The following is an 83,763-nucleotide window of genomic DNA, read 5'->3' on the forward strand; positions in this document are numbered from 1 at the left end:
ATGCAATATCGAAATCAGACCCTTGAAGCCCTAACCGCCTAGAATTAAACCAGTCCAACTTTCGGGGGCCAGTTCACGTCAGCGTTGTTGGGGGCTACATTTGTAACACCAACGTCAGGTTAGACACCGCAAACTCCCGCACCCCTGGTACACGGGTGAGCCACCAAGCCCAGCTGGGATGGTAGCGGGGGAAGGCGAGTTTGAGCGCGCCGGTGCGCTGGGCCCAGGCAAGGCCGGCGGAGCAGGGGACGTCGAAAAGCGAGGTGCCAAAGACATTCTTGGGCGGATGGCCGTGGCGGCGGGTATAGCGGTCGCGGGCAAACTCGCCGCTAATGTAGTGCTCCCACAGGCCGGTCTCGTGGCCGCCAAAGGGGCCAAGCCACACCGTGTAGCTCAGGATGGTGAGGCCACCGGGGCGGGTTACGCGCAGCATCTCCTCGCCCATATCCCAGGGATTGGGGATGTGCTCAGCCACGTTAGAGGAATAGACCACGTCAAAGGAATTATCGGCAAAGGGCAGGTTGGTGCCATCGCCGCGCACGGAATTGCTCAAGTGGATACCGGCCGCCGACATTTCGCCCGCATCCGGCTCCAATCCCACGTAGCGGGCGCCGCGCCGGGCAAAGGCGTCCGCAAAATAGCCTGGGCCGCCGCCGACATCGAGCACCCGTGCCCCAGAAAGCTGCACGCCCAGGTCGCGGCCGAGGTTCTCCACCAGCGCGGCCGTATCCTCCGCGAGCCCGCCGTAAAAAATCTCCGGGTGCGTCTGCTCAAAGCGGAAGGAACGCAGCAGCTGAATGGAGCGGCGGAGCGTGGCCATCTCACGGGTATGTCTCATAACCCACTAGGCTAATACCTCACGATGAAGATTCTTTTACTATGCTGGCGCGATTCCACCCACCCGCAAGGCGGTGGCTCGGAGCGCTATTTGGAGCGCGTGGGCGAGTACCTGGCAGCCCAGGGCCACGAGGTGGTCTTTCGCACCTCCAAGCACATGAATGCCGCGCGCCGGGAGGTGCGCGACGGCGTGCGCTATAGTCGCGGCGGCGCCAAATTTGGCGTGTATCCGCGTGGTTGGGCGGCGATGCTGGCCGGCCGCCTGGGGCTGGGGGACCTGCGCGGAGTGGATGCGGTGATTGATACACAAAATGGCATCCCCTTCTTCGCTCGCCTGGTGTCTGGAGCACCGACGGTGCTGCTTACTCACCATTGCCACCGCGAACAGTGGCCGGTGGCAGGTCCACTCCTCGGCCGGCTCGGTTGGTTCCTCGAGTCCCGGGTGGCCCCGCGCGTGTATCGCGGCGCTCCCTATGTCACCGTGTCTGAGGCCTCCCGTGAGGATTTAGAGGCGCTGGGCATTAAGGGCGCGCACATCATCGCCAATGGCCTGGACCCGGTTCCGGATCACGTTCCTTCCCTGGAACGAGAGGCCGAGGTGCACCTGGTCACGCTCTCGCGCCTAGTGCCGCATAAGCAGATCGAGCATGCCATGGATACGGTGGCACAGACCCCGGGCGCGGTCCTGGACGTCATCGGCTCCGGCTGGTGGGAGGCTAACCTGCGCGCCTATGCCGAGGAGCATGGGGTAAGCGATCGCGTGCGCTTCCGCGGCCAGGTGACCGAGGACTATAAGCATGCCCTGCTCGCCCGCGCCGATGCCTTGCTTATGCCCTCGCGCAAAGAGGGATGGGGACTGGCAGTAATGGAGGCGGCCCAACATGGAGTCCCCGCCGTTGGGTATACGTTCGGCCTGCGTGACAGCGTTATTAACGGCAAGACCGGCATCCTGGTAGAGCGCGAAGAGGACTTCGTGGCGGCCACCAAGCAGCTGCTTGCCGACGCCCCACTTCGCCGCACCCTCGGCTCCAACGCGCGGGATTTTGCCGCTAGCTTCTCGTGGGAGAAGACCGGCGAGCAGTTCGCGGAATTGCTGCAAGGGCTAGTAGCGGACACGCCATCCACAAAGCGGTAAGCGCCCACGGAACCTGCGGCCGCGGCGCGTTCGTTTCCGCGGCTATGGCACCGTCCATCACGACTACGCCAACGCCGATCTCGGCCAACCGGTCCATATCGTGCTCTTCCCACGCGCGCAGTGCCGCCCGGTACGGCGGGGAGGCTTGGTCCACCACGGTCCCGTCTACGCTTAATTCCCCCGATTCCACCATGGCCACCGCCTTGGAGTAGGGGTCGACGGCCACGCCGCCGGGAACCTCCACGAGGTTGGCGCGTTCTGGGAAGAAGGCCACGCGGCCGTCAATCGCGCGCACCAACTGCTCATCTATCCCCGTATCCCGCGGTGCGAGCACTGCGAGGCGTCCCGGAACGGGCAGCAGCTGCACGGTCGCAGCCACGGTGGCCAGTGCCGCTGGCAGATTCGGCAGCGCCCCCAGCGAGGCCACATAGAGCGGCAACGCCAACATGGTCAGTTTCCCGCTATCGCGCAGCAGCGCCGCCCCCGGTACGTGATCGATGGACCACACCAGAGCGCCGGGAACCAGCCAGAAGAACATCGTCCCGCCGAGCCCTATCGCCGCGAGGACGCTTAACCGCGCGGGAACCCGCCACGCCCCGAGCAAGGCGATGACTGCCACGATGACACCGCACACAGCGAACCCGATGGCCGCTTCCGCATTCCATATGCCGCCGAGTCGCAGCAGCGCGCCCGCGGTGCCGACGTAGTCTTCTGCCCGCGGGCCAAACGCGGCCACCGCCGCTGCGGTATCGCCGGGTGCGGCGGGATTGAACATGCCCGGAATGGCCCACGGCAAACACAAGACCACGCCGCCGAGGGCTACCCGCTTGCGGCAGGTCACCGCCGCGGTCACCACGGCAAAGAGACCACCCGTAGGGGTAAGCGATGCTCCCCACATGGCCAGCCACGCCACCCAGCTGCGTTGCTTTCCGGCCCACGCGATGACCGGCAGCAGCCACGCAGCGACCGCAAGCGACCACTGGCCCTGCAGGAGACGCTCGATGACGAAGGGATTGGCCACCGCCACTGCCATCGCGCTCACCGCGGCGACCGTAGAGCGCGCCCAGCGCGCCGCGGTGAGCGCGGAGGACGCGGCGGCGGCAAAAATGAGCACCCGTGCCGCCCACGCGCCGCCCACGAGAGCGAGGAAACCGTCTTGCGGTGCGTTGCGGGCGGGCAGACTGCCGCCACCAAAGGCAGAAGGGGAAAGGGCCGGATGGTCAAGCAACGCCATATCGCGCCACAAGAACTCGCCGGGCAAGGCAAAGGGCCAGCACACCGCGGCCACGAGGAGGGTGCCCCAGATAAGGAGTAAAAGACGCCTAGCCTTCACGGTGGCGGCGCATGTACATATAGGCGGCACAGAGCAATAGACCAACGCCGATGGCCTTGCCGGCCCATCCGACCACCATCAAGGCGCGAATGGTGCGAATGACCGGGCGCACCTCATTAAGGCGCTCCGCGCGGGTCTCATCGGACCAGCGCAGATCAGCGGCAAGGATGGAGCGGTCTTCTGTATCGTCATTCGCCACCATGGTGCCGGCCTGCTTTTCGTCCGCGGCGAAGAAGATTTTGATGTTCTCGCGCAGGTCCACCATGGTGCCGGTGGTCGGCTCGACGGAGATATCGCGGCCGATGGTGTAGAAGGGCTCGACCGTGACTCGGTCAGTGGCATCCAAGCCGAGGAGCTCGCGTGACTCGGCGTCGTAGAACCGCTTCGCTGGCCCGGAGATGCGGAAATCCTCGGCCGCTAGCTGCTTATCGCCGGTGCCGGTATCGACCTCGGCGGTAATGCTTTTGCGCATATCAGCCAAGGAAATGGGCTGGATATCGTGGTGGAAAGAATAGGTAGGGATACCGTCGAGCTTTTCCGTCGTGGTGAAGTCCACCGCCGTGGAGGATTGCGTCGCTAGATCGAAAAACGGATAGGAGCGCTGCTCGGTACCGGAGGGAAAGAAGTAGTTGATTCCATCGCGCTCGAAGTCGGTGCGGGCCATGCCGGTATCCAGCGCCGGTAGCACAAACTTCCATTTATCCTTTGGCGCAGCAACTGGGTAGGTGGACTCGCGGTTCAACACGGAATGCTCCGTGATTCGGGCAAGGGGAGTATTGCCGGCGAGCAGGCGAGAGAGCGAATCGGAGTTAGCGAGCGCATCATCTTCTGCCACCTCAGAGGTGGTGGTATTGCGCTCGATAGTAAGCAGGTCGTGGTGCAGGTAGCACCACATGGGTGCCTGTTTTTCCTGGCACTGCGGGTCTTTGCTATCGCCGGTGGCTTTGGCCCCGGCGATAAACTCGGGCGCATCCATCCACACGCCAGCCGACGGCGCGGTGACGGTGTTGATGTTTTGGTCGAAGGCCAGCGGCCGGGTTTGGTTGTTATACAGAGGCGGCACCACGGTACCCAGCACCAAGAAAATGACGGCGGCAATGACAACCCACGCCAGTGGCGAGCGTGGCCAAAGGTAGCGTTTCATTGCAGTAGTATGTCCAATCAGTTTCAGGTCGATCCGGGGTTAGGAGCAAGCGTGCAGCCGCAGGCATCTGTGAAAAGCGTACCCCAGCATCTGCCGGAGCTGGACGGTCTACGCGCGGTCGCCTCCCTTGGAATCATTGTCACCCACGTGTCTTTTCAGACCGGAACCGGGTGGGGCTTTGCGGGGCGCTTCGACTTTTTTGTCGCCGTTTTCTTTGCGCTTAGTGCCTTCCTGCTGTGGCGCCGCCGCGGCTTGCACACCTTATCCGGCTACGGGCGCTCGCGCGTGGCGCGCCTGTTACCGGCTTATTATGCCTGCGTGGTGGCGGTGATGCTTCTGCTTCCCGACGCCCACTCGCTCACCCTCACTCAACTGCTGAGTAACCTCACGTCCACCCAGATTTATGTGGTGGACGGGTTAGCGCCGGGGCTTACCCACCTGTGGTCGCTATGCGTGGAGTTCTTCTTCTACCTTGCCCTGCCTGTGTTGGTGTGGCTTCTTGGAACGCTGCCGCGGCGCTGGCGGGTAGCAGCCATCGCGCTGGGCGCCGTTGTTAGCTGGTCCTGGGGTTTTGTTCCCTTTGTGGCCGATTACGCCAAGGATCAGGTCAATTCGCAGATTTGGCCGCCGGCATATGCTTCGTGGTTTGCCGTGGGAATGTTGGCCGCGGAGTGCGAAGAAGCTGGTGTTAGCCGGCGCGTGCAGCGCGTGTTGCGGCCGCGCTGGGCATGGTGGCTCGTGGCAGCGGTGGTGCTGTGGCTTGCCAGCCGTGAGTGGTTCGGGCCGCAGGGGCTGGTGCATCCAGAGCCAGGTGAATTTTCCCGCCGGATCATTGCGGGAGCGGCCTTTGCCGCCGTCGTAGTGATCCCGGTAGCGCTCGCCCCACGGGATAAGTCCTGGCTGACCAGCCCGCTCATGCAGGCACTGGGCGCGTGGTCCTATTCCATCTTCTTGTGGCATGTGGCCATTCTGGGACTGGCGTTTCCGCTTACCGGGGTGCCGCTGTTTAGCGGGAAGCCCCTGGACTTTTGGGTGATGCTGGCCGTAACGGTGGTGGCCACCGTGGTGGTCTCGGCCGCGAGCTATACGCTCATCGAGCGTCCCGGCCGGGATCTTCTCCTCGGTCGGAGGCGAAAAGACAGGCCACGCCCGCGGCACACAAGCAGCTAAGCAGGAGCGAATCGCCCGCATAGGATCCTGATGTCCACGGCGCGCGGGCGAGGATCGCCCCGGCCGCCGCCACGACACCGGGCGCGAGGTAGGCGCGTGGGATGGTGGTCCAGCGCAGCACTAACCAAGCGGCAATGGCCGCGACCGCGGCCGGCCAGCCGGTGAGGGCCAGCGCGCCGAGCGCGACCACGGCCGAGACAGCGCCGCCGCGCGGCGCGCGCCAAGTGGGCTGGGACGGGCGCCGCGCGGCCGCCAGGATGCACAGGCCGAGGGCAAGTAACCCCAGCGCACCGCCGAAGAGGAGGGTGGCGCGGTAAACCGGTTGGGCGCTAAAGGTCATGCGGAAGTCACCGGAGCGGCCGGCCGGAATGACAAAAGCTTGGGTGGCCGCATCGATCTCGCGCGGGGTGAGCTCTTCCTCGCCTAGGTAGCCGCGCAAGCCCTTATTGAAGGCGCGACCGGTGACCAAGAGACGATCCTCATCAGTGGCTGCAATCGAGTACCCGGTGGGCTCGGAAGAGCCTGCTGGTTGCCAGCCCTCCTCGCGCAGGCTTACCCACGGCCCCGTGGTGCGCACGCGGTGCGTGCCAGGAGTAAGGGTGAGGGAATCGCCGGGGGAGTAGCGGTGGGCGTCGATAAGCACGGGCTTGGTGGAATCCACCGTCACGCGCATGGGGCGCGGCGCTGTGAAATCGCGGATGAGCACGCCGGTATCCTGCAGCATGCGCTGGAAAAAGAATTGGTGCACGTCAGGGGAGGTATCCGGGACGGTCACCACGCGCTCGACCGGCTGGCCTTCCACCCCTAACTCCGCGATGCCGGTGCGGTGGGATAGCTCCACGCGGATGGACTCGGTATCGCCGCCGGGAACGCGGACTTCCTGCGAGCGGAAGGGCTGCAAGTCCACGTCTACGGCCGCGCTGCCAGAGCGCACGGTCACCGTGGTGGCGCTGGTGGCCATGAGCTTGAGGCGCGGCTGGGTGAATTCGCCGCGCAGTTCAATCCACCCGGCATCATCGCCCGGCGCGGGCCACCAAGCGGTGGAGTTTTCCCCATCCACCGCGGCCGTGGCGGACTTTTCCGGCTGTGCCCCGCCGAATGCCGTGGCATCGGCGGCCGAGGAGGAGACCGCCACCGAACCACCGTGGGTTTCCACCTGGGTAAGCGGCCCAGCGGAGGGATAGTCGCGCAGGCGGTTATTCACGTGGCTGGGATCGTCTGCCGCCAGGGGTGCGGAGATGGGGCCATCGAGGGTGCCGTAGTTGCGGTCTGTGAGCGTCGGGGTATCGGTGACGATATCGGCGTCGCGATCGACGAGCTGTCGGGTGGTGGGGGTGGAGTGGGCGTCGAGAAGCGCCAGGGCTTCCCCACCGCCGGCCACGCGCACTGGATCTGTAGGTCCTAAGGACATGCCGGCGTGGTTGAGCAGGATGACATCGACTTCGCCGAAGCGATGGACTTCGCCGCCAAACTTGCTGGCCAGCGCCTCGTCCTCGCCGGTGAAGAGATCGTGGCGCACCATGACCGCGCCGAGGCCCAGGCGCTGAAGGGAGCGCACGCCGGTAGCCGGATCTTCCTTGAGTGCGGCCATGACGCCGTCGAGCCCGCGGATGGCCTCTGGGGGCACGAGCGGAATGGCATCGCGCACGGCCCAAGGGACATCGAGCAGCGGCTGGGCCGGCTCGTCGCGCGTCCACCCCCAGGTCTGCCGGGCAAAGGACGCCTCTGGGTAGATAAGGGTGCGGGTATCGGCGGCATGGGTATTGATAAAGTCCGTGGCCTCGTGCCAGTAGGAGGGCACCTCTTTATAGGCACCCAGCGGCAGCAAGCGCTGTGACCATGCCGGGGAGACCACCGCGATGCACAACAGCAGCGTCAGTGCACCCACCGTCTGCCTCTTGGTGGGGCGCAAACTCCTCGGTAGTGGAAGATGGGCGCAGGCGCGAGCCACGCCTAACAGCAGCGGGATGCGCACCAGCGGATCGAATTTATGCAGGTTGCGCAGCGCGGCCAGCGGTCCATCGAGCGCATCGAGGTACCACGCCACCTGGCAGCCCAGCACAGCGATGCCCACCACCAGCATGACGGACCACACGCGCGGCAGCTTGGTGAGCCCGTACATGCCCACGGCTGCGATTCCCATGGTGACCAGCACAAAGAAGGACTCGGTGGCTAGCTCATAGCCGGCAACGCGCTCGGTATCGACAAACGGCGTCCAGCTCGTGGTGCCGCGCAGAATCTCGGGCAAGTTAAGCCAGCGCGTGGTCACGCGGGCGGACTCGATGAATTCCGTAAACGGCGGGGCATAGCGGCCAAGCACGACGAGCGGGCCGATCCACCAAGCCGATACCGCGAGGCATCCTAAGAGCCAGGCCGCGCCGGGCGTGAAGGCGCGGCGGTAGAGCAGGACTACAGCGGCCGGGATACACGCCGCGATGGTCGCGGTGGCATTGACCGCGCCCATCAGCGCTACGGGGATGGTGGCCGCGGCGGCATCGCGCCAGGTGAGCTTGGCATTAAGGAAGGACAGGATAACCCAGGGGGCCAGCATGACCGGCCAGGTCTCAGAAGAAATGGCGGTCAGGGTAGAAAGCGCGCGAGGCGAGAGCGCGTAGAGCATCGCTGCCACCCAGACCCACCAGCCACGCAGGCCCACCTTGCAGGCGAGCTTATGGAAGCCGATGAAGCCGACGCTTAAGACCAGCAGCCACCAGAGGCGCTGGGCCACCCAATCGGGCAGGGGCTGGGTTAAAACGAAGAAAGGTCCCTGGGGAAAGAGATAGCCATAGGCCTGATTCTGTAGCTGCCCCAGGGTAAAGGTATCCGTATAAGCACTGAGCGCCCCGCGGAGAAAGTGCAGCGGATTGGCCGCCAGATCATGCTTGGTATCGGCCGCCGTCAACCCCCACGGCTGCACGAGAAGGATGAGCGCTAGGGCAAAAATCCCCAGCGGGTAGGGGCGGGCAAGCCGCCCGCGGTGGGTACGCACACCTAGTTGCGGGATCCGTACTCAGGGCCGCCCAAAACCGCATCGGAAGCAGAAACCGCATTGCCTTCCGGCACGGTATCGGTGCCGGAGAATTGTGCTATGCCGATGATGGTGATGACGCCGAGCGCGATGCCCACAACAGCGCTACCGATGGCAGGGCCAAGGGTGCGCTTGTTCAAAGAATCGGTTTCCAGAGCCATGGCTAAAGATATTAGCAGCTATTTAGAAGTATTCTGCCTCATCATCGTCCGCGTCATCCTCGTTTTCCTGCGGCACGATGAAGACGGGAAGGCCGGCATTGCGCACAATCTGGTCGGCGGTGGAGTTGGTCCACCACGCGCGGAAGCCGGTCAGGGCGCGGGTACCGGTCACGATGACGTCCACGTCCAGCTCATGCGCGGCATCAATGATGGCGGAGGAGATGGTGGTGGCGGATTCCACCAGGTGGGCGCGGCCGGCTAGGCCCAGGCTTTCGGCCAGCTCGATGCCTTGGCGACAAATCTTCAGTGCCTCCTCATAGGCCGGATCCTCTTCGACGCGGTCCGGGGAAACGGTGGACTGGTGCATTCCGGTGCGGCTGACGGCGCGTGCGGTCTGCCGGGCTACCGGCTCCCAGGCGGTGAGGATTTCTACCGTGGTGGGCCGCAGCAGCTGGGCCGCGTACTCGAGGGCGCGGCCGGCTCGTTCGGTGCCATCGTAGGCAATTAGCATTGTCTCGCCGTTACTCATGTCACTAGTCTACCCACCGCTTGCGACAGAACGCGAGGAATATTGCACACTAGAAGGCATGAAAACTCCGCGCATCCTTGCCAGCCTCGCCCTCGTGACGGCCTTGGGAGCCTGCTCTACCTCCACCCAGGAGGACAACGAGAGCCAGGACTCCACCACTCCGGCTGCGTCGAGCTCACCTGCCGCAACGCATGAAACGCACGAAGAGACCTCGCAGGAGGCCGCCCCGCAGCAGGACATCCGCGCCATGGCTGCCTCTGTGCTGATGCCGCCGGTCACCAACTACGACGACGCTAAGGCCAAGCTGGAGGCAGGTGTGGGCGGAATCTTTATTCCCAGCTGGGCGGATCCAAACCTGCTGCAGGAAGAGGGTCGCGACATTAATGCCCTGCGCCAAGAGGTGGGCCGCGACTTTGAGGTCTCTATCGATTTTGAGGGCGGGCGCGTGCAGCGGTTTTCCGACGTCCTCGGGGAGTACCCTTCCCCGCAACAGATGGCGGCCGAGCGTTCCCCACAAGAGGTGGAGCAGCTTGCGCACGAGATGGGCACGAGCCTGAAGGCGCATGGCATCAACGTGGACTTTGCACCGGTGCTCGACGTCGATGGCAATGGCCTAGAGGTGGTGGGAGATCGATCCTTTTCCACCGATCCGGTCCAAGCAAGCGAGTATGGCGCGGCCTTTGCCCGCGGGCTGGATTCCGCCGGGGTCAAGGCCGTGTTCAAGCATTTCCCGGGCCACGGCCGCGCCTCTGGCGATACCCACCTGGCTGAGGCCGTTACCCCGCCGCTAGAAGAACTAGAAGGCCACGAGTTCATTCCTTTTAAAACCGCTCTCCCTCAAGCGCCCAATGCCGCGCTCATGATGGGCCACCTCGCAGTGCCCGGCTTGGGCGATGGTCAGACTCCCGCTTCTATCCTGCCGGAGGCCTATGGCCTAGCCCGCGAGACCCTGCAGTACGACGGGCCCATCTATACCGATGACATCGGCGGCATGAAGGCGATTGCAGATTCGCTCCCGCTTGCCGACGCCGTCGTGACCTCCCTCAATGCCGGAGCCGACATGCCCTTGTGGTCCACCGAAGGCGATATTAATGCGGTGATTGACGCCGTCGTCGGCGCCGTCAACGGCGGCCGCCTGCCACTCGAACGCCTTGCGGACGCGGCTCGCCATGTCAGCGCTCCCCCGGCCGGAACTGCACCCGAGCCAGCACAAGACTAGGAAAAACGCCACTAAAACCGTTAACCTTTAAGGCGTGAAAAAGGCAGAAGGAAAAAACGGTGCTAAAGGCTGGCTCATCGCGCTCGGCGCATTGGTCGGCCTTGTCCTGATCGCGGGCATTGCTTATGCCTGGGATGTCGCGGCCAACCAGGACAAGATTCCGCGCGCCGTTTCCGTCAACGGCGTGGATATCTCCGCCATGGATCGCACCGCCGCCGTGGAGAAGCTCGAAGACGAGCTTGCGGGCGTAGAAACCGAGCCCGTGAGCGTCACCTCCGGCGATCTGCACACCGATCTGGTCCCTTCCGAGTCGGGCCTCGCCCTGGACAACCAGCGCGCCGTGGACAATATTGAGGAGCCTTCCCTCAATCCTTTTACCCGCCTGTATAGCTTCTTCCGCTCCACCCGGGATATTCCGGTAGAAACCAACGTGGACGAGGCCCAACTTCAGCCGGCCTTGGACCGCGTGAAGAAGGATCTCTCCACCGATCCAGTCGATGGCATGTTGGAGCTCAACAATGGTGAGCTCAAGGTCACCGACCCCAAGCTCGGCCAAACCGTGGATGCCGGCTCCCTGCACAATGCGGTTACGGATAATTGGCTCGATTCCGAGGGAGTAAACGTGGACCCAGAAGAAGTAGAGCCGGCCATCAATGATGAAGCTATCGAGGCCATGCGCACCGGCGATGCCGCCAAGGCGCTGGATAATCCCATTACATTGAAGGCCAAGAATAATGTCACCGCTACCCTGAATAAGCCGGAAATCTCCCAGTTCACCAGCATTGAAAAGAAAGACGGCAAGCTCAAGCTCGCCGTGGATACCAACCGCGCGCAGGAGCTGCTGGCCGAGCGCTCCGAGGGCGCCGATGTCCCCGGCGTAAATGCCAAGATTTCCTTCAACGGCAACGACAAGCAGATCACCCCGTCCGAAGACGGCGAGATCATCGACTGGGAGCCGACCATGAAAGACTTTGACAAGCGCGTGACCGGCGATGACCGCGAGTGGGATGCTACCTACAAGCCGGACCCAGCTGAGTTCACCACCGACGATGCCAAGAAGGCGACCTTCAACGACACCGTGGGCGAGTTCACCACCGAGGGCTACTCCGCTGCCTCCGGCAAGAATATCGAGCTGGTGGCCCAACAGGTCAACGGCGCCGTGGTCAACCCGGGTGAGACCTTCTCCCTCAACGGCCACACGGGCCCTCGCGGCACGGCACAGGGCTACGTTGAGTCCGGCATCATTATCGATGGCCACTCGGGCTCCGCCGTGGGCGGCGGCATCTCCCAGTTCGCCACCACCTTGTACAACGCTGCCTACTTTGCGGGCATGGAAGACACCGCCCACACCCCGCACTCGTACTACATTTCCCGCTACCCAGCCGGCCGCGAGGCCACCGTGTACGAGGGCGCCATCGACCTGCAGTTCACTAATACCTTCAATACCCCGGTCCGCATCGAGACCGACTTTGGTGGCGGCAAGATCACCGTGCGCCTGAAGGGCACTAAGACCGTCGACGTTGAGTCTGTGAACAACGGCCGCTGGGCCAAGACGGAGCCGCAGCGCAAGTCGGTGAGCGAGGATTGCTCGCCGTCGTCTGGCGCGCCGGGCTTCACCACCTCGGATACCCGCGTGATCAAGGACCTCTCCGGCAAGGAGATCTCCCGGGAGACCACCACCACGGTCTACGACCCGCAGCCCATCGTTACCTGCGGTTAAGCCATGACCCGGCCGATGCACACCGCGGTGAAGGACCCGGCGGACATCGATCAGCTGGCCCAGCACCCGGTTGCCTTCCGCCGCGTCGCCGGCCTGTTTCGCCCGCACCGCGGCACGCTGTTGCTGGTGGTGGCACTCATCATCGCCACCTCCGGGCTGACGGTGGTGCAGCCTTTCCTGGTGCGCCGCACCGTGGATGAGGCCATTCCTGAACACGACACCGCGCTGCTGCTGTGGCTCGTCGGCGGCATGCTGGCCATCACCGTGGTCTCCCAGGCCATCGGCGTTATCCAGTCCTTTCTGTCGGCGCGGGTGGGGCACACCATCATGCACGAGCTGCGCACGCAGGTCTTTGCCAACCTGCAGCGCCAGTCGCTGCAGTTCTTTACCAATAACCGCGGCGGTGAGATTCAGTCGCGCCTGACCAATGACATCGCGGCGATGCGCGGCATGGTGACCACAACCGCGACATCCGTGGCCAGCAACCTCACCATGACTGTGGCTACGTTGGTGGCGATGGTGGCGCTTTCGCCTACCCTCTCGCTTTTGTCCCTGGTGGTACTGCCGCCTGCAGTGTGGCTGACCCGCCGCGCCGCCGTTCTGCGCCGCAGCCTCATGGAGAAAAACAGCCGCGCGCAGGCGACGCTGCAGCAGACCATTTCGGAGAACCTGTCCGTGTCCGGCATGCGCCTGGCGGCCACGCTGGGTGCGCAGGAGCGCGTCTATGACGGCTTTGAGAAAACCTCCCGCTCCCTCATCCGTTTGGAGCTGGAATCGCAGTTGGCCGGGCGCTGGCGCATGGCGCTGACGCAAATCATCTTCGGCTTGATGCCGGCCCTGATTTACCTGGCGGCCGGCTTGCGCCCGGGCATTACGATTGGCACGCTCATCGCCTTTTCCACCCTGCAGACCCAGATCTTCCGTCCCATTACCGGCCTGCTCAACGTGGGCGCGCAGTGGGTGGCGTCGATGGCGCTGTTTAGCCGCATCTTCGAGTACCTGGACCTGGAGCCCGAACTCACCGAGGCCACCCAGCCCGCCCAGCTTGCCGACGCCTCCCTCACCCTCCAGCACGTCTCCTACCGCTACCCCGGCACCGACACCGACGCGCTTTCCGACGTCTCCCTTTCCATCCCCGCCCACACCACCACCGCGCTAGTGGGGCATACCGGGTCCGGCAAGTCCACGGTGGCCGCACTTTTTGCGCGCCTTGCCGATCCGACCGAAGGCACCGTGCACCTGGGCGGGGTCGACCTGCGCGATATTCCACCTGAGCAGCGCGCGGAGGTCATTGGCGTGGTCTCCCAGGAGACCTACCTGATTCACGGCACGGTGCGGGAGAACCTCCTCTTCGCGCAGCCGAATGCGAGTGAGGAACAGATGTGGGCGGCGCTTAACGCCGCGCGCGTGGACGAGGTCATCGCCGCGCTGCTGGAAGGTCTGGACACAGTGGTGGGCTCGCGCGGCTACCGCTTCTCCGGCGGTGAGCAGCAGCGCCTTTCGCTTGCCCGCACGTTGCTGCGCCAACCACGGGTGCTCATCTTGGATGAGGCCACCTCCGCCCTCGACAACGAGACGGAGCGCGCCATCCAGGAGGCAGTGCTTGGCGCGGATGCTACCCGCTTGGTCATCGCCCACCGCCTGTCCACTATCCGCGATGCCGACCAGATCATCGTCCCCGACGCTGGCCGCGTGGTCGAGCGCGGCACCCACGCCGAGCTGCTTGCGTGCGGCGGTGCCTATGCGGCGCTTCTTCGTGCTGTCGACGAGGCTCAGAGTACGTAGAGAGCTCTTGTCAGGAATCTTAACGCTATTAACTCTTTGGTACGTGGGCTGTTGAAGGCTGAGAATCTAAATGAGTTCAGGGTACCTTGAGCGCTCTTGGTGACGCTTCCTTTTATGGGTCATCAAAGGGGATGTTCTACCTGGTGGTATTGGCAGCATATATGGTTCGTTTCGTCGTCGTTGGAAGGTGCTCTCTGGGAAGCCACTCTCCTGCGTGAAGCTTGCATTCTATGTAACGGGTGTAAAATCGAGCAGGCTTACCCCCTTAAAGGGGCAATGTGTTCAGTTTCACACAAAACTAGATGACGTCTCGAAAGCATTAGTTGAACTGCAGAAGGAGTCTTCACGTTTGGGTGGACCGTGCGGATTCTTGAGAAGTTTAGCCGGTTTTGCGGGGGAGGAGCTTTAGTCGGGGACTTTGCCCAACACGCTGGGGTAGAATCTAGTTATGTAATCCACAGGCTATCGTTAGTTAAGGTTGGGGCCTGCGTAGACGTTTCCACCTGAAAACTACTCTCGGCAGGCGAAAGATTCTTAGCAACGAGTCAGGTCATGGTGCGTGAACCGTGGGGAATGGATTGCACACAGCCAATGAGGCGCGGTGCCTCATTTCAGAACTCGTGTAAAGGACCAGTTTCCGTGAACAAGATCTCTCGTACCGCTCGTTCAGTTGCCTTCGCTGCTATCGCCGGACTCGCTTTGGGCGTTTCCGCTCCGGGTGCACTGGCCCAGGAGAACCCTGGCGCTGAGCAGGGGGCCGTGAACAAAGCAAACATCGATTTCACTAAGAAGGGTTCGATCACCCTCTTCAAGAAGAAGGGTGCCGAGACCAATAGTCGGGCCACTGGTAAGGAAATGGCGGGCGTCCCGGGTGAGGCTCTGCCTGGTGTGACCTACAAGATCACCAAGCTCGATTACGATCTGCAGAACGGTGATTGGGCGACGTTCCCGAAGACCGCTGCTGAAGTCAAGGACGACAAGAAGACTGCGGAAACCAAGGAAGCAACCACCGACACTGATGGCAAGGCAGCTTTCACTGATCTGCCATTGGGTATCTACTTGGTAGAGGAAACTAACGCTCCGGCCGGCATCGTTGCTGGTGCTCCGTTCATCGTGTCGGTCCCGATGGTCAACGAGGCTTCCGATGCCTGGAACTACGACGTCATCGCATACCCAAAGAACACGGAGACCAAGACCGAGAAGACTGTCAAGGATGCAGATAAGAACATCCAGGACGCGTACTCCTACACCATCAATGCGGATGCTCCGACTTGGGGCGAGGGCAAGAGCCTGACTGCCTTCCGCTTCGAGGATCAGCTGGACCAGCGTTTGGACTTCCAGAAGGTCACCGAGGTCAAGGCTGGAGAGACCGCTCTGGGTGCCGGTGACTACGAGGTCAACAATCCGGCTGAGAACGGAAACAAGCTCGTCGTTAAGCTGACCGACCAGGGCCTTGCCAAGGTTAAGTCCGGTGACAAGATGTCTCTGACCTTCGAGGTCAAGCGCAAGGAAGTGGGCGACACCACTGAGCTGAAGAACCAGGCTGACGTCATCTTCAACAACCCCAACACTGGCAAAGAGGTCAGGAACAAGACCGACGAGGTCGTGACCTATCACGGCAAGCTGAAGGTTGTGAAGAAGGACGGCAAGGAGGCCGGCAAGGTCCTGGAAGGCGCTGAGTTCGAGCTCTACCAGTGCACCTCGGCCACCGACCTCGGCGAGAAACCACTGACCGTTAACGGTGCCGACAAGTGGACCACCGGCGCTGACGGCACCTTCACAATCGACGGCCTGCACGTCACCGACTTCGAGGACAGCAAGGAGGTCTCCCCGGCAACCAAGAAGTTCTGCCTGAAGGAGACCAAGGCACCGGCTGGTTACGCCGAGCTGGACAAGCCGGTGGAGATTGACTTTACCCGCGAGAACATCGCGAAGACCGGTGAGCTCGAGGGTGACGACGCCGTCACCCTTGTTTCTGAAATTGAAAACATCAAGCGCGACACCCCGAACCTGCCGATGACCGGTGGTGCCGGTGTGGGCATCCTGGCTGCTATTGGCGCAGCAATTGTTGCTGCTGGTGCTTGGTTCGCTCGTCGTACCGCGCGCAACTAATAGCCGGGCGTAGTTCCGGTGGCGCAGACTGTCCATGATGGTCTGCGCTGCGGGTCGGGTAATCAAAATATGGTGCTCGACCCAGTGAGGGGACTGGGCTAGGTATAGACTTCAGTCCCCTTCATTCTCTTTCGTTGTAATCCCGGTCGCGCTGCGCTAGCGCGTGGGGCATTGTTTTGGGTGGTGCGGGTCGTTGACTACGGTGGTAGGCCAAAATGCAGGCCGACGGCACAGGCTCCGTGGAGGCCTAGTCCTTCCGGCGGTAATCGTTGTCGTTGGGTTGTTGGTGATGCTGTACCCAGTGGTCTCGACCGCATGGAACAATTGGAACGCCTCAAGAGTGGCGCAGGAATATGCGCGACTGGATAAAGAGACACCGGCGCAGGTGCAGGATTCGGTGTGGGATGCTGCACATGCATACAACGAAGAACATACGTCGGGTCCGATCTTGGATCCGTGGCTGAACCGTATCGGGGTAGACAATCCCGACTATGAGGCTTATTTGAAGCAGTTGGGTGAGACCGAAGCGATGGCCCGCCTCGTGTTCCCAGCAGTAGACGTTGATCTTCCGGTGTTTCATGGCACCGCAGATAAGACACTGCAGCGTGGTTTGGGGCATTTGTATGGTTCTGACCTGCCGGTCGGTGGATCAGGAACCCATTCCGTCATTACGGGGCATACGGGTCTGGCAAATTCGACGATGTTTGATCACCTCGACTCTGCCACCGAGGGAGATGTGTTCTATATCCAGGTTGCTGGCCACAAATTGAAGTACGTCGTAGACGACATTCAAGTTGTGCTGCCGAGCGAGGTAGATGGCCTACGGCCAGTCGCTGATCAGGATTACGTCACACTGATTACGTGCACCCCGTACGGGATCAACACGCATCGCTTGCTGGTGCGTGGCCATCAGGTTCCTATGGAGCCTGGGGAGGAGTCGGTGTTTGAAAACTCCCATGGTCCGGGCTGGCAATGGTGGATGTACGCGCTGTTGGCTGCGGTGATTGTCATTGGGTGTTGGCTGGTGTGGTGGCTGCGTCGCCAGAAGGCGGCTACCGGGGTGCAAGAAGTTATTAATAAGGAAAGTAGCGTGCGGGAGTAAGGCGATGAAGAGGTTGACAAATGCATGGTCGGCCCGAGTGGTTGCCGTCGGAGTAGCGTGTGCGGTTGCGTTCGCAGGGCCGGGCGTCGTTGCTGCGGGTGCGGTACAGGTTGTCGGGCAACAGACTACTGGTGCGGAACGCACCGTAGATACGGATACGGTGACTGTTCGGCTTACGCAGGGCAATCCCGACGACGATGGGCAGGCACCTTCGGGAAAGATTCAGGGAGTCACGATACATCTGGCCCGGCTCGCCGGCCTAGATCCAAACAACGCTGACGATGTAGCACGCGTGCAAGACGCGGGTCTGGCCGAGGTTCGTGAATGGCGTACCGACGTGCACGTGGACCAGGTCACCGATGCCAATGGAGAAGTGACCTTTGACGGTCTAGCGGATGGCTTCTACGTAGTGACGTCGTCGGCGCCAGATAACTCCTACCGGGAGATCAACCCATTTGTGGTAGCGGTTCCATTCCACACTGTGGCGGACAATCCGAAACCAGTGCCAGGAGTAATTGTGGCCAAGACTCACAAACCGGATGAAACACCAACGCCGCCCACGACGCCGACTACTCCGCCGTCGCATCCGAACACGCCGCAAACAACTCCAAACTATCCACCGACTAAGCCTGGGAATCCGCCACACCAACCCGAGACAACACCGTCGAGTACTCCAGGTGCAGGTAAGACCTCCACTCCGGCAGCTCCGTCGGGGAACAGTGGCTCATTGGCGATGACCGGTGCGCAGGTACTCGGTGTGGTTGCCGCAGCGATGGTGTTGATCGCCACTGGTTTCGTGATGATTGCCTTTAGCCGTAGGAAGAATTCAGAAAGCGAGGGACGCTAATGTCCTGGACAGATTCTCATCCGGTCGAGCCGGTTGTGTACCGCTGGCGTGCTCTTGCGGCGTTCATTGCTGCACTGGCTCTCGTTGTTGGTGTTGCTGCACCGGCTGCTCTGCCCGGAATCGTTGGTGCCGTAGCCGAAGCACAAACCACAACCCTGCGCACCAAGCTCGATTCCGCAGACCAACTGAGCCTGACTGTTGGCGACTCCGCAACATTTGAAGGCCACTTTGTTGACGCCGGAACCGTGGAGGAGTTGGAATTCACTGTTGAGACTGCAGGACTGGAGTTCGACGGCTCGGCCTACACACTGACTATCGACGGCGAAGTGATCCCCGTCCGCGAAGGAGACAACCTCGTTGTAAAATCAACCAGCTCTTCAGTGACTTTCCGAATCACTGGCCTTTCTACTGACGTGCCAGCAGGAGCAGCTTTCTCATTGAAGACCCCAGCGGTCGTAGAGGATTCCGAACTTAGTGGGATGTCCGTCGATGTGCGGGGAGTAGCCGAGGAGACGCCCAGCACGTCTTCAACGGAATCCAGCGAAACCCCAGAAGCTCCTTCGGAAGTGACTGAGCCGCTGGAAATTGCTGACGTTGACGAGGCTCCAGCTCGCCTGATGGCAGCACCGAACATTACCCCGTACGCTGCAGGCGACCGAACCATCACGATGAAAAACGATGGTTACGTGCTTAAGGGAAGCCGCTATATCCCGAACTTTAAGATTCCGTCCGGTGAGCTTTTTGGCGGCCAGCTGTCCATTCCGCAAGGCACGGTGGTTACCCTCAAATCCAGCGTTAACAGTTATTTATCGACTAACCCTGATGACCTGACGATCTATTACACCGGTGCCAACGGAGGTTGGTATGAGACGAGGGTGACCTACAAAAGGATTAGCGCCAAGGAATACCAAGTCATCCTGCCGCAGATTACTATTGGTGGCACCGCACAGATTCAGTTTAAGGGTGTTCACCGCGGGCCAGCCGATACAGTGTTTACAGCTTCCTTCACCGTTCCTGCGAAAGAGGAGTGCCAAGATCCGGTTACAAGCAGACAGCCAAAGCGCGATCTCACCCCAGCTGAATTTGCCGACGGTAGCCCTGTCTACGTTGTAACCAGTGAACCTAAGGATCTTCGCCGAGACACTTCCATTCTGAGCCGTCAAGTCAACCAAGGCCGAGACTTTCGCCAGGTGGGAGAGTCCACTCCCTGGGTATACAATGCTCTAGCCTTTGATTCGAGTGATAACTGGCTTTATGCGGTAAGCCAGATTCGCGGTCAAAATGGTGATCCCTGCTACCCTGCAGGAAATCTCCTGCAGATCAATCCGGCAACCGGTGAAGTATATAATCTTGGGCCTATTTTAAAGGCCGGAAGTACCGGTACCCCGTTTGAAACGAGCGGCGACCGGGATCTCCTCAACGCTGGCGTGTACACCAGCGAGGGATTCTTTGTGGGCAACACGTCCACTTCTGGTAGCCGTCACCTTTATAAGGTCGACGTCGACAAAGTCACGGCTCAACGCGTGCTAGGAAGCCAGAAGTCCTACTCGGAGGACTGGGCGGTGCTCCCGCAAGCCCAGAAGTATATGTGGGGTTTCCAGAGTAAGGCTCAGGCAGGCGACAAGCTTATCCTTGAACGCATTGACACACAGACCGGCGACATCAGGACCTGGGATCTCACCGGCATCAAGACCTTGGATGGGCGCACGATCTCGAACCCCTCTGCTTCTTGGGGCAAGGCGTGGACCTACTCCAATGGAAACCTGGGTTTTGGCTCGGGTAGTGCGAATGCGAATCAGCTGGGCTTTGAGCTAAAGATCACCAACCCAGATGATGATAGCCCGAAGTTCGAGCTGGTCAACATAATGAACAACCTGCCTGCTTCATTTAACACGGACGCGGCCTCCGACCTAGTTCCGCCGCCGCCAGCGCTGCAATCAAACATTGCGGTGAAGAAGCAACGCTCCGAGACCAAGGTGGTGGACGGTGAGGTGCGGACTTTTTGGACTATCTCCGTGGAAAACACCACGGATAACACCAGTTCGGGCGGCACATTCTGGGAATACCTACCAACGGATACTCACTATGGAGTGAACGCTTCCGGTCCCACTGCGAAATTCGAGGGCTTTGGTCCGGGATCTACCGTGGTCAACGGCCGTGGTCCGGGGCCCAATGAGATCAAACCTGAGAGCGGCATTTACGCCGGGATGGACGTGCCGTCAGCCACAAGTGGTGAGGTGGGGTACATGAAGGGTTACGTGGGTACCCTTCCCGGACACGCGAAGGTAGAGTATGTCGTCTCTGCGCCGGTGCGAAAAGATGAGAACGGCAACCTCAAGACGGTGTGTAGTCCCAACAAGGTGGCCTTCCAGGCCACGGACGGGGAGTCTAGCCCGGCTGAAGATGACAACGTCGCTACTGAAGCCTGTTTCAATAAGGTTGCCGTCGACAGCACACCGCAACCTGTTCCTGGTGCAGCGAATGAATATACCGCGAAGTACAACGTCGTAGTTGAGGCACCGGACGCACCTGGCTTCGACACCAACGACGTGATCTACGGCAAGCTCACGGACACCCCGAAGTTCGTTGGTGCTGCCACGGTGACTGGAGCCACTGTGGTCTTCAAGGATGAGTTCAACAGGACCAGTCAGCCGCAGTCGTACCTGGGCGCCGGTCCGTACGAACTCAACAAGAATGACACTCCGAAGATCATTAAACCTAAATCCAAGGGTGTTGGCGGAAGTACAGGGCAGCATGTCTACGAGGTGACGGTGCGTTTCAAGCTGGATCGTTCAAAGCTGGACAGCACCTCTGTACCCGCCGGGTACCCGAGCCAACCTGCAGGAAACACCCGCTGCTACACCAAGGATGGCCTGCACGAGCCCAACTTTGGACTCATGAACGAGGCAGAAATAGGCGGCTGGAAGGATACTGACTGTATCCCGCTGGAGACCAAGGAAACTATGGACGTCCTGCTCGAAAAGGCGAGCTATAATCCGGACAACCCGGACGAGATCCAAACCGACGGGTTGCTTGGCGGCGCGCAGTTCACCGTCCACCGCGGTGATGCTAACGGCAACCTGAAGCTAAACGCGGATGGCAGCGTCAACGCTGATGCTAACCCCGTGGTGAAGCAGTCCACGACCACCACCACAGGCCGCGTCAAGCTCGAAGGCTTGGACGCCCCTGGCGTTTATTACCTCATCGAGACCAAGGCACCGAACGGCTATAATCTGCTGCCCGCGCCGATCAAGTTCTCGACGGAGTGGGATCAGAATGGCAATGCAGTCATCAAGGTGCTCTCCGGGGGGACCGCGATCACCAGTAATAGGTGCGCTGAATCTGACACCTCTGCCAACTGTGTGAAGAAAATCGGCGTCCTTCAGGTCGCTGACATCACCAAGGGTGCACTGCCCAAGACCGGTGGTGAGGGCGTAGGCCTGTGGGCGCTCGCTGGTGGCGCGATTGTCGCGGCAGGGTGCCTCGCTTTGCGACGCCGCTGGGCATAGAACCACCGCTTGCGGCAACTTTAGAAAAGGCCCGCTTTTCCAATAACCAGGGAAGGGCGGGCCTTATTGCATGCTCATTGTCGGTTAGGAGTCCTGCGGGTCGTCGTCAAGCGCGGCGCCCTTGCCGTTGCCCACATATTTGCGCCACCAGTAGATGAGAAGAAGCACGATGATGGCAGCGGCAGCCAGAATGGCCCACATCCACCACTGCCAGTGAATACCAGAGCTGTTGAATGCGGCCTCGTCTTCCGGATCCATTGGCACTCGGTGGCCGGTGACGAGCAAGCGGTGGGTATTTACACCGTAGGGGGTGCAGGTAATGAGCGTAACGAGGTCCTGGCCTGGCTCACGGTGGAGCGAGCTGGTGTCCGCAGGCTCGACGACCCGAATATCGTGCACCTCGTACTTGAGCTTCTCGCCGCCGGCGGCGATGTAGAAAGCATCGCCCTTCTTGACCTTGGTGAGGTTGTCCCACAGCGTGGCATTTTGTAGGCCAGTGTGAGCGGAAAGTGCTGCGTGCCGGCCCTCTCCACCACCGACGCCGCCGACAGGTAGGTCCGTGCCATAGAGGTGGCCAGCGCCGCGGGAGAGTGCTTTTTCTGAGGTGCCATGATAAATGGGCAGATCGGAATCGATGGAGGGGATAACAATGCGGCCCATGGCATCGGTCTCAGACAATACCGACAGGTACTGGCGGTAGCGCTGGTACTTGGGGGAGTCTTCGTCATCGGTGGTGGTCCAAGCGTCTTCCACACTGATTTGGCCCAGCTGCGCGTTGTAAGACTGCGCCTCGTCCCACGCGGTGTGCAGTACCTCAGGCGGGGCTTGCTTTTCCAGCTTGGCGTATTCCTCCGCGGCGCGGGATTGGGTGTGGTTGTTCCACTGCGTGGCCACGACGGGGTAGAGCAAGACACCGAGGCCGACGAGAATCAGGATCAACGCGATGATGGCGTTGTGGTTGGTGCCTTTTTTCTTGGCTGCGTCGGTGTTTTCCGCTGGTTCCTGCTTGCCCATTGTGTCCTTCCTGTGTGGGGTCTGTTGCGGTGCGTCCTGGTATTGGCGTGGGGGTAGTTTTTGAATCTCAGGCTAGGGAAGATGTAGCTCTGAGAGAAAACGTGTCTGTCTAGTCGCCGATAACAAAGCACAGGGCTTCATACCGATTCAGAGTTGCCTCGTCGATGACCAAGATTTGATCAACCGCGCGCTGTTCGTGGAGCTCATCGATTGTGCGGGGCGCAAGATCTTGAAGTACATGCTCACGCTCAGCGCGAAGATCCGCTGTGGTTTTAGGCGTGAAGATAGGGGCTGTCATGGTCCATCCTGTAGGTATGAAATTAGTCCATGAAATGGGAAAACAAGTGGAGCCGACGACGGGAATCGAACCCGCGCTAGCAGCTTGGGAAGCTGCAGTTCTACCATTAAACTACGTCGGCACTGCGCGTTTGTACGCTCCGGCCTACTATACACCGCGGCCTTTAGCATGAGTAGAATTGGGGCCGTGCTTCTTTCAGATCGTGATATCCGTGCCGCCATTGACACCGAAGAATTGGGCATCGAGCCCTTCGACAGTGAACTTATCCAGCCCTCGTCCGTGGACGTGCGCCTAGATAAGTATTTCCGAGTCTTCAATAACTCGCGGTACACGCATATTGACCCCAAAGAGGAAATGCCGGATCTCACCACCTTGGTGGAGGTAGAAGAAGATCAGTCCTTCATCCTGCACCCAGGCGAGTTCGTGCTCGGCGCCACGCTGGAAAAATTCACACTGCCGGCAGACTTGGCCGGTCGATTGGAGGGCAAGTCTTCCCTTGGCCGCCTGGGATTGTTGACCCACTCCACCGCGGGCTTTATTGACCCAGGTTTTTCCGGCCACATCACGCTCGAGCTTTCTAATACCGCCAACCTGCCTATCGCCCTGTGGCCGGGCATGAAGGTGGGTCAGCTGGCAATCTTCAAGATGACTTCACCAGCGGAAAGCCCATATGGCACCGGCTCGCTGGGCTCGAAGTACCAGGGGCAGCGCGGCCCGACGCCATCGAAGTCTTACCTGAATTTTCGATAGGCTTAAACCGGCATTCACATAGAGCCTCTAATATGGGGCTTTATGCGTATGACTGTAATCGGCACCGGATACTTGGGTGCAACCCATGCTGCCTGCATGGCCGAGCTCGGCCATGAAGTACTAGGCGTGGACGTAGATGACAATAAAATTTCCGCTCTTAGATCGGGCAAGGTTCCGTTCTATGAACCGGGCCTACCGGAGGTTCTCGAGCGCAATATCGAGGCCGGCCGCCTCGACTTCAGCACGGACTATGAAGAAGCAGCCGCGTTCGGCAACCTGCACTTTTTGGGCGTAGGCACCCCGCAACGCCGCGGTTCCTATGCGGCCGATATGACCTACGTGAAGGCCGTCATCACGGATCTGGTGCCCAAGCTCAAGGGCGATCACATCATCTTTGGTAAGTCCACCGTTCCGGTGGGAACGGCTGCAGAGCTCCAAGAGCTGGCCAATGAGCTTGCCCCAGAAGGCACCACCGTGGAAATCGCGTGGAACCCGGAGTTCCTGCGCGAGGGCTATGCCGTCAAGGACACCATCACCCCAGACCGCATCGTGCTCGGCGTTGGTGAAACCAACAATGAAAGTCGAGCTGAAGAGGTAGCGCGCGAGGTTTATGCTCAGCCGCTCTCGCAGGACACCCCATTCATCGTGACGGATTGGCAGACTGCAGAGCTGGTCAAGGTCTCCGCTAACGCGTTCCTTGCCACCAAGATTTCCTTTATCAACGCCGTTTCTGAGATCTGCGAGATTGCAGGCGCGGATGTTACCGCTCTTGCCGACGCCATTGGGCTCGACGAGCGCATCGGCCGCAAGTTCCTTGGCGCCGGCCTTGGCTTTGGTGGCGGTTGCTTACCTAAGGACATTCGCGCTTTTATGGCCCGCGCCGGCGAGCTTGGCGCCGACCAGGCGCTGACCTTCCTGCGTGAGGTGGACGCCATTAATATGCGCCGTCGTGACCGTGTGGTGGACCTAGCCAAGGAAGCCTTCAATGGGTCCCTGCTTGGCCACCGCGTGACCGTGCTGGGGTGCGCGTTCAAGCCGAATTCCGATGACGTGCGCGATTCGCCCGCCCTTGCCGTGGCCGGTTCTTTGTCTTTGGCTGGTGCGGCAGTAACCGTCTATGACCCAGAAGGCATGGACAATGCCAAGAAGGTATTCCCCACCTTGGATTACGCCGCGGACACTGACGATGCCCTGCGCGAGGCAGAGTTGGTGATTCTGGCAACCGAGTGGAAGCAGTTCAAGGAATTGAATCCGCAACAAGCGGGCCAGCTTGTGGATAATAAGCACATTATCGACGGCCGCAATGTGCTGCCTGTCGCAGACTGGCAGCAGGCCGGCTGGAAGGTCGAGGCTTTGGGCCGCACCCTTTAACTAGGGTTATGCCAAAAGGCGATACGGAGGGCTGAGCAGTGAGGAACATTGCTCGGCCCTCTCGCTTGTGCCTAAGCCAGTTCATGTTTAGGCGGCTACACGGCTATGCGGAATCGTAAACGCTGCGATAAGTGTGGTTATCGGCACTGCGAGGATTAGAGCCATCGCACCCACACCGGAGCGAAGCAACTCGGTGGCGACGAGATCGCTGGTGAGCATCTGGCTGGCGGGGCGCTGCGCTGCGGTAATGAGTAAAAGGAGCGGAAGCGTGGCGCCGGTATAGGTGAGGATGAGTGTGTAGATCATCGAGGCAATGTGATCCCGGCCTACCTTCATTGCAGAAAGAAAGAGTTCTCTTGGGCGCGCGTCTGGGTCGGCTTCGTGGAGCTCGGTGACTGTGGAGGCTTGGCCCACGGCGACATCGGCAAGGCTGCCAAGGGAGCCGACAACGAAACCGCACAGTAGCACTCCAAGGATGGAAATGCCCGGCATATAGAGCAAGAGCTTTAGGTTGTCTTCGGAGCTGTAGCCCTGCAACTGCGAGGTATCGATCGTGGCCCAGGCGAGGAATGCCGCGATAATGAGAGCTAGCAGCGACCCACCTACCGCTGAAGCTGCTTTCCAATTTGCCCCGTGCACGAGTGGTACGGCGACCAAGATGATTGCGGCGCAGGAAACGAGGGCGGTCCAGAGGGGACTATGGGCCTCGATAAGCGCAGGCAAAAGGAACGCAAAGACTACGCCAAGGCTAATCGCCAAGCCGATGATGGCGCGTACCCCCTGCCATGCGCCGAAAACAATTACGATGATGGCAACGATTACCGCCCACAAGATTAGGCTGCCGGTGCGCTGATAATCCGCAAAAGCATAGGTAACCGCCCCAGACGGGTCAGTAGCCTTGGATAAGACTATCTTGTCGCCGGTTTCCAACTGCGGATCGCCAGCTTTGCCATAGGTGACCAGCTGGGTCATGTGCCCTGCGTCTTCGCCAGAGGTGATTTTAACTAGTGCGCGATCGCAATATATCTCTTCCGTGCCGGGGATAAGGGGAGGAGTGTCAAAGACCTGTCCCGTTTGTTCTGATTGACAAGCCGAATGGTCAGCCGTATCTACCGTGCCCTCTACCTGTGGGTGATTGAGCGTATAGGTTTGCTGAAATTCCGCGGACGTGTGCTCATTGGCAGGGCTGTTGGGCCAAAGTATTACCAAGCCAGCAACGGTAGCTATGAGCGCTGCGGCGAGCGCGCCAAGAAGGCCTATCCGCCAATGATTTTGAGCTATCGAAGTAAAAAGCCGGCTCCACAGGGCGGAAGCCGGCTGGGACTTGATTGCCGCAGAATGTCTTCCCATGCACCTTATTGTGACGGATTATCACTATCATTAGCAACTGGCGGGAAGAAAATTACTGTTTGTAGCTCACAAGGAAGTTACCTAGGCGCTCAATGGCGTTTTCAATCTGGGATGCCCACGGCAGCGTGACCACGCGGAAGTGATCTGGGTTCGGCCAGTTGAAGCCGGTTCCCTGCACCATGAGGATCTTTTCCGCCTTCAAAATATCCAGCATGAGTTTGGCATCATCATGGATTTCATACACATTCGGATCCAGGCGCGGGAAGAGGTAGAGCGAGCCCATAGGCTTTACCGCGGAAACGCCGGGAATCTCATTGAGCTTCTCGTAGGCGATATTGCGCTGGCGCAAAAGACGCCCGCCGGTACCAGTGAGCTCAAAGATAGACTGCCGCCCACCCAACGCCACCTGGATAGCGTGCTGCGCCGGTACGTTCGGGCACAGGCGTGTTCCGGCCAGAAGCTCAAGGCCTTCGATGAAGCCACGGGCGTGGTGCTTAGGGCCGGTAAGTACCATCCAGCCGGCACGGTAGCCACACACGCGATAGGCCTTGGATAAGCCATTGAACGTGATAGTGAGAAGGTCAGGGGCTAGCGAAGCGATGGAGATGTGCTGCGCGCCGTCATAAAGAATGCGGTCATAGATCTCATCGGCCAAAATGAGCAGGTTATGCTCGCGGGCGATATTGACGATCTTCTGCAGCACTTCGCGCGAGTAGACCGCACCCGTTGGGTTATTCGGGTTAATGACCACGATGGCCTTGGTTTTATCCGTAATCTTGGACTCGATGTCCTCGATGGATGGATTCCAATCATCGTCCTCATCACACAGGTAGTGCACTGGGGTGCCACCTGCCAGGGACGTAGCTGCGGTCCACAATGGATAATCCGGTGCCGGGATGAGAACCTCATCGCCGTTATTGAGCAGCGCTTGGGTGGTCATGCTGATGAGCTCGGAGACGCCATTGCCCAAGAAGACATCGTTGATATCGAAGGGCGGGAAGTCCTCCAGCTCGTAGCGGGTAACGATGGATCGGCGGGCAGGAATGATTCCCTTGGAGGTGGAATAACCCTGGGAAGTAGGCAGGGCAGCGATCATATCGCGCATGATGACATCGGGTGCTTCGAAGCCAAAGACGGCCGGGTTACCGGTGTTGAGTTTCAAGATGGTGTGGCCATCGAGCTCCATGCGTTCCGCTTCCGCAGAGACCTCGCCGCGGATGTCATACGCGACGCCCTTGAGTTTGTCGGACTGGTCAAAGATGCGGTGTTTGGGAGAAGTCATGGAAATATTGTGCCACGATTCACAGCTACACAAAATGCTTCAACACCGGCGATGACTATTTTTTATTCCACTCGCTGAACTTCCGCTTGGCCAGATCCATGGCTTGGCCGGTAATTTCACCAGCTTGCATACGGCGATCGGCCCACATTTTCTCCTCGATCATTTTTTGCTGCGCGCGCTCATGCGCCGTGAGAGCGCGAATCTCGCGCAACTGCTGCCGCTCAATCTGACGCACGGATGGGGCGTGCCAGGAAGACGGACCCACCTTGGCCACGTAGAGCATGATCCACAAAATTGGAATGAGGGCGGCTGTTACCGCGCCTCCGAGCAGAAGCCATGGGTTGCTCATGGTAGCGCTCATTAAGATAAGCGTAGGGCTTGCTACCGCAAGCACCACAGAGCCGGAAAGGGCAGTCGCAAACTTTGGCTTCTTGCCCGCATTATGGGCGCGCGTGACCTCACCGCGGGAATAGACCTTGACCTCGTGGGAACCACGCGCCGGAATGTCTTGAAAGACGGGTACGAGGTCTTGGTGGGTGCTGGCGCGCATGACATCGTCCGAGCGGTCCTCGAACTCCTCCATGGTTAACCGGCCTTCACCCACGGCGCGGGCGAGGTCATTGATGGCATCGTTGCGCTCGGAATCGGACAGACGCAGCGTCCGATTGACAGGGGAAGAACCAAAGTTATTACTCACATCTTCCAGTCTAGGAAAATTCTGCCCTTGTAGGGACGTGCTCTCAGCGAACGCGGCCTATAGGTCCTTGGTTTCAGCGTTAGGGGTCTTCTCGTCCTTCTTTTCTTGTTCGTTTCCGCCCACCAGGCTGGCCAGGAATGGGAAGAGGGCGACAGTAAGTGCGCCGCCGGAGACGAAGATCGAGGCATTTTCCGCTTCCATGATTCCGGAATTGACCGCCAGGGACGTTACCGCCACGATGATTGGCAGACCGGTGGCGGAATACAAACCTACCTGGAGGCGCTGGCGGAAGGTTTCAATATCAGATCCGGTATGCCCAACATTTTCGCGCAAGAAGACGGGCAGGCCACGGGTCACCAAAATGAGAGCTGGAATGCCCAGTACCTTCCACGGATTATGAGCGATGGTATCCCAGCTAATGCTCATGCCAGAGACCACAAAGAAGACTGGGATAAGCATCGAATAAAACACCACATCGAGGCGGTGCTCAAGGCGGCGGTGGAATTCATCCGGGATGATGCGGTTCAAAATAATGCCAGCGGCAAAGGCACCGAGCACAATATCGAGTTCAAAGACTGCGGTAACGGCCATGAGGATGGCCAGAATCAGGATGATAAGACGCAAGATCGTCTGATTGGTGGAGCCCGCACCGGAGATAAAGGCGGTCTTGACCCAAGGGATGGTCGAGGCGATGGCCGCCGGCATGATGGCAACGGCAACGGCGATGATGATGAAGAACAACAAAATGATCATCGTCGTCAGCGTGGAACGAGTACCCAGCAAGAGTGCCATTGCGGTAATGGGGGCGACCTCACCAATGGCACCATGAATCATCACCGAATTGCCCACCTTGGTGCCTAGAATGCGGTCCTGTTTTAGCATCGGTGTGAGCGTGCCCAGCGCCGTTGATGTAAGCGCCAAGGCGACGACGATGGCACCTGGCACGTTATCTACCAGGAAGTAGGCGCCTACCCCACAGGCGAGGGCACAGATTGCCCAGGTGGATAGCGCCGTTCCGGCTTCTTTGGTTTTGAGGGTGGAGATTTGAATTTCAAAGCCCGCGAGGAGAAATAACGCTCCCACGCCGAGTTCCTTGAGCATTTCGATTCCTTCGTCCTCGGCCGCGAGGTCGAGTACGGAAGGGCCAATAATCATGCCGAAAATCAGCAAGAGGGCCACCGATGGCAGGCGGTAGCCCAACATATAGGAGACCAGCGGCGCGAGTAGAGCCGCGGCCATAATCCAGGCGAAAGAGACGAGGGAATTTGTATTTTCGGTTGCGCCTGCCGCCAGCAGCAGAGCATCGGTGGGGAGTCCCGCATTAAAATGCATGGACTACAGCGTACGCACCAATGCCCCTGCGCGCCTACTCAGATTCAGGTGGCTTGGGCACGCTTTCCGACGCCGGTGGTGCCGGAGCCGCCGGCGGTGCTGGCGGGGTCGGTGCGGCTGGCGGCTCAGCCTTTGGCAGCGTGGGCGCAGCAGGGGCCTCTGGCGGTTTCGGTGCTGCCGGCGGCGTTGGCGCTGCCGGAGCTGCTGGCGCTGCAGGCGGCGTCGGCGCGTCTGGTGCCTGCGGTGCAGGTGCTGCTGGAGCACTTGGAGGGGTAGGAGCACTCGGTGCAGCGGGAGCTGCTGGTGCTGCTGGAGGCTGGGGAGCTTGCGGTGCAGCTGGTGCAGCTGGTGCCGCCGGGGCCGCGGGCGTTGCAAGCGCGCTAGGCGGTGTTGGAGCTGCGGGTGCCTTTGGTGCAGGTGCTGCTGGAGCACTTGGCGGCGTGGGTGCGCTCGGCGCAGCAGGAGCTGCTGGTGCCGCAGGCGTTGCAGGCGCGCTAGGCGGTGTTGGAGCCGCGGGCGCCTGTGGTGCAGGTGCTGCCGGAGCACTTGGAGGGGTGGGTGCACTTGGTGCCGCGGGAGCCTTCGGCGCTTGAGGAGCCTGCGATGCAGACGGCGCTGCGGGTGCGGCCGGTGCTGCAGGAGCGGCGGGGGCTGGTGCTGGTGCCGATGCGGCCGGGGTGTGGGTGGCGGAAGTGGGGGCGTCGGCAAGCGGGGCGTCAGTGGTGCCCTCGGACTTTTGGTGGCGCACCGGGGTAGCCAGGAACGCCTTGGGGTGGGGCTCCGGCAGGGTGCCGGACTCGTCGAGGGAGATAGAATTGCGCAGCATAACCGCCACGTCATTGACCTTGGTGGTGGACGTGGAATCCTGCGACAAGGACTTCACGCCGCCGGTCATCATGACATTGCAGAAGGGGCAGCCGGTGGCGATTTCTTCCGCGCCGGTCTCTAGGGCCTGCTCGGTGCGGAAGTCATTGATGCGGGTGCCGAGCTTTTCCTCCATGAACATGCGGGCGCCGCCGGCGCCACAGCAGAAGGCCTCGTCGCGGTTCTTGTCCATCTCGCGCAGCTCCACGCCGGTGGCCTCGAGCAGCTCGCGCGGAGGATCGAAGACCTTATTGTGGCGGCCGAGGAAGCAAGGATCGTGGTAGGTAATGGGCTTGCGGTTCTCCGGTGTGCGTGGCACCGGCTTGAGCAAGCCCTCGCGCACCAGACGATTGAGCAGCTGGGTGTGGTGGAAGACGTCGAAGTGCCCGTCAAAGTCCGGGTACTCATTGCGGATGGTGTTAAAGCAGTGCGGGCAGGTGGCGATGATCTTGCGCTGGCCCTCCGGGACGCCGTCGAAGGCGTTGTTGAGAGTTTCCACATTTTGCTGCGCCATCATCTGGAAAAGGAACTCGTTGCCGGCGCGGCGGGCAGGATCACCCGTACAGGTCTCACCCGTGGAGAGCACGCCAAACTTCACGCCTGCGGTATGCAGGAGGTCTACTACGGCACGGGTGGTGCGGCGGCCATCGTCATCATAAGCACCAGCGCAGCCCACCCAGAGCAGGTATTCCATATCGGTGAAATCGGCCTCGTCTTCACCAATGATGGGAACGTCGATGCCATCGGCGCGGGCCTCATCGATCCAGGCGCGGCGCTCAGAGTTATTCCGGCCCCACGGATTGCCCTTGTTTTCCATATTTTTAAACAGGCCGGTGAGCTCGGAAGGGAAGTCCGATTCCGCAAGCACCTTGAAGCGGCGCAGGTCCGCAATGTGGTCGATGTGCTCAATATCGGTTGGGCACTGATCCACGCACGCACCGCAATTAGTACAAGACCACAGCACGTCATCATCGATGACGCCGGCCATGGACAGCACATCCAGGCCTTCGTGCGGGTTGTAGTTATCCAGTGCGCCCTGACGCAGATCCATCATGACCTTTTTGGGGCTCAGCGGCTTTTCGGTATTCCAGGCAGGGCATAGTTCTTGGCAGCGGCCGCATTCGGTACACGAGGTGGAATCCAGCAGCATCTTCCAGCTACCCGGGGTGATGTCTTCTTCCAAGTCCGGGGTGGGCAGGGATTGTAGGGCCTTTTCCCCGGTAGCGTTGCGCTGGAAGAAGATATTGAAAAAGCTGGTGAAGCGGTGCCACATGACGCCCCACTGGAATTTGCGGGAGATAAAGACGATAAATAGCAGACCGGAAAGCAGCTTGAAGAGGGCGAAGAAGCTCACCAGGGCCGGTGACTCGGGGAAGAGCTTGGCTAGGTGGACGCTCAAGAAATCCGCCCAGGCGGAACCGCCGCCGTAGGTGGCGATCTTGGTGGACTTCACCAGGATCATGCCGAGTCCTTCAGAAAAGACAATGAACTCTACCCAGCGCGCTGAGGCGGTCTGGGAATTGAAGAAGCGGCTGCCGCGCTCGGTATCGCCGAGTTTGAGGCGCACGCCGATGAGAAATCCAATACCGAGGACCGTCGCGATGCCCAAGACTTCCTCGACGAAGTGGTAAACCGGCCAGTGGCTGAGCCACGGCCAGCCCTTATCCGGCGCAAAGGTTTGGATATAGGCCTCAAACCACACCAAAATGCCAAAGAGGAAGCCCACCATCACCAGCCAGTGGGCGGCATTGACCAGCGGTTTACCCTTGAAGTGGGAATGGCCAAAGACCTCCGCAATAACACGCCATAAACGCTTGCCTAGGCTATCGGTGCGCTTGAGCTGGGTGGGTCCGCCCGAGCGGATGAACTTAATCAGGGTCCATACGCGGGTGAAAAAGTACAGCCACACCGGAATCGATGCGGCTATAGCTATCCAACCGAACACGGTGGTCATGCGTGCTCCTTTATTACTGATGCTCCACGTTGTTCTCTACCTTAAAGCCTAGGGGTGGAAATCCCAGAGTCTGTATTCAGTGCGGTATCGCGGTGGGGTGGGCTGTACACTGTCAAGATGAGAAACTCGGTCGCCATATTCTGCTAAACGTGCTGTACACGGCGGCGGAGTACCACCAGAGGCGGAAGCCGCAGCGCGGCCGAACCCGCCAAGAAGAGGACCTAGACCGCCGCAGAAAGGGCAAACCGCCATGGGCAAAACCAATATCACCAAGGCCGCGGTGGCCTTGACCGCAGGCCTCGCCGCCTTTGGCGTTACTGGATTCGCCGTGGCGCAGGGTGGCTTGACCGCAAACCTGGCCCTTTCCGGCAGCTTCTTTAAAATCACCATGGGGCACTTGGACGGAGAGGGCTTTTCGCTTTTTGTTGATGATGATCAAAAGGCCGAAGAGCGCCTTCCTGTCGCGCGCATCAAGCTGGACCATGCCAAGGTCTCTGATCTCTGCCTTTCCGTGACGGTTCCCAAGGTGCCCGGCGTTGGTGGGGAGGCCACCCTAGCACTGAAGGCTGAGGGTGAGGGCAGCGTGGAATCCGATAGCCTGCTGGTCGGCGCGACCGACGTGGATGGCTCCTTGGTCATGCAGGATGTCAACGTGGGCATCGATGCGAATCAGCTCAGCGATACCGCGGATCCTGGTGCGTGGGGCCTGTACTCCAAGCAGGTCTCTCTCAAGGCGGACGATGTGAAGGCCACCTCCGTGGGTGCACAGCGCCTTTCTGCCAAGAACGTTGGAGTAACTGTGCGGAGGGGGTCCGATAATGGCTGCTGAGTCGACCGCGGAGGACACGCAGACCCTCCCGGTGGCGGAGGCAGCAGGCGCGGAAGAATCTAAGCCCAGCGCCTGGCAGCGCTTTCGCCGCTGGCGCAGTGGTCGGCCCTTCTTTCCTGGCTTGTTGCTCATTTTGTCCGGCATCATCATTGCCGCACCGGCCTATATCACCATCCGCATTTCTGACCTTTTGGTGATGATTTCCACCATCTCTGGCGTATCTACGCTGCTTATCGGCGTCTTGCTAGCCATGTTCGGCCTCGGCGCGTGGTTCCAGCCGGCAACCTCGAATTATGTCGGTGTGCTGGGCATCATCGTGGCCATTATCGCCTTGCCGACGTCCAATTTGGGCGGCTTCATCATCGGCTCCTTGCTCGGCATCATTGGCGGCGCCTTTACCTTTGCGTGGCAGCCAGGGGAGAAAAAGCGTCGCACCAAGGAAGCAGTAGAGCAATGACGAGGGCGATGCCGCGAGCGGCGCGTAGCTGCTTGGCCGTACTCACCTGTGCCCTAGTGGTGGGCGGTGTGAGCGGTTCCGGACGGGTTAATGCGCAAGATGCCCCGGCGGTTCCGTATTTCAGTACCGTCTTTGCGGATAAGGTGACGCTGACGAAGAATGTCACCGTATCCTTGGGTACTTTCCCCACCGCCAGCGGTGATGTGCGGGTTCTGGAGCTGAAGGGCGACAACCTTGACATCGACAACCTCGCCATTACGCTGCCTGGCCGCTACGGCGATGGCATGTTGACCACGGGCGGGGATACCACCGAGGTACGCGGCGGACCGGTGACCATTATGGCTACCGAGCTCACAGCCACCCCGGCGGTGGGTAAGGTTTCTACATCGCGGGCGGAAATCGATTTAAGCCGCGACGATATCAATGCCGTGTTGGACAAGCTCGGTGTTCCAGAGCCGCACCCCGTCCCCGATGCGGAGGTGCCCGATGTAGTCATGGACCATCTCGAGCTGCGCGACGTCACCCTTGAGCTGGTGAACCTCAAGGGTGCTCACTTCAACGCGCCGACCGTGACGGTAGGGCTGGAGTAGCTCACCGCCGGGGAAGACCTACCCTTGAGCGAACTGGGATTGATGCAGGCGCCAGTATGCGCCTTGGGCCGCAAGGAGATCGTCGTGCGAGCCTTGTTCCACGATGGTGCCGTTCTCCATGACGAGGATGAGGTCGGCATCGCGAATGGTGGACAAGCGGTGGGCAATGACGAAGGAGGTGCGGTCCGCGCGCAATGCGTTCATCGCCTCTTGGACGAGGACCTCGGTACGGGTATCGACCGAAGAGGTGGCCTCATCGAGGATGAGCAGCGCGGGCTGGGCCAAGAACGCGCGGGCGATGGTGATGAGCTGGCGCTCGCCGGCGGAGATTGCGCCGCCGTCTTGGTCGATGATGGTGTCGTAGCCATCGGGCAGCGCGTGAACGAAGCGGTCCACATAGGTTGCCTTTGCCGCCGCAATGACTTCTTCGTCCGTCGCATCCAAGCGGCCGTAGCGGATATTTTCCATGATCGAGCCCTTAAAGAGCACGGCGTCCTGGAGCACCATGCCCACCTGGGAACGCAGGGTATGGCGAGGCATGCGGGCGATGTCGTGCCCATCAATGAGAATCTGACCACCATCTAGCTCATAGAAGCGCATGAGCAGGTTGACCAGGGTGGTTTTGCCGGCACCGGTGGGGCCGACAATGGCCGCGGTCTGGCCGGGCTCCACGCGCAGGTTGAGGCCGGTGATGAGCTCCTTCTCCTCTGCGTAGGAGAAGTCAACGTCCTGGAACTCCACGAGCCCCTGGGCACGGCCGGGAAGGTCCTCGTCGGTGGTGTCGGGGGCTTGCTCTTCGGCGTCGAGAAGCTCAAAGACGCGCTCGGCCGAGGCCACACCGGACTGCACCTGCTGCATCATGCCGCCGAGCTGGCCGAGCGGCTGGTTGAACTCGCGGGAGTACTGGATAAATGCGGTGGCAGCGCCCAAAGTCATGTGTCCATTGGCCACGCGCAGACCGCCCAGGACCGCAATGGCCACATAGGACAGGTAGGACAGGAACTGCATGATGGGCATCATGATGCCGGACAGGAACTGAGCCTTAGCTGCGGAGTGGTAGAGCTCTTCGTTGCGCTTGTCGAATTCCTCTGTCATGGCCTCGGTACGGCCGAAGACGATGGCTAGGTCGTGGCCGGAGAAGGATTCTTCTACCTGGCCGTTGAGCTGACCGGTGGAGCGCCATTGCGTTTTGAACTGGCGCTGCGAGCGGCTGCCGATGACACCAATGACCAGGCCAGTAAGCGGCAGGGACAGTAAAGCCACCAGAGCGAGCTGCCAGGAGACGCTGAACATCATGATGGTGATGCCAATGACCAGCAGCGCGTCATAAAACAGCTGCGATAGCGCCTCCTGCAGGGCCTGCTGCATGTTGTCGATGTCATTGGTGGTACGTGAGAGGATATCGCCGCGCTGCTGGGAATCAAAGTAGTTGAGAGGCAGCGCATTAATCTTCGCCTCCACGCGCTCGCGCAGGTCAAACACGATATCCATGCTTACCTTGTTGAGGATGGCTCCCTGCCACCACTGGAAGCCAGAGGAGACGATGTACATCGCGATCACGGTGATGATGAGCGTGCCCAGTCGGTTAAAATCGATGCCTTCACCGGGGACGAAGTCCATCGCGGAAGCCATATCCGCAAAGCGGTCCTGGCCCTCAGCGCGCATGCCCGCAATGGCTTGCTCGGCGGAGATATTAGAGGGCAGGTTGCGCGAAATGACGCCGGCAAAGATGACGTCCATGGCCTTGCCCATGATATTCGGGGCTACCACGGCCAAGAAGATACAGACTATGTTCATTGCCGCGACGGCCCACAGGCGGCGCTTGAAGGGGGCAAGCAGGGAGAAAAGGCGTTTGGTGGAGGGCCAGAAATTCTTGGCCTGACGGGGTGCGGAGCCGCCCACTGGATCAAAACCGGCATCCGTGGACTCGGCGGTAGAGGTGGTGTTTTCAGCCATTAGTTTTCGCCCCCTGCCACACCGGCGGTTTCTTGGGAATCAACGATTTCTTGGTAGACCGCGCAGCGGCCCAGGAGTTCCTCGTGGGTGCCGCGGTCAACGATGCGGCCGGCGTCCAGCATCAGGATTTGGTCGGCATCCCGAATGGATGCCACGCGCTGGGCGACGATAATGCTGGTCACCGGCTTTTCGCGCTCGGCAAAGGAGGCACGCATTGCCGCCCGCACCTTGGCATCGGTGGCCACGTCCAGCGCGGAGAAGGAATCATCGAAGAGGTAGACCAGCGGGCGGGCAACAAGCATGCGCGCGATGGACAGGCGCTGGCGCTGGCCACCGGAGACGTTGGTGCCGCCCTGTGCGATGGGCATGTCCAGGTCTTCTACGAAGTCCGCCTGAGCCACGTGCAGCGCCTCCCAGAGCTCTTCATCGGTGGCTTCGGGGCGGCCCAAGCGCAGGTTAGAGGCCACCGTGCCGCTAAATAGGTAGGCCTTTTGTGGAACCAGAGATACGCGCTGGACGATGTCCTGGCGGGCCAGGGAAGTGGTAGGGGTGGCGTCGATAAGCACCTGGCCCTCCGTCGGCACGTACAGGCGTGGGATGAGGGAAACCAGGGTGGTCTTGCCCGAGCCCGTCGAACCAATGATGGCGGTAGTGGTGCCGGGCTGAGCGGTAAAGGAAATGTCTTCTAGCACCGGCGCATCCGCACCGGCATAAGAAAAGCCCACGTTGCGAAACTCCACCGTGCCCGCGCAGGCCTCCGGAGAGGTGGTGGAGCTGGGTGGGGTAATGGAGGGCTCGTGCTGGAGCACCTCGGTGATGCGGCGGGCACAGATAATGGCGCGCGGCAGCATCATCGCCATGAAGGTACCCATCATCACCGCCGCCAGAATCTGCAGCAGGTACTGCAGGAATGCGGTCAGCGAGCCGACGTTGACCAAGCCCTCATCCACGCGGTGGCCGCCGAACCACAGGACCGCGCCCGTGGCCACGTTGAGGATCACCGTAATGAGCGGGAACATCACCACGAAAAGCCGGCCGATGTTCAAGGACAGGCGGGTGATGTTCTTATTTTCCTCGGTAAAGCGCTCGGACTCATAGGCCTCGCGCACGAAGGCACGCACCACGCGGATGCCGGTGATCTGCTCGCGCAAGGTGCCATTGATGGAATCCAGCTTGTCCTGCATGGAACGGAAGAGCGGCATGAGGCGGGAAATGATAACGGAGATGGTGCCGAGCAGTACCGCCACGGACACCCACACCAGCCAGGACATTCCGGCGTCTTCGCGCACGGCCATGATGATGCCGCCGATGGACATGATGGGTGCGGTCACCATGAAGTTCAGCATCATCATGTAGACCATTTGCACCTGCTGGACGTCATTGGTGCCGCGGGTAATAAGCGTAGGTGTGCCAAAACGGCTCATGTCCTCAGTGGACAGGGAATTAACGTGGCGGAAGACCTCGCCGCGTAGATCTCGGCCGACGCCCATGGCGGTGCGGCTGCCGCACCATACCGCGCCGATGGCGGTGATGACTTGGGCAAAGGCTACGGCCAGCATGATGCCGCCGGTGCGCCAGATGAAGTCCACATCGCCCTGAGATACACCTTCATCGATGATCTTGGCATTAAGCGATGGAAGGTACAGCGTGGCAGCTGTTGACAAGGACTGCAGGACAAGTACCGCGATGAAATACGGCGTATACGGCGCCGACCGTGTAACGAGAATGCGAACCAGATCCATGGACTCGCGCCCCTTTCCTTGCCGTGGCTGGGTAGCCGTGCAAGTTTATATCGGTGGTGGGTGGGGTGCTAGTTGGTTACTGCTGCTAAATCCCCACGTGAGCCAGCTGTGCGCGGGTGATGACGCTGCGCCAGTCTTCAAAATCCTGCAGTGGGGCGCATAGGCCTTCCCACGTGGTGACGGCCACGCCGCGGGCCTTGAGTTCCAAAACGAGGAGCTCGCGGTCGCCAGAGGCGGCCAGGCGGTGGATTTCATTATGCGTGATATCGCCGTCTGGTCCTACCCGCACGTTGCCGATAAGGCGCAAGCGGGGAGTGGTGCCGGGGCCGCAATGGGAGCTCGTGACGGCGTCGCCCAGCACGCCTGCCAAGCCCGCAAAGCGGCGGAGTAGACCGAATGGTGCGGTGCACTGGGTAATGAGGTCCACACACATGCCAGCGCTGATAAGCTTCTCGGTGGTGGATAGGGCTGCCGGGCCCTCCCCGATGATGGCTATACGCTGCATGAAAGTGCCTCCTTGTGCTGGGCGCGGACGCCCGCAATAGACTGTCTTGTCTGTAAATCTAGTCCGCTTGGTACGGATTGGAAACTTTTTATTCGCGCCTCCCGCCAAGCTCAGCGGCTTTTCGCCCAGAATCCGCTGCGCCGCCTCGGGGTTTTGCCTAATGTGTGACGGCATGAACCCAACGACGAACCTGCTGGACGGTGGCAAGAACTACCGCGACCCCAGCATCTCCCCGGAAGGCACGCGCGATACCGCGCCGCTGGACGCCGAGGTAGCCGCGCGCAACCAGCAATTGGTGGACCAGTGGGCGGATAAGCTTTATGACGCTTCAGCGGAAACCATTACCGAATGGGCCGCCGAACACGCACCCGGCCGCCTGGCCGTGACCATGTCCATGGAGAACACGGTCTTGGCCGAGCTCGCTCACCGCGCCGGGCTCGATGCGGACCTGCTTTTTATCGATACTGGCTGGCACTTCCCGGAAACCCTGCAGGTAGCTGACGAGGTGGAAAAGCGCTACCCGGACCTGCCACTTGTTCGCGTGCTGCCTTTGCTCAGCCCAGAAGAACAAGACGAGGTCTACGGCCCGCGCCTTTACGCCCGCGATACCGCGGCCTATAACCGCATGCGCAAGGTCGAGCCGCTGAACATGGCCATGGATCCTTATCCCGGCTGGGTTACCGGCTTGCGCCGCGCCGATTCCGAGCACCGCGCCACCGCCCCAGCGCTGAGCCTCGACCGCACCGGCCGGTTGAAGATCTCGCCCATCATTACCTGGGATCTCGACGATACGGACCGCTATATCGAGGACAATAACCTCATCATCCACCCACTCACCCTGCAGGGATACCGCTCCATCGGCTGCGCCCCGCTGACCTTCCCGGTCGGTGAAGGCGACGATGCCCGGTCCGGGCGCGTATTTGCAGACGGCAAGACAGAATGCGGGTTACACGAATAATGAGCACACTTTCTCCACACTTAAAAGACCTAGAAAACGAGTCCATCCACATCCTGCGCGAAGTGGCCGGGCAGTTCGACAAGGTAGGCATCCTCTTTTCCGGCGGCAAAGACTCCGTCGTAGTCTTCGAGCTAGCCCGCCGCGCCTTCGCCCCGGCCACGGTGCCGTTTGAGCTGCTCCACGTCGATACCGGCCACAACTTCCCCGAGGTTATCGATTTCCGCGACCGCCTCGTGGAAGAATCCGGCGCTCGCCTCCACGTCGCCCGCGTCCAGGACTGGATCGACCGCGGCGACCTGCAAGAACGCCCCGATGGCACCCGCAACCCGCTGCAGTCCGTGCCGTTGGTAGAGACTATCGCCGAGCGCGAGTACGACGCCGTATGCGGTGGCGCCCGCCGCGATGAGGAGCGCGCCCGCGCCAAGGAACGCATCTTCTCCATCCGCGATTCCTTCGGCGGGTGGGATCCCCGCCGCCAGCGCCCCGAGCTGTGGGACCTCTACAACGGCGGCAAAATGGCCGGCGAAAACGTCCGCGTCTTCCCCATCTCCAACTGGACCGAATCCGATATTTGGGAATATATCGGCGCCCGTGAGCTGGAGCTGCCCTCCATCTACTACTCCCACGAGCGCGAGGTATTCAAGCGCAATGGCATGTGGCTAGCGCCTGGTGAATGGGGCGGACCGGCCGAAGGCGAAGAGTTGGAAACCCGCACCGTGCGCTACCGCACCGTGGGCGATATGTCCTGCACTGGCGCCGTGGAATCTACCGCGTCGACCCCGGATGAGGTGCTCGCGGAGATCTCCATTTCCACCCTTTCCGAGCGCGGCGCCACCCGCGCCGATGACAAACTTTCCGAGTCCGCCATGGAGGACCGCAAGAAGGAAGGCTACTTCTGATGACTACGACCCTCACGCCGAATGTCGGCGCCCTCAAGCAGCGCGATACCCTGCGCCTGTGCACCGCCGGCTCCGTTGATGACGGCAAGTCCACCTTCGTCGGCCGCCTGCTCTATGACACCAAGTCCGTGCTTGCAGACCAGGTGGAGTCCATGGAGCGCACCTCCACCGACCGCGGCTTTGACGGCATGGACCTTTCCTTGCTTGTTGACGGCCTGCGTGCCGAGCGCGAGCAGGGCATTACCATCGACGTGGCCTACCGCTACTTCGCCACGGATAAGCGCACCTTCATCCTCGCCGATACCCCTGGCCACGTGCAGTACACCCGCAATACGGTCACTGGCATGTCCACCTCCCAGGTAGTGGTGCTTCTTATCGACGCCCGCCATGGCGTTGTCGAACAAACCCGCCGCCACCTCAACGTGGCCGCCCTCCTCGGCGTGCGCCACGTGGTCCTCGCGGTGAACAAGATCGACCTGGTGGACTACGACGAGCAGGTCTTCCGCGATATCGAGTCCGAGTTCAACCAGATCGCCACCCGCCTGGGTATTACCGATACCACCGTGGTGCCGATTTCCGCCCTCAAGGGCGATAACGTGGTCGAGCGCTCCACCACTATGCCGTGGTACACCGGCCCGACCGTCCTCGAGGTTCTCGAGACCGTCCCCGTGGCCACCGGCCGCGCCGATGAGCTGGACTTCCGTTTCCCCATCCAGTACGTCATCCGCGAGCACGCCTCCGATTACCGCGGCTACGCCGGCCGCGTGAAGGCGGGTTCCATCTCCGTGGGCGACGAGGTCCGCCTCCCTGAAGGCCGCACCAGCACCATTACCCAGATTGACACTGCTGATGGTCCGGCCGACTCCGCTGCTACCGGCGACTCCGTGACGCTCCTGCTTGCCGACGACGTCGATCTCGCCCGCGGCGATCTCCTCGCCGGCCCCCAGCGCCCCGCGGCCACCCGCGAATTCGATGCCACCGTTGTGGGCCTGACCGAAAAGGACATTAAGCCCGGCCAGATGCTCAAGCTGCGCTACGGCTCTTCCCTGGTTAAGGCCCGCGTCGCCGCCGTCACCCGCACCCTGGATCTTGATGGCGTTTCCGACGTGGAAGATCCCGAGTCCGTCGCCATGAACGACATCGCCCACATCACTATCCAGACCCAGGCCGAGCTCCCCGTCGAGGACTATGCCGCCCGCGGTGCGGTAGGCAACTTCCTGCTCATCGATCAATCCTCCGGCAACACCCTCGCCGCCGGCTTCGTAGGCCACCGCCTGCGCTAGTCATCCTTTGCGCCGCTGCTGCTTCTCTCACCGCGCATCATTATGATGCCCGTGACGCCGAGTAGCAGCGGCGTGGAGATACCGAACACCGTAGGCCCTACTACGGTTAAGTTCACGATCAGCAGGGCAACCGCCGCGACCAGTGCGAAAGCCCCGAACTTCTGCTGAAACGTCTTCTCGCTCATTCCTATCTCTCCTCCGGCTACGTTACGGCCACGATAACCGCCCCTGGCTCCCCGCGAAAGCCTAGAACGCGGCCATTTCTTGGCTTCTGCGCTCCCCTCTAGGCCCGCACTGCTTCACCGCGGTCACACCTGCAAACAAAACAAGCACGTTTCGCCGCCTAACTGGTGAAATTTTAGCGAAACGTGCTTGTTTTACATCGAACTATTGCAAAGGCGGTACGTCGCCGGACATGACTACCTTTTGCTGTCCTTCATCCCACCGGAAGCCTGCGTTGGTTGTGCCTGAGCGGTTGGCATTGCCTTCACCTTCGCGCGGCCAGTGGTAGGTTACCGCGATCTCGGAATCACTCACGCGCTCAATAGTGGGGGCGAATCCATAGGGCTTTGCCGTTGCGGTGCCCAAGTATTCGCCGTGGTTAAACAACATGATGTGGAAGGGTGAAGAACTGGTTCCTCCCTCAATCATCAGGGTTTCCCACGATAGGGATGCGCAGGGGTCATAACCGGAGGAGTCAAAGAGTTCCCATCCGATGGTGCCCCACGGAGCGACTTGGGATACGCCTTCGGAGAATGCTGTTTGGGCATCAGCTGCGCCACACGACGAAGTGGTGTCGGCTTCCGGGCTCGGCTGCTCGTCATCCATCACGACGTTCGGGGGCACTGGCCGAGTAGGTTCTTCTTCTGTCGCAGCTGAGTCAGTGGGCGATTCTTCCGGCTTGGCATCGCTGCTTTCTTCTGTAGCGGACGTCGTCGCCGGCTCCACTGAAAACTCCTGTGCGGTTGTATCCGACGTTTCGTCATCGCAGGAAGCCAAGGAGAAACTAATGAGGGCGGCGCTCGCTGCAATGCTTATTCGGCCTAGGTGGGCAGATGATTTAGGCATAAGATATTGCTTTCACATTGAGGCGGTAGATGAAAGGTCAAAGGGGTGCACGCTGCGTTGTAGCGGGTGTAGGGAGTCAACGCAGCAGAAGGGGAGTGACAGGGAATTGAGCGCGGAATCTGGATTAGCAGGGGTCAGAGAAATCCGCGTCGTTATTGAGGGAACGGGCATTGCCGCCGTACTTGGCCTTGAGCTCGCAGACCTTGTCCACGCTGTGACCGGCTTCGTAGATGATGGCATAGATAGAGCCGCCTTCAGTGCGGCTGCGCAGGGAACTACATGTGCCGCCCTTGATGATCTTGGAGCCTGGGTACTTCTTGTGTACTCGGTAGGGCTCAGAAATCGGATCAGTTGTCGGCGGGATGATGACCGATTCCGCGATGAGCACATAGCTGCCGTCGCATTCGCCGTACCAATAATCTTCGGGCGGAAATTCCTCCTCGGCGGTAATGGGCCTGTCGCGAACCTTTGGAGTTTGCGTTTGCTGTGCATCGCAGAGTTGGAGCTGGTTGGTCAGCTCCTTCGGGGCGCCAGCCGTGTCCAACTTGCCCTTGTCGTAGCACTGATTGACGGAGTCTCCAGTCGTATTGTCAGACCGGTACAACTTCCACTCATTATCGGTCCAGTAGAACAGTCCATAATTTGAGGATTGCTTTTGGGCCATGTAAAGCCAGGTGCCATCGCAAAACAGCTGAAGCGTGCCAATTGGAACGTCCATTAGGTTATTGGCTAGCGTTCCACACTTCTCCTCTGTGGAAGGTCGAGTGCTAGCGCCCTTAGCTTGTATAGTCTCAGCTTTCTTCTCAGGCGTGGATTCTTTCTCAGAAGTCGTCTCTTCGGTGGTTTCCTCGCTGTTGTTTTCTTGAGAATGAAAATTCGGTTCAGCGCTGCTCGATTCATCAGAATCTTTGTTTTCCGTTAGTGCCCAGGCACCACCGCCAATAAGCGCAATGATGGCGAGGGCGGCAACGACAATAATGGCGGTGCGCGTGCCTTTGCCCGAAGATTCTGCGTTGGTTCCAGTACCGGAGTCCCGCATAGGGGATGCAGGTCCGTTCGAATCTGAATATGGGGTTGAGTCAGATGAACCCCAAGAATTCTTGTCATTCAAAGGGGAGGCTCCTTTGTGCGCTGGCCAGAAAGAGAAATGCGAAAGAAAGGGAATGATTAAGAATCATTCCGCGTCATACTATAGGCATAAGAGTTGCAAGAATTCTCTCGAATGGGACTATGAAAGGGGTAATTGCAACGCGCCACTTTCCTGCGATGTAACTCGTAGGGATTAAGTACGTCATAAGCTGCGTGACCGAGAACCAACAGCGACGAAGCTGGGGAGTCCCACAATCTCCTAGAAGGGCTTCTATCTGACGCCTTTTCCCAAGACGAGACCCCAATGAAGGGCACCGCGCAAAGGCCAATGTCCGGCTTAATCCCAAGCATGACCAAGAATTAAATCCCCGATGAGGGGGAGGAAGGAGCCCTCGTGGGCCTGGACCGTAATCTCAACGCCGCGGAATTGCACGCGACCCGCAACCGGGTGAGCGTGTCCCCGGATCTCATCCGCCGGTTGGGCGGTGCACTGGGATATCACGCAATCGAGGCTTTTGGCCCAGAGGCGCAGACGGAATTGAGCAAGGTCTTTGATTTGGGAGACATCATCGATCTGATGCTGTTGAGCCAGCTGCCGGAGATGGAAGTCGCGCCGGGTGTGGAGCAGCAGGTAGAGGGGGACGTCGCTAAGCAGCTGCTGCGGCGCATCAGCGCGGGTGATTATCTGACGCGCCAGCAGGTGCACGAACGCCTGCCGCGGGCGACGGTGATGCTGTACCGCATGGGGCATCCGCGCCTGTGGGCTTTTGCCGCCCGCCAGCGCCTGCCCCAGGACGCGGAAAGAGCCGTGCCGGATTCCTTCCACCGTGATATCACCGGCCCGTACACCACTCCGGAGGAAGCGTGGCTGGGCATGTATGTGGCCGATGCCACGCGGCTTGGTGAGCTAAACACCCAGGTAGAAGATGCTGGCCTAGAGGAGGACAGGCAGCAGCGCCTGCGGTTGGGCATGAGTCTGGCCGATACCTACCGCCAAGTCTGGAGTTCCGCGCGCGGCCATTGGCGCGTTAGCCCCCAAACGCGCTATATCGTGCCTTCGCGTTTTGGCTATTGCCCCTTTGTCTTCCGCGTGGCCGAGGGCGGGTGGCGCCGCGATTCCTTCGAAGGGAGCCACGACCGCTTCATGGCCACGGAGGGCTATTGGATCGACGTGGAGCGCGAACGGCTCATTCACCTCGGCGCGCCAGACCCGCACGATGCTTGGCTGCCTACGGCGCGGGTGGCGGCCGAAGCACCGACGGAAGAGGACCTGGCCGTCGCCCGGGTGCTCAGCGGGAAAATCATTGCCCTCGGCGCTGGACAGAAAAACATTACGATTCGCCTGCGCCAGAAGAACCGCACATTGAACTTTGACTAGGGCGGGCAGGTATTCTCGCAGGCATGGAGAATCTCAACGGACGCACCCTTTTCGTCGCCGCCGTAGATGCGGAAGCCGCCCACATTCCGGAAGGCGAACCCCTGCTCATCACCGGAATCGGTACGGTTCCGGCGGCCATTGCGCTGACGGAAGCTCTTGCCGACGCCCGCGCTAACGGCGCCCTTCCCGATCGCGTGGTCAACATCGGCACGGCCGGCGCGCTTGTCGACGGCATGGCTGGCGTCTTCGAAGTCAATAAGGTCACCAAGCATGACTTCAAGCTAGAAGTGCTTACCGATATCAACCGCTACCTGCTGCCAGAGACCATCGAGCTCGAGACCTCCGGCCGCCTGCCGGTGCGCGGACTGGCCACGGGGGACATGTTTGTCTCCGATACCGCCCTGCGCACTGAGCTGGCCAAGAAGTCGCAGTTGTGCGACATGGAAGGCTATTCCATCGCCGCAGTATGCCAGCGCTTCGATGTGCCCTGCACCCTGCTCAAGCAGGTGTCCGATTCCGCCAATGAGGAATCCAAGGGCACCTGGGCCAACGTCCTCGACCGCGGTGCGCGCCAGCTCGCCTCGGCCGCTACGGACCTAGGCTTTCTGCGCTAAAAACTAAAAGCGCGCCGGGGGAGGGCCGGCGCGCTGCTAGTGGTGGCTGAGTCTTAGCTCAGCGGACTCATGGACTGGTAGAGCTGCTCTACCTTGTCGCGTGGAGTCTCGGCGTGTTCGTAGGTGACGTCGCTGAAATCTTCAGGATCATCCTTGGAGCCGGTGATGATGTCTATATCTGAAGGGGCGACTTCCCCGGAGCGCAGTGCAGCCATCTCGGCGTGGTAGCGCACGACAACAGCGATGGTTGCGGCCACGGGGACGGCGAGGAAGGCGCCGACGATGCCGGCCAGGGTAGAGCCGACGGTGACGGAGAGTAGGACAACGGCCGCGTGCAGTCCCATGGCCTTGGATTGCAGCATCGGTTGTAGGAGATTTCCCTCAACCTGCTGGACGATGATGATGAGGGCCAAGGCCAATAGTGCATTGGTCAGACCATTGGATACCAAGGCGATAATAACCGCCAAAGCACCGGCGGTCACGGCACCGATGATCGGGATGAAGCTGGCGAAGAACGTCACCACGGCGATGACGAGCGCGAGCGGAACTTGCAGCGCCCACAGGCCAAGGCCGATGAGGATTGCGTCCACCATGGCTACGGCGGCCTGGGCTTGGATGAAGCCGGACAAGGTCTTCCAGATGCGTGAACCCAGCTCAGTGACGTGCCAGCCGGTGGAATTGCCGGTGTACTTGCGCAGCCAAGGCAAGAATTTGTCGCCGTCTTTAATGATGAAGAAGGTGACAAAGAGCATGATCAGCGCGGCCACGACGATGGAGCTGGCCATCGAGAAGCCAGAGATAACGCCGGTGGCGATGGTGGAGGCTTGGCCCTTGGCAAACTTGACCACGTCCTGGAGCACGGACTGTAGCTGGTCACTTTGGATATCGATGGGGGACTTTTCCACCATCTCCGTGAGCTGGTTGATTCCCTCTTCGGCTTGGTTAATGAGCGTTTGGCTCTGGCTAGTGACTACGGGGGCCATGGCGGCAAAAACGCCGCAGAAGATGATGATGAGGCCGAGCAAGGTGCTCACCGCCGCGAGCGAGCGCGGGAATCCCTTGCTGCGCAGCCACGCGCTGATGGGGTAGAGCACCGTGGAGACGAGGATGGCGAGCAAGACCGGCAGCAGGCCTACCCAAATGAACTTGAGCAGGTAGCCGGCCAGCGCTAGGCCGGCGACGATAAGGATAAAGATTACCGAGACCTTGGCCATGGTGCGGAAGTCCTTGGCCAGAACAGCGGATTTATCGTCGCGCTCGGCAGGGTGTTCGCTGGCAGCCTCTGCACCAAGGTGCGCGTCGTCATAAGCGACGAGGGTATGCGAATCTTCCTCGCCCGGCTTTTGGATCTGTGTTGCGTTGCCTTTTTCCTGCGCAGACGGGCGCTTGACCTCGTCGCGGGAAGATGAATTATGTGACGTAGACATTGCCTACCACTATGCCACATTAAACTCGCAGCGCATATACGAAAAAGGAGGTAGCGGCCCACGGGCGGGGCGCTACCTCCCTTCAATACCTTTAACACGTCCGCTGACGCGGCCGGGAATTACTCGTCGCGCAGGTTACCTACGTTGCGGATAATGCCGAAGCGGTGCATGGTAACCGAAACTGCCTGCTCAAGGAGGTAAGGCATGAGCTCACGGCGGCCGTCGGCAAGCACGGGCTGGTCCAGCACCACGGAGTTGGAGCGCACCGCGGCCTCGTAGATGGAATCCGGCACGGTGCCCAGGGCGCGCACGCGGGAGGAGGCGTCATTGGCCACGTCGGTAGCAAAAGCCTCGTCGGTGATGGCCTTGACGTCGAAGCCGAGGTCTTGCAGCTGGGTGGCAACCTCCGGGGTGGCGGAGATTTCCGTGGCGGTACCGGTAATCGCAGCGGCTAGCACCTGGCGAGCGACCTCGCGCAGCTCGTAGCCTTCGCCCACGCGCACACGCAGCTTGGTCAGAAGCGGGCGGTAGCGGAAGATATTGGCCTCAGAAACCAAACCGGTGCGGTCGTGGTCGCGGCCAAACTCTTCCTGCCACGCCACCTGGTCCAGTTCAGCGGCGCGCCACAGCCAGGTGATGTCCTCCTCGGTGAGCTTGCCAGAGAGGTTATCGCGCAGGCGGTGCAGCGCGGCGAGGCTAGCTGGGGCAATGTCCACGTTGCGCGGCTTGAGCTCGCCATCGGCCCACTCGCCCATCTGCGCCACGTAGTTCGGGCCACCAGCCTTGGCGCCCGGTCCCATGACGGACTTCTTCCAACCGCCGAAGGACTGGCGCTGGACAATCGCACCGGTGATGCCGCGGTTGACGTAGGCATTGCCCACCTCAACATTGTCGATCCAGTACTCAATTTCGGCGTCGTCAAGCGAGTGAATTCCGCCGGTCAGGCCATAGCCGGTGTCGTTCTGCCAGGCAATGGCCTCTTCCAAAGTATCGGCGTACATGATGCCCAGGATGGGGCCGAAGCACTCGTTCTTGTGGTACCAAGAGCCCGGCTGCACATTATCGCGGATGCCCGGGGACCACAGGGTGCCCTCTTGGTTGAGCTTTTCCGGCTTGAGCAGCCACTTCTCGCCCGGTTCGAGCTTGGTCAAACCGCGCAGGAGCTTCTCGCTCGGCTCTTCCGCCAGGCCGTTCATAGTGGTGGTGATATCGAAGCCCGGGCCCGGCTTAAGGGTCTTGACGGCATCCAGCAGCTGGGTGCGCAGGCGCTCGGACTTGCCGGCCGCGCCGACGAAAATAACCAGGGAGGCCGCCGAGCACTTCTGGCCGGAGTGGCCAAAGGCGGAGTTGTAGAGATCATCGATGGCCAGATCCGGGTCCGCGGCTGGGGTGATGATGAGCGCGTTCTTGCCGGAAGTCTCCGCCATAATGTTCATCTTCGGCTTCCAAGAACGGAAGAGCGCGCCGGTATCGGAGGCGCCGGTGAGGATGACATTGTCCACGTCATCGTGGGAGAGCAGAGCCTTGCCGGCTTCGCCTTCATCAGTAAGCACGAGCTGGACCAGGTCCGGGTCCAGTCCCTGCGCCTCGAGGGCGGTGCGGAAGGCCTCCACCACGAGCTTGCCGCAGTGAACCACCTGCGGCGCTGGCTTGACGATGACCGCCGAGCCCGCCGCCAAGGACGCCGCAATGCCGCCGGTAGGGATGGCAATGGGGAAGTTCCAGGGCGGGGTCACCACGGTGACGGTGTGCGGGGTGAACTCGGAATAAGACTCTTCCAGCAGGCGCGCGGACTGGCCGTAGTAGGTGCAGAAGTCAATCGCCTCAGAGACCTCAGGGTCGGTCTGGGTAACAGTCTTATTGGCCTCATACGCAGCCACGGAGATGAACTTGCCGCGCTGGGACGCAATCTGATCTGCCACGGCCTCCAGTGCGGCGGCGCGCTCGGCGGCAGGGCGCTTGCCCCACTCGGTGCCCAGTTCCTTGGCACGAGCGATGTGACCTTCGACCGCGGCAGGGTCGGTAACCTCCGCGATGCCGTGCTCGCCCGGATTGCGCTTGAGCGCTTCCAGCGCCCACTGGCGGTTCGGCGCGAGCGCCGGGTCAGTATCTGCCTCGTTGGTAAAGCGGCCGGTGCGCGGTGCCTGGCGGCCGTCCTCCTCAAGGCGATTCTGGGTGCGACGGGCACCAGCGAAGGTGTCCCAGCGCTTGGCGACGGCCCGACGGAACGTCTCTTCCTGGTCCGCCAATGGCTCCTCGCCTGGGGCAAAGAGCGCGTAGAGGAAGTTCTGCGGCGCGGAGTTTTCCTCCAAGCGGCGCACCAGGTAGGACACGGCGACGTCGAAGTCTTCTGCGTGGACAACCGGGGTATAGAGGATCTGGCGGCCGTCAAAGACCTTGCGCACCGCTGCCTGCTGTGCTGGGGACATGCCCTGCAGCATCTCCGAATCCATCATGTGCAGCACGCCGCGCTTCTTGCCCAGCTCGTAGGCCATGGCGGCGGTGTAGAGGTTGTGGGTTGCTACACCGATGCGGACGCTATCGGCGTATTCCTCGCGCAGGATGAAATCCAGCAGGCGGTAGTAGTTAGCGTCCACGTCGAGCTTGTTGGTGTAGGTAGCCAACGGCCAATCGTGGACCTCGCCCTGCACGCTTTCCATGGACAGGTTCGCGCCCTTCACGATGCGCACCTTGACCTTGCCGCCGCCCTTAGCCACGCGCTCCTTAGCAAAGTCAGCGACATCCTTGAGCGCATCGAAGGTATCCGGCAGGTAAGCCTGCAGCACGATGCCGGCGTCCAGGGTGAGGAATTCCGGCTCGCTGAGCAGCTCCTTGAACAGGCGGATGGTCAGGTGGAGATCGTGGTACTCCTCCATGTCCATGTTGATAAAGACCTTGTCGGTGCGGTCTGCTGCAGCCTGATACAGCGGGCGCAGGCGCTCCTTGAGGCGCTCTACCGAGCCGTCGATATCCCAGTGGTTGAGCTGGGCCACCATGGAGGAAGCCTTGACCGAAACGTAGGTCACGCGGGGGTTTTGGATGAGCTTGAGGGTGCGCTCCGCGCGGGACTTCGCCTCTTCCTCACCGAGTACGGCCTCACCCAGCAGGTTGAGGTTAAGCTGCTCACCGGATTCGGCGGCCTTGTCCAGGATCTTGTTGAGGGCATCAGACTCGGCGTCTAGAACCAGGTGGCCAACCATCTTGCGCATGTACAGGCGGGCTATCGGCATGACCAGGTTCGGCAGGATGGGGCCGAAGAAACCACCGGCGCCAACGAGTGCACCATTGATGCTGCCCAAGAACGATGGGTCATAGTGGGAAGAAATATCCTTCAGCGCGTGCGCGGCAACCTTGTCATCTTCTGGGCGCATGACGCGGTCGACGAAGTCCATGGTGAACTTCACGCCGTCCTCATCGCGCAGCAGGTCCGCGAGCTGTTCGGTGGCCTTATCTTCTTCGTCCGCAGTGGACTTCAACCAGTCGTGGGCGCGGCTAATAGCTGCAGGCAGGACTGCTTCCACATCATCAGAGATGGGCAAGCGGGTATTAGCAGGAGAAGTCATATTGGTTCTACCTCTTTTTCAAACGGGTCACATCCCCGTAGCCGCTAGCAGTATTCGTGCTGGACAGTGGGCTGCCAGGCGATACGGCGGCTGGGACGTAAGCGGTGAGCTATGTGGTGCTGCAGGGGTTGCAGTCGGGTGAGGAGCGAACACGCGGGTGCGCGCGACGCAAAGTGAGGGTCGCAGGGATTCGGTGTGAAGTGCGATGTTCAGCGGGCCATCATGCGGGCCGAGTGCGGACGGGAGGCCTATCGCTGCTGCGACGAACGCGCGCCAGGTTGGTGTTCAACACTCACCTGCTTTCTATGACGTGACTATGTAAGGCTAAAGGAAAACGCGAGCGCTATAACGCTCTGACGTGCGGCAACCCTGCAGGTTCAGGTTCCAATTGTTGCCTGGGAAATACTATGAACTTTTGTGTTGCCGTAATTATAGGAAAGCGGTAAACGTGATGCTAGTCTCCTTTAAAAAACGGTAAGCGGGGGTAGAAAAACAAAAAATAAACCCCAGCATGTGGGGTTTAGAGGGGGTATTGACTCATCCGGGGGTAATCTACCCCCGGATTGTCCAACAATTGGGTTTTAAGAACCGTAGCCGGCCTTAAGCGCCTTCACTGCCAGCTCGAGACGCGACTTGGCGTGGAATTCACTGAGTAGGGTGGACACATACTTCTTTACCGTGCCCGGTGCATAGTGTGTGCTCTTGGCAATCTCTTCGTTGGACTTTCCTTGGCAGACCAAGTCCAGGACCTGCTCTAGCGCAGGGGAGATGTGGTGATTGTCCTTGATTTTTGCGTTTGCGGCTGCGGTATCGGCGCTGGTTCGCTCAGCATTCCAATCAGGTAGCTGCTCAAACAAGCGGGTAAGCGATTGTGGGGTGACTACCGTGCCGCCGCGCACGGCCTCGCGCACGGTATCCAAAATGTAGACCGGCTTGGAGCTTTTCAGAATATAGGCCGCAGCCTTATTGGACATGACCTCTTTGAGGGTCTCGTCATTGTCCATCGCGGTCATCGCAACGAAAACCGGCGGTTCTTCCAGCTTGTTGACCTCGCGCAAGAGGGTCGTGCCATCCATCTCGGGCATATGGATGTCCGCGACAATGACGTCAAAGTCCTGCTCTTGCAAAAGCTCGAGGGCGACCTTGCCATTTTCTGCGGTGGCGCGCACCTCCATGTCCTCAGCCGAGGCGAAGTAGCGCCCTAGGGCCTCAAGGACAAGTGGGTCGTCATCGACGACCAAGAGGGAAGTTTTTACTTCACGCACCATGGTGCCGGGCAACCAAATGCAATATCGACGGGAGATGCGTATTCCGTAGTTCTTGGCAGCTCACCAGGGGTAAGGCCGGCACCGAAGATGGAAGAAGACAACATGAGTGGGGCGAGAAGACTTGCGAGTGCGGCCTGCATTAAGGCGCTCCTTTTTGTTTGTGAAAGATTGAATAGGCAGAAACAAGCGAAAGCTTAGTGTATGGATTAAGCCTTTGCTATACATCGTGGTGGAACTAACGCCGCTTATGGGCACTGGGCGGCAGAAATAAGTTCAATTCCCATTTCCCCGATTCCAACTCTGTGTCCAATCGTGCGTCAATCGTGGCTGCAATCCGGTTCATGGAGGACATGCCAATACCCGAGGACATTTCAATGTTCTTGCTTGTCGGTTTAGCTACGGGATTAGTGATGGTGATGACTGTCCAACCCATATGGGGTCGAACGGAAATTAGAATCTCCGCACCTGGTGGAGAATACTTCACTGCATTGAGGCACGCTTCTGTGGTGATGGCTGCGATGGGTTCCAGAATTTCTTGGGGAAATTCCGGTGCAAACTCCTCGCCCTTGACCTCAACAATCGGTGCTCGATTGAGGCGGGAAAGACGTTCTTCTTCTTCCGAAATGAGCTGGGCAAAGCTTGTTGGCTTTGTGGTTGAGCCAAAACTCATGCCGTCGTTAATCCCATCGATATTATTTCGCAGGACCTTGGTCAGTGCCCGTACTTCCGACATGGAAGAGCGCATGGAATCGCTGAGCTCATCGAGTTTCTGCGCTAGCTCTGGATGTTTGGAATATTCGAGGCTCAGGGCCTCTAGCTGCATGGTGTTTACCGTTAGGTTAGAAACAACTGAATTGTGCAAGGTTTCTGCGAGGTCAGATTGGCGGCGCTTCACGTCATCATTCCACTCCACCATGGCAGATCTATATCTGCTTGCAGAGTGGGCGAGGGTTGCTCCAATTACACCACCGACGCCAATTAGCATTCCCCAAGTGAAAGCTGGGGCAGGGTGGATACTTAGTTCAAGCGTTTCGGGATCAATGAGTCCGCAAATCCAAAGGAGCAGACCGACCACAATGGTGTGGCTATGTTTGCCGTGGTAAGCAACTACGGCTAGGAAAATCGGAGCTAGGAACACCGAACAGATAAAAGGGGTCCTAGTAAGAAATGTAGCGATTAGCCAGGCGGCGACAAAGGTGCCTGCCATTCCCCAAGGCCAGCGATAGCCCGAAGTGGTAATCACTGTAAGAACTAATCCAAGAATGGCTGCCGATAACTGATGTTCTGTGGGGGTAAAGAATGCGCCTAACAGAGTAAGAGCAACGCAGAAGAATGCAGTGATGGCTGCTGTTCGCTGCAGGGTCATGGCCGCGCGGATGCGTTGGTGAATGGGCGGCTGTGAAGGTTTCGACACGGTGCGGTCCACGCTTCCTGGATGCTAAGGCTCAATGGGTTTTATCTCCCTAGTGTAAGTACGGCGAACGTGAAACAGCGATTGAAAACAGCGAAACCCCCGCACCTTCGTGCGCGGTTCCTTGTGGTGGGTTCCGAGCGGAGGAAGAAGGTGAGGGGTTTAGCTGGTCTTCATGAAGGAGTACAGAAGGCTAATTACTTAGCTTCTGCAGCAGCCTCTGCGTCATCCTTGGAGGACAGGCCCTCGAATACGGAGGACAGGCCCTCGGAGTCGGTGTTGGACTCGGAGGAAGCGTCGATGAGGCCCTTGATGCCCTTAACGAGTGCTTCCCAGTCGATGGCGGAGCTGAGGTCTGCGAGGGAATCGAACATATACATTCCTTTCGGATCGGCGGAGTAAAACTACAATCTCTCTCTGGGGTAGCAGCTCTTAACTGCTGTAGTTCCTAGTGTGCGGTAGCGGGGGCGAGCTGCCAATCCTCTTTTGGATCCTTTCTGAGGTGACTTTTGGATCCTCTTAGGGCTATTTAAGGAGTTCCGTATGGGTATGGGGCGGTGTTGGGTGAAGGGAGGGTGATTGTGCGGAGGGTAGGGGTGTGGGCGTCGGCAAGGGCGGGGCTGAGCTGCATAAAGGCAAGGTTTACAAGAAAAGTTGAGTCGCGGGGAATAACTTTTGTAGGCTACCCGTTGTAAGGATTGAGTGGCACGGGCTCAAGGTTGTGTGACCGGACGTAGAAGTTCTGTTACAGTAGCGCTCGGACGCAACGAGAAGTTGAGTCACTGACAGTCAACTTTATTAATTACCCCAAGATAAAAGGAGAAGAAATCATGGGACGCGCAGTAGGTATTGACCTTGGTACGACGAACTCCGTCGTTTCCGTACTGGAGGGTGGCGAGTCCACCGTTATCGCTAACTCTGAAGGCTCCCGCACCACGCCTTCCGTCGTTGCTTTTGCAAAGAATGGCGAAATCCTGGTCGGCCAGTCCGCTAAGAACCAGGCGGTAACCAATGTTGACCGCACCATTCGCTCCGTCAAGCGCCACATCGGCACCGACTGGAAGATCAACATTGATGATAAGGATTACACCTCCCAGGAAATCTCCGCTCGCACGCTGATGAAGCTGAAGCGCGACGCAGAGGCTTACCTCGGTGAGGATGTTACTGACGCCGTTATTACCGTTCCTGCATACTTCGAGGACGCACAGCGCCAGGCCACCAAGGAAGCTGGCCAGATTGCAGGCCTGAACGTGCTCCGTATCGTTAACGAGCCAACCGCAGCTGCTTTGGCTTACGGCCTAGAAAAGGGCGAGCAGGAGCAGACCATCCTGGTATTCGACCTGGGTGGCGGCACCTTTGACGTCTCCTTGCTGGAAATCGGCGATGGCGTCGTTGAGGTTATGGCCACCGCCGGCGATAACGAGCTGGGTGGCGATGACTGGGATCAGCGCATCGTCGACTGGCTGGTAGACCGCTTCAAGACCTCCCAGGGCGTTGACCTGACCAAGGATAAGCGCGCCGTACAGCGTCTGCGCGAGGCTGCAGAGAAGGCCAAGATTGAGCTGTCCTCCTCCCAGCAGGCCAACATCAACCTGCCGTACATCACCGTTGACTCCGACAAGAACCCGCTGTTCTTGGATGAGACCCTGACCCGCACCGAGTTCCAGAAGATCACCCAGGATCTGCTGGACCGCACCAAGGCTCCGTTCAACCAGGTCATCAAGGACGCTGACCTTTCCGTCGGCGATATCGACCACGTTGTTCTCGTTGGTGGCTCCACCCGTATGCCAGCCGTATCTGACTTGGTTAAGGAACTGACCGGCAAGGATGCCAACAAGGGCGTTAACCCGGACGAGGTTGTTGCAGTCGGCGCTGCCCTGCAGGCAGGCGTGCTGCGCGGCGAGGTTAAGGACGTGCTGCTTCTCGACGTCACCCCGCTGTCCCTCGGCATTGAGACCAAGGGTGGCGTGATGACCAAGCTCATCGAGCGCAATACCACTATCCCGACCAAGAAGTCCGAGACCTTCACTACCGCAGAGGACAACCAGCCTTCCGTACAGATTCAGGTCTTCCAGGGCGAGCGCGAGATGGCTACCGCTAATAAGCTGCTCGGCTCCTTCGAGCTCGGCGGTATTGCTCCGGCACCGCGCGGTGTTCCCCAGATTGAGGTCACCTTCGATATCGATGCCAACGGCATCGTCCACGTGACCGCAAAGGACAAGGGCACCGGCAAGGAAAACACCATCAAGATTCAGGATGGTTCCGGCCTGTCCCAGGAAGAAATCGACCGCATGGTCAAGGATGCTGAGCAGCACGCTGAAGAGGACAAGAAGCGCCGCGAGGAGCAGGAGCTGCGCAATAACGCAGAGTCCACCTCCTACCAGACCCGCAAGTTCTTGGATGACAATGCCGACAAGGTATCCGAGGATGTTAAGACCAAGGTCACCGAGGCTGCTGACGCCGTTGATGAGGCTCTGAAGGGCGATGACCTCGAGGCCATCAAGTCTGCAGTGGAGAAGCTGTCCACCGAATCCCAGGAGATGGGCAAGCAGATCTACGAGGCACAGGCTGCTGAGGCAGGCGCCGAGGGTGCTGCCGATGCTGGTGCTGCGCAGGGTGACCCGAACGTTGTCGACGCTGAGGTCGTTGACGAGGACGAGAACAAGGATGGCAACAAGTAATGACTCAGGACAGCGGAATGCCGCACAACCCAGGCGACCCGGAAAACACGGATCCGGAGGCTACCTCGGCTGACCGCGCTGAGGCTGCTGCCGAGCAAGCCGAGGAGGCCCAGGCTGCGCAGGAAGCACAGGCTGACGCCACCGAAGAAGCCGAGCTGGATCCCACCCTCGATGCTGACCTCGAAGAAGCGCTGGCAGATGTCAACGCTGATGAGGTAGAAGCCGAAGCAGCGGGCGAAGAGCCCGCAGGCACCGGCGCTAGCGATGTGGAAGCACAGTTGGCAGAACGCACAGAAGACCTGCAGCGTCTCAATGCGGAATACACCAACTACCGCCGCCGCACCGAGCGCGACCGCCAGGCCGTAATCGAGACCGCCAAGGCCAAGGTCATCGCAGATTTGCTGCCTGTCCTTGATGACCTGGAACTGGCTCGTGAACACGGCGACTTGGAAGGCCCGCTCAAGGCGTTTGCGGATAAGCTCCACAGCACGCTGGAAAAGCACGACCTCGCTGCCTTTGGTGAGGAAGGCGATGCTTTCGACCCTGAGGTCCACGAAGCCGTGCAGGACTTGTCCTCCGGCGATGAGCAGGTGCTTGGCACCGTGCTGCGCAAGGGCTACCGCGTGGGCGACAGGCTCGTACGCAATGCCATGGTCATCATCGCGGACCCCAGCGATGAGTCCGGCAGCTCGGAAGAATCTGAGTAAATAACATAAAGGGCGCCCTGGGAATTGACTAGTGACCTTCCCGCGGCGCCCTTTTACTTAACTTGTATCGATTCTCTTTGAAAGGAGGAGATGCCCAGTGAGCGCTAAACCCGAATGGGCAGACAAAGATTACTATGCGGATCTGGGGGTCTCCTCGTCCGCAGACCAGAACGAGATTAAGCGTGCTTACCGCAAGCTAGCGCGCGAGAATCATCCCGATACCCACCCGGACGACCCCGCGGCAGCGGAAAGGTTCAAAAAGGTTGCGGAAGCCTACGACGTGCTTTCCGACGCCACCGAGCGCAAGGAATACGACCAGTTCAAGGCCATGCTCCGCAATGGAGGCGGCTTTGGACGGATGGGAGGCGCCGGATTTCCCGGCGGGTTTCGATCCACGCGCATGGGTGGACAAGGTGCGCAAGAATTCGACCTCTCGGACCTCTTCGGAGGATCCGCTGGAGGAGCGTCTCAAGGCGGCGGTGTTGGGGATATCTTCGGTAGCGTTTTCAACCGCGGCGGTAGTGCTGGCCACTCAGCTAAACCGTCGCGGGGGGCCGACGTCGAAACGGAAATAACCCTCGACTTCCGCGAGGCCGCTAAGGGAACCACCATTCCCCTAGCGCTCAGCGGCAATGCGCCGTGCACCACGTGCCACGGCTCGGGCTCCGCTTCCGGCAAGACCTCTACCTGTGGCACCTGCAGCGGTACCGGTTTTACCTCGGAGAACCGCGGCGCTTTCGGTTTCTCTGCCCCGTGTAAGGACTGCGATGGCACCGGCCGCCGCATCACGGATCCGTGCAAGGATTGCCACGGCACTGGCACGGTTCACCGCACCCGCAATATCACCGTGCGCATCCCTGCCGGCGTCATCGATGGACAAAAAGTCCGCCTCGCCGGCCAGGGCGAAGCAGGTCCCAACGGCACACCGGCCGGTGACCTGTTCGTAGCGGTCACTGTAAAGCCGGATAAGGTCTTTACCCGCGAGGGCGATGACCTCCATGTCACCGTTCCGGTTTCCTTCACGGAGCTGGCCTTGGGCGATACCATCGCGGTTCCTACTTTGGATAACCCGGTGCGCGTGAAGATCCCCGCTGGTACGCCGGATGGACGCACGCTGCGGGTGCGCGGAAGGGGCATCGCCAAGCGCGGTGGCAACTCCGGCGATCTGCTGGTTACCGTGCAGGTTACCGTGCCCACCAAGCTCGATGCCGCCGCCTCCAGCGCACTGCGCACCTATGCTCAAGCGGAAAAGGACTCCGGTTTCAACCCGCGTGCGGGTTGGGCCGGCGCCGAGAATGCTTAAGGCAGGAGGTGTGTTAAGAAATGAGCACTGGAAAGGCAGAAGATTCCGGCACCGCGGTCTACGTCATCTCCGTAGCTGCGGAACTATCCGGAATGCACGCCCAGACCCTGCGCACCTATGACCGTATGGGCTTAGTCTCCCCGGCTCGTACCCGTGGCGGCGGCCGCCGCTACTCTGACCGGGATATTGAGCTGTTGCGCAAGATTCAGGCGCTGTCCCAGGACGATGGCGTCAACCTTGCCGGCATCAAGTCCATCATCGAGTTGACCGAAGAACGCGATCGACTCGAGGCTGAGCGCGACGCTTTAGCTGAAGAGGTCCGAGCCCTGCGCGAGCAGGCCGCTGGACGTCGCCCGCAGCGCAGTGGCGAGCTTGTCCATGTACCACGGTCCACTTCCGTGGTGATGTGGAGCCCGCGTACCGCGCGTGAGCGCAAGCGCTCCCGCGGCCGTGGATACGGCCAAGACTAACTCTCGCTCTGCAGACGAGTACACCCAACCCCGCAGCCAGCTTCCCCGCTGGATGCGGGGTTTTCTTCTGCCTGCGTACTCGCGGTGGCATGTGAATATTTGCAAAGGGGGTAACTGTAATCAGTGCGCATTGCAAAGTTTAGGGTTAGGATGACTAGCAGGTTGGTGATGTAAGACACAGGCAGGAATATTAGTGTCGCACAACACCTTTACCCGTAATTTTCTCCAGGAAAGGACACACAGCATGACCCTGTATGCAGCCCCGGGAACCGAAGGCTCCATCGTTGACTACCGCGAAAGCTATGACAACTACATCGGCGGCCAGTGGGTGGCGCCCGTCGATGGTGAATACATGGACAACATCAGTCCAGTAAACGGCGAGGTATTTTGCCGGGTAGCTCGCGGCAAAGAAGCCGATATCAACTTGGCTATCGATGCCGCGGAAAAGGCCTTCGAAACCTTCGGTAAAACCACCCCGGCCGAGCGTGCATTGCTTCTGCATCGCATTGCGGACCGCATCGAGGAAAACCTGGAAAAGATTGCGGTCGCGGAAACTTGGGAGAACGGCAAGGCCGTACGCGAAACTCTGGCCGCTGATATTCCGCTGGCCGTGGATCACTTCCGCTACTTCGCTGGCGCCATCCGCGCCCAGGAGGGCCGCCTGTCCCAGCTCAACCAGGACACCGTGGCCTATCACTACCATGAGCCGCTCGGCGTCGTAGGCCAGATTATCCCGTGGAATTTCCCGTTGCTCATGGCCGCCTGGAAGATTGCGCCAGCGCTGGCTGCTGGAAACTGCATTGTCATGAAGCCGGCTGAGCAGACACCAGCATCCATCCTGTTGCTCATCGATATCATCGGTGATCTTCTTCCTGACGGCGTGCTCAATATCGTCAATGGCCTAGGTGATGAAGCCGGTGCGGCACTATCCGGTTCGGACCGCATTGCCAAAATCGCCTTCACCGGCTCTACCCCGGTAGGAAAGATCATCAACAAGGCTGCCGCTGACAAGGTCATCCCCGTTACCTTGGAACTGGGTGGTAAATCCCCGTCCATCTTCTTCAAAGACATCATGGATGAAGACGATTCCTACTTGGAAAAGTGCGTGGAGGGCTTTGTCATGTTCGCCCTTAACCAAGGCGAGGTCTGCACGTGCCCATCGCGCGCGCTGGTGCACGAAGACATTGCGGATAAGTTCTTGGAACTGGCCGTTGAGCGCGTCAAGAAGATTAAGATTGGTCACCCACTCGATACGGAAACCATGATGGGTGCGCAGGCCTCCCAGGAGCAGATGGACAAGATCAAGCAGTACCTGGAGATCGGTCCGCAAGAAGGCGCGGAGACTCTTGTGGGCGGCCACGTGAACAAGGTGGAAGGCCTGGAAAAGGGCTACTACATCGAGCCCACCGTGTTTAAGGGAAATAACGACATGCGCATCTTCCAGGAGGAGATCTTTGGCCCGGTGCTCTCCGTAGCTACGTTTAAGGACTATGACGAGGCGATCACAATCGCTAACGCCACCAACTTCGGCCTTGGGGCGGGCGTATGGTCGCGCAGCCAAAACATCTGCTACCGCGCAGGCCGCGATATCCAGGCCGGCCGCGTGTGGGTCAATCACTACCACGACTACCCAGCACATAGCGCGTTTGGTGGCTACAAGGAATCTGGCCTTGGCCGTGAGAACCACTTGATGATGCTGGGCCACTATCAGGAGACTAAGAATATGTTGGTCTCCTATTCGGATCAGCCGGCCGGCCTGTTCTAAAGGCCGTACCCTTCGGACTAGTTCGCGCGCGCCACTTGGCCTAGGCCACGCAAGAACCGTGGGTCCTCCCAATAGGAGCCATGATCGCCAGGGAGGCCATCCGCGCCGGGGAGGGGAGTGGCACCAAAAGTATCAACGGTGGGATCGGGACCATGGATGCCGCCGTTAGGCCCCGTCGTAATAGCGATGGGGTCGTTGGCATTTGTGGCTGCCCAGATGCGGCCATGCAGTTCTGAGGCATGGTCAGCGCCGGTGCCAGGGCTGCCGACGAGCACTACGTCCTCAGCAATCCTTTCCTGCTTTGCGGCATGCCCGGTGACGACAGAACCATAGGAATATCCCACTACGGTGCGCTTGGCCTGCGGATAGCGTGTACCGAGCGAGCGCTGAAACCGGGCGAGTTCTTGACTGGCAGTGCGCGCGGGAGTGGCGTGAACCGCACGGGGTAGGGAGGATGGCGCCTGGTAGCCCAACCACACCACCGCCGGCCCGCCACTGGCCTTAGCAAGATTGCGGCCGCGGTCTACCGCGCGCTGCCAGGTTTCTGGATCGGAGGAGTGAACTCCTTCCACGAAGGTGGTAAGTGATGCCGGCGTAGTCCGGAAGCCGCCGGGGTCCACCATGGCTACGAGCCGTCCGTCGCTAGTTTCTAGCACCCGCATATCTGGGTTCTGCGCGGCTAGCTGAGATACGTGCTCGCTGGCGTGGGCAAGGTTAATCTCGTGGACGGTATCCACTGGAAGATCGGAGAAGTCTTCGAAGCGAACGGGTGGCGCGACCCCGGCAGGCGTACACAGGGCATCGATTTCTTGGGAGCACAGCCAGTCGAGGGAATCACCCAGTGCCCGCACCTGATTCAACAAGAGTCCAGCGGCACTGGCCGCGGCGCCATTGCGCTCATCCACTTGTCCTAGAAATGCGATGATGCGGTCCTCGAGTTCCTCGCGGCGGGCCTGCAGGTCCGCGTGACGCTCAAGGGTGGTGGCAACCTGCTCCATCTGGTGCAGCGGCTGGGTCAGCCAGTCGGTGTAGCCCGCCAAACTGGTGCGGGCGGCGTCACCAGCGGGGCCACCCAGGGATAGGCCGCGCCAATCCTGGTGTGCATCTAAAAATCGAAAACGCAGTTCAGTGCGTTCGCTGTGCAACGTACTGGCGCCATGTCTTAAAGCCATAGATAGGGTCATCGCGCATCTCCCAGTGCATGGCCCAGGCGGGAATCCACCCCAGCGGCAGTGCCGAGAAAGGCCGCAATGGAGCGCAATTGCTCGGTCGTGGCGTCCTCCGTTGCGGCCACGGTGCTGGACCAGGTGTCGCGGGCCCGCTCTAGTGCGGCCGCGGTGCGGTAGGCGGTATCGAGCGCGGCCGTCGGCGGTGGCAGTGGAGGACGCGCCATGAGGGAGCGGACGTAATCGGGCAGGTGCGTGGGAATTTCTACATAACTCATGCCCCTAAGCCTGAAGGACCACACAACGCCGCGCTAGGGGTTATGACGCAGCCTGTGGATAACTTTGCCCTGCTTCATTATTTTGGGAGGCATGAAGGTAGCAGCAGTGCAGTTAACGTCCACCGGTAATATCACCGAAAACCAGGAACTGGCCCTTGCCAAGATCCGTGAGGCAGCCGGAAACGGGGCGCGGTTAATCGTGCTGCCGGAGGCCACGTCGCAGAATTTCCGCTCCGGGCGCCTTGATGAGCAGGCGCAGACGCTCGAAGGCCCGTTCGCCACGGCGATCCAAGCGCTCGCAGAGGAGCTCGAGGTCACCGTCGTGGCCGGCATGTTCTGCCCAGCCGATACCGTGGAGCGCGAGGGCAAGACCATTAATCGCGTGACCAATACGGTGCTCATTGCAGGTCCTGGCGTACTGGGTGGCTACGACAAGATTCATACCTATGATGCCTTTGACTACCGCGAATCGGATACGGTCTTGGCCGGCGAATCGCTGGTGGCCTTCGACGTGGATGACCTTATTGTGGGCGTAGCCACCTGCTATGACATCCGTTTCCCGGAGCAGTTTAAGGAGCTGGCCAGCCAGGGCGCGCAGCTCATTGTTGTGCCCACGAGCTGGGCGGACGGCCCCGGAAAGCTGGAGCAATGGCGCCTGCTCACGGCCGCGCGTGCCTTGGACTCCACCAGTTATATCGTTGCGGCCGGCCAATCGCGCCCGGGCGGTGACGCAGAGGCGGGCAATCCTTCCGGACCAACGGGCATTGGCCATTCCACCATCGTTGATCCGAATGGCGTGCGCATGGCCGAGGCCGGGTACGAGGATGACATCCTTTATGCCGACATCGATCCGAATGAGGTAGCGAAAACCCGCCGCGCCCTGCCGGTCGTGGCCACTGCGGACTAGGCCAGTGCCGCGTAGTCTTCCGGCTGCCAGCGCCCGTCGCGGCCCCAGCTAAGGAGGTCGATGTGCTGCTTGCCGACGCCCCTTTGAACCAACTCTTCCTCACCTTCCACAACTTCTTCGGCCGGTCCGACGAGTAGGAAGCGCGGGGGAGTGCCTGTGGATAACTCCACCTCGTTGACTATTACATCGGTCGGCTCCCCGGAGACCACGTAGTCGGCGCCGGGTGCCAATTCGCGGGCATTGAGCAACCACGGGTCTTTTTCTTCCCGCACGATGCGGCGCACCGGTACGCCGAGCGCTGCTAGGTTCTGCTGGAAGTAGGTGTCATAGTGGGCGCCGGGGCTGCCCGCCACGGCAAAGAGGCGCGGTACTCGGCTGCGGACTTTATCGCCCAGCGCGGCGAGCGCCGCGCAGCGGGCTGTGGCCCAGCCGGTGCCGTAGGCAATGATGACCAGTTCACCTGCACCCGCGTTCTGGAGGCTAATGCCGCCGGCGGGCTGGCCCAAGGTCCACCAGTCTCCGGGCTGCGCGTGCGCGAGGGACCGGGAAGCCTCGCCCGCGGTGGAGACGTGAAAGATCAGCTGACCGGTCCCGTCGCTAGGCTGCGCAGGGGAGAGCATCCGCCATTGCCCGGGCAAGTACTGTGTAGTCACCGGAAAGTGCTGCCCCGGTTGGTAGGGCACAGCCAGGCCAGCCTCCACGCGGATGATGGATGTCTCGCGGGTGGGGTGATCTACAGCTACCACTTGCGCCGAGTGCGCCGGTGCTTCGCCGGCGGCGTCGGATTCCCGTGCGGCGTCGGCCATCGTGGTACATACCTGGTGGATGACGTCGCAGGCAAAGTTGTATTGATACTGCGTCAGCGCCAAAACCCGCAGTCCCGCCACGAGGGCATCGTCGAAGCGGGCATAGATTTCGGGCGGAAACCCATGCCGGCGGTGATCGCGGGCGAGCTGGGTGAGCTTTGCGGAGACGTCGGCAAGCAGGGGCTCCCCAGGCTCCGTATGTTCAATCACCCACGCCAGCGCAGGCACCATCGAGGTATGGGTATCGCGCATGGACAGGGCAAAAATCTGCCGGGATTCAGGCACCGCGTTAAAGAAATGCTCGTGGACCGCATCGCGGTACTCGTCTGCGTAATTTCGAAAATGCTCGCCCAATTCCCACATGTCACATCATCCTAATAGTCAGCGCCCAACTGGGGGTCGAGCTACCTACTGAAAGCTGTAGTGGGGGTGAAAACGGGAGCCTATGTTGTGGATCACTTAGCGAAAGGTATTGTATTCCCTATCCGTCTGCCCTCTAACGGGGGCAAGCCGCCATAATTGCACAGCTAGAAAGGGTCCCCATGGAAGATTTTTCCGCTTATACGCTCATGTTGGATGTGGGCTGGATTTCTTTGCTTATGGTCATCGGCAACGTCCTGCGTCACCAGGTGAAGTTCATCTTCCAGGACCTGCTGCTGCCTGCCCCTATTACCGCCGGCCTTATCGGCCTGCTGGTAGGTCCAAACGTGCTGGGCTGGATCAACTTCTCCGATAATTTGGGTGACTACACCTCCATCCTCATTGCGGTGGTCTTTGCGTCCATGGCCTACTCCATGGAAGTGGGCGGCAACATGGGCAAGGGCGCGCGCAATATGTGGGGCTATTCCACCATGATGTTCACCGGCCAGTGGGGCCTGTTTATCGTGCTGGGCCTTATCCTCTTTGCGCCGCTTTTCGATACCCCGAATTGGTTCGGCATGATGCTGCCCGTCGGTTTTACCGGCGGCTTCGGTACTGCTGCGGCCGTGGGCGGCGCGCTGGAGGGCGTGGGCGCTGATGCCGCGTCTTCGCTCGGCTTTACCTCAGCGACCGTCGGCACGCTGGCCGCTATCATTGGCGGCGTAATCGCCGGTAACTGGGGCATCCGCAAGGGCAAGGTCTCCCACGTACCCAAGGAGCTGCCGGAAGAGCTGCGTCGCGGCTACATCAAGAATATTGATGAGCGCCCGTCTCTCGGCCGCGCTACCACCAACCCTTCCTCCATCGAGCCGCTCGCACTGCACTTTGGCTTCATCATCTTGACCGTGATGACCGCCTACGGCATCAATCAGGGTTTGAGCAGCATCTGGGAAAACGTCTCCGTGCCGCTTTTTGCTATGTCTATGGTGGTGGGCCTTCTCTTCCGTGCGGTCATGAATTTCGTCGGCGCCGAGGATTATCTGGATAAGGACTCCATTTCCTCCATTTCCGGCGCGGCCACGGACTACCTCATCGCTTTCGGCGTGGCTGCCATCGTCCCAGCCGCTATTGCCTCTTATTGGCAGGCACTTCTCCTGCTCTTCGTCTTGGGCACCATCTTCTGCGTGTTCTTCTTGCTGTGGTTCCCGGCCGAGTTCTTTGGTGAGCGCTGGATCGAGCGCGGCATCTTTGGCTGGGGCTGGGCCACCGCCACCGTGGCGACCGGCATCGCCATCCTCAAGATTGTGGATCCTAAGCTCAAGTCCGGCACGCTGTCCGAATACGGCATGGCCTATATCGGTTTCGGTCCCTTCGAAATCTCGTGGACCATCATCGCGCCCATGGCTGTCATGTACGGATTTACCGGCGTCTTCGGCGCCATTTCCTTGGCGATTTCCATCGGCGTCTACATTGCCTTCAAGGCCATGCGCCTTATGCCGCCGCGCGGCACTATCTTCCAAGAGGGCATCGGCCATGTAGGACAGAAGCAAGCATAGCCGCGCTTGCCGACGACCCCCTCCTTCCCGCCTTGAAAAACTATGAGATTGACCGCATAAAAGTTAAGAATATTTCTCGTCGGTGCGGGATTGGTGGAAACCCTCATGGCCGCGACCATGGCCTATAGGCCGCGCTACCACCGTTAACATCGGTGAGAAAAGATTTTCTCGAGAAAGGGCATTCGATTGGGGGTTATTCCTGTACCTTAAATTTTGTTAGAATTAGCGGGTATTAATCTTTGTCTTGATGGGGAACTAGATGTACCAGTTAGATGCGGCTTCCAGGCGGGTGATCATCCTGGAAGCCGCTGTTTATGTAGCGGGCTGCGAAGGCGAGCAAGCCGTTACCGTGGAATCTGTGGCGGACCAGGCTGGTCTCTCGCCACAGGTGGTGGCTGAGGAATTCGCCACCGGTGCCGACATGCTCGCGGAAGTCCCCGCCTTCTTGGATCGTCGCATGTCTGAATACATGGTGGAAGCGGCGCGTCACCTGCCGGAGGGTGATTCCGGCGGCGATGTCCTCATGCAGCTGGCAGAGGCCTACTTTGCCTACGCCCATGACGAGCCCGCCATCTACCACTACCTCTTCGAGCGGTACGATGCTATGGATGAGGAGCACGTCTGCCAATTTGCCAAGGGGGAAAAGTCGGGGACTCCGGGGGCGGACATGGCGCTGGACGTCGTCAAGCGCTTTGCCGAAGAACAGGGTGCCGTCGTAGCGGCAGATGGAGATATCTCGCCCTTGGAAATCGGCCGCATCACTTTGGCGCTCTGGTCGGTCATTCATGGCATGGGGCACTTGAGTGTGGTGGGCATCTTGCGCCTGCAGCACGCCGTTATTCGCGCCGCCAACCTTAAGCAGGTCGATCGCCTCGTAGTCGATGCCCTGCAATATTGGTTTAAGAATAAGCAGATCCCGCAACGCCGCCCCATTATGAACGATGCCCGCGGCATTGTGGAAAAGGTCATGGGCAGCGAGCGTGAAAAACCCTTCGTGGCTCCGGATAACCTTGAGCAGATGGATCCTGAGGAAGCCAAGAAGGTCATTATTGAGGCCGCGCTGCGCGTGGCTGGTCGCCGCGGTGTCGACCGCCGCTTCTTTGACCACGTGGCCGAAAAGCTTGGTACCTCCAAAGACTTCCTGACCACCATCGTGGACAACGATTTCGCGCTGCGTGAGGTGGCAGAAACCCTCACCACCACGGAAATGGCCAAGGTCTTCGAGGATTGCCTTGCTGCGCTTCCGGAGGACACCCCCACTGTAGACCAACTGCAGATTGTTGCGGCCGCCTATTTTAATTACGCGATGATGTACCCAGAGCGTTTCAGCTCCATTATCGCTCTGGCCAGCGGTTCCATCGTTCCACACAATGGTGATGGCAGCTCGCACCAGGGCATGACCAAGAACTTTGCCATCATGATGGACCTACTCCGCAAGTTTGTCATCGAGATGGGAATTACCCCCACCGACCAGCTGGTTTATATCAGCGCCTTGGCTGTATGGGCCGGCGCCAATGGCATTGCCCATCTGTGCAGTATCGGCGATTTCAAAACCTTTAATGAAGATCTCAAGTGGGCGCTTTTTGTTCAGGTAGTGACCGTATCCTTCTTTGCCATCGCGCATAGCTTGCAGATTCTGGGCCACGAAAACGAGGAATACAAGCAGGTTTAAAAGTCCTGCGCAAAGTTGAGCGCCCCACGCTCAAAAATATTTAGGTTGAGTGGAATAGGCTCAACTCTGGGTGCGTTGTGCTAAGTGAAGCCCTACAGTGGGTGAATAAAACTTAGAAGGAGCAACGCACACATGAACTCATTTAACCCCACCACTAAAACACAAGAGGCCCTGCAGGACGCCCTGCAAACAGCCTCCTCTAATGGCAACCCGGATATCCGCCCGGCCCATCTGCTGGCCGCTATCTTGAGCCAAGAAGGCGGCATTGCCGCCCCAGTTCTTAAGGCCACCGGCGTAGACCCAGATATCGTGCTCAAGGAAGCCCGCGAGCTCGTTGATTCTTATCCCAAAGCCGAGGGCGCCAATATGGCCAACCCGCAATTTAACCGCGACGGCCTCAACGTCCTGACTAAATCGCAGGAGCTGGCCGGGGAGCTGGGCGATGAATTCGTCTCCACCGAGGTCCTCCTCGCCGCCATCGCTGGCTCTAAGACCGACGCCGCCGAGCTACTTACCGGCCGTGGTGCTACTTATGACGCCATCAAGGGTGCCTTCCCCTCCGTCCGCGGCGCTGCCAAGGTGACCTCTGAGAACCCGGAGGACCAGTTCCAGGCCCTAGAAAAGTACGCCACGGACCTCACCGCCCGCGCCCGAGAGGGAAAGATCGACCCGGTTATCGGCCGCGACCAGGAAATCCGCCGTGTGGTCCAGGTGCTTAGCCGTCGCACGAAGAATAACCCAGTGCTCATTGGTGAACCCGGCGTGGGCAAGACCGCCATCGTGGAGGGCTTGGCCCGCCGCATCGTGGCTGGCGACGTCCCCGAGTCCCTCAAGGGCAAGACCCTCATCAGCCTGGATCTTGGCTCCATGGTCGCCGGTGCGAAGTACCGCGGCGAATTCGAGGAGCGCCTCAAGGCCGTGCTCGATGAGATTAAGTCCTCCGAGGGCGAGATCATCACCTTCATCGATGAGCTGCACACCATCGTTGGCGCCGGCGCTACTGGCGACGGCTCCATGGACGCCGGCAACATGATTAAGCCCATGCTGGCCCGCGGCGAGCTGCGCCTCGTTGGCGCCACCACCTTGGACGAGTACCGCAAGTACATTGAAAAGGACGCCGCCCTCGAGCGCCGCTTCCAGCAGGTCTACGCCGCCGAGCCTTCCGTGGAAGACACCATCGGCATCCTGCGTGGCTTGAAGGAGCGCTACGAGGTGCACCACGGCGTGCGCATCATGGACTCCGCGTTGGTATCGGCCGCCGAGCTATCCAATCGCTACATCACCAACCGCTTCCTACCGGATAAGGCCATCGACCTCGTCGATGAAGCAGGCTCCCGCCTGCGCATGGAGATCGACTCCTCCCCACAGGAAATCGACGAGCTGGAGCGCATCGTACGCCGCATGGAGATCGAAGAGCTGGCGCTGAAGAAGGAATCTGACGCCGCCTCCCAGGATCGCCTAGCCACCCTGCAAGGCGAGCTCGCGGACCAGCGCGAGAAGCTCGGCGAGCTCAAGGCCCGCTGGGCCAATGAGAAGAAGGCCATCGATGATGTCCAAAACATCAAGGAAGAACTCGATGACCTGCGCCGCCAGGCTGAAATCGCCGAGCGCGACGGCGACCTCGCACTCGCCTCCGAGATCAACTACGGCAAGATCCCCCCGCTGGAAAAGGATCTCGCGGCCGCGGAGGTCAAGGCCGCCGAGCAGCGCAATACGATGCTCGATGAGGAGGTAAGCCCGGACACCATCGCGGAGGTCGTTTCCGCCTGGACCGGCATCCCGGCCGGCAAGATGTTGCAGGGCGAGACCGAGAAGCTGCTCAATATGGAATCCGTGCTGGGCAACCGCGTGGTCGGCCAGAAGGAAGCCGTCACTGCTGTATCGGACGCCGTTCGCCGCTCCCGCGCGGGCGTGGCCGACCCCAACCGCCCGACCGGTTCCTTCCTCTTCCTCGGTCCCACCGGTGTGGGCAAGACCGAGCTCGCGAAGGCATTGGCGGACTTCCTCTTTGACGATGAATCCGCCATGGTGCGCATCGATATGTCTGAGTACGGCGAGAAGCACTCCGTTTCCCGCCTCGTCGGTGCCCCTCCGGGATACGTCGGCCACGAGGCTGGCGGCCAGCTCACCGAGGCCGTGCGCCGTCGCCCCTATACGCTCGTGCTTTTCGACGAGGTAGAGAAGGCCCACCCCGACGTCTTCGACGTCCTCCTGCAGGTCCTGGATGAAGGTCGGCTTACCGACGGCCAAGGACGCACCGTCGACTTCCGCAATACCGTTATTATCCTGACCTCCAACCTGGGCGCCGGCGGCACCCGCGAGGAGACCATGGACGCGGTGAAGAAGGCCTTCAAACCCGAATTCATCAACCGCCTCGATGATGTGGTTATGTTCGAGCCCCTTTCTGAGGAGCTACTGCGCGGCATCGTCGACATCCAACTGCGCGGCCTGTCCGAGCGCCTCGACGCCCGCCGCCTGACCCTGCAGGTCTCGGATTCTGCCAAGTCCTGGCTGGCCGAGCGCGGTTATGACCCGGCCTATGGTGCCCGCCCGTTGCGCCGCACCATCCAGCAGGCCATTGGTGACAAGCTCGCCAAGAAGCTGCTGGCCGGCGATATTGTCGATGGCGACACCGTCCACGTGGACGTCGCCGATGGCGGCGCTGAACTAGACATCGCCGCCCGCTAGTCGGCCGCGCAGCGCCCGCCGCGCCAAATCCTGCTCATGCCCCTAGACTCGGGGGCATGAGCATTTTGGTCTCCCCGCAAGAACTCCGCGAATCCATTTATCACGGCGAGCGTTTCACCCTCTTGGCCACCCACTGGCAGCCGCAGCTGCGCCAGAGCTATAACGAATTCACCTCCCTGCACATCCCGACGGCACTATTTAGCGATACCGCCAATTCCTTCGCCGGCCTGCCCGGCTCCCAGGTAGGCCGCAACCCGCTGCCGGATCCGGATAAGCTGCAGGAGCACTTCCGCCAGTGGGGAATCCGCGAGGATCGCCCAGTCGTGGTCTATGACGAAGGCCGTGGCCTTTTCGCCGGCCGCGCCTGGTGGACCTTGCGCTGGGCCGGCCTGGACAACGTCCGCATCCTCGACGGCGGCTTAGCCAATTGGCGCCACCTGGGCTATACCACGCTTACCGGCCCTGGCAACTTCGCCGTTGGTGCCACCGCCGAGGTCAACCCGGGCCAGATGCCCGTGGCCACCATCGATGACGTGCGCAATCACGATGGCCTGCTCATCGATACCCGCACCCGCAACCGCTTCGCCGGCCGTCGCGAGAACCTTGACCTCAAGGCCGGCCACATCCCCGGCGCCGTCAATGTGCCGGAGCGCCTGTTCCACAACGATGGCCTGCGCACCTGGAAGTCCGCGGGCGAAATCCGCGAAGTGCTTTTCGACGCCGGCCTCACCCCCGACAACGTCCAAGGCGCCATCATCTACTCCGGTTCCGGTAACCACTCCGCCCTCGCCTTGGCCGCCATGGAAGACGCTGGCTTCACCGGCCTGCGCCACTATGTCGGTGGCTGGTCCCAGTGGTCTGCCAACCCCCACAACCCCGTCGAGCGCGGCGACCGCCTCACCGTCAACGGCTAATCGCCCCAGTCCGCCCCTCGCTTCGCCCTCAGCCTCCCGCGTCCGCGCGCCGAGCGCTGAGGGCTTGCTCGTTCCTACTACTATCGTGGGGTGATGGCTTTTCTAATCCTTGCTTTTGCGGTCCTTCTCGGCATTGCCGGCGGTGCCCTGCTGCTTTACGACGGCAAACAGCGCACCTCCACCCCTACACCCTCCGCCGACGCAGACCCCAGCTCCGTGGAACCCACCCCCGCTGATGCCGCTCTCGCAGATCCCACTCCAACGGACTCCGCATCCACCTTCGCCGCGCCCGAAAACGCTGCCCCGGCCGAGCCTGCCGATTCGGCCTCGAGCGTGGCCCCCGAGCGTGCCCCTGCCGCTGACCCGGCTACCCCGGCCACCGAAGCAGCTGCGTCAGCTCCCGCACCGGAGCCCACTCCCGAGCCCGCGACCGAGACCCCGTCCCAGCAAGAACCTGAGCCAACTGACGAACCCGAGCCGGTCCCCGAGCGTGAACCGGCTCCCGACCCCGATCACCAGCCGGCCCCCGAGACCGCGAGCGAGCACCCCGCGCCTTCCAAGCCACATGCGCGCCACCGGCCGATCCTGCCGGGAACCATGCGCCGCGAGCGCCGCAATTGGGCGGAAGCCAAGGGATTTGAATTCATGAAGGCCGACCCTTACCTCGTAGACGAATGGACCAGGGGAGTGGCCTCCACCGGCGCGGCTCCCAAAGACATTGTCGCCGGTAACGTGTACGGCCACGAGATGCTGTTGATGGATATCGATGGCGTCAACGTCATGGCCATGCGCACCGGCGCAGCCTCCGACATGGTGGTGGACTTCCGTCGTTTCGATCGCGACGACGCGAAGGCTTCCGAGGACCTGCTTTTGGCCATGACCATCGAGGGGTTCGATGTGTATTCCTCGGATAGCGCCGTGACCGAGCGCATGGTGGACGAGCGCGTCCACGTCGCCCTCCAGCAAATGCCCGAGGCCGTTACCGCACTGTGGATGGAAACAGAGTGGGTCCTGGCGCAGACCACGAAGCAGGCGCGCTCCGCGGAATGGGACGCGATGCTGCCGCCTCTCGCCCTGCTTGCCGACGCCGCCCGCGTCCTCCCCCCGCGTTCCTCGGCCACCCACGTGGTGCGCCTTGAGGAATTGGATCCAGCCCGCGAGATTCCCGCTCAGCCCATCGTCGAAGTCGTCGGCGGCGCGCCGACCGCAGGCGCGCCCGAATTCGAGCGACCCGTCATCCAACGGCCGGAAGAGCCGTTGCAGATGCCGTCTCGGGCCTACTCCGAAACCCGCGGCCCGGTCGAGCACAGCGCCCTCGGCGGCGACGAAGTAGACGCCATTGCCGACGGCCGCGAGCGCCCCAACCCCGATTCTCATACCGCCCGCCTGCCGCGCCAGCAGTTCCGCGCCGCCTCCATCTTCGACAGCCCCTCCGCCGACTCCACCACCGATGGCCTCCGTGCGGCCGACCCCAACCCAGTCGACCCCACCCCGGCGAGCGAGTCCGCGGCCGATCGCAACCAGGCCGACCCCAACCCGGCGAGCGACTCCGCGGCCGAGGAATCGGACCCGCGCCGGGGAGAGTAGCCTAGAGTCCGATACCGGCGGCCGGCCGCCGTCCCCGAACCACAACAAGGAGCAGATGACTGTGGATTCTCACACCACCAACGCCCAGAACGCGCACGCCCAGAACTTGGACGCCGAGAAGAAGGCCCGCCTCGCCGAACTGGTTAAGGAACTGGCCGTCGTCCACGGCAAGGTGACCCTGTCCTCAGGTAAGGAAGCTGACTACTACGTGGATCTCCGCCGCGCTACCTTGCATCACGAAGCTTCCCGCCTTATCGGCGCCCTGCTGCGCGAGTTGACCGCAGATTGGGATTTCGCGGCCGTCGGTGGCCTGACTCTCGGCGCCGACCCGGTTGCTACCTCCATCATGCATGCCGAGGGCCGCGATATCGACGCCTTCGTCGTGCGCAAAGAAGCCAAGAAGCACGGCATGCAGCGTCGCATCGAGGGCGCGGACGTAGAAGGCAAGAAGGTTCTTGTCGTAGAAGACACCACCACTACCGGTAACTCCCCGCTGACCGCCGTGGCCGCGCTGCGCGAGGCCGGCGCCGAGGTCGTGGGCGTGGCGACCGTTGTGGACCGCGAGACCGGCGCCGGCGACGTCATCGCCGCAGAAGGCCTCGAGTACCGCTCCCTGCTGGGCTTGGGCGACCTTGACCTCGCCTAACGCAGATGGCGCGGCCGACCAGGCCAAGGGCCCGACCGAGTGGAACGAGGGCCGCCATGGCGTAGGCCCCTGGGAAGGTCCGCTGCCGCAAGGGCCGGAGGCCGCGAAATACGATCCAGAGCTGCTCGCCGAAGGCGACCGTCGCAACGTCGTCGACGCCTACCGCTACTGGAGCAGGGAAGCGATCAAAGAGGACATCGATAAGCGCCGGCATAGCTTGCACATCGCCATCGAGAACTTCGAAAACGACGCCAATATCGGCACCGTTGTGCGCACCGCCAACGCCTTCGCTGTCGATACCGTGCACATCGTCGGCCGGCGGCGGTGGAATCGCCGCGGGGCAATGGTCACGGATAGGTACCAGCACTTGATGCACCACGAGAGCGTCGAGAAGCTTATTGCTTGGGCGGCCGAGGAGGGCCTTACCGTCGTTGCCATCGACAACACCCCCGGTTGCGTGCCCCTGGAAACGGCCGAGCTGCCGGAGCGCAGCCTGCTGCTCTTCGGCCAGGAAGGCCCCGGCGTGACGCAAGCGGCCCAGGATGCCGCGGTGATGACCTGCTCCATCGCCCAATTTGGCTCCACCCGCTCCATCAACGCGGGTGTCGCGGCCGGCATCGCCATGCACGCCTGGATCCGCCAGCACGCCGATCTGGATAATTCTTGGTAGGAAGATCGCTACACTAGCTGTATCTACCCGTGCGACTGGAGTGATTGAGGAACCGTGGAAGAAAAATGGGCTCACCGCGCTGAACTCGCAGAGGCCGCCATCAATGAGCGCCACGCGCACTCTGTGTGGGGCCTGCCTCGCACCAATCTAGCGGTGGTTAGCTGGCCGCCCACCACGAAGGAAAAACTCTTTGTCCACTGGCACTACTGGTGGCAGGCCCACTACCTGGACTGCCTCGTCGATGCGGCGCTGCGCAATAACACCAAGGTGCGCCGCTACCGCATCTATGACACCTTGCGCGGCATTCGCATCCGCAACCTCGCGCAGCTGACCAAGAATAAGTACTACGACGACAAGGCCTGGCTCGCGCTGGCCTTCGGCCGCGTGGAAGGACTGAAGAAGGCAAAGACGCCCAAGCGCCTCGCGGCCCTGCAGCGCAATATCCACGAAGGCCTCGATGAAACGCTTGGCGTGCTGCCGTGGCGCCTGGGCGAGAATTTCATGAACGTGCCCTCCAATGGCCCGGGCGCCATCATGCTCGCGCGGATGGGGCGCATTGAGGAAGCACGCCACATCGTTGACTGGATCTATGACCACCTGCTTGACGACGACGGCTACATCATGGACGGCGTCCGCATGCGCATGGACGGCCCTGAGGTGGTAAAAAACATCCACCCCTACTGCCAGGGCGTGGTGCTGGGTGCGTGCCTGGAAATCGTGCTGGCGCTGCGGGAAAAGGCCGGCGTGGGCGATCTGGAGCACATCGACAGCGTGTACGAGGCCGAGATGGCTTCCGAGATGATGGATTACATCATCCGCATCCGGGGCTTGGTGCAGACCGTGGCTTCGGGCATGGCTACGCCTTCGGGCGTGGTGGACTGGGAGACCGGCGATGGCGACGGTGGCCTGTTTAAGGGAATTTTGATGCGCTATCTTGCCGACGTCGCTGTGCGCCTGCCCGGCGATTCCCCCGCCAACCGCGCGACGAAAAAGCTGGCCGCGCGCATGGTGGTGGCCTCGGCCGAGTCGGTGTGGGAGCACCGCCTCGAGGTCGACGGCCTGCCGATTTTCGGATCCGACTGGTTGTCCGATGCGCGCCTGCCGCATAACTACGGATTCGGCCGGCGCACCATGAGTGAGAAGGTCGGCATCATTCGCGTAGATGAGCGTGATCTGTCCGTGCAACTCTCCGGGTGGATGCTGATGGAGGCCTGCGCTCGCGTGACGCGGCACATGTCTAAATAATCCACGCTTTTCAGAGGGGGATTGGCTCCGGAAATGAGCGGGTTGAAAATGTCACACGGTTTTTGCGGCAGAATTTTCGTGAAACGGGCATACTTGGGTGCTGGAACGTGTTTGACCACAAACCCACTTTTTAAGGATGGAAACTCATGCCAATTGCAACCCCTGAGGTCTATAACGAGATGCTGGATACCGCGAAGAAGAATGGCTTCGCGTTCCCAGCTATCAACTGCACCTCATCTGAGACCATTAACGCAGCTCTGAAGGGCTTTGCTGAGGCCGAGTCCGACGGCATCATCCAGTTCTCCACCGGCGGTGCCGCCTTCGGCTCCGGTCTGGCTGTGAAGGACAAGGTCAAGGGTGCTCAGGCACTGGCCGCATTCGCTCATGAGGCCGCCAAGCACTACGGCGTGAATATCGCGCTGCACACCGACCACTGCCAGAAGGAGGTACTCGATGAGTACGTCCGCCCACTGCTGGCAATCTCCCAGGAGCGCGTCGACCGCGGCGAGAACCCACTGTTCCAGTCCCACATGTGGGACGGCTCCGCTATTCCAATCGATGAGAACCTGGTCATCGCACAGGAGCTGCTGGAGAAGGCTAAGAACGCTCACGTCATCCTCGAGGCCGAAATCGGCGTCGTCGGCGGCGAAGAGGACGGCGTCCAGGCTAAGGCGGGCGCTAACCTTTACACCTCCCCAGAGGACTTTGAGAAGACCATCGATGCTCTGGGCACCGGTGAGAAGGGCCGCTACATGCTGGCTGCTACTTTCGGCAACGTTCACGGCGTCTACAAGCCAGGCAACGTGAAGCTTCGCCCAGAGGTCCTGCTTGAGGGCCAGAAGGTTGCACAAAAGAAGCTCGGCCTGGGTGAGGACGAGTACGCCTTCGACTTCGTCTTCCACGGTGGCTCCGGCTCCGAGAAGGAAAAGATCGAAGAGGCTCTGCGCTACGGTGTCATCAAGATGAACGTAGACACCGATACCCAGTACGCATTCACCAACCCGATCGCTCGCCACATGATGGAGAACTACGACGGCGTGTTCAAGATCGACGGCGAGGTTGGCAACAAGAAGGTCTACGATCCTCGCTCCTACCTAAAGAAGGCAGAGCAGGGTATGTCCGAGCGCGTCATCGAGTCCTGCCAGGACCTGCACTCTGTGGGCAAGTCCATCTCCAAGTAGATTTCAGTTAAGGCAGCCTCGTAAAAAGGCACGCTGAATTGGCCGCTTCCCTGCGTGGGAGGCGGCTTTTTCGTGCCTTCGCCGTCCGGCCGACGAGCGCTACTAGCGGGGCCAGGGCCGGGATGGTTCAGGGTGGGGATTCGGTGGTCGGGCGGGGCTGGGGATGAAGCGCGGGGTATTGCTCCACGGCGGTACCCAGGCGACGCGGCCATCAATGCGCACCATGCGGCCGCGTTCTGTGGGCCGGGCGGGGTCATCTTGGTTGACGGCGTTGTGGTGCGCGCACAAGGTGACCAGATTTTCTTGGTTGGTAGGCCCGCCGGCGGACCAGGCGGTGAGGTGGTGGACTTGGGCGTCGTCGGCAGGCGTATTGCAGTCCGGCCAGGCGCACACGGGGTGCTCGGCTGCGGCGAGCATGCGCTGCTTCCACGTGGCCATGCGCTCGGTGCGGTACAGGTTCACCGGGCCGTGCTCGGGGTGAACGAGGCTGACATAGCCGCGCTGGGCTAAGGCACGAGCGACGAGTTGCGCGCCGGTCATGCGGGCGCCGTTGGTGAGCTGGAGGGTGATATCGGAGGCGTCGGCAGGCGCGGCGACGATGCGGTCGAGCTGGTCCAGGGTGAGGATGACGTTGGTGTGCACGGCCGGCAGTGCGCCAGGGTTGCCCTCGAGGAGGACCTTCTTTGCGGCGGCGAGGGGATCGTCCTTGTTGACGGAGGAGAGCACGCCCTTGATATCGGCGATATCGGTGGGATCGGCTGTAATCGAGATGGTGTGGGGTCCGTCGGGGCGGCGGGTATAGCGCACGCCGGGCTCGGGGCGACGGGGAGGATTGAGCTGCTTGAGGAGCTTCTTGGCCACAGAAGGGATGAGGCGGGCCTCGGTGCGACAGAGTTCTAGGCGCAGGTCCCAGGCGCGGCTGGTGTCGCGCACGCGGCGGGTATAGGACTCGATGCTATCGAGCGTGGTGAGGTCATGGGCACGGGTGCGGGCGGCATCGCGCGCGAGGCGCTGCTTGCGGGTATTGGACGTGCGGCCGAAGTAGACGTGCTGCAGGCGGGCGAGCTGGGCAGCCAGAAGGGGGCTGGCCCCGGCCTCGAGGAGCGAGTCTTCGGAGCAGCCCTGAAAATCGGCGACGAGATCGACGCCGCGGCGGCATAGCAAGAGAAATTCGGTGTTCACACGGCCGAAGCTAAAGGGCACGCGAGGGCCGAACAAGCGGTGCGCGGCCGGGAAGGGCGAAATTGTGGATAGGTGGGGGAAAGGGGGCGTCGGCAAGAGCTATCCACAAGCCGGCCGGCGGCCGAGATGCGCGGGGACGGCGGCGATGGTAAGGGCGGTCTTCTATGCTGGAGGGCATGTCGGAAGCGAAGGAAAGAGTCTCAACGCGGCAAAAGCTGCGGGTGATTGACCGCTCGGTGCTCTCGCGGGTTAACCGCATCCGCTCGCGGTTTGTCTACATCGTCCAGGCGACTATCGGCGCGGCGCTCGCGTACTGGGTAGCCGGCGATGTGGTGGGGCACCCGCAGCCGTTCTTCGCACCGATTTCCGCGGTCATCATTCTGGGGCTTTCGGGCGGGGACAGGATGAAAAAGGCGCTGGAGATGTCGATTGGCGGCATCATTGGCGTGGCCGTGGGCGACCTGCTCTTCCAAATTGTGGGGCAGGGGCCGTTTCAGATTTTCTTCATTGTGGGCGCGGGCCTGGTGGTCGGCTCGTTTTTGACCAAGTCGCCGCTGGTCACCAACCAGATTGTCTTTGGTGCGATTTTGATCGCCACGATTTTCCCGCCCACGGAGGGCCCGGGCGGTCTGCACCGCGCGATTGACGCCATGATTGGCTCGGGCATTGGCCTGATAACCATCGCGCTGATTCCCAATTCCCCGTTGGTGGAAGCGCGGCGCGAGGTGTCGAAGGTGCTTAAGGTTGCCTCAAGCATTCTTGCCGACGTCACGTATGGCATCCGCCGCCAAGACCCCGCCGTCATCCGCGACGCACGCGAGGCTGTGCGCGGTACGCAAAATAGCGTCAATACCCTGCTGAGCGCGGCGCAATCGGGCAGGGAGGCCTCGGAGGTCTCGCCCCTGTTGTGGGCCTCGCGGCGCAGCATTCGTTCGCTGGAGCGCATCCTCATGCCGGTGGATAACGCGGTGCGCGGGGTGCGCGTGCTCTCGCGCCAGGCGCTGGGCCTGACGGAGGACCGCGATAAGGTTTCGGACGAGCAGCTGGAGTTGCTCGATGAGCTTTCCGACGTCATCCTCGCTATCAGCGAGCTCTACGGCCAAGGCAAACAGCACGGGCACGACGAGGCGATTGAGATTCCGGACCTTGTGCAGCGCCTGCGCATCGTGGGCGGGCGCGCCGGGCTGGACATTATCGATAAAGAAGGCACACTCTCGGCCTATATGATTCTGGGCCAAACGCGCTCCATCGTGGTGGACATGCTGATGGTGTGCGGGCTCTCGCGCGAGTCGGCCGTGGCGCACCTCGTGCCGACCTCGCAGCACCCGGCCTACCCGCCGGAGGTGTGGGGGCGCGAGGACTAGCGTCCTCGCGCGGAGGAAAGGACGCCGCGCGGAGTTAAGGGCGGACGATCTGGAGGTCGCGCAGGTGGCGGTAGAACGTCACGCGGGTCACTGGGCGCTTGTGAGGGACAGAATCGACGATGACGCGCAGCTGCGGGCCGCCAGCCTGGACCGCGCGGCCGGTGCTGACGGATTCGGGGTCGAGCTGACCGGGCTTACGCAGGAGCGAGCGCAGGCGGCCCTGCGACTCGACGGGGGAGGTGGCGCGGGCGGCGAGGATGCCGGGGGCGTCGGTCATCGGGACGAGGCGCGCGCCAAAGGTTTTGGGGGAAGTGGCGGCTAGGGTGTGGTCGTCGATGATGACTTCGCCGGTGAAAGAGCCATTTGCGGCGTCTGAGATGGTGGCGGAGCCGGCGACGGCGAGGCCGGAATCGTTGCGGATGAGCGGCGCAGGGCGGACCGGGGCCGTGCGGGCGAAGTCGAGGGCCTCGGCCGGGGAGGTGGGAATTCCCCAGTTCTGCGCGGCCGCGGATGTGGCGGATGCGGGGGAGGCGGTCGGCGCGGTGGTTGAGGGGGAAGAGGCTGCGGCCGAGGGGACGGGGATGAAAGCGACCTCGGCCCAGAGGCGGTCGGAGCGCATGAGGCGGGTGAGCACGGCCGAGAGGGCGGCGTCGGAGCCGGCGACGACGATGCGGGCGGGCTCAGCTAGGTGCGGGGCCTGCGGGGCAGGTTCGGGGGCGCCGAGGTGGCGAACGTCGGGTTGCGCGGCGATGTCATCGAGCGAGGGAGTGGGGTCTGTGGGGAGGAGGGGGTTGAGGAAGGCGTCGATAAGCGCGAGCTCTTTGCGGGTAGGGATGGGGGAGAGGTCGTGGGCTTCGGCAGGCATGGCCACGCCCGGGGCGCCGCAACGGAGGAACAAAAAACGCATGCGGACAATGCTACGCGGGCTTTTTGCGCCGGGAAAGTGTAAAGTTGGAGAGTATTTTGGCTTCAATTATGAGGAAGTGACTAAACAATGGCAGCGATCGTCATTGTCGGCGCCCAGTGGGGCGACGAAGGCAAGGGCAAAGCGACCGACATCCTCGGCGGCAAGGTTGACTACGTGGTCAAGCCGAACGGCGGTAATAACGCCGGCCATACCGTCGTGGTAGGCGGCGAAAAATACGAGCTGAAGCTCCTGCCGGCCGGCATTTTGTCCGAGAACGCCACCCCAGTGCTGGGCAATGGCGTAGTGATCAACCTTGAGGCGCTCTTTGATGAGATTGACGGCCTTGAGGCCCGCGGCGCGAACGCCTCGCGCCTGAAGATTTCCGCCAATGCGCACCTGGTGGCGCCGTACCACCAGACCTTGGACCGCGTGCAGGAGCGCTTCCTGGGCAAGCGCGCTATCGGCACCACCGGCCGCGGCATTGGCCCGACCTACGCCGATAAGGTCGCGCGCATTGGCATCCGCGTGCAGGACATTTTTGATGAGTCCATCCTGCGCCAGAAGGTGGAATCCGCGCTGGATATCAAGAACCAGATGCTGGTGAAGATGTACAACCGCAAGGCCATCGAGGCGGACCAGATTGTGGAGTACTTCCTAAGCTACCGCGACCGCCTGCGCCCGATGGTTATCGACGCCGAGCTGGAGCTCAACCAGGCACTCGAGGCCGGCAAGCACGTGCTCATGGAGGGCGGCCAGGCCACCATGCTCGACGTGGACCACGGCACCTACCCGTTCGTGACCTCGTCTAACCCGACCGCCGGTGGTGCTTCCGTGGGCTCCGGCATTGGCCCAACGCGCATCAAGACCTCGCTGGGCATCATCAAGGCTTATACCACCCGCGTGGGTGCCGGCCCGTTCCCCACCGAGCTCTTTGATAAGTGGGGCGAGTACCTGCAGACCACCGGTGGTGAGATTGGCGTGAACACCGGCCGCAAGCGCCGTTGTGGTTGGTATGACTCCGTTGTGGCGCGCTATGCCACCCGCGTCAATGGATTTACCGATTACTTCCTGACCAAGCTGGACGTTCTCACCGGTATCGGCGAGATCCCGATCTGCGTGGCTTACGACGTCGACGGCAAGCGCTACGACGAGCTGCCGCTTACCCAGTCCGAATTCCACCACGCCGAGCCCATCTTTGAGACCATGCCGGCCTGGGATGAGGACATCACGGAGTGCTCCACCTTTGAGGAGCTGCCGCAGAAGGCACAGGATTACGTCCTGCGCTTGGAAGAGCTGTCTGGCTGCCGTATCTCCTATATCGGCGTTGGTCCGGGCCGCGACCAGACCATCGTGCGTCACGATGTCATGGAAGACCAGTAAGACGTTGTCCTCACCGAGGAGGTGTGAGAGCCCCGCTCCCTGGCACAGCTGAACTGGTTCTCTGCACGATGTTTCTTCTAGCCCTCCAAGCAGACAGCAAAGGTTCCTATCCCTACCCAGCGCTCGGTCCCTCTAAGGGATTTAGCCCTAATTGAGCGAAAGCGCCCGTGTCCCGTCATTGAGAAGGAGCACGGGCGCTGTGGCATTTCAGTGCCCTTTAAGCTGCCCGCAAGACCGTGACATGCCAGCATAGGTCCTTCCCTGTTGAACGTAACCAAAACCTCATCTAAAGTTAAGTTCGTTTTAAGCACAGAGAGTTTTCAGCTTTCGCGGGCCCAATTCCCGCGTATTTCAACACAGGGAGTTACTTCAATGATTATCAAGCTTTTGAGCGGCCTGCTAGCCACGATTATGGGCTTCTTCGGCCTGGGCGCCCCGGCGCAGGAGGCTGCGCCGGCTCCTGAGCAGGAGCAGGTTGCCGTTGCTGGGCAGGGCAACAACGACGACGTGCAGGCGCTTATCGACGCCGCCCAAGCCGAAGCCGGCTACGACTTCATCAGCGTCCGTTACGAAGGCGACACCGCCCATATTGCCCTGAACCCGGAGACCTACAACCCGGACAAGGATGGCGATACTTTTGAGGCGGTTTCCCAGCTCCTGCAGGAAAAGGGCTACCGGGTTACTGCCGTTCTTTAAGGCCTAGTTCATTCCAGGATCCGCACTGCGGCCTCGGTAAAGCATCCGCTTGCCGACGCCCGTGCGGATTTTTCTTTGCCCAATTCTCCCTCACTCCCTATTCGGGGGTCCTAAGTGTGATTGTGACGACCTTAGGCAGAGTTTTCGCTCACACAGCCCTTCTTGGAGATGAGAGGCAAAAGGATTAAGGATTACTACATTTCTAAAATGTCGAACGTGCGTACACTCTTATCGAATGCCATGCAGCTACACCTGTAACACCAACTTTCTGGGGATGGTAGCGGGGTGACGCGAAGAAATTGCGTGCAATCCCCCCTCTCTAAAATTTGCAAGAAATTAGATAAAGCACAGCGTAAAGAAATATCTACGTAGGTCTTGTTAAAGCTAATCTTAGTATTGATTAAGCCATTAGTGTGGTGTCCAGACCTTAAGAAAGGCCTAGGATACATTGAACATACGTATTTAAACCTAGGTTAACCGTGGAAATAAGTGCATCCACCTGTGGGTATGAAATTAGAAATCCTGCATAACCTGCAGTTTTCTAAAGCTTTCTGGCTGGCGCCTTAAATTTTCCCGTGATATTATGCTGAGAGCACGATAAGAGTTAATCCAGAGTCGGGTTCAAAACCCTGATTAACCGCAGTGTGTTCAAGTCTCAATTTCAGGTTCTGTTCAGCGAAGACACTCGCTGTACAGGAAAACGAATGTAAGTATTTGTACCGCTCGAAGAGGAAAGAATGAGTAAGTTAAGAAATATATCCCGAGAGGGGTGGATGGTCTTTACCGCAGTGCTTGCTGCAATTGCGGTAATCGCGGCCATGGTCCACGTCCCAGGGGCCGAGGCGCAGGACGGAGATGAACGATTCTCGGTCGAAGCCAATAAAGGCCTGCCACAAGTGACAACAGCGGACGCCCCTAATTGGGGAACGATGGTTTGGACGGGCAAGCCCGATGGTTCAGAAGGAAAAATGAACGTCGGTTGGGCTTGGTGTATTGATCCTATATTGCGCCAGCCAATTGATGCCAAGAAGACCTATGACAGGAATAATGCTGGTAAGGCGCCAATTGAGCCCGAATATCGTGACGCTGCTATTAACGTTGCAACCAAGATGCACAATGCAATTCTGCAGGGGGAAAAGCAGACCGTTGCGAATTACTCTGTTTACCTAGCGGCATTGATCGGTAGTAATGTTGACAACGGTCAGTATGTCGGGGGTGCGCGAAACGATACTCGAGAGCACATTTTGAATCCGACTCACAGCTCTGACGGTGCCGCTGGAGCATTGTGGAAAAACTATAACGGCAGTGCAAAGGAATTCACTCAGTTAACTGGATTCATCATTAAGCAGGATCCTAACCGAAGTGGAAGGTTTATTCTGGAAAGGGATCCTTCGGTTTCCATTCCGAAAGCCCCAGAAGGTGCTTACATCACAATTGTCGGACCTCAAGGTAATTTGACTTCGGATCACGGATCTCTGAAAGGTAATCAGCGCGTATTCACCCCGGATCAGCCTGGTTTGCCTGGTGACGGCGGAGACGGCTCGAATCCATCTGGACGGGAGCCGTCTATTAAGACTGAGGCTAAGTTTGCTGAGGGTTCGTCTCGTGTTGTTAATGGTGCGGTTGTTACTGACACTGTGACTTATGAGGGTCTGGTTGTTGGTAAGAAGTACCACCTGGATGCGAAGTTGATGTCCAAGGATGGCAAGACTGTTCTGGGTACTGGTGAGGCTGAGTTCACCCCTGAGTCTGCTGATGGTGAGACCACGGTTGATATCAAGGTTGATAATGCTGAGAAGCCGGTTGAGTCTGCTGTTGCGTTTGAGGAGTTGACCTCTCTTGAGGTTGAGTCCAATGGTGATGAGACTCCGGATGCTGATACTCCGAATAAGATTGCGGAGCACAAGGATCTGAATGACCGTGCTCAGACTGTGGACTCTAAGGAGACTTTGGAGCCGTCTATTAAGACTGAGGCTAAGTTTGCTGAGGGTTCGACTCGTGTTGTTAATGGTGCGGTTGTTACTGACACTGTGACCTATGAGGGTCTGGTTG

General features: G+C 60.5%; 68 protein-coding genes and 1 tRNA gene. 38 read left to right on the forward strand and 31 right to left on the reverse strand.

Features of this window, described 5'->3' with window-relative positions; all coding sequences use genetic code 11:
• Positions 1 to 94: 94 nt before the first annotated feature.
• Entirely contained in the window at positions 95 to 838 is a 744-nt protein-coding gene (locus QP965_RS08395; RefSeq protein ID WP_284844649.1) for a class I SAM-dependent methyltransferase, read from the reverse strand.
• A gap of 24 nt (positions 839 to 862) precedes the next feature.
• Between QP965_RS08395 and QP965_RS08400 the strand changes: the two genes are divergently transcribed.
• Positions 863 to 1,972 carry a glycosyltransferase family 4 protein gene (locus tag QP965_RS08400; protein ID WP_284844650.1) on the forward strand — a complete coding sequence of 370 codons (1,110 nt, stop codon included), beginning with the start codon at positions 863 to 865 and terminating at the stop codon, positions 1,970 to 1,972.
• Here the strand turns inward: QP965_RS08400 and QP965_RS08405 are convergent.
• Positions 1,887 to 3,305: an MmpA family trehalose lipid delivery protein gene (locus QP965_RS08405; protein ID WP_284769125.1), complete on the reverse strand. Its 1,419-nt coding sequence runs from the start codon at positions 3,303 to 3,305 to the stop codon at positions 1,887 to 1,889. The genes QP965_RS08400 and QP965_RS08405 overlap by 86 nt on opposite strands.
• A complete protein-coding gene (locus QP965_RS08410) occupies positions 3,295 to 4,449 on the reverse strand; it encodes a PorA family protein (protein ID WP_150850587.1) in 1,155 nt (384 codons plus the stop codon). The genes QP965_RS08405 and QP965_RS08410 overlap by 11 nt, the downstream gene beginning before the upstream one ends.
• 9 nt (positions 4,450 to 4,458) lie before the next feature.
• Here QP965_RS08410 and QP965_RS08415 point away from each other — a divergent pair, with 9 nt between their 5' ends.
• A complete protein-coding gene (locus QP965_RS08415) occupies positions 4,459 to 5,619 on the forward strand; it encodes an acyltransferase family protein (RefSeq protein ID WP_284844651.1) in 1,161 nt (386 codons plus the stop codon).
• On the opposite strand, the gene QP965_RS08420 is transcribed toward QP965_RS08415, so the two are convergent.
• From QP965_RS08420 to QP965_RS08430, 3 genes are read right to left on the reverse strand one after another with little or no spacing between them, the layout of a single operon-like run.
• Positions 5,540 to 8,608, reverse strand: a complete 3,069-nt coding sequence (locus tag QP965_RS08420; RefSeq protein ID WP_284769127.1) for an alpha-(1->3)-arabinofuranosyltransferase domain-containing protein — start codon at positions 8,606 to 8,608, stop codon at positions 5,540 to 5,542. The genes QP965_RS08415 and QP965_RS08420 overlap by 80 nt on opposite strands.
• 2 nt (positions 8,609 to 8,610) lie before the next feature.
• Positions 8,611 to 8,808 (reverse strand): DUF2613 domain-containing protein, encoded by a 198-nt coding sequence (locus QP965_RS08425; protein WP_005325448.1) that lies wholly within the window; start codon positions 8,806 to 8,808, stop codon positions 8,611 to 8,613.
• Between the two features lie 22 nt (positions 8,809 to 8,830).
• A complete protein-coding gene (locus tag QP965_RS08430) occupies positions 8,831 to 9,337 on the reverse strand; it encodes a universal stress protein (protein WP_284769128.1) in 507 nt (168 codons plus the stop codon).
• 58 nt (positions 9,338 to 9,395) lie between these two features.
• Here QP965_RS08430 and QP965_RS08435 point away from each other — a divergent pair, with 58 nt between their 5' ends.
• The 7 genes from QP965_RS08435 (at position 9,396) to QP965_RS08465 (ending at position 21,631) form a co-directional block, all read left to right on the forward strand.
• Positions 9,396 to 10,556 (forward strand): glycoside hydrolase family 3 N-terminal domain-containing protein, encoded by a 1,161-nt coding sequence (locus QP965_RS08435; protein WP_284844652.1) that lies wholly within the window; start codon positions 9,396 to 9,398, stop codon positions 10,554 to 10,556.
• 34 nt (positions 10,557 to 10,590) lie between these two features.
• Positions 10,591 to 12,276 carry a VanW family protein gene (locus tag QP965_RS08440; RefSeq protein ID WP_284844653.1) on the forward strand — a complete coding sequence of 562 codons (1,686 nt, stop codon included), beginning with the start codon at positions 10,591 to 10,593 and terminating at the stop codon, positions 12,274 to 12,276.
• A 3-nt stretch (positions 12,277 to 12,279) separates the two neighbouring features.
• Positions 12,280 to 14,061: an ABC transporter ATP-binding protein gene (locus QP965_RS08445; RefSeq protein WP_284844654.1), complete on the forward strand. Its 1,782-nt coding sequence runs from the start codon at positions 12,280 to 12,282 to the stop codon at positions 14,059 to 14,061.
• 639 nt (positions 14,062 to 14,700) lie between these two features.
• Positions 14,701 to 16,173, forward strand: a complete 1,473-nt coding sequence (locus QP965_RS08450; RefSeq protein WP_284852686.1) for a SpaH/EbpB family LPXTG-anchored major pilin — start codon at positions 14,701 to 14,703, stop codon at positions 16,171 to 16,173.
• Positions 16,174 to 16,366: 193 nt separating this feature from the next.
• Positions 16,367 to 17,275, forward strand: a complete 909-nt coding sequence (locus QP965_RS08455; RefSeq protein ID WP_284844656.1) for a class C sortase — start codon at positions 16,367 to 16,369, stop codon at positions 17,273 to 17,275.
• A gap of 4 nt (positions 17,276 to 17,279) precedes the next feature.
• On the forward strand, positions 17,280 to 18,122 hold the full coding sequence (locus tag QP965_RS08460) for a surface anchored protein (RefSeq protein WP_284844657.1): 843 nt from the start codon (positions 17,280 to 17,282) through the stop codon (positions 18,120 to 18,122).
• Entirely contained in the window at positions 18,122 to 21,631 is a 3,510-nt protein-coding gene (locus QP965_RS08465; RefSeq protein WP_284844658.1) for a DUF6923 family protein, read from the forward strand. Before QP965_RS08460 ends, QP965_RS08465 begins: the two co-directional genes overlap by 1 nt.
• Positions 21,632 to 21,715: 84 nt before the next feature.
• Here QP965_RS08465 and QP965_RS08470 read toward each other — a convergent pair whose 3' ends face one another.
• The 3 genes from QP965_RS08470 to QP965_RS08480 form a co-directional block, all read right to left on the reverse strand.
• Entirely contained in the window at positions 21,716 to 22,645 is a 930-nt protein-coding gene (locus tag QP965_RS08470) for a class C sortase (protein WP_284844659.1), read from the reverse strand.
• Between the two features lie 109 nt (positions 22,646 to 22,754).
• On the reverse strand, positions 22,755 to 22,943 hold the full coding sequence (locus QP965_RS08475) for a hypothetical protein (RefSeq protein WP_005325457.1): 189 nt from the start codon (positions 22,941 to 22,943) through the stop codon (positions 22,755 to 22,757).
• 47 nt (positions 22,944 to 22,990) lie between these two features.
• Positions 22,991 to 23,064, reverse strand: a tRNA-Gly gene (locus QP965_RS08480).
• A 65-nt stretch (positions 23,065 to 23,129) separates the two neighbouring features.
• Between QP965_RS08480 and dcd the strand changes: the two genes are divergently transcribed.
• The gene (gene dcd / locus QP965_RS08485; protein WP_239191762.1) at positions 23,130 to 23,693 is read left to right on the forward strand and encodes a dCTP deaminase; all 564 of its coding nucleotides are present in this window, start codon (positions 23,130 to 23,132) and stop codon (positions 23,691 to 23,693) included.
• Positions 23,694 to 23,735: 42 nt separating this feature from the next.
• On the forward strand, positions 23,736 to 25,064 hold the full coding sequence (locus QP965_RS08490) for a UDP-glucose dehydrogenase family protein (protein WP_284844660.1): 1,329 nt from the start codon (positions 23,736 to 23,738) through the stop codon (positions 25,062 to 25,064).
• A gap of 87 nt (positions 25,065 to 25,151) precedes the next feature.
• Here the strand turns inward: QP965_RS08490 and QP965_RS08495 are convergent, their stop codons facing one another.
• The 5 genes from QP965_RS08495 to QP965_RS08515 all read right to left on the reverse strand — a co-directional run bounded on the left by QP965_RS08495 (position 25,152) and on the right by QP965_RS08515 (position 32,543).
• Positions 25,152 to 26,414 (reverse strand): YibE/F family protein, encoded by a 1,263-nt coding sequence (locus tag QP965_RS08495; RefSeq protein WP_239274233.1) that lies wholly within the window; start codon positions 26,412 to 26,414, stop codon positions 25,152 to 25,154.
• Between the two features lie 52 nt (positions 26,415 to 26,466).
• Positions 26,467 to 27,696, reverse strand: coding sequence for a pyridoxal phosphate-dependent aminotransferase (locus QP965_RS08500; protein WP_049378968.1), 1,230 nt, complete (start codon positions 27,694 to 27,696; stop codon positions 26,467 to 26,469).
• Between the two features lie 55 nt (positions 27,697 to 27,751).
• Positions 27,752 to 28,354, reverse strand: coding sequence for a DUF1707 domain-containing protein (locus QP965_RS08505; RefSeq protein ID WP_275435491.1), 603 nt, complete (start codon positions 28,352 to 28,354; stop codon positions 27,752 to 27,754).
• Between the two features lie 96 nt (positions 28,355 to 28,450).
• Complete coding sequence (locus QP965_RS08510; protein ID WP_049378969.1) at positions 28,451 to 29,725, reverse strand: cation:proton antiporter; 1,275 nt, start codon at positions 29,723 to 29,725, stop codon at positions 28,451 to 28,453.
• Between the two features lie 34 nt (positions 29,726 to 29,759).
• Positions 29,760 to 32,543, reverse strand: a complete 2,784-nt coding sequence (locus tag QP965_RS08515) for a (Fe-S)-binding protein (protein WP_284844662.1) — start codon at positions 32,541 to 32,543, stop codon at positions 29,760 to 29,762.
• Between the two features lie 250 nt (positions 32,544 to 32,793).
• On the opposite strand from QP965_RS08515, the gene QP965_RS08520 reads away from it, so the two are divergent.
• The 3 genes from QP965_RS08520 to QP965_RS08530 are packed head-to-tail and all read left to right on the forward strand — an operon-like array spanning position 32,794 to position 34,419.
• Entirely contained in the window at positions 32,794 to 33,372 is a 579-nt protein-coding gene (locus QP965_RS08520; protein WP_284769136.1) for a DUF6230 family protein, read from the forward strand.
• Positions 33,362 to 33,829 carry a DUF6114 domain-containing protein gene (locus QP965_RS08525; RefSeq protein WP_284769137.1) on the forward strand — a complete coding sequence of 156 codons (468 nt, stop codon included), beginning with the start codon at positions 33,362 to 33,364 and terminating at the stop codon, positions 33,827 to 33,829. Before QP965_RS08520 ends, QP965_RS08525 begins: the two co-directional genes overlap by 11 nt.
• Entirely contained in the window at positions 33,826 to 34,419 is a 594-nt protein-coding gene (locus tag QP965_RS08530) for a hypothetical protein (protein ID WP_284844663.1), read from the forward strand. The genes QP965_RS08525 and QP965_RS08530 overlap by 4 nt, the downstream gene beginning before the upstream one ends.
• Before the next feature lie 18 nt (positions 34,420 to 34,437).
• Here the strand turns inward: QP965_RS08530 and QP965_RS08535 are convergent, their stop codons facing one another.
• The 3 genes from QP965_RS08535 to QP965_RS08545 form a co-directional block, all read right to left on the reverse strand.
• Entirely contained in the window at positions 34,438 to 36,375 is a 1,938-nt protein-coding gene (locus QP965_RS08535; protein ID WP_284844664.1) for an ABC transporter ATP-binding protein, read from the reverse strand.
• Complete coding sequence (locus QP965_RS08540) at positions 36,375 to 38,117, reverse strand: ABC transporter ATP-binding protein (protein WP_284844665.1); 1,743 nt, start codon at positions 38,115 to 38,117, stop codon at positions 36,375 to 36,377. Before QP965_RS08540 ends, QP965_RS08535 begins: the two co-directional genes overlap by 1 nt.
• Positions 38,118 to 38,202: 85 nt before the next feature.
• Positions 38,203 to 38,622 carry a methylenetetrahydrofolate--tRNA-(uracil-5-)-methyltransferase gene (locus QP965_RS08545; RefSeq protein WP_284844666.1) on the reverse strand — a complete coding sequence of 140 codons (420 nt, stop codon included), beginning with the start codon at positions 38,620 to 38,622 and terminating at the stop codon, positions 38,203 to 38,205.
• 172 nt (positions 38,623 to 38,794) lie between these two features.
• On the opposite strand from QP965_RS08545, the gene QP965_RS08550 reads away from it, so the two are divergent.
• The 3 genes from QP965_RS08550 to QP965_RS08560 are packed head-to-tail and all read left to right on the forward strand — an operon-like array spanning position 38,795 to position 41,762.
• Positions 38,795 to 39,580 (forward strand): phosphoadenylyl-sulfate reductase, encoded by a 786-nt coding sequence (locus QP965_RS08550; protein WP_284814933.1) that lies wholly within the window; start codon positions 38,795 to 38,797, stop codon positions 39,578 to 39,580.
• Positions 39,580 to 40,479 (forward strand): sulfate adenylyltransferase subunit CysD, encoded by a 900-nt coding sequence (gene cysD / locus QP965_RS08555; protein WP_086588811.1) that lies wholly within the window; start codon positions 39,580 to 39,582, stop codon positions 40,477 to 40,479. The genes QP965_RS08550 and cysD overlap by 1 nt, the downstream gene beginning before the upstream one ends.
• The gene (locus QP965_RS08560; RefSeq protein WP_239278558.1) at positions 40,479 to 41,762 is read left to right on the forward strand and encodes a sulfate adenylyltransferase subunit 1; all 1,284 of its coding nucleotides are present in this window, start codon (positions 40,479 to 40,481) and stop codon (positions 41,760 to 41,762) included. Before cysD ends, QP965_RS08560 begins: the two co-directional genes overlap by 1 nt.
• Here the strand turns inward: QP965_RS08560 and QP965_RS08565 are convergent.
• The 3 genes from QP965_RS08565 to QP965_RS08575 all read right to left on the reverse strand — a co-directional run bounded on the left by QP965_RS08565 (position 41,759) and on the right by QP965_RS08575 (position 43,869).
• Positions 41,759 to 41,947, reverse strand: a complete 189-nt coding sequence (locus QP965_RS08565; RefSeq protein ID WP_284844667.1) for a hypothetical protein — start codon at positions 41,945 to 41,947, stop codon at positions 41,759 to 41,761. The genes QP965_RS08560 and QP965_RS08565 overlap by 4 nt on opposite strands.
• Before the next feature lie 202 nt (positions 41,948 to 42,149).
• Positions 42,150 to 42,830 (reverse strand): LppP/LprE family lipoprotein, encoded by a 681-nt coding sequence (locus QP965_RS08570; RefSeq protein WP_284844668.1) that lies wholly within the window; start codon positions 42,828 to 42,830, stop codon positions 42,150 to 42,152.
• 124 nt (positions 42,831 to 42,954) lie between these two features.
• Positions 42,955 to 43,869, reverse strand: a complete 915-nt coding sequence (locus QP965_RS08575) for a hypothetical protein (protein ID WP_284844669.1) — start codon at positions 43,867 to 43,869, stop codon at positions 42,955 to 42,957.
• Between the two features lie 444 nt (positions 43,870 to 44,313).
• On the opposite strand from QP965_RS08575, the gene QP965_RS08580 reads away from it, so the two are divergent.
• A complete protein-coding gene (locus QP965_RS08580; protein WP_284844670.1) occupies positions 44,314 to 45,297 on the forward strand; it encodes a hypothetical protein in 984 nt (327 codons plus the stop codon).
• Between the two features lie 23 nt (positions 45,298 to 45,320).
• Complete coding sequence (locus tag QP965_RS08585) at positions 45,321 to 45,911, forward strand: nucleosidase (RefSeq protein WP_200435582.1); 591 nt, start codon at positions 45,321 to 45,323, stop codon at positions 45,909 to 45,911.
• A 53-nt stretch (positions 45,912 to 45,964) separates the two neighbouring features.
• Here the strand turns inward: QP965_RS08585 and QP965_RS08590 are convergent, their stop codons facing one another.
• The 6 genes from QP965_RS08590 to QP965_RS08615 all read right to left on the reverse strand — a co-directional run bounded on the left by QP965_RS08590 (position 45,965) and on the right by QP965_RS08615 (position 53,954).
• Positions 45,965 to 47,338, reverse strand: a complete 1,374-nt coding sequence (locus QP965_RS08590) for an AI-2E family transporter (RefSeq protein ID WP_284844671.1) — start codon at positions 47,336 to 47,338, stop codon at positions 45,965 to 45,967.
• Between the two features lie 119 nt (positions 47,339 to 47,457).
• Positions 47,458 to 50,901: a bifunctional proline dehydrogenase/L-glutamate gamma-semialdehyde dehydrogenase gene (locus tag QP965_RS08595; protein WP_284844672.1), complete on the reverse strand. Its 3,444-nt coding sequence runs from the start codon at positions 50,899 to 50,901 to the stop codon at positions 47,458 to 47,460.
• 581 nt (positions 50,902 to 51,482) lie between these two features.
• Entirely contained in the window at positions 51,483 to 52,169 is a 687-nt protein-coding gene (locus QP965_RS08600) for a response regulator (protein ID WP_284844673.1), read from the reverse strand.
• Complete coding sequence (locus QP965_RS08605) at positions 52,154 to 52,309, reverse strand: hypothetical protein (protein WP_284844674.1); 156 nt, start codon at positions 52,307 to 52,309, stop codon at positions 52,154 to 52,156. The genes QP965_RS08600 and QP965_RS08605 overlap by 16 nt, the downstream gene beginning before the upstream one ends.
• A 95-nt stretch (positions 52,310 to 52,404) precedes the next feature.
• Positions 52,405 to 53,595, reverse strand: a complete 1,191-nt coding sequence (locus QP965_RS08610) for a sensor histidine kinase (protein ID WP_284844675.1) — start codon at positions 53,593 to 53,595, stop codon at positions 52,405 to 52,407.
• Positions 53,596 to 53,777: 182 nt separating this feature from the next.
• Positions 53,778 to 53,954 (reverse strand): hypothetical protein, encoded by a 177-nt coding sequence (locus QP965_RS08615; RefSeq protein ID WP_284844676.1) that lies wholly within the window; start codon positions 53,952 to 53,954, stop codon positions 53,778 to 53,780.
• Between the two features lie 456 nt (positions 53,955 to 54,410).
• Here QP965_RS08615 and dnaK point away from each other — a divergent pair, with 456 nt between their 5' ends.
• From dnaK to exaC, 5 genes are all read left to right on the forward strand, one after another.
• Positions 54,411 to 56,261 (forward strand): molecular chaperone DnaK, encoded by a 1,851-nt coding sequence (gene dnaK, locus QP965_RS08620; protein WP_005325523.1) that lies wholly within the window; start codon positions 54,411 to 54,413, stop codon positions 56,259 to 56,261.
• Positions 56,261 to 56,968 (forward strand): nucleotide exchange factor GrpE, encoded by a 708-nt coding sequence (grpE, locus tag QP965_RS08625; protein ID WP_239279380.1) that lies wholly within the window; start codon positions 56,261 to 56,263, stop codon positions 56,966 to 56,968. The genes dnaK and grpE overlap by 1 nt, the downstream gene beginning before the upstream one ends.
• Positions 56,969 to 57,065: 97 nt before the next feature.
• Positions 57,066 to 58,271, forward strand: coding sequence for a molecular chaperone DnaJ (gene dnaJ, locus QP965_RS08630; RefSeq protein ID WP_239279379.1), 1,206 nt, complete (start codon positions 57,066 to 57,068; stop codon positions 58,269 to 58,271).
• 20 nt (positions 58,272 to 58,291) lie between these two features.
• A complete protein-coding gene (locus tag QP965_RS08635; protein WP_049378992.1) occupies positions 58,292 to 58,741 on the forward strand; it encodes a heat shock protein transcriptional repressor HspR in 450 nt (149 codons plus the stop codon).
• A gap of 244 nt (positions 58,742 to 58,985) precedes the next feature.
• A complete protein-coding gene (gene exaC / locus QP965_RS08640) occupies positions 58,986 to 60,506 on the forward strand; it encodes an acetaldehyde dehydrogenase ExaC (protein ID WP_239279378.1) in 1,521 nt (506 codons plus the stop codon).
• Positions 60,507 to 60,523: 17 nt separating this feature from the next.
• Here exaC and QP965_RS08645 read toward each other — a convergent pair whose 3' ends face one another.
• Together QP965_RS08645 and QP965_RS08650 are read right to left on the reverse strand one after the other, a co-directional pair.
• On the reverse strand, positions 60,524 to 61,678 hold the full coding sequence (locus QP965_RS08645; RefSeq protein WP_284844677.1) for an alpha/beta hydrolase: 1,155 nt from the start codon (positions 61,676 to 61,678) through the stop codon (positions 60,524 to 60,526).
• 8 nt (positions 61,679 to 61,686) lie between these two features.
• Entirely contained in the window at positions 61,687 to 61,950 is a 264-nt protein-coding gene (locus QP965_RS08650) for a hypothetical protein (RefSeq protein WP_269953938.1), read from the reverse strand.
• Between the two features lie 91 nt (positions 61,951 to 62,041).
• On the opposite strand from QP965_RS08650, the gene QP965_RS08655 reads away from it, so the two are divergent.
• The gene (locus tag QP965_RS08655; protein WP_284844678.1) at positions 62,042 to 62,857 is read left to right on the forward strand and encodes a carbon-nitrogen hydrolase family protein; all 816 of its coding nucleotides are present in this window, start codon (positions 62,042 to 62,044) and stop codon (positions 62,855 to 62,857) included.
• Here the strand turns inward: QP965_RS08655 and QP965_RS08660 are convergent.
• Positions 62,854 to 64,026: a 2-polyprenylphenol hydroxylase gene (locus tag QP965_RS08660; RefSeq protein WP_284844679.1), complete on the reverse strand. Its 1,173-nt coding sequence runs from the start codon at positions 64,024 to 64,026 to the stop codon at positions 62,854 to 62,856. The two genes, QP965_RS08655 and QP965_RS08660, sit on opposite strands and share 4 nt — an antisense overlap.
• Before the next feature lie 179 nt (positions 64,027 to 64,205).
• Between QP965_RS08660 and QP965_RS08665 the strand changes: the two genes are divergently transcribed.
• The 9 genes from QP965_RS08665 to fbaA all read left to right on the forward strand — a co-directional run bounded on the left by QP965_RS08665 (position 64,206) and on the right by fbaA (position 76,182).
• Entirely contained in the window at positions 64,206 to 65,579 is a 1,374-nt protein-coding gene (locus QP965_RS08665) for a sodium/glutamate symporter (protein WP_284844680.1), read from the forward strand.
• A 259-nt stretch (positions 65,580 to 65,838) separates the two neighbouring features.
• Positions 65,839 to 67,251: a TetR/AcrR family transcriptional regulator gene (locus QP965_RS08670; RefSeq protein ID WP_269953934.1), complete on the forward strand. Its 1,413-nt coding sequence runs from the start codon at positions 65,839 to 65,841 to the stop codon at positions 67,249 to 67,251.
• Positions 67,252 to 67,383: 132 nt separating this feature from the next.
• Positions 67,384 to 69,939, forward strand: a complete 2,556-nt coding sequence (clpB, locus tag QP965_RS08675) for an ATP-dependent chaperone ClpB (protein WP_284844681.1) — start codon at positions 67,384 to 67,386, stop codon at positions 69,937 to 69,939.
• 56 nt (positions 69,940 to 69,995) lie between these two features.
• Entirely contained in the window at positions 69,996 to 70,853 is an 858-nt protein-coding gene (locus QP965_RS08680; protein ID WP_005329334.1) for a sulfurtransferase, read from the forward strand.
• A 93-nt stretch (positions 70,854 to 70,946) separates the two neighbouring features.
• Positions 70,947 to 72,440, forward strand: a complete 1,494-nt coding sequence (locus QP965_RS08685; protein WP_284844682.1) for a TtfA family protein — start codon at positions 70,947 to 70,949, stop codon at positions 72,438 to 72,440.
• A 55-nt stretch (positions 72,441 to 72,495) separates the two neighbouring features.
• Positions 72,496 to 73,086 carry an orotate phosphoribosyltransferase gene (gene pyrE, locus QP965_RS08690; RefSeq protein ID WP_005325539.1) on the forward strand — a complete coding sequence of 197 codons (591 nt, stop codon included), beginning with the start codon at positions 72,496 to 72,498 and terminating at the stop codon, positions 73,084 to 73,086.
• Complete coding sequence (locus QP965_RS08695; protein ID WP_239279369.1) at positions 73,073 to 73,756, forward strand: TrmH family RNA methyltransferase; 684 nt, start codon at positions 73,073 to 73,075, stop codon at positions 73,754 to 73,756. Before pyrE ends, QP965_RS08695 begins: the two co-directional genes overlap by 14 nt.
• 54 nt (positions 73,757 to 73,810) lie before the next feature.
• Positions 73,811 to 75,001 carry a glycoside hydrolase family 76 protein gene (locus QP965_RS08700; RefSeq protein ID WP_239279368.1) on the forward strand — a complete coding sequence of 397 codons (1,191 nt, stop codon included), beginning with the start codon at positions 73,811 to 73,813 and terminating at the stop codon, positions 74,999 to 75,001.
• Between the two features lie 146 nt (positions 75,002 to 75,147).
• Positions 75,148 to 76,182 (forward strand): class II fructose-bisphosphate aldolase, encoded by a 1,035-nt coding sequence (fbaA, locus tag QP965_RS08705; protein ID WP_284766681.1) that lies wholly within the window; start codon positions 75,148 to 75,150, stop codon positions 76,180 to 76,182.
• A 102-nt stretch (positions 76,183 to 76,284) separates the two neighbouring features.
• On the opposite strand, the gene QP965_RS08710 is transcribed toward fbaA, so the two are convergent.
• Complete coding sequence (locus QP965_RS08710) at positions 76,285 to 77,364, reverse strand: HNH endonuclease signature motif containing protein (protein WP_284844683.1); 1,080 nt, start codon at positions 77,362 to 77,364, stop codon at positions 76,285 to 76,287.
• Between the two features lie 164 nt (positions 77,365 to 77,528).
• Here QP965_RS08710 and QP965_RS08715 point away from each other — a divergent pair, with 164 nt between their 5' ends.
• The gene (locus QP965_RS08715; protein WP_284844684.1) at positions 77,529 to 78,728 is read left to right on the forward strand and encodes an FUSC family protein; all 1,200 of its coding nucleotides are present in this window, start codon (positions 77,529 to 77,531) and stop codon (positions 78,726 to 78,728) included.
• A gap of 34 nt (positions 78,729 to 78,762) precedes the next feature.
• Here the strand turns inward: QP965_RS08715 and QP965_RS08720 are convergent, their stop codons facing one another.
• Positions 78,763 to 79,635: a hypothetical protein gene (locus QP965_RS08720; RefSeq protein WP_284844685.1), complete on the reverse strand. Its 873-nt coding sequence runs from the start codon at positions 79,633 to 79,635 to the stop codon at positions 78,763 to 78,765.
• Between the two features lie 87 nt (positions 79,636 to 79,722).
• On the opposite strand from QP965_RS08720, the gene QP965_RS08725 reads away from it, so the two are divergent.
• From QP965_RS08725 to QP965_RS08735, 3 genes are all read left to right on the forward strand, one after another.
• A complete protein-coding gene (locus QP965_RS08725) occupies positions 79,723 to 81,015 on the forward strand; it encodes an adenylosuccinate synthase (protein ID WP_179387036.1) in 1,293 nt (430 codons plus the stop codon).
• 372 nt (positions 81,016 to 81,387) lie between these two features.
• Entirely contained in the window at positions 81,388 to 81,711 is a 324-nt protein-coding gene (locus QP965_RS08730; protein ID WP_284844686.1) for a malonyl-CoA-ACP transacylase, read from the forward strand.
• Between the two features lie 773 nt (positions 81,712 to 82,484).
• The coding region (locus QP965_RS08735) for a VaFE repeat-containing surface-anchored protein (protein WP_284852687.1) at positions 82,485 to 83,763 on the forward strand (1,279 nt) is incomplete at its 3' end.

This window comes from Corynebacterium sp. MSK074, from assembly GCF_030229735.1.
In the GTDB taxonomy this organism is placed as follows: Bacteria; Actinomycetota; Actinomycetes; order Mycobacteriales; family Mycobacteriaceae; genus Corynebacterium.

What these genes read in the sequence shown, in the direction of transcription:
- QP965_RS08495 (WP_239274233.1), bottom strand. Translation starts at nt 26,414, where the DNA reads ATGGGAAGACATTCTGCGGCAATCAAGTCCCAGCCGGCTTCCGCCCTG.
- QP965_RS08665 (WP_284844680.1), top strand. Translation starts at nt 64,206, where the DNA reads ATGGAAGATTTTTCCGCTTATACGCTCATGTTGGATGTGGGCTGGATT.
- QP965_RS08460 (WP_284844657.1), top strand. Translation starts at nt 17,280, where the DNA reads ATGAAGAGGTTGACAAATGCATGGTCGGCCCGAGTGGTTGCCGTCGGA.
- pyrE (WP_005325539.1), top strand. Translation starts at nt 72,496, where the DNA reads ATGACTGTGGATTCTCACACCACCAACGCCCAGAACGCGCACGCCCAG.
- QP965_RS08670 (WP_269953934.1), top strand. Translation starts at nt 65,839, where the DNA reads ATGTACCAGTTAGATGCGGCTTCCAGGCGGGTGATCATCCTGGAAGCC.
- QP965_RS08515 (WP_284844662.1), bottom strand. Translation starts at nt 32,543, where the DNA reads ATGACCACCGTGTTCGGTTGGATAGCTATAGCCGCATCGATTCCGGTG.
- QP965_RS08650 (WP_269953938.1), bottom strand. Translation starts at nt 61,950, where the DNA reads ATGAGTTATGTAGAAATTCCCACGCACCTGCCCGATTACGTCCGCTCC.
- QP965_RS08525 (WP_284769137.1), top strand. Translation starts at nt 33,362, where the DNA reads ATGGCTGCTGAGTCGACCGCGGAGGACACGCAGACCCTCCCGGTGGCG.
- QP965_RS08585 (WP_200435582.1), top strand. Translation starts at nt 45,321, where the DNA reads ATGGAGAATCTCAACGGACGCACCCTTTTCGTCGCCGCCGTAGATGCG.
- QP965_RS08595 (WP_284844672.1), bottom strand. Translation starts at nt 50,901, where the DNA reads ATGACTTCTCCTGCTAATACCCGCTTGCCCATCTCTGATGATGTGGAA.
- QP965_RS08685 (WP_284844682.1), top strand. Translation starts at nt 70,947, where the DNA reads ATGGCTTTTCTAATCCTTGCTTTTGCGGTCCTTCTCGGCATTGCCGGC.
- QP965_RS08465 (WP_284844658.1), top strand. Translation starts at nt 18,122, where the DNA reads ATGTCCTGGACAGATTCTCATCCGGTCGAGCCGGTTGTGTACCGCTGG.
- exaC (WP_239279378.1), top strand. Translation starts at nt 58,986, where the DNA reads ATGACCCTGTATGCAGCCCCGGGAACCGAAGGCTCCATCGTTGACTAC.
- dnaK (WP_005325523.1), top strand. Translation starts at nt 54,411, where the DNA reads ATGGGACGCGCAGTAGGTATTGACCTTGGTACGACGAACTCCGTCGTT.
- QP965_RS08410 (WP_150850587.1), bottom strand. Translation starts at nt 4,449, where the DNA reads ATGAAACGCTACCTTTGGCCACGCTCGCCACTGGCGTGGGTTGTCATT.
- QP965_RS08730 (WP_284844686.1), top strand. Translation starts at nt 81,388, where the DNA reads ATGATTATCAAGCTTTTGAGCGGCCTGCTAGCCACGATTATGGGCTTC.
- QP965_RS08725 (WP_179387036.1), top strand. Translation starts at nt 79,723, where the DNA reads ATGGCAGCGATCGTCATTGTCGGCGCCCAGTGGGGCGACGAAGGCAAG.
- QP965_RS08475 (WP_005325457.1), bottom strand. Translation starts at nt 22,943, where the DNA reads ATGACAGCCCCTATCTTCACGCCTAAAACCACAGCGGATCTTCGCGCT.
- QP965_RS08545 (WP_284844666.1), bottom strand. Translation starts at nt 38,622, where the DNA reads ATGCAGCGTATAGCCATCATCGGGGAGGGCCCGGCAGCCCTATCCACC.
- QP965_RS08430 (WP_284769128.1), bottom strand. Translation starts at nt 9,337, where the DNA reads ATGAGTAACGGCGAGACAATGCTAATTGCCTACGATGGCACCGAACGA.
- QP965_RS08395 (WP_284844649.1), bottom strand. Translation starts at nt 838, where the DNA reads ATGAGACATACCCGTGAGATGGCCACGCTCCGCCGCTCCATTCAGCTG.
- QP965_RS08605 (WP_284844674.1), bottom strand. Translation starts at nt 52,309, where the DNA reads ATGCAGGCCGCACTCGCAAGTCTTCTCGCCCCACTCATGTTGTCTTCT.
- QP965_RS08470 (WP_284844659.1), bottom strand. Translation starts at nt 22,645, where the DNA reads ATGGGCAAGCAGGAACCAGCGGAAAACACCGACGCAGCCAAGAAAAAA.
- QP965_RS08655 (WP_284844678.1), top strand. Translation starts at nt 62,042, where the DNA reads ATGAAGGTAGCAGCAGTGCAGTTAACGTCCACCGGTAATATCACCGAA.
- QP965_RS08445 (WP_284844654.1), top strand. Translation starts at nt 12,280, where the DNA reads ATGACCCGGCCGATGCACACCGCGGTGAAGGACCCGGCGGACATCGAT.
- QP965_RS08435 (WP_284844652.1), top strand. Translation starts at nt 9,396, where the DNA reads ATGAAAACTCCGCGCATCCTTGCCAGCCTCGCCCTCGTGACGGCCTTG.
- QP965_RS08590 (WP_284844671.1), bottom strand. Translation starts at nt 47,338, where the DNA reads ATGTCTACGTCACATAATTCATCTTCCCGCGACGAGGTCAAGCGCCCG.
- QP965_RS08425 (WP_005325448.1), bottom strand. Translation starts at nt 8,808, where the DNA reads ATGGCTCTGGAAACCGATTCTTTGAACAAGCGCACCCTTGGCCCTGCC.
- QP965_RS08565 (WP_284844667.1), bottom strand. Translation starts at nt 41,947, where the DNA reads ATGAGCGAGAAGACGTTTCAGCAGAAGTTCGGGGCTTTCGCACTGGTC.
- QP965_RS08715 (WP_284844684.1), top strand. Translation starts at nt 77,529, where the DNA reads ATGCTGGAGGGCATGTCGGAAGCGAAGGAAAGAGTCTCAACGCGGCAA.
- QP965_RS08550 (WP_284814933.1), top strand. Translation starts at nt 38,795, where the DNA reads ATGAACCCAACGACGAACCTGCTGGACGGTGGCAAGAACTACCGCGAC.
- QP965_RS08400 (WP_284844650.1), top strand. Translation starts at nt 863, where the DNA reads ATGAAGATTCTTTTACTATGCTGGCGCGATTCCACCCACCCGCAAGGC.
- QP965_RS08600 (WP_284844673.1), bottom strand. Translation starts at nt 52,169, where the DNA reads ATGGTGCGTGAAGTAAAAACTTCCCTCTTGGTCGTCGATGACGACCCA.
- QP965_RS08540 (WP_284844665.1), bottom strand. Translation starts at nt 38,117, where the DNA reads ATGGATCTGGTTCGCATTCTCGTTACACGGTCGGCGCCGTATACGCCG.
- QP965_RS08535 (WP_284844664.1), bottom strand. Translation starts at nt 36,375, where the DNA reads ATGGCTGAAAACACCACCTCTACCGCCGAGTCCACGGATGCCGGTTTT.
- QP965_RS08615 (WP_284844676.1), bottom strand. Translation starts at nt 53,954, where the DNA reads ATGTTCGATTCCCTCGCAGACCTCAGCTCCGCCATCGACTGGGAAGCA.
- QP965_RS08635 (WP_049378992.1), top strand. Translation starts at nt 58,292, where the DNA reads ATGAGCACTGGAAAGGCAGAAGATTCCGGCACCGCGGTCTACGTCATC.
- QP965_RS08720 (WP_284844685.1), bottom strand. Translation starts at nt 79,635, where the DNA reads ATGCGTTTTTTGTTCCTCCGTTGCGGCGCCCCGGGCGTGGCCATGCCT.
- QP965_RS08575 (WP_284844669.1), bottom strand. Translation starts at nt 43,869, where the DNA reads ATGCGGGACTCCGGTACTGGAACCAACGCAGAATCTTCGGGCAAAGGC.
- QP965_RS08490 (WP_284844660.1), top strand. Translation starts at nt 23,736, where the DNA reads ATGCGTATGACTGTAATCGGCACCGGATACTTGGGTGCAACCCATGCT.
- QP965_RS08530 (WP_284844663.1), top strand. Translation starts at nt 33,826, where the DNA reads ATGACGAGGGCGATGCCGCGAGCGGCGCGTAGCTGCTTGGCCGTACTC.
- cysD (WP_086588811.1), top strand. Translation starts at nt 39,580, where the DNA reads ATGAGCACACTTTCTCCACACTTAAAAGACCTAGAAAACGAGTCCATC.
- clpB (WP_284844681.1), top strand. Translation starts at nt 67,384, where the DNA reads ATGAACTCATTTAACCCCACCACTAAAACACAAGAGGCCCTGCAGGAC.
- QP965_RS08510 (WP_049378969.1), bottom strand. Translation starts at nt 29,725, where the DNA reads ATGCATTTTAATGCGGGACTCCCCACCGATGCTCTGCTGCTGGCGGCA.
- QP965_RS08500 (WP_049378968.1), bottom strand. Translation starts at nt 27,696, where the DNA reads ATGACTTCTCCCAAACACCGCATCTTTGACCAGTCCGACAAACTCAAG.
- QP965_RS08645 (WP_284844677.1), bottom strand. Translation starts at nt 61,678, where the DNA reads ATGGCTTTAAGACATGGCGCCAGTACGTTGCACAGCGAACGCACTGAA.
- QP965_RS08520 (WP_284769136.1), top strand. Translation starts at nt 32,794, where the DNA reads ATGGGCAAAACCAATATCACCAAGGCCGCGGTGGCCTTGACCGCAGGC.
- QP965_RS08415 (WP_284844651.1), top strand. Translation starts at nt 4,459, where the DNA reads ATGTCCAATCAGTTTCAGGTCGATCCGGGGTTAGGAGCAAGCGTGCAG.
- QP965_RS08680 (WP_005329334.1), top strand. Translation starts at nt 69,996, where the DNA reads ATGAGCATTTTGGTCTCCCCGCAAGAACTCCGCGAATCCATTTATCAC.
- fbaA (WP_284766681.1), top strand. Translation starts at nt 75,148, where the DNA reads ATGCCAATTGCAACCCCTGAGGTCTATAACGAGATGCTGGATACCGCG.
- QP965_RS08560 (WP_239278558.1), top strand. Translation starts at nt 40,479, where the DNA reads ATGACTACGACCCTCACGCCGAATGTCGGCGCCCTCAAGCAGCGCGAT.
- grpE (WP_239279380.1), top strand. Translation starts at nt 56,261, where the DNA reads ATGACTCAGGACAGCGGAATGCCGCACAACCCAGGCGACCCGGAAAAC.
- QP965_RS08660 (WP_284844679.1), bottom strand. Translation starts at nt 64,026, where the DNA reads ATGTGGGAATTGGGCGAGCATTTTCGAAATTACGCAGACGAGTACCGC.
- QP965_RS08570 (WP_284844668.1), bottom strand. Translation starts at nt 42,830, where the DNA reads ATGCCTAAATCATCTGCCCACCTAGGCCGAATAAGCATTGCAGCGAGC.